A 115,343-nucleotide genomic window follows, 5' to 3' on the forward strand; every position below is an offset into this window, starting at 1 on the left:
CGATTATACCTTTAAGATACAAAAAAAGGAGTAGAAACCGTAATTTCTACTCCTTTTTATCCCCTGTTTTCAGAAAGACTTTTTCAGTGCCCTCCTGAACCAAGGCGGCATTTTTCACGAATAAAATATCTTTAAAAATTCGGCTTCAACACATATTTATTGTAAAAACGGGTAATATGGTCAACTGCTTCTTCGGCGGTATCAACTACGCGGTAAAGCATCAAATCATCGGGGTTAATGTTATGCTGATCGGCTAACATTTTTTCTTCTATCCAGCTAAATAAGCCTTTCCAGTAATCAACACCCACAAAAATAATAGGGAAGCGCGCAATTTTACCAGTTTGGATCAACGTCATGGCCTCGAAGGACTCGTCCATTGTTCCAAAACCGCCGGGCAAAATAATGAAGCCTTGCGAGTATTTCATAAACATTACTTTGCGTATAAAAAAGTAATCAAACTCCATGATCTTATCCCTGTCGATATATTTATTGTGGAACTGCTCAAACGGCAGTTCGATATTTAAACCTACCGATTTGCCACCTGCTTCGTAAGCGCCTTTGTTGGCTGCCTCCATGATACCTGGTCCGCCGCCAGATATTACGCCATAACCATGCTCGGTAAGCAGGCGGGCGGCTTCTTCGGCCAATTGGTAATATTTATTATCATTATGTGTACGTGCCGATCCGAAGATGGATACACATGGGCCAATTTTGGCCAGTTTTTCAAAGCCGTCAACAAATTCGGCCATTATTTTAAATATCTGCCAGGAGTCTGTAACTTTTATTTCCTGCCAGTTTTTGTTTTCAAATGCTTGTCTTATTTTATCGTCTCCGGTCATATCCTTTTTTTTAGCAGTCCGGAAGTCCGAAAGTCGGGAAGTCCGGAAGTAGTTAGTTTTTTAGTTCTTTAGTCCGGAAGTCCGAAAGAAGGAAAGTCCGGAAGTATTATTTAGTACATCGAATTTATTATTATGTTTTTGTTGTTGCTTTCCTTTTACCCCGTTACAACTTTCGGACTTCCGGACTTCTCGTCTTTCCGACTCGAGCTCAGCAACAAGCCGACAAAGGTAATTAATCCGTTAACAATGATGAGCTCATTGCTAAAAACATATCCGCCCAAAAGTGATTTTGATTCGGCATTTAAAAAGTAGCATATAGCAGGCGATGCCACACAAATAAAGGGAACCAGCTTATCCCTCACCTGCCTGTTACTTACAAATAAACCAAACGAATAAAGCCCCAATAACGGGCCGTACGTGTAAGATGCAACTGCAAATATAGCGCTCACCACCGCATCGTTGTTAATAGCGTTAAATATCACAATGGTTAAAAACATCAGCCCCGAAAATGCAATATGCACTGTATGGCGTGTGCCTACCTTTTTTTTGCTGTTAAGATCGGTGCTTTTGTTGAAGCCTAAAAAGTCTACACAAAAAGAGGTAGTAAGTGCCGTAAGAGCCGAATCGGTAGTGGCAAAGGTAGCCGCTGTGAGCCCCAGCATGAAAACCATGGCCGGTACAATACCCAAATGTTGCAGGGCGATGGTTGGGTACAGGTAGTCTGTTTTATCCACATGTATGCCGTATTTGCTGGCATACATCCAAAGCAAAGCGCCAACACTTAAAAAGAAAATATTGATGATAACAAATACCCCGGTAAAACTGAACATGTTTTTTTGGGCTTCCTTAATGTTTTTAAGGCTCAGGTTTTTTTGCATCAGGTCCTGGTCAAGCCCCACCATGCCAATGGTAATAAATATGCCACCTAAAAACGCTTTGGTAAAATGGAATTTGCTGCTCAGGAAATCATTAAAGAAAAATATTTTGGCATAACTGCTGTTTTTAATAGCATCGGCAGCCTCAAAAATATTCAGGTGCAGGCTGCTGCAAATAAAGTATATCGACAGAAATACGGATAACACGAGGAAGAAAGTCTGTAAGCTATCGGTAATAATAATGGTTTTTAATCCCCCTTTAAATGTGTACGACCAGATAAGGACTAAACAAATGAGCACCGTAACGGCAAAAGGAATATGATAACTATCAAAAATAAATTTCTGTAAAACAATAACCACCAAATACAACCGGAAGGATGAGCCGATAACCCTGCTGATGAGGAATATCCCGGCAGCGGTTTTATAGCTCCAGGTGCCCAAAGCCCCTTCAATATAACTGTATATTGATGTGAGTTTTAACCGGTAATAAAGCGGAAGCAATACGGTTGCAATGATGAGAAAGCCCGCAGCGTTGCCCAGCACAAACTGGAAGTAGGAAAACTGATCGCCGGAGGGCGCGCCAACTTTGCCCGGTACCGAAATAAAGGTTACACCACTCAGGGCGGTGCCAATCATCCCGAAGGCTACCAGGTACCATTTAGAGTTGCGGTTGGCCACAAAAAAGGTATCATTATCTGATGCTTTGCGGGATGTAAGCCAGGATATAACCAGCAACACTAAAAAATAACCGATAATAAATGATAATAGTACCCCTGGCGACATAGATGTTTTATTAGTCCGGAAGTCGGGAAGTCCGAAAGTCCGGAAGTAGCTCCGAAAGCCGGAAATATCCGTAAAATCCGAAAGTGAGTTGCAAAGTACAGAACAAATTAACTATTCACAAACTTTAGTCCGAAAGTCGGGAAGACGGGAAGTCAGAAAGTGGGAAAAAGGCCCAGAAGTCGGAAAGTAAATTGCATAGCGCAGAAGAAATTATCAAAATACAAACTTTAATCTTTCGAACTTTCGGACTTTCCGACTCTCCCAACTTCCCGACTTATTCCTTAACTTCGCACAATGAATTTTTCGTCCAAATTACTGGAAAATGCTGTAGCCGAATTTGCCAAATTACCCGGGGTAGGTCAAAAAACCGCGCTCAGGCTGGTGCTGCATTTGCTAAACCAGGATAAACAGGATGTAGAACGATTTAGCACCACCGTGAGCAAGTTGCGTAACGAGATTATGTTTTGCTCGGTTTGCCACAACATATCCGATCATGCCGTTTGCGAGATTTGCTCGTCGCACAAGCGCGACCGCAGCCTTATTTGCGTGGTTGAGGATACCCGCGATGTAATGGCTATTGAAAATACCAACCAGTACAATGGCGTATATCACGTATTGGGTGGCTTAATATCGCCAATGGATGGGGTAGGGCCTTCGGATTTGCAGGTAGATACTTTGGTTGAACGCCTGAAGGAAAACGAAGCTAAAGAGATCATTTTTGCCCTTAGCGCTACCATGGAGGGTGATACCACTTTGTTTTATTTAAACAAGCGCATAAAATCTTTCCACATTACCATATCAACCATAGCCCGTGGCATAGCCTTTGGAGGTGAGTTGGAGTACGTAGACGAGATCACCCTCGGGCGGTCTATCGCTACACGTGTTCCGTATGAAAATTCATTGTCAAAGTAAGGTATGAAACTCTCTGTCATCATTGTAAATTACAATACCTGTGATATGCTCAGGATAGCGCTTAATTCGGTAATAAGGGCCGCTGTGGGCATTAATTACGAGGTTTTTGTGGTGGATAATGCCTCGGCAGACAAATCTGTAGAGATGCTAAGCGGTGAGTTTCCTGATGTTAAAGTAATTGCCAACACCAGCAACCAGGGGCTGGCACAAGCTTATAACCAGGGAATTAAAGAAACTACCGGAGAGTATATTTTAGTAGTCAGTGCGGATACAATTACAGGCAAAAAAACTTTTGAGAAGGCGCTTGAGTTTATGGATGCACATTTGGATGCCGGAGGGATGGGTGTACGGATGATTACGCCCGACGGCCGTTTTCTTGCCGAATCAAAACATGGGTTTACCGAGCCCTGGGCGGTGTTTTTTAAACTGACAGGCCTGGCCAAATATTTTTCGAAATCGCGCCTTACCGATGTACAGCGTAAAGATTGGGTGGAGGAGTTTCAAACTTCAGAAACCGATGTGCTGAATGGCGCTTTTATGCTGATGCGTAAAGAGGCTATTGATAAAGCCGGGATGTTTGATGAGCGTTTTCATACCTATGGATATGATATCGACCTGAGTTACCGCATCAGGCTTGCCGGGTTTAAAAATTATTACTTTCCCAAAACGTATATCATTAACTTTAACAGCCGTAATAATGTGAAATTTAGCTGGGATTATCTTAAGGAATTTTATGGTGCGATGATTATCTTCGCCGCCAAATATTTATTTAAGGTGCCCGAAATTAAAGTGGAGGGTTTGCCGCAGCTATTCCCTTCAACTTATGAAGTTAAATGATAAAGTTATAGTAATAACCGGGGCATCATCCGGCATCGGAAAATCGTTAGCTATTGAATGCGCTAAACGCGGTGCAACTGTGGTTTTGGCAGCCCGCCAATATGTAACCCTTTGCGTAATAACCCAGGATATTGAAAGACGCTACCAAACCAAAGCCCTGGCTGTACAGTGCGATGTAACTATCGAGGACGATTGCGCCCAGTTAATTAAACAAACCCTCATTACTTTTGGAAAAATTGACGTGTTGATAAACAATGCAGGCATATCTATGCGGGCGTTGTTTAAGGATGTTGATTTAAAAGTACTCAAGTCATTAATGGATGTAAACTTTTGGGGTACGGTTTATTGTACCAAATACGCGCTGCCCGAAATTGCCAAAACCAAAGGTAGCATAGTAGGGGTATCATCCATAGCGGGCTATAAAGGCCTTCCCGCTCGCGCGGGATATTCTGCTTCAAAGTTTGCCATGAACGGTTTTTTGGATGCTTTGCGCGTTGAAAACCTGAAAACCGGTGTCCATGTATTAACCGCTTGTCCCGGCTTTACCGCATCAAATATCCGCAATACCGCCCTTAACAAAGAAGGGATAGAACAGCGCGAAAGCACCCTGGAAGAAGATAAAATGATGACGGCCGACCAGGTAGCCAGAATAATTGTAAATGGCATTGAAAACCGCTCACGCACGCTGGTTTTAACCCTGCAGGGCAAACTTACAGTATTGCTTAGTAAGCTACTGCCAGCCTTTTTAGATAAGATGGTTTATAATGTTTTTGCCAGGGAAAAGAACCCGCTTTTGAAGTAGTGAGTGGTGAATAGCCAAAGCTGATCAAATTATCCATTCACCACTCACTATTAACCATTCACCAATTCATAAGTACTTATCTTACTCATATCCAAAATAGCCTGTCCGTCTTCATCACGATGAAATACAGGTACAAATTTGGCGCCCCAAACTACGTCCGAATAAATGTAGGATGTTCGGGAATGTACAGTTTGTGAAAAAGTATCATCAAAGGTTTTAAGGATGACGGATAAACTGGCCTGTTTAGCTTCCAATTCCTCCTGGGTCATGTCTTTTAACGGGCTGTTTTCATCAAGGGGGTGCACCACGGTCCAGTTTACTGTCAAAATGCTCACAAACTTTCGTTCCAGTTCCAGCTGAAAAAACTTGCGAATCACCTTGCCGTTCACTTCTTCGTTATAGCCAAATACAACCTCAATCTCGAGGTCTATCAATATATTACGCCTTAAATTGGCCAGTCTGAACATTAACCCCCAACCCTTATCGCGATAAGGAGCAACCAACACCTTATCACTATACAATATTTTAGCCGATGGCCTGGAGAAGCGCCCGTATAATAAGCCTGTAGCTAAGGCAAAAGCTAATAAGCCCATCATCGATTCTAAAGCGGCCACACTGTTTGCGGCCATTCCCTTCGGACTGATATGGCCATAACCAACAGTCGAAATGGTTTGCGCCGAAAAAAAGAAGGCATCCATAAACCTGTCAAACCCGGTATTGCCACTCCGGCCGTCAAGCACATCGGTACCTAATGAAACATATATGCATGCAAATATGATGTTGGCTGTAAAGTACCCGCTAAAAACAATGAGCCAAAACTTTCGCCAACTCATGGTAATAAGCGAGTGGTAATTGTTTGCAGTAGAAAAACGCGGCAGACCGGTACGCTTTACGTTAATAGATCCATCTTTATTGATAACAGGCTGGCTTTTTACTACAGGCTGGGTGCCGAAGCCAAGGTCATCCTCGGGGTTTATTTTTTCTTGATGTATAGCCATTTTTTTAATTAGTGAATTATTGATTTAGTGAATTATTGATTTGGAACGCAGGTTAATATGTTGATAATCCATTAAATCAATTATTAAGCAGTTGAGTGCTTATTGCAAAGTTTCATTAAATTTTCCTAATTCACTAAATCAATAATTCACTAATTCATTAATTAAATTTATCTGTTTGTTTTTATAAAAACTATTTCCATATTTGTGGCATAAATGAAAACGAACGCATTAAACAATAACTGGTGGTGGCTTAACGAGATATCGTAAGGCAATTCCGTGTTTGTTTAAAAAATATATTCAAAGGAAGGGTTGCCATACGGTAACCCTTTTTTTATTAGCCCCCCGGCCCCCTGAAGGGGGAGGGAAAAAGTCGGGGGCTAGGTAATTAACAATTAAAAAGTACCCCTTTAGGGGGCCAGGGGGCATGAAACAGATACTTAATCATCTATTCGAACACAAAACCTTTAGCCGGGAGCAATCAAAAGGGATTTTGATAAACATAGCTCAGGGTAAGTACAACAACTCGCAAATGGCCGCGTTTATGACGGCCTATTGCATGCGCAGCATTACCGTTGATGAGCTGGAAGGCTTTCGCGATGCCATGCTGGAACTTTGCCTGCCTATTGATTTGCAAACCGGCGAACTGATAGATTTGTGCGGAACAGGCGGCGATGGTAAGGACACCTTTAATATATCCACCCTTGCGTCCTTTGTGGTAGCGGGAGCGGGTTATAAGGTGGCTAAACACGGTAACTACGGTGTATCATCGGGTTGTGGCTCGTCAAACGTGATGGAGTATTTGGGGTACCAGTTTACTAATGATGCTGATAAACTGAAACGCGGAATTGACAAAGCCAACATCTGCTTTTTGCACGCACCGCTATTTCACCCGGCCATGAAAACGGTGGCGCCCATCCGCAGGGAGTTGGGGGTGAAAACGTTTTTTAACATGCTTGGTCCGCTGGTAAATCCGGCGAAGCCTGAAAATCAACTGGTTGGTGTTTTTAACCTGGAGCTGGCAAGAGTATATGCATACCTTTATCAAAAATCGGCCACTAAATATACCATAGTGAATGCCTTGGAGGGTTATGATGAGGTTTCACTTACCTGCGATTTTAAAACCTTCTCTGCTGAGGGAGAAAAGATTAATAGCGTTGAGGCCCTGGGCTTCGAAAAGCTTGATCCATCGGAAATTGCCGGCGGTGATACTGTAAGTGCCTCTGCATCAATATTTAGCAGCGTACTTAATGGTGATGGTACCAACGCGCAAAACAACGTAGTGCTATCAAACGCTGCCCTGGCTATCAGGACTATCAACCCCGAAAAGACTTTTGCCGATTGTTTTTACGAGGCAGAAGAAGCCCTGCTGAGCAAAAAAGCACTGAACAGTTTTAACCTGCTATTGCAAAACTAAACATGAAGATAAAAGTTTGCGGTTTAAAAGATCCCGAAAATATTGAAGCGGTAGCCGCATTAAAACCCGACTACCTGGGCTTTATTTGCTACGGGCTTTCGCCCCGATATATCGGTCAATTATCTGCAGAAAGTTTAAAAAAAATACAAAAAAACATCAAAAAAACAGCCGTTTTTGTGAATGAAAGTGCAGAAATAATCGATTCTTTGATAGATGCGTACGGTTTTGATGTAATACAACTGCACGGCGACGAATCGCCGGAATTTAGTCACAGTTTTCGGGACAGGGTTACCGTGTTTAAAGCTTTTGGGTTGGACGGAAATTTCGATTTCGGCCAGCTCGATAATTACATAAACAAAGTAGACTATTTCCTGTTCGATACAAAAACTGCTGCCTATGGTGGCTCGGGTAAAACTTTTGACTGGGGGATGCTGGATAATTATAAACTGGAAGTCCCCTTCTTTTTATCGGGTGGAATAAGCCTGGATAACCTGGAAGAAATTAAAAAGATTAATCACCCGCAATTTTACGGGGTTGATTTAAATAGCCGTTTTGAAATGGCGCCCGGTGTTAAAGACACCGGTAAACTAAAACAAGCATTTGATATCATCAACAATCAAACTATTACAGATGAAATACGGAGTTAACGAGCAAGGTTATTATGGCGATTTTGGCGGCGCCTACATCCCCGAAATGCTTTATCCAAATGTTGAGGAGTTAAGGCTTCAATATATCAACATTATTAATGATCCCGGTTTTAAAGCCGAATTTGACGACCTTCTGAAAAACTATGTGGGCAGGCCTTCGCCGCTATATCATGCCAAAAGATATTCGGAAAGGTATGGGGCCAACATATTTTTTAAACGCGAGGACCTGAACCACACCGGATCGCACAAGATCAACAATGCTATCGGGCAAATTCTGCTGGCTAAGCGCTTAGGGAAAAAACGTATTATTGCCGAAACCGGCGCCGGGCAGCATGGTGTTGCCACAGCTACTGTTTGTGCCCTGATGGGTATTGAATGCGTGGTTTACATGGGCGCAGTTGATATGGAACGCCAGGCTCCCAATGTATCGCGTATGAAGATGCTGGGCGCTACGGTAAGGCCAGCTACATCGGGCAGTAAAACCCTGAAGGATGCTACCAACGAGGCCCTGCGCGATTGGATAGGCAACCCCGTTGATACCCATTACATCATCGGATCGGTGGTTGGTCCGTATCCTTTTCCGGATATGGTTGCCCGCTTTCAATCCGTGATATCCGAAGAAACTAAAAAACAGTTATTGGAGCAAACAGACAACGAGTTACCTCAATACGTAATGGCTTGTGTAGGTGGCGGCAGTAATGCCATGGGCATGTTTTACCATTTTTTGGACGACGAAGATGTGAAACTGGTTGCCGTTGAAGCGGCAGGTAAAGGTGTCGACAGCGGCCACTCGGCAGCAACCACCTTTTTGGGGCAGGAGGGTGTACTGCATGGCAGTCGTACCATTCTGATGCAAACACCGGACGGGCAGGTGGTGGAGCCATACTCCATATCGGCTGGGCTGGATTACCCGGGTATTGGTCCGCAGCATGCGCATTTGTACAAAATAAACCGCGCCCAGTACACCAGCATTACCGATGATGAGGCCTTACAGGCAGGATTATTATGCTCGCAAATGGAAGGCATTATCCCGGCCATTGAAACAGCCCACGCACTGGCACAACTGGAAAAGATGACATTTAATGCCGATGATAACGTTGTTATCTGTATCTCGGGCCGGGGTGATAAGGATTTGGATACTTATATTAAATATTTCGGGTATTAATTAGTCGATGGTCCATGCTCGATAGTCCATGGAGGGAAATAAAATAAACAAAACCATGGTCTATGGACTATGGACAAACAAAATACAATGAACCGCTTAAACAAGCTTTTCGCTACCAAAAAAGATAATTTGTTATCTATATACTTTACTGCGGGTTATCCTGCCTTAAACACCACCGTTGATATTGCCGAAGCTTTGGAAAAAGCCGGCGCCGATTTCCTGGAAATTGGTTTCCCATATTCAGATCCCGTGGCCGATGGCCCGACAATTCAGCACAGCTCTGAACAGGCTTTAGAAAACGGGATGACCCTTAACCAACTGTTTGAAGAATTGGGCGAACTACGCAAGCGCGTTACTATCCCCATTTTATTGATGGGCTATTTTAACCCTATAGTACAATACGGTATCGAACGTTTTTGCAAAAAAGCAGTTGAATTGGGCGTTGATGGCGTAATAGTGCCCGATTTGCCCATGTATGAGTATGAAGCTAAATACGCCAATTATTTTACAGATAACAACCTGAGCAATATTTTCCTGGTTACTCCGCAAACATCCGAAGACCGCATTCGTAAAATTGACGAACTGAGCAACAGCTTTATATACCTGCTTTCATCATCTTCCATCACTGGCGGCAGCCTGCAGCTAACCAACAGCATTGAAGATTATTACAAGCGCATTAAAGCCATGGAACTTAAAAACCCAACTATCATTGGTTTCGGTATATCGGACAACAATACTTTTAAACAGGCATGTGCTTATGCAAACGGTGCTATTGTAGGCAGTAAGTTTGTAAAGTTGCTGGCCGAAGAGGATTATATGGGGAAGATACCGGGGTTTATTAAGGGGATAAGGCCGTAAGGGACAACACACTTTTTAGTCGTCATTGCGAGTGATCACCATGTAAAACCTGAAAAAATCGTTATGACGCGCAACGGATGGGTTAAACGAGTATTCTAAACTACCGTCATTGCGAGGTACGAAGCAATCCCTAACAATCTGGGACTTAGCATGTAGAGGATTGCTTCGTACCTCGCAATGACGGTGGTTTAGGGTATGTTACCGGCAACGACGTAAAATATCTTTATGTCGGGTGACAGCGCACCTACAAATACATTTCCAAATCCCCCTTACCCTCACGAATTACCTCAAACTCGCCATTGGTACAATCGACAACGGTCGAGGCTATGTTATCACCATACCCGCCATCAATCACTATATCAACAAGGTCTTCGTATTTTTCGTGGATCAGTTCCGGGTCGGTAGAGTATTCGATGATATCGTCGTCGTCGCGGATAGAGGTGGATAGGATGGGGTTGCCTAATACACGTACAATTTCGCGGGCAATATCGTTGTCAGGAACACGGATACCAACCGTTTTTTTGTTGCTGCTTAATAGCTTGGGCACCTTATGGCTGGCGTTAAATATAAAGGTAAACGGGCCTGGCAATGCTTTTTTAAGAACACGGAATGTTGTGTTATCTATCGGTTTAATATAATCAGATATGTGGCTTAGATCATAGCAGATAAATGAAAAATTAGCCTTCTCGGGTTTAATATTCCTGATTTTGCAGATGGCTTCGATAGCTTTATGGTTAGTGATATCGCAACCAAGCCCGTAAATGGTATCTGTAGGATAAATGATCAATCCGCCTTTGCGCAGCACTTCAACAACCTGCTCTATCGCTTTAGGGTTCGGGTTTTCGGGATATATTTTAATGAGCATATTTAATAGACAAATATACGCTGAAGTAGTTTAAAAAATGTATGGTTATATAAACAACGAACGTAAATGTGTTACCGTCCGAAGTTATATAAATCGAACAGTGTGATTTAATTGCAAGTGTGTGTACTGGTACGGCATGAAACGCCCTGAAACACCCTGGTACTGGGTGGTACACTACCAATGGTTAATGTTTTTAACCCGGGGTAAATTTCGGATTTAGCCGAAGTATTGCTTAGTTAGTGACGCAAAGGGCGACTTATGATCAAAAAGGATTGTTTGTTAAACCCATAAATCTGCCACCCTGCAGGCAGCCACTCAAGGCGCTAATGGGGATTTGAGGGTACTCAAATTCTACCATCAATGCAAGTTTCCCGCTTGCGGTTTCAATACCTTAACCAGTTTGCCTACCAGTTGTGTATCTACAACAGATTTTTCAATAATATCAACAAAACCCATCTTTAAATACATTTCCGCATCTGCCGTCGATCCGCCTATAGCAATTACAGGTAACTTATTGCTGGAGGTGGTTGATTTTTTTATAGCCGTCAACAATTCGGCAATAGCTGTTTCGGGTGCAGGCACGGCTGTAAGCACAACGTTTACATCGTTTTTGCCAATTATCTCTGATGCTTGTTTTGCGTTGCCTGCCTGTAAAAAATTAACATTCCACCGGGCCAGTATCATTTTTAACGACATCAAGTCAAGCTCATTGTCGTCAACTGCCAAAATGGTAATACCATTCAATAACAACGCAGGGTCAAGTGTGTCGGGTTTAACAACAGCCGTGGTATTGCTTTTTTCATACGGAATGGTAAAACTAAACGTAGTGCCTGCTCCGGGTTTGCTATCTACGGTAATATGCCCGTCCTGCAGCTTTACCAGTTGTTTGCAAATAAACAGGCCCAGGCCGGTACCCGCCTTTCCGTTTGATGAACTGGTTTGATAGTATTTTGAAAACAAATTGGACTGCTGATCCGGGCTAATCCCATCCCCGGTGTCCCTGACATCAACAATCAGCTTATTTTCCGGGCCAACTAATTCGGCCATTACCCTGATGCCGCCTTCTTTTGTGAATTTAATGGCATTGCTTAGCAGGTTAACCATAATTTGTTTAAGCCTAAGGCTATCACCCAATAAAATCGCGTTTTTGTCGCCTTTAAAATGGTAATCTAACGTTAACCCCTTTTTAGTTGCGCCAAACTCCATGCTTTCTACAACAGTTTTTAATGCATCATCGGGATTAAAAGGTTCGGTACTAATTTTAAATTCGCTGTTTTCCATTTTTGCGGCATCCAGCGTATCGTTAAGGGTACGCAGCAGCATATCCGAAGAGTGATTGATAGAATCGAGCATGTCGGCCTGTTTTTTAGCCAGGTTGGTTTTACCAAAAATGTAAAGGAAACCCCTGATGGCGGTAAGCGGGTTACGTACCTCGTGGCTCATATGCAAAAGCAGATCCATCTTTTGTTGGGCAATGGTAACCGATTGTTCAATCTCTTTATGTAGCAGCAGTTCGGCCCGGTTAAGCTGTATGATGAATATAATGAGCAGGGTGGCAAACACCAGCACCAGGAATAAAGCAATAAGTGAGAAGTTATTTAACAACCCTGTAGTTTCCTGGTAGTTTTTAAACGACATATCCCTGAATTCGTTGGTCACGTTGTAATTTATCTCCTTCATATCGTTAATAATGCGTTCCAGTTCATTACTGATATGTGAGTTCAGGCCAATCAGCTCGCGCTGCATCGTTATTAACTTTAGGTTTTGTTGCTGCAATTGTTTCAGGCTGTTGGCGTAAGCTTTCTGATCCTTAGTTAACAACTTTTGTGTGGATGCATTAACCTCCTTTAAATTGTTGCGATGGTTAATCTCTATTGCTGATATCGCCCTGTCGTCTTTATCGTTAATGGCATCTTTAATTCGTTTAAAAAGCCCTCTTTTTACTACCGGTGTGGTGTTTTTAACAGTATCTGTACTGGTTTTAAATGATTTATTTGCATTGCGCGAAAGTTCCTGAGCGTATTTACCAGCTTCGTTATTAAAAGCAGCATAGGCGGTAAGCAGCGAATCAAAATTGTGTTTAAGCCCGAAGAGCTGGTTAGATAGGGCTAGCTTTTTTTGATACCACGACTTTATTTTATTGCTTTGGATAATGTTAAGGTTGCTTGTATCGGCATCTGCTTTAAGCAAAGTATCCAGCTCGTTAAATGCCGATGTTAGCTTTGTTTTATAATCGTCGCTATTTTTACTGTTAGTATTGAGTAAGGATGCCTGGAAATCATCTTCGGCCTGGTGCAGTAATAACAATATATGTTCGGGATGGTGATTGCCCTGGCCCATATTGTTGGCCAGTTTAGAAATATTCTCTAATTTTTTAGTGATAGACCTGCGAACGATAAGCGCTGTTACAGAAAAAATGATGGCGAAGGCAAGGAACGCAAAAAGAATTTTTCGGGCTAAAGTTTTGGTATACGTTGTCGGCATAAAATCGCGTTTGGCACAAAATACATGGTATAGTTTGGCGGGCAAAATTATCAAAAATTAAGCGCATTTAATTGATGATGTTGTTAATGACCAGGAAGCATTTAATGACGTGTTTATTTTTTAACTGTGAGCGGGCGTGTAATGAAGAGTTTGTCGAAGGGGGGTGTGGAGAGGCCTTCGCCCGCAATGCTTCGATAGGCTACCTATGATGTGTTTCTACCTATGATGTGTTTGAGGTTGCAAAAATATTAGGTTTTGAACGCCGGTCACGACTCACCCCGGCTACGCTACGCTGGCCGACCCTCCTGGTGCGCCGCAAAGAGGGTTGAGCAAATGAAAATAATATTTTAACCCCTCTATGCGACGCAGTCGGAGAGGGGCAGACTGGCGTAGCCTCGTCGGGGTGAGTCGTAGCTGCCATGCGATATTCGTCAGTCTCCTCCCGAATTTAGCCGAATTGTATAACTTATAACGTCGCCCGCAACATAATTTAACGCTACTTCCTTTTCAGTGTAGTATGCACTTTAACCCCATTAGCCGCAATGTCCACGCCGATAGAATCGCCATAAAATTTGCCGCTGTGTGGTATTTCGATATCGCCAAGGGTAACCGTGAATGTGAATTTATCTCCGCTAATTTTACCGTCGTCAACGGGTAGTTCGCCTTTAGGGGTTTGTACGGTGCCGGTTAGTTTATCACCATCAATTTTAAAATGATAGGTTAAGGGATATTGGTCGCCATTCTCCATGGTTAAAATTCCGCCCCAGCTTCCGCTAAAATCGGCAATGGCAGCTAAACAGGCTAAAAAGCAGCAGCACAGCAATACAGTTGTTAAGAATTTTCTTTTCATAACGTGTTGTTTTTCTGTAGCTAAAAGTACTGTTGCTATTAAAATTTATCATAAACAATAGGTTAAGTTTTAATGTATATGGAGAGGGGGGGCGCAAGGTTAACATTCAAATGTAGAGACGCATAATTGCGTCTCCCACATGCAAATCGGTATTGCAAATCTTGAATGCCCTGTAATAGAGGTAATATTTATCGCTGAAAAATAAACGTAAGGCAGATTCCATCCGCCTCACGCAAAAAAATAAATAAGCCTACTCAAATTTATCTGCTATTACAAAGATTTTCATTCCCGGCTTTTCCTCGGCTTCAAACGTAAGCGTAACTTTGCCTGCTACGCCGGTGATAGTTATGGTTGCTGTTCTGTCATGACCATTGTCATCACTGAGTTTCGCTTTTATAACCGTTTTGCCGTCTTTAAAAGGCGTTTTCCAGTCGCAGGTTTTTGAACTGATTGGGCCCGACATCTTGTGATCGTCGCCACCGGGAACAATGGTTACATCTGTTTTAGTAATGGTAATAACCGTGTTTTCATCCCTGCTGTCAGTGTTGCCCTGGTCATCAACCTTACTTGTTTTTGATGATGTTAAGGTTACGGTTTGGTCGCACTGCGCAAAAACTGTTGTGCTGCCGGCTACCAGCAAAAAGATGATAATAACCGCTTTTTTTAAATCGAATGCTGTTTTCATATACTGATGATTAAGTTTAAAATAAAGGTAAGTGTTTTATATAGTATTATGTAATACAAAGTACTGTATAGAATATAAATAACTGATTATAAATGATATAAATTATTGTTTCATTGATTTATCGCTTGAAGTCGATTTTACGGACGTGAGTTGTTGCTTATAGTATCAATATAGCAGCGGGTAATTTTCTGCTAATAACAGTTAAAATTAATTAGTGTGAAAACAACAATTAATGTACATTTGAAATGTAGTATCTTTATATTGTTATTGCCAATTATATTAACCCGTTATGCGTAAAAACATCTGTTTATTATTAGCTGTATGCTGCGGCTTTTCGGCCTTTGCACAAAAACAGCAGGATTATCCTATTCAGCCGGTTCCGTTTACCAGTGTAAAACTGGCCGATCATTTCTGGAATTCGCGGATTGAAACTAACCGCACGGCCACTATTCCGGCATCGTTTACCCGTTGCGAAAGTACCGGCAGGGTAAAAAATTTCCAGATGGCCGCGGCCCGTTCGGGCAAATTTTGTACTACGTACCCCTTTGATGATACCGATATTTATAAAACCATTGAAGGCGCATCATATTCGTTAGCCGTACACCCTGATAAGCAGCTGGATCATTACCTCGATTCGATGATCACCATAGTAGGCAAGGCGCAGGAACCCGATGGCTACCTATACACCGCCCGCACTATCGATCCGATACATCCGCAAGCCTGGGCCGGCCCCGAGCGCTGGGTGAATGAGCAGAATATGAGTCACGAGCTTTACAATGCCGGCCATATGTACGAAGCCGCCGCCGCCCATTTTCTGGCTACCGGCAAACGTAATTTCTTAAATATCGCCCTTAAAAACGCCGATTTGCTGGTACGTACTTTTGGCCCCGGTAAACGCACGGTTGCGCCTGGCCATGAAATTGTTGAGATGGGCCTGGTACGCCTGTACCGTATCAGCGGCAAAAAGGAATACCTTGACCTGGCCAAATTTTTTATTGATGCCCGCGGCCACAAGGAATACAACAAAAAAAGCAAAAATCCATTCGAAAACGGTGTTTACTGGCAGGATGATACCCCCGTTACCAACCAGGAGGAGGCCGAAGGCCATGCTGTACGGGCAATGTACCTGTATTCGGGCATGACAGATGTTGCAGCCCTCACCGGCGATAAAGAGTATATCGCCGCTATTGACAAGATCTGGGATAACATGGTGAGCAAAAAGATATACGTACAGGGCAGTATAGGCGCCGTGGGCGATGGCGAACGTTTTGGCGGCAACTACGAGCTGCCAAACACAACCGCCTACAACGAAACCTGCGCGGCTATAGGCAATGTTTTCTGGAACCAAAGGATGTTTTTATTGCATGGCGATTCAAAATATATCGACCTGTTGGAGAAAACTCTGTATAACGGCTTAATATCGGGTGTTGGGCTCGATGGTAAATCTTTCTTTTATACCAATGCTATGCAAATCCGCGATAGCTTTACGCACCCGGATATTGAGCGTGAACGCTCGGGCTGGTTTACCTGCTCCTGCTGCCCAACCAATATCGTACGGTTAATTCCGTCTATCCCCGGTTACATGTATGCTCAAAATGGCAAGGATGTGTATGTAAACCTGTTTATCAGCGGATCGGCAAATTTAAAGGTTGCCGAAAAGGGGCTTAAAATTACCCAGCAAAATAATTACCCCTGGGATGGCGGTTTGGTATTCAACATCGATCCGGCATCGGCGATGGACATGAACCTCAGGATCCGTATTCCAGGCTGGGCACAGGACAAAGCTATCCCATCCGATTTATACAGCTACGAGAAACCATCGGCACAAAAAATAGAAATAAAAGTAAACGGTAAAGCCGTTGATTACCAAATGGAACATGGCTACGCGGTGATCAGTAAAAAATGGAAAAAGAACGATAAGGTAGAGCTTACCTTGCCCATGGATGTGCAGCGTGTAATAGCTAACGAAAAACTGGCCGACGATAATGGCAAAATCGCCATCCAACGCGGCCCTATCATGTATTGCGCCGAGTGGAAAGATAATGCCGGCAAGCCAAGCAGTTTTATTATCTCTAAAGACGTTGTTTTTACCCCAACCTATAATGCTGATTTGCTAAATGGCGTAATGACGTTAAAGGCCGATGTAAAGAGTGTTAATGTTGATGAAGCTAATCAGAATGTGAGCACCGTTACCAGTACGCTAACCGCTATTCCGTATTATTCATGGGCAAACCGCGGCAAAGGCGAGATGACCGTTTGGTTTCCTGAACAGGTGAAGTATGTGGATTTGTTGAGTAAGTAAAAGCCGGGCCCCCTCTAAATCTCCCCCGGTAGGGGAGACTTTTGGGTTGCTACGTATATACTTTTGTTTGAACCGACGGCATATCTGGAAGATTGATTTTTAGAGCCCTCCCTATCGGAGAGGGTTGGGTGGGGCTGCTTAATAAATGTTACATATACATTTCTATTTTCTGGAAATCTTTATACCTTTAAAAAGTATTAAAAAACCAGTAAACCATTCTGAACCAATTGCAAGCCGCCTTAATTTATGGCGACTTTTAGTGGTATCATTAAAACATTAATTATGATAAGAAAAATTTTTACCATGTTATTCCTTGCGACGGGTTTCCTGACAGTTTCGGCGCAGGAGGTTTCCATTAGCAAAGGCTGGAAATTTACAGTCGGCGATTCGGCCCAGTGGGCGTCGCCAACTTATAACGACCAGCACTGGCAGGTTGCCAATCTTAACGACAACTGGGAACGCCAGGGCCACCCCAATTATGATGGCTTCGGCTGGTATCGTACCAAAGTGGTTATTCCCTCGTCATTAAAAGATAAATCGTATCTGAAAGACAGCCTCCGCTTAAATTTAGGTACTGTTGATGATAATGATGAGGTTTACCTTAACGGTAAACTGGTAGCCAAATATGGCGGTTACGGCGGTACTATAAAAGATGGCCATTATGGCGGCCGCTCATATACAATAGCAGCAAACAATCCCGCTATTTTGTGGGATAAAGAAAACGTGCTGGCAGTGCGTATATTTGATACCGGCGGCGATGGCGGTTTGGTAACCAGCGGCTACGGCAGCACATTTAACATCACCATGGCCGATGTAATGGACCATGTGGCTGTAAATACCGAGGCCGATTTTGTTTACGGCGACAACAACAGCCTTAGCAAAAGTGTTAAACTACACACCACAAATGCTTACCAATACAGCGGCACCCTTGCATTTAAAGTAACCGACCCGGAAAACGGTACCGTGCTTTACGAAAAAACAAATCCGGCCAATTTTACCGGTGGCAAGCCGTTTACCTACTCGTTTTCGATAGCGCGCCTGGCAAAAAGATCATATACTATCAGCTACACTTTTACCGATACCAAATCAGGAAAATCGATAGTACAGACAGAAACTACGCCATATATTTTAACGCCTTACCCAACGGCTAAGGTGAAAATTAATGGTGCCGATGTATTTGGCGCCCGGCCGGGTCACCCATTTCTTTACCTGATACCTGCTACAGGTAAAAGGCCATTATTGTACAAGGTTGCAGGGCTTCCAGAAGGTTTAAAGGTAGATGCCGCAACCGGGGTTATCAGTGGTTCGGTAGCGCAAAAGGGTAACTACCCGGTAACTTTTACGGTAAGCAATAGCCTTGGTGCTAAAACAAAACAATTTACCATTAGCATTGGCGATAATATTGGCTTAACCCCTGCTTTAGGCTGGAACAGCTGGAACGCCTGGGGCCTGAGTGTTAACGACGAAAAGGTACGCATATCTGCCAAAGCCATGATTGATAAACTGAGCGCGCACGGTTGGGCTTATATTAATATTGATGATGGATGGGAAGCGGAAAACCGCGCTGCTGATGGCAAAATTGTAGCCAATAGCAAATTCCCCGATATGAAAGGTCTTACCGATTTTGTACATGGTTTAGGCTTGCGCATGGGTATTTATTCTTCGCCGGGCCCGCGTACCTGCGGTGGGTTTTTAGGCAGCTGGCAGCATGAAGACCAGGATGCCCAAACCTACGCCGACTGGGGTATCGACTATTTAAAATACGATTGGTGCTCATACTCGGATATTGCACCCAAACCCGACCTTGATGGACTGAAAAAGCCTTACCAGGTAATGCAGGCCGCATTAGGTAAAGTAAACCGCGATATCATGTATAGCCTTTGCCAGTACGGCTGGGGCAATGTATGGGAGTGGGGTGCCGATGTAAACGGCAATAGCTGGCGCACAACAGGCGATATCCAGGATACCTGGCAAAGTATGTCAACCATCGGCTTTAACCAGGGACAGGCAGCGCCACATGCCCAGCCCGGCCATTTTAACGATCCGGATATGCTGGTTGTTGGCAAAGTAGGATGGGGCCCAAGCCTGCATAACACCAGGCTTACGTTTGATGAGCAGTATACACATATCAGCTTGTGGAGCCTGTTGGCATCGCCTCTGTTAATTGGTTGCGATATGGGGCACCTGGATGCCTTTACGTTAAGCCTGCTTACCAACGATGAAGTGCTGGCAATTGACCAGGACGCATTAGGTAAAGGCGCAAGCCAATATATCAAAAAAGATGATTACCAGGTTTGGGTAAAAGAGTTAAAAGATGGCGGCAAGGCAATCGGCCTGTTCAATACATCCGATAAATACCAAAACATAAGCCTTGATAAAGCCGATCCTGCTATAGCAGGTTATACCAAATTCAGGGATGCCTGGCAGCAAAAGTATATTGTGGTTACCGGCAATGCCTTAACCGCTAAAGTTGCACCACATGGTGTGTTGTTGTTGAGGGTAGAAAAATAGCCCGGGAGCAACGTTTGCTGCCGGCAATTTAATAGAAAATGCCTGTGAAGTTTTATATTTCACGGGCATTTTTTATTTGGTGCTTTAACTCGCTATCGATTTATTTTTCCGGGCTATCGTAATAGTAAATGGGCGAAAATACGCCCTCGCTTGTAGTATAGTATCCTTTGCCATCGGGTGTAAAACCTATGGCTTCACCTTGTTTTTCAATAGTGTAAGGCAGCTCCCTTGGTTTCCTGGCCATGGCATCCCATACATGCTCATTCGGCCGGCGTTGCCAATAGTAAACCTTTTCATAGCTTTTTAAAAGGATCTGTTGCCCGTCTTTAGAGATATCTCCGGCCGTAATCCATTTAAATGGCTTAAAGCCGGGGAAAAACAGTTTGGTATGCCTGGTTAGGGTAAGGGTATCATTGGCTTTATAACTTAATGGCGATGTATAAACCGCTACGGTGTCGCCACGCTTGGTTACAATATATAAAAGCTTTTCAAGCGGGTCAATCATTAAGGTTTCAGCATCTTTCGGGCCATCCGGATACTTTAAATTAACGGCTACGGGTACGGCATGTGCTGTAGTATCCTGTGCCCATAAAGCGTTTTCCAAAAAACGGTAAACTGTAATCACCTTCCGGTTTTGCGCGTTATCGCCAATATCGCCGAGGTAAACATAGCTTTTGCCTTTTTGCGGACCAGGGCCAACGGCAATATCCTCGCAGTCCTGAACACCTAAATGTTTATTCTTGTCGCCTTTAAAGTAAATGGTGGCCTTTAATTTGCCCTCGGGGGTTATCGAAAAGAAACGGCTGGTATCACCGCTGTCATTATGTACATAATATACATCGGGGTTGATAGATGAAGCCGCTATTCCCGATGTTTCGTCCATTAGCTTGTTGCTCAACGTGCCGCTTATTGGTTTTTTATCCAATAAACGGTGCTTGGCATATGCGCCTAAAAATAGCAGCATTACAAAGGGTATCAGGATCTGTAATTTCTTTCTTCGGCTCATGTTAATGTTGCAAATAATAACGCAAATAAATCATATTAGTATGAAGTTCGCATTAGTTAAATGCAATTTTTAACAAAATATGCAAAAATAAGGCCAAAAAGGATGCTGCCTTGATGTACCATTTGCTCCCAAATGGGAAGTATCCTACAATTTACACTTTTTTACGCCTTTGGGGATGATCGAATTTTTGAAACGGAAGTTTTAATACATTTAAAAATCTACCATTCAGATTTTCGTCCATGTGGGTGTCAATGCCAAAAATGATATCTTTCCTATCCACATTGGTATAGGTGCCAAACAGTCTGTCCCAAATGCTTAACACATCACCATAGTTACAGTCGGTGTAAGGCAGTTGGTAGTGGTGGTGTACGTGATGCAGGTTGGGGGTAATAAATACCAGGCCGATAATTTTGTTGAGCCTTGAAGGTAGCTGGAACTCGGTATGGGCAACAATATTTGAAAACGACTGGAAGGTTTGTCTTAATATCAAAACGCTGATGGCTGGTCCACAAATAAATACCCAAAGCATTAAAAAGCAGGTGCGGATGCACGTTTCACAAGGATGTTCCCTGATGGTGGTAGATACATCCACCTTCAGATCGCTGTGGTGCACCAGGTGAAATTTCCACAACGGCTCTATCTTATGCATGATAACATGGTAAACATATTCGCAAAAATCCATCATCATAAACATCACGACGTAATATACCCAGGGATTGGTGTGAAAAGGGATAAAATTGATAAGCCCCCAATGGTGGGCTGTAGCCCAGCCGGATATTAAAACTACAAACGTGGTTAATACCAGTTGGATAGGCAGGGCAGTAAATATGAATAAGGTGTTGACCGAGGTGTGTTTCCATTTGATCTTTATTCCGTCAAAAGAGGCCAGCATTTCGGCAAACCACAGACCCGTAATTACACAGGCGTATAAAAGTACTTGCGTAAGGTCTTCGTGCTGAGAAAAAAATAAGCTCAGTTTGTGCATAGTCAAATTAAAATAGAGATTTAAAGATAATAACTTTGTTACAATTACCTTAATCCTATGTTAATTCTTCATTAAATATTCATTTTTCTGTCAAAAAAAATGAGCATAATTTCGATTGGTTTTAGCTTGTAAGCAATTAGCAGCCAGTAGAGTGTGATAAAACAAGAAAGGGCATTGATGAAATGCCCTTTCTTGTTTTAGTGTTCTTTTACCATTTCCATTTCCACATCGGGCTTGGATACATCGGTGAGTGCAACCCGGCCGCGGTCCTTACGCAGGATGCGGTTAAAAAGGGAAATTTCTCTGTCAAAAAGAAACCGGAAAAATAGTTTGGTCCATGAGGTATGATAATACAGCGTATCATAAAATTCAGGAGCGGTTTTCTTGATCTCTGGTAATTTATTCCAGGGGATAGAAGGAAAATCGTGGTGCTCGTTATGGAAGCCTACATTGAAAGCCACCGCGTTGAAATTACCATAATAGCTGTAAGTTTCCTGCTCCACACTGTGGGTAAGGTAATGTTCCTGTATCCAGCGTGCGCCAAGCGGGTGCAGGCCTACCGAGAAGGAAAAGCTAAGCAGTAAAAACGCTACTGAATGCCAGCCCATAAAGTAAGCAATAGCGGTGGTAAAAATAACCTGCAACAAAAAGTTGGTAATTATCCAGCCATCAATAGGATGTATCTCTCTTAAGCGTGATAGACGGAAAAGCTGGAATACCGGGAAAAACAATAACCAAAGCGCTTTGCCAAAAAACGAATTGCTGATGAGTTTTGCTTCCCATTTGTTTGGCAAATCGGCATCCAGTTCATGCACACCCTGAAAAGAGTGGTGCTTGATATGGTATTTTTCGAACGAGATTGCGCTTGGCAATATTTGCGGCAAATTGGCAAACATAGAAGCCCAACGATTGGCGTTACGGTTTTTAAACAGCAATTGGTGGGTACATTCGTGAATCATCACAAACAATGCATGATCGGCAAAGGCGCCCAACAGGTAGGCTGCACCAAATACCCACCACCATGATTGATCGCGCAGAAACCAGGCTAAAACTACCTGGAACACTACCAAACCAATAATGGCAAATATGGTATTGGGATTTTTACCTATCAGCTTACGCAATTGCGGAAACTGCTTTAAAATTTTTTTTGTACGGATACGATGTGGTTCAGACTCGGAAGAATAAACAAAATCAGTTCTTTTAATCATATAATATGTAAACGTTAAATATAGGAATAACGTTTTAAAAATATCATTTTGCAGTCAAAATAAAAGTTAGATACTTAAAATTCACAAACATTTCATGATTTTTTTATATAAAAATAAGCTTACTGTAGCTTGTAAACCAGTACTTTAAAGGTGCCGGGCAGTGCTTTGCGTGTGCCTGGCTCAAATTCGGCCACGCTTAAATAAATTTTGTGAGTTTTGGCGTCAAGCGCCAAAGTTTTAGCACGCACCGCAGTTTTTAACGTTTGAATAACGCTATAATCGTCTGCCGATTTTTGTTTGATAATGGTGGTTGTGCCATCACCATTGGAGCAAAATATAAGCTTGGTTTCAGCATCATAAGCCACAGCATCAACGCCTGCGCCAATTGGTATGGTGGCAGTTACTTTACCCGTGTTGATATCAACAACACTCATCCCCTTATTTTCGCGGCAAACAGTAAATACCCGCTGGTTGGCAGCATCTAAAGCAAGGCCGGTAGGGCCGCCACATGGCGTCAAGGGGTAGTTTTTAATTACCTTTAGGGTTTTACTGTCAATAACGTTCAGGCTGTTTTTATCTTCCAGGTTATTATATATTTTGCCTTTGCCATCGGGTACTGCAAATTCCGGGCCTCCGCCCAGGGCCACTGTACCAACCTGTTTTAAAGTTTTCGGGTCGATAACCGACGAGTTATTGCTTTCACCATTAAAGCTGAAAATTCGGTCCGAAAAAGCATCATACATAATAGCATCCGGCCCTTTAGCATCGGTAAGTGGGATAGTAGTGATTGTTTTCAGGGTTTTAATATCGAAAGCAACCACCGCGTTGGCCTTGCCATCGGTAATAAAGCCGCGGTTTAGTTTATTTACTATGGCAATACCGTGTATGCCTTTCATGTTATCAATGGAGCCCACTTCTTTATCGGTTGCCATGTCAATAACGTTTACCTGGGTGCCATGCGATACATATAAACGGTTGTTTACTTTATCAATGGCCAGGTAATCGTACCCGCCATCGCCGGTCAGTGCGATGGTTTTATCAGCCACGTAGGTTTGGGCTTTTAGGCTAAACGGTGCTAAACCGATTATTGCTGCGACAAAAGTTAAAATTTGTTTTTTCATTTTGATAGATCTGAATTTGCAATGAAATTACTTTGCGAATCTGTAGAAATATTGTGGATTTGTAAGGGTTTTGGTAGTTTGTTTTTTGAATAGGGGATGCATTATATTGACTTTATACGGTCGAAACTTGGGTGTTGATGGGGATGGATAAATGTCATTTTTGAGCAGTGTGGATTTTGAAATTATGAAAGAAAATGGCGGATATCGCATGGCGGGGAAGACTCACCCGCCGGCGCTACGCACGGCACCCTCTCTTCACCTGCGTTGTAAAGCGGGGCTTGGACGGTGAATATTATAATTGAAAAGCAACAAACCATGCAATGAATTTCGAGCCCCACGATACACCTGCGGTGAGGGGCTTGAATGTTGGATATCAGAGTATTGTTAAAAAAATCAAGTAATAAAATTTCAAGCCCCTCTTTCCGGCGAAGCCGAAGAGAGGCTGGCGGGCGTAGCCTCGCCGGGTGAGTATTAGCCGGCGTTTACAACTAAATGCGCCTCATGATCCCCCGCCGGCGATACAAAGCCATTACGGTATAAAATACGCAGCATGGCAGGCAGTACAATTAATAATAACGGCAACGCAGCCAAAAAGCCGCCTATTACAGCAATGGCCAAAGGCTGGTGCAGTTGTGCCCCAGCTCCAATGCCCAACGCTAAAGGCATTAAGGCGATAATTGCGCCTAAAGCAGTCATCAGTTTGGGGCGTAACCTGGTACTTATGGCATAGGTTACAGCATAATCAATTGGGTTATCAAGTGCGCATTGTTTAAACTGAAGGAAGGTGAAAATGGCGTTTTCGCCAATGATGCCCACTATCATAATCAGGCCTGTGTAGCTGCCTACATTTAGCGGGGTGCCTGTTAAATATAAGGCTAAAAAGCTGCCGCCAATACCTAAAACGCCCAAAACCAAAATAAGCAATGCAATCCTGAACTGTTTAAACAGGAACAGGATTACCGCGAAAACCAATAAGCTGGCCACTATTAATATGATAAGCAATTCTTTAAACGATTGCTGTTGCTCGGCATAAGCGCCGCCATATTCAACATGGTAGCCTTGCGGCAGGCTTACGTTTTGTGCGATGGCTTTTTTTATGGCCGGTATAGCCGTACCTAAGTCGGTGCTATCCAGGCGGGCGGTTACAATATTTAAATTTTGCAGGTTTTCGCGATTTATTTCGGCATCGCCCGGTTTTAGGTTCACCTGCGCCAATTCGCTGATGGGTACCAGCCTGCCGTTCGGTAAAAATATGTTCAGGTTGTTTATCCCCGTAACGGTTAAAGCCCGGTTGCCGGGATAAACCATGCGGATAGGGGATAGCTGTTCCCGCTCAAGCAGGGTGCCTATTACATTGCCCTCCAACGCGGTTTGCGTTTGCAGCTGCAAACTTGCAGCAGTTATATTATACTGCGCCAGTGTTCCGTAATGAGGGTCGATACTTACCGATGGGCCGGCTATAACTATGCCCGGCAATACATCGGCAGTTCCTTTTACTTTTTCAACCTGGGCGGCAATTTGTTTCGACAGGATGTTCAGCCTTTTAGGGTCATCGCCAAAAAGCTTAATTTCTATAGGCTCGGCACTGGTGGTCAGGTCGCCCAGCATATCGGTTATTACCTGGCCAAATTCAACTACCAGGGCAGGCTGTGTTTGGGCAATTTTATTACGCAACTCGCCAATCACCTCTTCGGTTGTTTTATCGCGCGTTTTCTTTAGCTGAATGAGGTAATCGCCGCGGTTTGGCTCGGTAATAAAAAAGCCCATTTGGGTGCCTGTTCTGCGCGAATAGGTGGCAACCTCGGGTTGCTTAATGATGATTTTTTCTATTTCGCGCAGCATCCGGTCTGTTTCCTCCAATGACGTTCCGGGCGGCGAGTTATAGTCAAGCACAATACTGCCCTCGTCCATATCAGGTAAAAAACCGGTTGCCAACTGTGAAGGCACCAACACAATAATCCCGGCTAAGGCAATCATAATAATGAGGGCTACATACGGGCGAAGAATAAGAAAACTAACCCAGCGTTGCTGTTTTACAGGGTGGGGCTGTTCCTGTTTTGCTTTCGCGATGTTCTTAAATTTAGGTTTAGGCGTAAGCAGCAGATATATTACCGGCAAGCCGATCCAGGTTACAAAAAACGAACATACCAGCGTAATGATCATGGTATCGGTAAGTACTTTAAAATAAGCGCCCGCTACTCCACTCATCAGCACAAACGGAATAAAAATAACAATGGTGCTGATAGATGACCCCAGCATAGCCGGGAACAAATAATCAATCGCCCTTTGTACAAGGTGCCTACTCAGCTCATCCGAATACTCTTCATGCGTGCGGTGAATTTGTTCAACCACTACAATGGCATCGTCAATAATTAACCCCAACGAGGCAGCAATAGCGCCTAACGTCATGATATTAAAGGTATAACCCAGGCCATAAAGCACCAGCAAGGTTAATCCCAAGGTTACCGGAATGGTAATTAATATGGTAGCACTTGCCTTTAACGATCGTAGAAAAATAACAGCCACAATAATAGCAAGCAGTAAACCTATCCATAAGCTGTCGCTCACGCTTTTTACCGAATCGTTTACAAAATCGGCCTGTACATAGTAGGGTTTTATGGTTACGCCGCCGGGTAGTATTTTTTGTAATGCCTGTATTTTATCGGCCATATCGTTTGATACCGATATCAGGTTGGCATTTGGTTGTTTAATAACGGCTATCAATACACCATCATGGCCATTGGCATTAATGCGGGTGTATTCAATGCCTTCGTTTATGTTAATGGTTGAAAAATCCTTTAGCCTGAGTACCCTTTTGCGGTTATTGCTGATCACCAGGTTTTCAAGCTGATCTTTGGTGTTAATGGTGGCATCGGTAACGGTGAGGTACAGCATCTTATAATCGGAGAGGTAACCGCCCGATTTAACAAAATTTGTTGTGGCCAGCGTACTGCTGATGATATCGGGCGTAATGCCGAGTGAGCTCATTTTGCGCTGATCGAGCGTAAGCCAATACTCCTTTAATTTGCCGCCGATAACCCTGATCTCGGATACGCCATCAACCTGCGATAAAAATGGTTTTACGGTGTAGGTGGCTATCTGCCTGAGCTCGATAGGCGATTTGGTATGGCTCTCCAGCGTATACCCGCTCACCGGTAGGATAGAAGGGTTCATCTTCTCAACCGAAATATTAACGTCGGGTGGTAAATCGTTCTTGATCTGATCGATGCTTGATTGGATGCGCTGCTGGCTCAGGTCGATATCCGCGCTCCAGTTAAACAGGGCCGATATTTCGCAGCTGCCCCGGCTGGTTGTACTGCGCACCAATTGCAGATCGGGCACTTGTTTAATGGCATTTTCCAGCGGCCTGGTAACCGTAACCATCATTTTGTTTACCGGTTGCAGGCCCTGGTCGGCAATGATCTTGATTTTGGGGAATGTAATTTCCGGGAAAAGCGAGGTTTGCAGCCTGGAATAGGCAAACAAGCCCCCCATAATAAAGATGAACAGTACCAGGCCCAAAGGCTTGCGGTGCGATATAAAAAAGTTTTTACCGGCGCTCATGAGTGTTTGGTTAGATTAGACATGGCGGTTAGACTCACCCCGACCAGGCTCCGCCGGTCGACCCTCTCTCCAACTTCGTTGCAAAGAGGGTAATAGAAAAATTCCGGTTTTAACCCCTCTATGCGCGAAGCGGAGAGAGGGGTGACGAGCGTAGCGATGTCGGGGTGAGTCGTCTTCATTATTGCACAATTTTAACTTTGGCCGTATCGGTTAACCCGTAATTGCCCGTTACCACAATTTGATCCTTTGCCGAAAATTTGGGCGTTAATATTTCAACCCTGTCGCCGGTTTCTATCCCCTTGGTTATCGGGGTTTTAACAGCAGTTGTTGGGTTAATAAGTTTCATCACCCAAAAATCCGTCTGCGTTTCGTTGGTTAATATGGCCGATTTAGGCAGCGATGAGGTATTTGATCGTAATGACCGAATGATCCTGGCCTTGGCCACTAAATTTTCGGGTATGGGGTTTGCGCTGTTTACTTTGATAACCATGCCCTGTGTTTGCGACAGGGTATCGACTGATGGCATTTCAGATGCTACCTGCCCATCCAGCTTGTCGCCGCCGGGCAAAATTAGTTGTATACCCTGGCCAATTTTAACATACCGGCGCATTTCATAAGGTAGCTGCATCACAAAAGCAAAGCTCGATCGGTCGCTGATGATGGCCAGCTGTTCGCCGTCTTGCACGTAATCACCTTTTTGGTGGGCCAATTGGGTAATGTACCCGCTGCCCGGTGCTTTGATGCGGTTAACACCCGAAAACTTAAAAGTAGTATCTAATATATTAATGCTGTTGCCAATGCTTTGGGCTTCTTTGGTTTTAATGGTAAAAACGGTTGATCCTTTAGCAACGTAATGGCCCAGTTGGGTATTAACACCTTCAATATACCCGTTGGCATTTGCCTTTACCACATTTTTTTGCAGGAATATAGATGTAGCGCTCACATCAAAATAATCAACCATCGAGCTATCGGTAACGGTAGTTACTGTAACAGGGGTTTGCGATGCCACGGCTGCGTCTTCGCCGTCGGCGGGCTTATCGGCACCCTTGCATGAAAACAGCAGGAGCGGCAGGCAGGCAAATAGGTATATATGTTTAAATTTCATATTATCGGTTCCAGTAGTTTAGCTGGTTAATAAGCTGCAGATTGGTAATGTTGGTTTGCGTTTTTAAGTTTTTGATAATCAGGTAATTGTTGATGGCCAATATCAGATCGGCAATGCGTAAATCGCCGGTTTGCATGAGCTTGGTATCAACCTTTATCAGGCTTTCAGAGAATTTCATTTGCTCATCAATATCGGCCAATAATTTTTGGTTGCCATCAATTTGTTGATTTAGCTGCGCAATTTGCTGGCGGTATTGTACATCAAAAAAGGCCTTATAAGTACGGCGGGTATCCTCTTCAAGGGATAGTTTACGGTATTGCAGCTTACGCTGGCCACCATCATATATTGGCAGGCTAAAACTAAAGCCAACACTTACCCCCCAGTTTTTATAGGGCTGCGATGCAAAATCGGAGTTGTAGCCACCATCGGCCAGTAAATTGATTTTGGGCTTGTAAGTAAAATCGACCAAAGTTTTGCTGTTTACCAGTTTCAGGCTATCTAATTTATACTGACTAAAAAATATACTGTTGCTAATATCGGCCTTTATCATTTTATGCAGGCCGGGTTCCTGCAGTTCGGCATAACTGGTATCGGCCACGCCGGTTAAATAGTTAAGTGTGGCAAAATCGTTTTTATACAACATGCGCGATTGCTGTAAAGCCAGTTGCTGCTGTTTTAAAGTGACTAAAAAAGTAAGATAATCGCTTTGGTGGTAAACGTTGGTGCGGGTGAGTTTTTTTAGCAGCGTTTCTTCCTGGTTAAGCAGATCAATAACTTCCTGGTTAAATTTTACTTGCTGCAAATCGCCATAAGTGGTAATGTATTGCGCGGTAATGGCTTTTTTTAAGTCCTGCTCAGATATTTTGGCACTGTTACTTACCGATTGCGAAAGCAAGGTGATAGCCGCAAGCTGGGCTGCTATATTTTTTTTGCTATCTAAAGATTGGTTTACGCCCATTAGGGCATTTAAAGTATGCTCGTTGGTTATAGCGCCTGCATAGCCAAAGCCCCCAATCACGGGCGAATAATTACCGGCGCTGGTAGCATTTACCTGTGGCTTATACTGGGCGCGGATACGCAAGCTATCTAACTGGTTGTTGGCAACCTGGTTGCGGAGGTCTTTAAGCAGGGGGCTGTTATTTTGGGCAAGCTCTAAATAATGATCAAGCGTGTATGTTTGAGCGCTTGTAGCAGTATAGGTAATTGTAAATAATAGAAGGCCGAAAAACCACTTCATTAACTGATGGATAAGTTCAATTTAAACATAGCTAAAGTATAGCATAAATCTGTAAAAATTTAGGATGGCAAAATATCAAATTTAAAAAACGATGATGAAGATATGGTGAGGGTTTTGGTATTGATAGCCAAGTTCAAAGCCGAGGCTTTGGCAAATTTGTTTGCTGATGGTAAGCCCAAGTCCGCTACCATCAGAATGGGATGACTTATGAAAACGGGTAAATATTTTATCCTCGTCCAGCGGATCATCGGTGCCGGTATTTTTAATGGTTAAAGCTTCTGCAGTCAGATTAATTATAATTTCACCACCTGTATGATTGTGCCGGACGGCATTAATGATCAGGTTACTTAGCAAAATTTCAATAAGATACCTGCTTCCCGAAATTTCTTTGTCCTGCAAAAGGGCGGTTACCGTGATTTGTTTATCCGCAAAAATATCTTCCAGCTGTATAAGCAGTTCATCAATTAAGTGTTTCAGGTTGATGTTTTGCTGATCTGTAAGCAAGCGGTTTTCTATTTTTACCAACAGTAATAACGATTGATTAAGGCGGCTCAACCGGGCCACTGCGCTGTAAAGGTCGTTAAGCAATTTACTTTGCCTGTCGTTAAAGTTTTCGGATTGTATTAAGGTATCTAATTTGGAATTGATGACTGCTATTGGAGTAAGCAATTCGTGCGATGCATTTTCGGTAAATGTTTTAAGCTCCTTATAATCATGCTTTGCCCTAATGGTCATGGCGGTGGCTGCCTGGTTTAAATCGGCAAATTCATCAATACGGGTTTCGGTTTGGGTAATTTCTTTGTTATCGGTGATGTTAAATAGCTTCATCTCCTTTAAAATAGCATGAAACGGCTGCCAAAGGCGGTTTAATATTAGCCTGTTGGCAACAAGCAATACCAATAATAAAAATAAAATCAATCCAAAAGTGATGGTGAAAATAATCCGGATCAAATCTTCGGTTTCTACCTTCGATTCAACAATGAGGATTTTATAGTATTTACCATCAACGGTAATTGAGCTGATAAGACCCCGGCCAGCCTCAAATTCGTCTTTATCTTTTTTGTACAAGGTATCGATAAATTCTCGCGTGACCGAATTAGGGGTCGCCTGGGTAAAGCTTATTTGCTGATCTTTGGAGTCAAAAACCTGGGGGAGATGTTTGTTGAGTTTTACGTAATCAAAAACCTCATCTTCCTCAACTTTAAGCGCTTTATCATTTTGATCGATTAATATCCAACTGATGGCTTTGTAGTAAATAATGCCGGTTATCAACATTACTATTATAGTAGTAATAATGTTTACCCGGTTATATAAGGTAAGCAATTTCATTGCCCGGCAAATTTATAGCCCATACCATAAGCCGCCTGGATATAATCGTTGGCGCCGGCTTCTACCAGCTTTTTGCGGATGTTTTTAATGTGCGAGTAAATGAAATCGAAATTGTCTGCTAAATCGATGCCATCGCCCCAAAGGTGCTCGGCTATGGCATTTTTTGATACTACCTTGCCTTTGTTGGCAATAAAATAAATAAGCAAAGCAAACTCTTTACGGGTAAATTTAAGGGGCTTATCATGCACGCTCACCGTTTTTGCCTGCAAATCGATGCTGATTTCGTTAAAAACAAGCAGGTTACTGCCGTTATACATTTTACGCCTGATAATGGCCGATACCCTTGCCTTAAGCTCCGACAAGTGAAAGGGTTTTACCAGGTAATCATCTGCGCCCAGATCCAGGCCCTGCAAGCGGTCGTCAAGAGAGTTTTTGGCCGATATAATAAGTACACCGTCGGTATGGTTATGGTCTTTTAACCGTTTAAGTATATTAATACCATTGCCACCGGGCAGGGTAATATCAAGCAAAATGCAATCGTAGGTATACATTTCTATTTTAGAAATGGCCGCAGGGTAGGTAGCAGCGGTTTCGCATATATTACCGGCTTCGGTAAAGTACTCTTCAATACTCTCGCGCAGGCCTTCTTCGTCTTCAATGATCAGTAGCTTCATGATGTTTTAAGTTGTGCGTTATGTTATACGTTGTACGTTTTAAGTTGTACGTTGTCGTATTAATTATAATATATAATGCAACTATGTAAAGTTAGCAGCCCAATTTGTATACATTTTGGATTTGACCAGATTTACTACAGCTTTGTCAAGCAAATTAGCCTATTAATTGTTGATAATTTACAAAACGTACAACTTAAAACCCAAAACTATGTGGTGGATTTACGCTCTACTATCGGCATTATTTGCCGCACTAACTGCAATATTTGCCAAAATAGGCATTAAAGGGGTAGATACCGACCTGGCAACCGCTATCCGTACAGTGGTTATTTTGGTACTGGCCTGGGCCATTGTGTTGTTTAAAGGCAGCAACCAGGGTATAAATAGCTTATCCAAAACCAACTGGACGTTCCTCATTCTGTCTGGCTGTGCTACCGGCCTGTCGTGGATTTGCTATTTCAGGGCTTTACAATTGGGTAAGGTATCGCAAGTAGCGCCAGTTGATAAACTAAGTGTTGCACTGGCCATTGTATTGGCAGTGGTGTTTTTAGGCGAGCCGTTGACGTTGAAGAACGGGATAGGTGCCTTATTGATTATAGCGGGGACTTTGGTGCTGATATTTTGAGCGGTGGGTTATGTTAGTATTTTTTGTTTATCCGCCCAAATCCTTTTGTATCGATCCTTTTCCGCATCTCCTAAAAATGATGCGTCAATCACGTTAGCAACCTTTTCGTTCATTAAGGAAAATTTGGCCATACTATTTCGCAAGGCCTTTTCAGGAATCAGGAGACTTTTGCCTAATATTTCAAAATCCTTAATAGTAATCTTTCTTTTTTTTGCATTCAATGTTAGGGCAAGTTCCTCATCATCCGCAGGGTTTAAAAGGTTAACGTTTAGCAAATCGTAAGCAGGACTTAAACAGATACCGGTATTTGTATGCAGCAGCGAAAAGTTTTTAAGATGCATGTCGTTATTGCCCGTCAGGTAGCAGAATAAGACCAATTCAAAATAGTTAAGCGCATCTAAACCGGTATTGGCGCAATACTTTAAAACCAACTTTCCGGCTTTTTCATACGAGCCTTTATATTTGTTTTCAGTGAGGAATTCAGATAACTGGCAAAAATCTTCCACGTGAATTTTTTTTCCTTTAACCCGGTCAAATCTTTTCGCAAGGTAAACCATGTTCCCGTCGGTTGCCCTCAATAGTGTATGGCCACAAACCGGTATTTTAAATAATGATGCAAGGTGCATCGTCAGGTCTTCCGTTTCTGGCATAAACGGATATTGCCCTTGCTGCGGTTTCAGGATGTATTCTCCCCAAAGACCAACTATGGTAAGCCTTGTACTACCATCGCTTTTTTGCAGCGAAACAGAAAGTTTTGGTTGCACTCCTGTTACAGCAATCCTTTTGTTAATGGTTTGTTCGGCCAATTCTTTTATTAACTGGTTGTTTAATTCCAGCACAGGTGGTTTAAGCGTTCCGAAGAACTTTTTTGAACACTTTTCATGGTATCCTGTATCTCCAGCATCTTGATAACAAAACCAGCAATTTGCCATAATTTATTCGTTTTCGGGGATAATGGTTACCGCGCCAATGGTATCCCTGCATGTAAGTAATAATAATTCAAAACGATTATTTCTTTTAACTTTCCAATGGTCGATTGCCAGGTTAAGTAGCCAGCCTTCAGGTATCAGGCCGTCAAAAAAAGCAAATAATACCTTATTTGAATATTTCTCCCGTGATAATGGCAAGGTCAAGCTGATAGGTTTAGCGGCTGCATTGTTTAAATAATTGGTATCATAAGTAAATTCATAGCCCTCGTCAGTTTCAGCTATGAAACCGGCAAGCTTGTCCGCATAATATACCAATCCCCGTTTATTCATCGCCTTTATGTTTTGTTACCACATCTAATTCCGAACCAAATAAGGCCAGTACCTGGTTAACCTTGTCCATTCGTAAGGTAGCTTTTCCTTGCTCCATTTCCCTGATTACCCTTAAACCAACTCCCGCCTTTTTAGCAAGGTCGTCCTGGGTGAGATTAAATATTTTTCGTTTCGATTTTAAAAAATCAGATAACATATTATACCCTTTAGGGTGTAAATATAATCTTTTTTTATTTATTATACCCTATCGGTGCTAATTTAAATATATAATCAAAACTATACCCTATAAGGTATAGTTTTGTATTGTTTTTATCTTCTTTCGTTATCGCTTGCACATGATTCCGGGATTTCATTGTAACAAATTTGAAAGAATTAACCTTATTGTAACAATAACACAACAAATCAGAATTTATCCAATGTTTGTCTTCAAATTCGCACCCAAATGAGCGATTTCAAGATAATGAGGACCCGATATATCTTACTGTTTTTATTTGTATTTTTTGGGATAAGCACCTGGGCACAGGCACCGGCCGGCAAGGGCAAAATAAGCGGCAAAGTTACCGATGCCGCTACTAAACAGGCGGTTGACTATGCTACCATATCAGTTTATAAAGAAGGCGTGACGGCTCCGTTTAATGGTATCAGTACCGATCCGAAAGGCAATTTTACTGTCGACCAGATTCCGCCGGGTGAATATCGGGTCACCGCCGACTTTTTGGGCTATCAGCGTACTACCGTTGATCATGTAATAGTTAAACCCGGCGCTACTACTAACCTGGGCGAGGTGTTGTTATCGCCAAATACACGGCAGTTAAAAGATGTAACGGTAACTGCTACAACCCCTACGGTTCAAAACAAGATTGATAAAATGGTATACAATCCCCAAAACGACCTGAGCGCACAGGGTGGGGTTGCTATAGATATCCTGAAAAAGGTGCCGCAAATTACAGTTGATATTGATGGAAACGTGGAACTGCAGGGTAATGCCAATATCCGGTTTTTAATAAATGGCAAACCGTCCAGCATATTTGGCGCCAGCCTTGCCGATGCTTTGGCCAGCATACCGGCCAGCCAGATCAAAAGTATTGAGGTAGTTACCAGTCCCGGCGCTAAGTACGATGCCGCAGGTACAGGTGGTATTATTAATATTATTTTGAAAGATAGCCGGGTTGAGGGTGTTAACGGCAGCGTTAATTTATCGGCCGGTACCCGCCGCGAAAACGGATCATTTAACCTGAATATGCGTAAGGGCAATTTTGGCGTTAACGCGTTTTTTAGCGGCAATGCGCAAATAAACAGTAACGCCCCAAATACCAATAACCGTACATCTGCAGACGGCCTTGGAAATACCACAACGCTTTTTCAGCAGGGCAGTAACAATTTTAAACGTAATGGTTACCAATCGGGATTAAACTTTACCTGGAACATCAGCAAACACGACGATCTTACCGCATCGGTTGGCTTTAACCATTTTGGTAACCATGGCAACGGCATTACCAACCAGGACGAAAATAAGGTTGACCCGAACGGCATCGGACTTTCTGACATCAAAACCCTGCGTACATCCAGCAGTAAGTTTAGTGGTACATCTACAGATGTAAGCCTGGCCTACAAAAAAACGTTTGAGAAAGAAGGGCAGGAGCTTGATATATTGTATTCATCAAGCTTTGGTAATAATAGTTTTAGTTCATCGCAACTGTTACAGAACTTGCAGGCCGGAACCATACCTACCGGCATTACCAATAATAATCCGGGTAAGGATAAGGAAACCAACATTTCTGTTGACTATACGCACCCTTTGAGCAAAAACTTTACCATTGAAACAGGCGGTAAACTTGATTTTAACCACATTAACAACAATGTAGTTACCGATACCTTGCTAAACGGAGCCAACGTACCCAATTATAATCAAACCTATGGCTTTACCTACGACCGTAAAATTTATGCCTATTATTTATCGTTAACTACTTCAGTGTTTAATAACTTTTTAGATATCAAGGCTGGGTTAAGAGATGAGTACACTGTTACCACGGCCGACTTTAAAGGTACCAATATCCCCAACTACAATATATTAGTACCTTCATTGGTGTTCTCACACAAAATAAGCGAATCGCAATCGGTTAAGTTAAGCTATACCCGCAGGATTGAGCGCCCCGATTATGGCGACCTGAATCCCTTCCTTAACATCAGCGACACCCACAACATCAGCACCGGCGACCCCACCCTGAAACCGGAGCGTGGCGATAACTTTGAATTTGGCTATAACAAATCATTTGATGGCGGTGCAAATATTAATATAGCCGCGTTTTACCGTAAAAATACCGACGACCTACAGCGCTTTACCACTTTTTATGATACTTTACGCATTGATGGCAGTACCTACACCAATGTAGCATTAACAAAACGATATAACATAGGCTCAGAAGAGCGTACCGGTATTAATATATATGCATCCCTGCCAGTTACCAAAGATTTTAACCTGCGGACGAATATGATATTTTCTGAGCGGACAAATAACAACCCCGGCAGCCCAAGCGTATCGGGTTTTGCCTACCGTTTAAATCTTAACGCCCAATACAACTTCGGTCATGATTTAAGTGCAGAATTTTTTGGAAACTATAACTCTTTCCAGAAAAACATTCAGGGCACACAACCTAAATTTGTGTTTTACAACTTTGCCATGCGTAAAATGTTCATGAACAAAAAGGCCAGCATTGGTCTTACTGCATCAAACCCGTTTGCCAAATATGTAAGCCAAAGCTCAACTACTTATGGTACCGGCTTTAACCAAACCAATATCCGGTATGTGCCCGTACAGTCGTTTGGCATAAGCCTGAGCTATAAATTTGGCAAGCTTGAATTTAAGAAAGAGAGAGAGAAAGACGATAACGGCGGCAAACAAGATGATATGCCAGCTGATAAAGGGAAGTAAGCTGAAAGCCTAAGGCTCAAAGCCAAAAGCTTCTTCAAAAAAACGGCCCTTGATTTTAAAAAAATCAAGGGCCGTTTTTTTAGCTTTTAGCTTTTAGCTTTTAGCTTTTAGCTTTTAGCTTTTAGCTTTTAGCTTTTAGCTTTTAGCTTTTAGCTTTTAGCTTTTAGCTTTTAGCCGTTCTTTATCAAAATGCTTTCAATAATCAATGTGGCATCTTCGCAGCTATCAGTTGCAGTTTCCATCGCCATAAAAACATCTGTGTATTTTATAAGTTGTATGGCATCGGTTTCGTTGGCCAGTAAATCGGCAAATGCTTCGTTGTAAACAGTATCGGCCTGGTATTCCAGTTGTTTGATACTGTTACAGATATCGAAAATATGGGCCGAATTACCCAGGTTATTCATAGCCTTAACAGCACTTTCAAGCGCCTGGGTAGTTTGCAGGATAAGATCAGCAAGGTTGATAATAGGAGGGGTTATTTTAGGCACATCGTACAGGTTTATCCTGCGCGATGCCATAGCTATGCTATCTGCCACGTCATCAATCGCCGCTGCAAGTTCGCACATATCTTTACGCTGAAAAGGAGATATAAGTGTACGGCCCGATTCGGTAAATACCTGGTGCGTAATTTCGTAACTTTTTGTTTTTAGCTTATCAATGTGTGTAAACTGAAATTTTTGCTCGTAGGTATCAGTGGAGTTCACCGCGGTATTAAGCAGGGTTGCCATTTGAGTGGCATTGTCAACCGCCCGGTTAAATAAATCATAAAAAACCTGGTTTGAGTTGGGGAATATCGACATCTATTGAAATTTTTTATGATACTTTTTAAGTAAAAATCAATTTAACAGTTTATATACTAACTATTTAGCATATGCAGGCTGCTTTTATTTTCGTGGCTAAATGTAACCATTAATTTGCAGCAATAGGTCACGGAATTGTTAATCCAATGTTAATTAAATGTTATCAAATTATTGATGCTGTATCTGGCCGTTAAATAAATTTCACCGTTAAAAAATGCTATGTAACATTTACTGTTTTTTAAAACAATAACACCGTAATATATATTACCTTAATATTAAGTAAACCGTTATGAAACCCGCTGATAAACATTATAAATTCATAAACAGTAAAACTGGTTATGCAATTTATTATCACTCCCTAAGCAGCGACCTCAACGCCACAGAGATCAAAAATCAACTGCAGGACATTAAAGCCCGTGTGGCCATACAAAATGGTATTTACCTGGAAACTGTATACTGGGAAGAGATAAAGGAAAATGCCGAAGTGTAGTAGCGTTAACTTTTTAAGAAATTAACGCTCAGTATTTTATTTGTTTTGTGCGGTTAATTGAGGTATATTTAATCACCAATTTTAATTACCTCTATTTAAACACCTTCCCGCATGAAAAAGATAGTACCTGCACTTTTTTGCGCCTTATATTTTTGTGTGCCCGCGTTTTCGCAGGATGCCAAAACACCGCTTTCGTTAGACGGAATAGTATCACGTCTGCAAACCTTATCAACTACAAAAGCTACCGAAAAAGTTTACCTGCACTTTGACAGAACGACATACAATGCCGGCGATACCGTTTTTTTTAAGGCCTACCTTACACTTGGCGAGCAACACCAGCTGTCAAAGTTAAGCGGCGTATTGCATGCCGACCTGGTGAACCCAAATGATTCTTTGGTGAAATATATAACACTGCAGGTTAACAACGGGCTGGCCTGGGGCGATTTTGCTTTGCCAAACAGCCTGCCAAAGGGCCTATATCATATAAAGGCTTATACCAAATGGATGCTGAACAGCACCGACCCTAATGTTTTTGATCAGCCTATTATAATTAATAGCCCCGTATCACCAACGCGTACATTATCAGCTCAGCAAACTAAAATTGCCAATACGTACGATATTCAGTTTTTTCCGGAGGGCGGGACCTTTGTAAATGATATTCCCGCTAAACTTGCCTTTAAGGCTATTGACCATAACGGCATTGGGGCTAATGTTAAGGGTGTGGTTGTTGATAACCTGAATACCGAAGTAACCAAATTTGAAGCCAGGCACCTGGGGATGGGTATTATTAACATAACCCCTGTTGAAGGCAGAACATATAAAGCCAGACTTACCTATGCCGATGGTACCAGCGCCACGGTTGATTTGCCAAAGGCCGAAGAAAAGGGCATGACACTGCTTGTAAACAATACCAGCCCCGATAAGCTTTTAATTGAAATTAACGCCAACCGGGCCTATTACCTGGCCAATAAAAACAAAGAAATTGGTATCACCATTTATTCGGGTGGCGGGGCTGTACGATCGGTAAAAACAGCTTTAGATGGTCAGGTGCTTGATCTTAACCTGGGTAAAAAAGACTTTCAGACGGGCATAGTACGGGTTACCCTGTTTTCGGCAACCGGCGAGCCAATGAACGAGCGGCTTTCATTTATTCAGAATGATGATCTTATTAATTTGCAAACGGCAGTAAATAAACAATCGTACACATCCAGGGAAAAGGTGCATCTTACACTGAATGCCAAAAAAGACGATAAACCGGTTATGGGTTATTTTTCTGCATCGGTAGTTGATGCCACAAAAATACAGGTGGATGAAACTGCCGAAACTACCATTTTAACCCACCTGCTGCTCACATCTGATTTAAAAGGCTTTGTTGAGCAGCCCAATTATTATTTTAACCACGTTACCAACGATACCCGCGCCGATTTGGATATGCTGATGCTTACCCAGGGTTATCGCCGGTTTGAGTGGAAGCAAATTCTTGCCAACGATGAAACTACCACATTAACATATCCTGTTGAAAGAGGCCTGGATATATCGGGCACTGTTAAAACCAATAACGGGGCACCTGTTGCTAACGGAAATGTTACTTTACTTACAAAAAACGGTGGCAGTATGCTAAACCAGGTTACCGATGCTAATGGCAGGTTTATCTTCCCCAATCTGGCCTATACAGATAATACTCCTTTTGTAATCCAGGCAAAAACCGCCGAGGGAAAAAACAATACGCAGATAATTATGGATATGCCAAAAGAGGCTACATTGTTTACTAATAATAACCGGTTAACAGGTAGCGCCGAAGCTGGAAACGGTGATGGCAAGCCCGGCCCCGCATCTGTTTATATGGCCGATGCAAGCGGAAAACTATTAAAGGAGGTCATTGTGAAAGATAAATTTTTAGACTCGCACAGTAATACTATTACCGATTTTACCGATCAATCGGGATTGGGCCGTAGCCTGGAAGGACACTTACCCGGAGTTTCATTAACCAATGGCGTGCCTTATTTGCGCGATAGGATAGGAATATCCGAAGCCGGGCCAATGCTGGTAATTGTAGATGGAATGCAAGGTGGGTCCGTTCCGGACTTAAACGTATCAGACGTGGAGAGTGTAAAGATGTTGAAAAATTTAGATGCAGCAATTTACGGCCTACAGGGATCAAATGGAGTTTTATTAATCACAACAAAAAAAAATAAGAATTTGACTGTGAATAAAAAGCTATCACCCGGGCTTATTACTTATGCTCCCAAAGGTTTTTACAAAGCCCGCACGTTTTATTCGCCTGCTTACGGAGGGACGGTTAAGCAGGCAAATAAACCAGATGACAGGATCACCATTTATTGGAACCCGGATGTGGCCACAGATAAAGATGGTAACGCTACGCTGGATTTTTACAATGCCGATGGCAAAGGAAATTATCGTGTAATTATTGAAGGCATTGATGAAAATGGCGCTATAGGTCGTAGTGTTTATACTTACAAAGTTGAATAAATAAAAAACCCTTGCCGCAAGGCAAGGGCCAAAAAAACCACAACAATTGTTTAACCTTCTGGCTATGTAAACCTTAAGGTCAATTCCTAACTGCAATGTGGTAATTCTGATGATATAACAATGCTGATTATTAATGGTTTTTAATTATCATGACATTTTTACAACTGTAGTACAGGTTTATTTATATTATCAATTGCTACCCGACAAAATTTCATCCTATATTTATACCAAATAAATCATGAGAAATATTATGAACAAACCTTTTCAATTTAAAGCAGCATTGGTTTTTGCATTTGCTTTATTTTTAAGCAGCCTGGCCTTTGCCCAGAACAAACCTGCGAGCCCGCACGATAGTACAAGCGCTACAGTTGCAGGCTCATTAATTAAAATCAAATACGGTAGTCCGTATGTAAAAGGCCGTAAAATATTAGGCGAATTGGTGCCTTTTGATAAAGTATGGCGTGCAGGTGCCGATTCGGCAACCAGCTTTACAACCAGTAAAGCTATTAAGGTTGAAGGTAAAGCGCTTCCGGCCGGCAGGTATGCTTTTTTTGTAATTCCATCTGCAAGCGGTACATGGACTATTATATTTGATAAAAACCCCAAGCAATGGGGCGCTTACACGTATAAACCAGAAAACGACCAGCTGCGTGTAACCGTTAAAGGTAAAACCGCGCCAAAGGCCGAAAGCCTTACCTATACTATAACACCCAAGGGTTTTAATCTTAAATGGGATACCTTTGTGGTTCCGGTATCTATTAAATAAGCATTTAATTTAACCCGAATAAAGAAGAGCTCCTGTAAAGGAGCTTTTTTTGTATTAGGAAAGCAGAAAAAAAACTTCTTACAGGTGAAGCTTTGTTATATTGCTTCGGTTAACATCTATAGTATACAATGCGTAACTACATCAGCAAAAATCCATTCATTAAAAGGATAATAACCATATTATTGTTAGCCATGGTTCTTTTTTTGCTTATGCTGTTGGCAGGCCATCCCGCCTTGGTCGAGCGTTATTATTCGCAGGGATTTTATAAAATAGTTTGCTGGATTTTTCACCCTGTTTTTAATTTATTCCCTTTTAGCGTCGGCGATTTACTTTACATCGCCGTTATTGTCATTTTAATTGTAGCTATCGTTAGGATGGTAAAGCTGTTGGTTAAAAAGCAGTTCAAAAAAGTTGGGTTACAGTTGCTGGGCTGGGTAATAAGCATCCAGGTAGCTATTGGGTGTTTTTACCTGTTTTGGGGGCTTAATTATTTCAGGCCATCAGCTGCAGACCGCCTTAATTTAAGGGATACTACATTCACCACGACCGATTTAAAAGCTGTAACCAAATTGTTGATTGATAGTGCCAACGCCTGCCGCGCGAGGGTTACAGCGGCCGATCTGGCTCAAAGCAATAGCGCCATTTATCAAACCGCGGTAAATGCTGTCAAAGCGCTCTCGGCCGATTCTGTCAATTTTCGCGCTTTTCAACCTGGCATAAAACCATCCATGATCACTTTTCTGCTGAATTATATAGGAACTTCGGGCTATTACAATCCGTTTACGTCCGAAGCGCAGATTAATTATGCCATGCCCGTATTTAACAGGCCGTTTGTAGCTTGCCATGAAATGTCGCACCAGGTAGGTTACGGGGCCGAGGATGAAGCTGATTTTGCCGGCTTTATCATCGCCATAAAATCAAAAGATCGCCTGCTGCGTTACTCTGGCTATCACCTGGCGGTTGATGAGTTTATGCATACCCTGCGCCGGCGCGATACCGTGGCCCATAAGGAATTAAAAGCAATGATATCCAAACAGGTACACCAGGATTTTGTAGCCGAACGCGCCTACTGGATGGCCTACGAAACCCAGCTTAGCTGGATAAGCAGTATTTTTTACGATAATTTCCTGAAAGCCAATAACCAACCCCGCGGCCTGGCAACATACAACCGCATGGTTTTATTGGTAATGGCCTGGGAAAAATGTTCATTGGTTCATTAGTTCATTGGTGGATATTGGGTTAGCCTGTATGGTCAATTTCGGTCGGCCAACTGTAAAAACCAATGACTGTTTTAGCTTATTAGTTATTGGTTGATTTAGTTTGCCCTCATAGTTGCCAGTTATGGCACCACTTGCAATGACCTAAATAAAAAATGCGTTCCGTATCTCACCCCGGAACGCACTGCAATATCATTTCTCAGATGATACTGTATCAACTAAACCTCAGATCTCATGTAAGATGATTAATCCAAGCTCTTATATTTACCGATGTAATAACCGATAAACAATTTTTTTATTATATTGTGTCAGCAGTTTTTAAACAATGTTATATTTAACCTTGCTTCTATAAATTGTGAATAATTTAAGGCAAACGAAGATACAATATAAATATTGCGTTTAAACGCTCAAATTTACCTCATATTATTAATAAGTGTCTATCTAACGTTACTTTATTTACTTAGATGTCCGGGTAAAATATTTGTTACCATGAAATTGAATTTAACCTTTATTTTATTGTTTTCTCCCGTATTTGTATTTTCTCAAAAAATTAACCGGCAGGAAATAAAACGAGCGATAGATCTGGCCAAATCGGTAACTATCATCCGCGATAATTATGGTGTGCCGCATATTTACGGAAAAACCGATGCCAGCGTAGTTTTTGGATTGATGTACTCGCAGTGCGAAGATAACTTTAAAGGAATAGAACGCAATTACCTTTACCAGTTTGGTAAACAAACCGAAGTGGATGGAGAAAATAGCCTGGCTACCGATATTCAGTTACAATTAATTGCCGATAGTGCAGATGCCATTAGGGATTATAAAACGAGCGCCCCAGCTTTCAGGAAACTATTAGATGCTTTTGCCGGTGGTATAAATTATTACCTGTACAAACATCCCGAAGTAAAGCCCAAGGTATTTAAACATTTTGAGCCCTGGTACGCGCTGATGTTTACCGATGGAAGCGTAGCCGCCACCGAAACAGGGGGTATTAAGCTGGATGAAACAAAAGAATTTTATATAAATGGCGGCGACAAACTGGGTTATGTTCCAGATCGCCCGGCCAATGCTTATGAATTTGTAAACGAACGCGAAACCGGGTCTAATGGGTTTGCTGTCTCTCCATCGCGGTCGGCTTCGGGGCACGCTTTGTTGTATATTAATCCGCATGTGCCCTTTTATTTCCGCAGCGAAGTGGAGTTGGTGAGCGAAGAAGGTTTGCATGCCTACGGGGCAGTAACCTGGGGACAGTTTTTTATATACCAGGGTTTTAACAAGCACTGTGGATGGATGCATACCAGCAGCTATGCCGATGTTGCCGACCTGTATGCCGAAAAAATGGTAAAAAAAGACGGCAGGTGGTTTTACGAATACAATGGCGCCCTTAAACCCGTTACCGAACGTAAATTGGTTATAAATATCAAAAAAGGCGATAAGCTTGAGCAAAAAACAATAACCGGCTACTATACCCATCATGGCCCGGTAGTAGGCAGCCGCGACGGCAAATGGCTGGCGCTAAAGGCCAATAATCGCTCATATAACGCGCTGTTAGAATCATGGCAAATAACTAAGGCCAATAACCTGGCCGAATATAAAAAAGCCATGGACCTGGTATCCAACGCCACTAACGCCACTGTTTATGCCGATGATAAGGGCAATACTATTTTTTGGTATGGCAATTATATCCCCAAACGCGACCCCAAATATGACTGGAGTTTACCCGTTGATGGTAGCACGCCCGCTACCGAATGGCAAGGGGTACACCATTTAAACGAAATTGTTACCACGATAAACCCCGCTACCGGCTGGATCCAAAATTGCAATTCAACGCCTTATACTGATGCCGGTGCAAGCAGTCCGGATAAAAGTAAATATCCGGCTTATATGGCGCCCGATGGCGAAAATTACCGGGCGGTTACGGCCATTAACATATTAAAGAATGCTAATAACCTTACACTGGATGGCCTTATAGCAAAAGGATATGACCACTACCTGGCTGCCTTTGACGATTTACTGTCCGCGCTATTTAAAGCTTATGATGAAGCTCCTGACTCGTTAAGGTACTCAATATCAGGTGCTGTAACAATATTAAAGCAGTGGGATAGGCGTACGGCCGCCAATTCGGTAGCAAGTTCACTGGCCATTGAATGGGGTACGGCCATGCTGAAATTACTCCCTTCGCCTAAAACCGACCAGGAAAGTACTTTTATCACCCGGCGCATTAAAACACTGGCCGATAAAACCCCAGGCAAGCAGCAGCTGGAGCTTTTAAACGCGGTTATGATAAATTTGCAAAGCCGTTTTGGCACCTGGGAGGTACTATGGGGCGATATGAACCGCTACCAGCGACCTGCCGATGGCATAACCTTTGATGATAAGCTGCCGAGTATCCCGGTGGGCTTAACGGGTTCGGGGTTTGGGCAATTGCCATCGTTCCAGAGCCGTACGGTAAATACTTTGAAAAGGTATGGTTACTCGGGCAATAGTTTTGTAGCTGCGGTTGAATTTGGGCCGAGGATCAAGGCCAAAAGTATCATGACCGGCGGGCAATCATTTGATGCCGCATCGAAAAACTTTACCGACCAGGCACAGGGTATTATTGAAGGTAAGTTTAAAGATGTGCTATTTTACCGCGAAGATGTACTGAAACACGTAAGTAAAAGCTATCATCCGGGCAGTTAATTTAGTTAAAGAAAAAAGTATATTTGGATACGATAACAAAAATGAAAAAGTTCCTGTTTGTGGCTTTATTATGTTTTTGCGGCACCAACCTGTTTGGACAAAGCATAACAGTTAATGACCTTATCAATTTAACCAACCTAACAAACGCAGATGCGCATAAATACCTGGTTTTGGCAAAAGGCTTTAAAAAGGCCTATACCCAGGACGTTGATGGTAATACTATTGAACATTTGAGTAAAACAGATGCCCAGAAGAAACAAGAATCGGTAGATATCGGGGTAGCTTTGAAATTAAGCAGCGGGGCCATACTGCGTACCGTAACCTATAAAACAGCCCGTACTGAACAAATTTTCCATTTAATTTCACAGGCAAAAAGCCAGGGCCTGCCCATGAAGTTCCAGGGGGCCGATACAATAAACAACATTTACCAGTTTGATAACGACTTTTTTCATATCGTAATGTACATCAGCCGCGATAATACCGCCGGCTACGTAGAGGTTAAACAAAAAGAATATGTAGGCTTTGATTGATAAATGCATTTACACTTAGGCTATCTGAAATTCCATCCGGCTTTTGGTATATTGCAATACCAATTTATAAGCTTATGGAAAATATCAGCCGCAAAAAGTTTATTGCAGCAGCTACAATGGCAACGGCCGGCATGGCATTAGGTTTAAACGCCAAAGGATTTACTTTACCCAAAGGCTCAAGTAGGAGCGATGCCGTTCAGTCTTCCCCCGGAAAAATTAAAGTAAGCATTTTCTCCAAGCACCTGCATTGGCTCAATTACGCGGATATGGCCTCATTGGCGGCAGATATGGGCTTTGATGGGGTAGACCTTACAGTAAGGCCCGACGGCCACGTATTACCGGAGCATGTGGCTGCCGACCTGCCAAAAGCAGTCGCCGCAGTTGAGCAAGCCGGTTTAAAAGTTTATACCATTGTAACCAACATTAAATCGCCCGACGAAAAATATACTCATGATATTTTGAAGGCTGCATCGGCATTAGGAATTAAATACTACCGGATGGCCTGGTTAAATTATGATAAAAGCATCGGCATCCCCGAAAACCTGAAAGCTATAAACAAGCAATTTAAGGCTCTTGAGGCCCTTAACGGCCAATATAACATGCATGGTGCTTATCAAAACCATTCGGGCGAGTTATTTGGCGCCTCGGTTTGGGATCTTTGGCTGGGGATGGATGCAACCAGTCCTGATTTTATTGGATGCCAGTACGACGTAAGGCATGCCACTACCGAAGGTGCCGACACCTGGTCAACATCTATCCAAACACTTATCCCACGGATTAAAACAACCAATGTAAAAGATTTTTACTGGGACAAAAAAGATGGTAAATGGCAGGTTAAAAGTGTGCCTTTGGGCGAGGGTATGGTGGATTTTCCAAAATATTTTCGTATATTAAAGGAACAGAAAATAAACGGACCCATGAGCCTGCACTGCGAATATGAACTTGGCGGCGCGCAGGATGGCGCCAAACAATTAACTATCAGCAAGGACGCATTTACAACTGCTGTGAAAAAAGACCTGGCCACCTTAAGAGGATGGTTAAAGGAATATGATCTGTAAAAGATCAACTATGAATATATAATACATTAATGAATACCAATTTAACAAAAAACAATCTACTACACATCACTACCGAATTATACCGGGATAGTATCCAAAGATTACCCAAGACCGGCCAGCATTTGTTAGGCCACCAAACCGAAGATCTTATCGTTGTTTACTAGGCCTATAATCATCAAATTGCCGATTTTGCGGTAGAGCATCAATTCTTTGGCGGTAACCATTGTAGTTATAGCCGGATGTCGTGGATAAAGCCCAATTTTTTATGGATGATGTACCGCTGCGGCTGGGCCGAAAAGGAAAACCAGGAAAGGTGCTTGCCCTGTGGATTCAAAAGATAGATTTTGAGAAAATCCTGGGTGAAGCAGCCATATCTTCATTTAATCCTCAATATTACCAAAGCCACGCACAATGGAGGGCCGACCTGGAGCAAAAGGAAGTGCGCCTGCAATGGGACCCTGACCATGACCCGTATGGCAATAAGCTGCAACGCCGCGCAATTCAATTGGGTTAAAAAGGGAAAATGCTGGAGGATTTTGGCAAACACCAAATCAGGAAGGTTCAAGATGTTACAGATTTTGTAAAGCAGCAGAAACAATTGTTAGATGCCGGCTGCCTGGATGAACTATCAGTGCCATTTGAAACTGTATTTAAAACCAGCGATGCTGCTTTGAATGACAGGGTAGGCATAGAGTGATAGGTTTTGTTGGGAATTATAACTATAAACAACGGAGTAAGCCAATGATGCCGGGAAGATATTAGCATCAAACGATAGCTTGTGTTTATTGCCTGATCCTGGTTAAAAAATCCAGGTCGCTTCGGCACCTGTTTTAACCAACGGCAGGCACAAAAATTAAGATGCGTTTACATTGCGCGAAACATGATTTTTAATGTTAACCATGTGAAAAATGCAAATTATTGATTACTAAATATTTATATCATTTTTCACCTGAAATGTGTTAAGTTATGTTAACCCAATTTTGGCGCGTTTGCCTTAAATTCCGAATAAAAACAATTTGCAATTATAACAAGTTTGTTACTATATTTATATAGCGTAACCAATCTGCTTTATTCTCCCCGCAAGCCGCCTGGTTGCCAAAACCAATTACACCTTTAAAAATAAGGAGGCTGTTATGAATGTGGTTCATAAAATTGAACATTGGGGCGATACACATCACCCTAAAATCCTTGATCTTATACGTGTTGCCCTTGGGGTATTTTTATTGCTGAAAGGCATAGCCTTTATGGAAAACACGGCCTACCTGCGCGATCTTATCGACAGCCAGGATATCGTTGATCTTTCGCCAGGGGTACTAATGGTTTTGGTTTATTATGTAACTTTTGCCCACATGATTGGAGGCATCCTGATAACGCTTGGTATATTTACCCGGCTGGCTTCTCTTATCCAGATACCCATTGTGTTAGGAGCCGTATTTGTAACCGGTATTTTCCGGGAACCCATAAATGCCCTGGAATGGCCATCGGTAATTGCATTGATCCTACTATCGGTGTTCACCATCTTAGGTTCAGGCCCAATCTCCTTGGATAGGTACCTGGAAGGATAAGCTGGTTGATGTGCAGATTTCAGATGTGCAGATTTCAGATGATTTGAGTTGCGCAGTTGAAATCTGCATATCTTAAAACTGCATATCTGCCCATTAATTTTTTCATCTGCACATCTGAAATCTGCACATTAATTCCTTCATCTGCACATCTGAAACCTGCACATCTACCTCAATACCCCGTCACTGCTTCATCCACATAGCACCATAGCCATCTTTCGCCGGGCTCGGCCGATATTACTACCGGGTGGCCGGTGGCTTCAAAATGTTTGGTCATGTGGGTATTGGGCGAGCTATCGCAGCATAATGTAACGCCACAGGTTTGGCAGGTGCGCAGGTGCATCCATGATGAATGTGTTTTAACGCACTCTTCGCACAGGTACTCCTTTGGTTGTTTAATATCGGTAATTGCCGCCAGGTGCTGGCATATTTGGTCGTCTTCTTGCATATGTGTTATTAAACTTCAGCTAAATATTTGTGAACAAAACTAATGGCCATTGAGCCTTCGCCCACGGCAGATGCCACCCTGTTCATGGCCCCGGCGCGTACATCGCCGGCGGCAAAAATACCCGAGCAGCTGGTTTCCAGTAAAAACGGATCGCGCTTAAGTTTCCATACTTTGTTAAAGCTTTCGTAGCTGCGCAGCTCGCGGCCGGTTTCTATAAAATCCTTGTTGTTTTTTATAATGTCGAGCTTAATCCAGTCGGTATATGGTTTGGCGCCTATAAAAATGTACAAGGCAGCAGCCTTATTTGTAAAAGTTTCCTGCGTTATACAGTTTTTTAAGGTTAATTTTTCCAGGCAGTTACCGCCGTGAGCTTCTACAATCTCGGTATTGCCAAGCACCTCAATGTTGGGTGTTTCGCTGATTTGTGTAATTAGGTAGGCCGACATGGTTGCCACCAAATCCTCGCGCCTGATCACGATATGTACCTTTGTTGCATATTTAGAAAGGTGCATGGCAGCCTGCCCGGCCGAGTTACCACCGCCAATTACATAAACATCTTTACCCGTACAAGCCGATGCCTCGGTAGTGGCTGCGCCATAGTAAATGCCCGCGCCTGTAAAGTTTTCCACACCTTTAACCTCCAGTTTACGGTAGTCAACGCCGGTAGTTATCACTACAGTGCGGCTTATAATTTCGGGGCCGTCATCCAAAATAATGGTTTTGTAACCATCTTTTTGTTTGATATCACTAACAGATTGGGGCGATAAAAATTCGGCACCCAAACGCATGGCCTGTGTAATGGCCCGGCGGGTAAGGTCGGCACCGCTTAAGCCGGCCGGGAAACCCAGGTAGTTTTCAATCCGCGAACTGGTGCCTGCCTGTCCGCCCGGAGCTTTACGCTCAATCAGCAGGGTTTTTAAACCTTCGGATGCGCCATAAACCGCGGCGGCAAGGCCGGCGGGGCCAGCGCCTATAATTACCACATCGTAAACATCGGTTAATGTTTGGGTGTTTTTTTCAAGCTTTGCGGCTATGCCCTGTATCGATGGTTTTTGCAGATAGCTGCCGTCCTCAAAAAATACCATGGGCAGGCAATCGGTAGATAGGTTGTTTAAAGCCAGTAGCGTTCCTGCATCCACATTCTTTTCGATATCAAGCCAGCGATAGGGGATAAGGTTACCGGCCAGGTAATCTTTTATCACATGCGATTGCGGCGAAAACTGGTACCCTACCAATTTAATACCTACAAATTCGGGAATGTAACTGTTATGCCAGTCTGCAAGCAAATCATTTATTACCGGGTACAATTTTTCTTCGGGCGGGTCCCATGGTTTCATAAGGTAATAATCCAGCTGCACATCATTGATGGCTTTAATAGCCGCCTCGGTATCGCTGTATGCCGTAAGTAATACCCTTTTGGCGTCAGGAAATACTTTTTTTGCTTTTTCTAAAAATTTAACGCCTTCCATTTCGGGCATGCGCTGGTCGCAAAGAAACAAGGCTACCACATCCGAACCATTTTTGAGTTCGGTAAGTGTTTCCAGTGCTTCCTGTGCCGATGTTGTACTTAGTATTTTGTACTCTTTACCGTACTGTGACCGCAGATCACGGCTAATAGACCGTAGTACCTGCTGATCATCATCAATTGAAAATATAATAGGTCGATTCATAGGTTTTGCTACAGGTAAATGATAAATATATTATTAAAAAATGTTGGCTACCCGTCAATAAGAAAGCAAACATTAAACACGGTACACTCGGGCTTCGATTTTACTTTGATCGATCCACGGTGTTGTTTTACAATCCGTTGCACCACTTCAAGCCCCATGCCGGTACCCTTGCCCATCTCTTTGGTGGTAAAAAACGGATCGAAAATCTGGCTTTGGATATCTTCGGGGATACCCGGGCCATCGTCGATGATAAAAACTTCTACAAACTCCCGGTCACGCCGGGTTTTAATGGTCAGGATGCCTTTGCCCGCGGGTGCCATAGCATCAAGGGCATTATCAATAAGGTTTGTCCAAACCTGGTTAAGCTCGCCAATCAGCGCTTTAACTTCGGGCAAAGTTCGGTCAAAATCTTCAACAACGGTAATATTTCCTTTACGAATTTTGTAACCCAGCATGGTAAGCGTGTTGGTGATACCAATATGAATATCGGCATACTGCTTATCCTGTCCGCGGTCCATATGCGTAAAAGTTTTAACCGAACTTACCAGTTCGGCTATCCGTTTGGATGATTCCTGGATATCCAGGATCATTTTTTCGGCCACCAGCTTGTTGCTCATCCAGTTAAGGATGGTCGACAAAAACTGTTTTGGGATATAGCTTTTTAAAGTGTCGAGATTTTCTAACGTAAAATTAAAATCAACAAAGCTTTCGGCTATATCGTAGCTGTTTTCTATCTCGTTTTCATCAAGCCATTCGCCAATTTCATCTTCGCGTTGGGTACGTTGCTTCAAACTCAGGCGTGTTCCTTCTTTTGCCCCAAGCACTTTAAACATCTCGCCGGTTACACCGTCAACCTGTTCGGGGGTCATTTTTATGGCAAACATTCCCTTTACGGCATCAGGCGCTAACTGTAAGTGCTTGCTTAGCGAAGTAGAATCACGCACAATGGCCGATGCCGGGTTATTCAACTCGTGGGCCAGCCCGGCGGATAGTTTACCTAAGGCCATCATTTTTTCGTTTTGCTGCTGCAGGGCTGTAAAATCGCGAACGCGGTTGGTCATGATGTGTACTAACGCCTGGGTAAGCTCAAAATGATTTTTTATCATTTCGGTTATCCGCTCGGTAGGGAAACTCAAAACATGCAGTTCGCCAATAGCTTCGGCATAGCCTTTAGAAATGAGTCCGCGCGAAAACGGAAGATAGCCTGTTATACTTCCGGGCCCTACGGCAACAAAATCGCGACGGCCGCGGTTTTGCAGCATGTAAAAGCGCATACTGCCTTCAATAATTATATGTGGCCCCGTAGCGGGTGAGCCAGGCTCATTAAGCAGCGTGCCATCTTCAAAAATTTTGTATTCACTATTATCTATCAGCCATTGCAGCTGATCATCCGGGACATGCTCTAAAGCTTCGAGCGATTTAAGCCAGGATACGGTTACCTCTTGCATAAAATAAAATTAGGGATTATTATTTAATGCGGGAGAATAGGAGAGAAAAAATTGCAAAGCGATGTTGTCTGAATCAGAATTTTCAGAATTTAAGAATATCCGGAATTTATTTCAACAGACAGGATTCTGTTAATTTTCAAATTCTGAAAATTCTGATTCATACACTTACACCCACTTGCTCAAAAATACCCCGAAAGCATCCTTATACTGATCGCCAACGGTGATGTTTACCTTGCCAATTTGCAGGGCGTTGCGGGTAATAGAGTTTATTTTATCTAACGATACGATGAACGAGCGGTGCACCCGCATAAAGCGTTTTGACGGCAATTTTTCTTCCAGCGATTTTAAACTGGTGAGCGATAGCAATGCTTTCTCGGTGCCTTGCAGGTATATTTTAACGTAATCTTTCAGGCCCTCTATGTACAGGATATCTTTAAGTGCTATGCGCACCAGTTGGTACTCTATCTTTAAAAACAGGTAGTCATCCTCAATACGATGTTCTTCGGGAGCAATCATCGCGGCGGGGGCCGGGTTGGCTGATCGTTGTAACAGCTCGGCATAGCTTAATGCTTTGTTGGCGGCATGCAAAAACTCTTCGTAATTAAAAGGTTTCAACAGGTAATCCAATGCGTCAACTTTATAACCTTCCAACGCAAACTGATTGTAAGCGGTGGTAAAAATAATGCGCGGTTTGCTGGCGCCGCGGCTATCCAACACTCGGGCCAGCTCGATGCCGTTTAAATTGGGCATTTGTATATCCAGGAAAATAAGATCCACCTTTTGGTCCTGTAAACCAACCAGTGCTTCAACCGCGCTGCTGTAGCGTCCTGTAAGCTTTAAAAATGGCGTTTGTTCAATAAATGCGCAAACCAGCCCAAGGGCCAGGGGCTCATCATCAACGGCTATGCAGTTTAATATCATGACAGGTTGAGTATTAAGTGAACTTTATAGGTATTTGCGGCGACATCTTCCTTTATATCCAATGTGTATTTTCCGGCATACAACAAATCTAAACGACGCAGGGTATTGGTAAGGCCAATGCCTTTGTTTTCTTCCAGGTTGGGGTTGGCGTCTTTGTAAATGGAGTTTTCTACCCTTAGTTCCAGCATCTCTGCATTTTGTTCAACGCTGATAAGGATTTCACTGGGCAGCGTGGCGCTGATGCCATGTTTAAAGGCATTCTCCACAAAAGGTAAAAATATCATAGGGGCAACGGTCATATCATTAACAGCTGGGGGCGAATTAAATGTAACTTTCACCTTATCGGTAAGCCGTAGTTCCATCAGGCTGATGTAGTCTTTTATAAAGGCTATTTCCTGGCTTAACAGGGCTGTGCCGTGTTGGGTATCATATAACACGTACCGCATCATTCGCGAAAGCTGGTGAATGGCTTTGCGTGATGTTTCGGCATTGATATGGGTAAGTGCGTAAATGTTATTGAGGGTATTGAAAAAGAAATGCGGGTTGATCTGCGCTTTCAGGAACGATAACTCCGAACTGATTTTATCCTGTTCTAAAGTTTCGCGGAGCCTGATATCGGCCTGCCACTTTTGAATAGCCGTAATGCTGGTGCTGATGCCTAATACCAATGCCATGATAAACACGATTACAAAATCAAAAATATGATTTCTGCCGCCGCCCTGTTTTGGCGGCCTGCTGTGTTTGTGCGTAGCTGCATCCATTAATTGGTGCATATTTAAAGCACTGTCGAAAAGATTGTTTAAAAAATATATGGCAATTATTAACCCAATGATAATCAGGAAGTACATTCCGGTACGGTTTTTTAATAGGTATACCGGCACAAGTACAATAGAATTGATATAGAAAGCAACCACCAGCACAATAATAACCAAAGCCTGTTTTACCCAGAATTGATAAGGTAATACAATGTTCCAGGTAAGCGGCTGGTATAAAAGCAGCGCAAAAACCAGTACGGCCCATATTAATACATGAATTAGGATAGTAATCGTAGTGCTTTTTGATTTGAGGCTCATTGCTGGTTATAATCAGAAGTCAAGATACGAGAATCAGGACTATTTATGTTTTTTATTTTTCGACAGAAAATCTTGACCTGAAGATTCTCGATGGCGGTTTAATAACTGTTCAATATTACTAAACCAATTGGCTATCAATCAAGCATAATCGCCTAAGAGGCATAACTCGCCGACAAATGGCCAAAATTAACCGTTAAATAGTGTTATTGGAGTTTAAGGGGGCAAATACATGGGTTTATAGGTAAAAAGCATGCCTTCGTCTACGTTTGTAGTGCCCCTGTCTATTGCTTTTTTGGGGGTGATGCCGATGTTATTGCTTTGTGTTGTAAATAAGCCGCAACAGGATGAAACTCAAATCTACATATCTGATAATCGCAGCATTGCTGTTTAGCCTCACAACCTTTGCCCAAACGGGCAGGCAGGTCAGGGGAACGGTCACCGACTCAACCGGGGTAACCTTACCGGGTACTACTGTTAAATTACTAACCGGTACCGATAGCACCAAAGTAATTACCGATAGTAAAGGTGCATTTACCTTTGACGATGTAAAAACAAACCAGTTTAGCCTGGTTTTAAACTCGATAGGTTACCAGGGGCTGCGCCGTCGTTTTGTGTTGGATAATGCCAGTACTCCTGTGTTGTTAAAGCCCATTATTCTTAAAAATGATACCTATATGCTTAACACGGTTACCATATCTGATGTTAACCCGGTAAAGCTTAAGGAGGATACGGTTGAATTTAATACCGCTGCTTACCCGGTTCGTGATAATGCCCCTGTGGAGGATGTAATTAAAAAATTGCCTGGTGTTGATGTTGATAAAGATGGCAATATTACCGCCCAAGGTAAAAGTGTAACCAAAGTAAGAGTAAATGGTAAAGATTTTTTTGGTGGCGACGTAAAATCAGCCACCAAAAACCTGCCCGCTGATATTGTACAAAACATCCAGATTATTGATGATTACGGCGATCAGGCCAACCTTACCGGTGTAAAAAGCGGCGAGCCTGACAAGATCCTTAACATCACCATAAAACAGAGTAAAAATTACGGGTATTTTGGCCAGGCCAGCGTGGGCGGGGGCAGGGATGCTATTCCCGGTATCTCCAACAGCCAGGAGGGGAACAGGTATGTGGCATCGGCAAATATGTTCAAATTTAACGGCGATCAGCAACTGGCCTTTTTGGGCAATCTAAATAATACCAATACCAACCTGTTTACCTTTAACGGCGGCGGCCCCAGAGGCGGCGGCCCGGGTGGTCCTCCGGGTGGTAATAGCAGCAATACTAACGGTATCACTACAGCACGGTCATTTGGCCTTAACTACCGCGATAGCTGGGGCAAAAAAGTTACCGCTTATGGCAGCTATAGCTTTGCCGATAATTCGGTATATACCATCAACAAAACCATTCAAAACAATATATCTACATCAAACCCAAGCACCAATACCAATAACAACACCCAAAACGACGAAAAGCTGAACCATCGTTTCAACTTCAATATCGAAATTAAGCCCGATACCGTTAATTATATTAAAATTACACCATCGTTTGCTTATGCAAAAGTAACTACCACACAGTTAGGCAGTAGTTTGTTGGTTAATAACTCCCAAACCATATCCAATTATAATTTTGATACCTACAGTAACCAAACCGAACCAAATTATGGGGCCAATGTGTTATTTAACCACCGTTTTGCCCGTAAAGGCCGCAATTTTAGCGTAAATGTTGGTGCCGGATCATACAAGATCAATAAATACCAAAACCCGGTTTATACCTATTTAGATGGTGCTGCAAACGCGCCGCTCAATCAGTTTATTAATACCAACAGCCGTACTGATAGTTTGGGTACAAGCGTATCGTTTTTGGAGCCGGTGAGTAAAAAAGGGTATCTTGAATTAACATATGCTTATCATTACGCCTATACTACGGCTGATAAACGGACAGATACCCTCAGCCTTGATGGCGTAACCAAAGATTATTATGGCTTGCTGAGCAATAATTATAACTCCACGTTTATTACCAATCGTTTTGGCTTAAACTATCGTTTTATCGATAAAAAGTATAACTACACCTTAGGTTTGGTAGCACAACCAACCATACTGCGCGGGCAATCATTAACTAACGGTGCTTCGCCAACAGATAGCCATACATTTAACTTAGCACCTAATGCCAGGTTCATTTACAACTTCTCGCGTAATCAGTCGTTAAGCTTAAACTATAACGGGGTGAGCAACCAGCCAACCTATACCGAGTTGCAACCTGTTACCGATTTCAGCAATGCATCGTACCCGGTTCAAGGTAACCCCGATTTAAAGCCAGAGTTTAATAACAACCTATCCATCAGGTACAACAAGTTTAATTTCGAGAGTGGGAATGTGTTTTTCAGTAATTTATCTTTCACCACTACCGATAATAAGATAGTAGCCAACACTATCAATTACCCTAAAACATACACGCCAAACAGCAAACTGGCCGGAAGTATTTTAACCCAGTATTTGAATGCCGATGGATTTTACTCGGCACAGGGTTTTTACGTATTTGCCAAACCCTGGGAAAAAAGAAAATATAATTTATTCTTTATAGGCAACGTTGCCTACAATAATAACATCTCTTATATAAGTAATGTCGATTCGACAAGTTATGCCATGACAACCGAGAAAAATATAGCTAAAAACCTGGTGCTCTCGCAAGGCGTCAGATTCCGGTTGAGTATTACTGATGTTGTAGATGCCGAGGCCAGCACAACCTACGCGGTAAATAAGTCGAATAATTCGATTACTACGGCCAACATCAACAATAATTTCAGCTCGCTTAACCTGAGCATCAACGGCAAAAACTATTTATGGAAGGATTGGACAGTAAGTTACGATTACTCCAAGATGTTTTATTACGGCTATAAAGGAGCAACCAACCCCAATATATTAAATACCTATGTTGAGCGCAGGTTTTTAAAAGGAAATGCAGGTACTATCCGCCTTTCGGCAATGGATGTGTTTAATCAAAATACGGGTTACACCAGTACGCAAAGTGGTAGCTATGTAACCCAAACCAGCAGCAACAGGCTGGGTAGGTATTATTTGTTAAGTTTTACACTTAAGCTACAGAAATTTGCAGGTAAGAAACCAACAATGGGGCCCGGTGGTATGGGCGGCCCTGGCCCTGGTGGCCCCCCTCCGGGTGGCGGTGGCCCGTTTTAATGAGGGAGAAAGTCTGAAACGATATTTAAAATCTGGCTATCCCTGAGAAAGATGGCAAGCAATGATCATACGCGAGGTTGATCTGGATTTAGTTGATGTTATTGGTTTAAGCCATAACACAGCGTCCCGGGGGTGAGATACCGGGACGCTTTTTTGATTTAAAACTCGTAATTAATGCCCGCTTTAATGCTGTTTGCATTTATAGTATAATTTTTGCTATTGGTAATAGCCGCGGGAGTGGAATAAGAAACATATATGTCCACTTTTTTACCTAAAGTTACACCCAGCTTGATAGGGAAACTGATTAGTCCCGAACTTAGAGAAAGGTAGTTGTACGTAGTTGTTTGAAGATGGCTGTTGTAGATAGAATTGCCCGTGGTTTTTACGAAAGTATAGGATATACCGGCGTCGATAAAGAATTTAAAATTGTTGGTGTTATAAATGTTGTATATCACCTGCGGATTAACAATAACTAAAAATTCCTTTACATTAAAATCAGATTTTGGTATATCCGGCTGGTTAAAATAGAGATCTACAGAGTTCTTATACGCTGCCCCGGTAACCATTATTTCGCCACGTACAATGAGTTTGCCAACACTTGGATTTGGATATAAATTTACACCTGCTGACACTGCGGGGTACACAGATGTTGTATTTTTTGCGTTGTAAAATTTGGTGCCCTGGCTGGTACCCGGACTGGTTGTAAACAGGGTAGCATTAACACCCACGCCGGCAAAAAATTTCCACGCCGATTTACCACCATACGTTTTTTTATCAACAGTAATATTGTTGAGTTTTTGGGAAATGCTTTTTAGGTCGGGTAAACTATAAGTAGCATTTTCTATTTCGCTTTTTAATTTCTCCGATGTCGGGTTATATTTAATAGCCAGGTCATACAGTTGCGGTATGTAAATATTTTCGCTCCGGGTTTGTACGCCGTGATCTGGCAAATAATAAATCCGGTAAACAAGTTCCTTAACCTGGCTGGTTTTGTTATCGCCAATAAAAAACCTCGTCTTTTTGGCATCAATGTATGAATACAAGGTTACATTTGGGCCATTTTGCTCCACCCTTAAAAATACCACATCCTGCTTTCTGGTTGAATCAACTCCTGTTTGCAATTTTGAAGTATTGGTTTCATCCATACTGATCTCGCCGGAGTACCGCTGATAAATAGATGAATTAAGCAATTCAAAATAGCTTATATCATTTACCGTATAGTTTTTAACGCCTGCAGTGCTTTTAAATTCGATGCTTTTGGGGTTGCCAAACCATTCTTTCTGGTTTATTTCACCGCGTAAAGTATCACCCTTTAGGGTAACAATGTAGCCTGGCTTATAATTGCTTTGCGCAAACGTTAAAGCAGGTAGCAACGTTAATGCTGCTGCTATTGAAAATAAAGTTTTCATTGCGATAGAGGTTTAGTTTTTAATTAAAATAGTAGTTTAAGGCTATTTGAACAGCACTTACCTGCATGTAATTTGTGTTATCCTTGGTAAAGATCGCATTCGGTATATATCCTGCTGTGATGTCGAATTTTTTACCAATCACCGCACCGATATTTATGGGGTATGATATCCAATTTGATTGTAACAGATAGCCATCTGTAACGGTTGTTTTACCTGCACCTGAATAGGTATATTTGTTACCACTGTAAGCTGATATATTAAATGCGGCACCGGCAGCGGCGTAAAATTTAAAGTCATTTGTATTGTAAAAATTATACAGGATTTGTGGTATCAGCGATATATTATTTTGAGTTAGCGAATAAGTAGAGCCGCCGGTTTGATTTCCTTTAAACTTATTACTGGTATAAGCAAGCTGCGCCCTGAATATCAGTTTTCCGGTACTGGGGTTAGCCAATACATTTATTCCGACAGCAATGCGCGGGAATATTGATGAGGCTGATTTGCTGTCAAATTCTTTAAATGCGTCGATGCCTGATGTAATGTTGCCAAAGTTTACACCCGCCGAAGCAAAAAATTGGGTGCTTTTACTGCCATCGGTTAATGTTGCGTCTTGTTTCGCATTAGTTTTATTGATAAATCGTGCTATTTCGATTAGGTCATCCGCATTATAGTCGGCCTTTTCAATAATGGTTTTGGTGTTGTTGGAGCCGTTGTACTTTTCCGATAACAGGAATAGTTGTTGTTTATATGCATCTTCGTTTATGGTTTTTCCATCATTCTTATAAACCCTGTAAACCAGTTCCGTTGGCTGAGCATCGCCACTTCCGCTAACAAAGTAATGATTCTTTAAATCGTCGGCATATTCAAATAAAGTAATATTGGCTCCTTTTTGGATGATCTTTAAAAACACCGAATCAGTTTTGGTATCCGTGTTTCGGCCGTTTGAAAGGCTGGATATTTTGGTTGGATCGACGTTTAGTAAGCCAATATATCTTTGATATGCTTCTGAATTTGTAGCTGCAAACGAAGTGATATCACTAACACCAAGGTAGCGGGGGGGAGTATCATTTGTCGATGTTTTAAAACTAACCTTTCGTGGGTTAACAGCCCATTCTTTAATGTTGATGAAGCCGCGTAAAGTATCGCCTTTAAGCGTAACAACATAACCTGGTTTGTAATTGCTTTGCGCAACAGAAAATAAAGGCAATATTAATGCCGGAAGCAGCAGTTTGTAATAAGGTTTCATTAGGAAATAATTGGATTTAATCTGGCAGCAAGATATAAAAATATATCACTTAAAAGAAAATGTGACGTGTCGTTTTTTTAGTGGCGTAAAAAAAGTGCGACAATCAGCTATTTTTACAATTATTGGCTATATTTATCGCATCAATTGTAAAATAAGCTGAATGAAACCGCAGTTACTAAAAGTTTCTTCGGGCCCTGCACACTCGTTTAGTGTGCGGCACGATGTATTGCCCGATATTAACAACCGCTGGCATTGCCACCCCGAACTGGAACTGATTTACCTGAAGAAAGGCAGCGGTACACAGTTTATTGGCGATAGTATTAAACAATTCAAATCGGGCGACATGGTGTTGGTTGGCCCCAACCTGCCGCACTACTGGCGTTTTGACGATTTGTATTTTAACTCCGCTGAAAATAAAGGGGTAGAGGTTTTTGTAGTACACTTTTGCGAAAACTTTTGGGGCGAGCAATTTTTGCAATTGCCAGAGAATAAATTGATCAAAGTATTGTTCGAAAAATCAAAACGCGGGTTGCAGATTACCGGGGCAGCAAAAGAAAAAGTAGCCGCCCAGATGGCAGCCATGCCAGGTACCGATGGCGCCGAGAGGATTATCATGCTGCTAAAGGCACTAAATGCTATTGCCACCAGCGCGGCATCGAGTTACATGGCTTCCATTGGTTTTAAATACGATCATAATGATTCAGAGAACGACCGGCTAAACAATATTTATGAATATTCGATGCAGAATTTCAGGAAAAAGATTTACCTGGATGAGATTGCCGAGATAGCGGGTGTAAGTTCCAACTCGTTTTGCCGGTACTTTAAATCAAAAACCCGCAAAACCTTCTCGCAGTTTATCATCGAAATAAAAGTTGGCCACGCCTGTAAATTACTGATAGAAGATAAGTTGAACATTAAACAGCTATGTTACGATAGCGGGTTCAATAACTTTTCAACCTTTCACAAACATTTTAAGCTGGTGACCGGCAAAAGCCCGCTGATGTACCAGAAGGAGTTTATTAAGAATTCGTAAGCCCCCTCTATATCTCCCCGGTAGGGAGACTTTTGATCTTCGTCTTTTTTTTAGCTATCTCTCCCCTTGCCACAAAGGACTGAATGCATGGTAAGAACAGCGTAATGATTAAACTCCGGCTAAATCCTTCCCATTAGATAGGATTTTAACAAATAGTCAGGTAAAATCTCCTGTACCGGATTTAGAGAGGGGGCTGCTCTGTATATGCCAAAAAAGCTGAATGTTTTAACCATTTTATACCAACTATTTACCTGTAAACTTTATTTCTTTGTATAACCGATATACTACTTTTTAAATCTATTTATGGCCCACCGCTATTGTTTAACGCTTGATTTGGTTGACGATGCCAAGCTGATTGCCGAATACGAAAAATACCACCAGGCTATCTGGCCCGAGATTCATCAAAGTATTACCGATTACGGCATCACCAACATGGAAATTTACCGTTTTGATGTGCGCCTGTTTATGATCATGGAAACCGACGATACTTTCAGTTTCGAAAAAAAGTCGGCTGCCGATGCTGCTAATCCAAAAGTGCTGGAATGGGAAAACCTGATGTGGAAATATCAGCAGGCTGTTAAAGGGGCCCAAAAAGGCGAAAAATGGGTTTTAATGGATAAAATATTTCAGCTATAAATAACCTGTCAACTAAATTATAAACCTCATGTTCAAAAAACTTCAATTATCTATGCTGGTGATGCTGGTAGCCGTTTTATCGGCTTCGGCACAACAAAAAACAATTGGCACCGAAACGGATGCCCAAAAAGAAAAACGGATGGAATGGTGGAAAGACAGTCGCTTTGGCATGTTTATTCACTGGGGATTATACTCGGGCGCGGCAAGGCACGAATGGGTAAAGCATAACGAGAAGATTGACAACGCCGGCTATCAGAAATATTTCGACCAGTTTAACCCCGATTATTTTGACCCTCAGAAATGGGCTAAACAGGCCAAAGCTGCCGGTATGAAGTACGCGGTACTCACCACTAAACATCATGAAGGGTTTTGTCTTTTCGATTCAAAATATACCGATTATAAAGCGCCTAATACCCAGGCCAAACGCGATTTGGTACGCGAGTATGTAAACGCTTTCCGCGCACAGGGGCTTAAAGTTGGCTTCTATTATTCGTTGTTAGATTGGCACCACCCCGATTATACTATTGATGAAATTCACCCGCAATCGCCAAAAGATAAAAGCGACGCCAGTTATGCCAAACTGAATAAAAACCGCGATATGGCCAAATACCGCCAATATATGCGCAACCAGATAACAGAGTTGCTAACCAACTATGGTAAAATTGATATCCTTTGGCTCGATTTTTCTTTCCCGCGTGGTGATGGGCATGGCAAGGGTAAAGACGAGTGGGGATCTGTTGAACTGCTAAAACTGATCAGGAAATTGCAACCTGGCATTATAGTAGATAACCGCCTTAATCTGGAAGAATATAAAGATGGCGCCGATTTTGAAACACCGGAACAGGTAAGTACAGCCGAACTGGCCAAATACCGTGGCAAAACATGGGAAACCTGCCAAACATTTTCGGGCTCATGGGGATACTATCGCGATGAAAATACATGGAAAACCCACCGCCAGTTATTGGATTTGCTGATAACATCGGTAAGTAATGGCGGTAACCTTATCCTTAACGTAGGCCCAACAGCCCGCGGCGAATTTGACTACCGTGCCACAAACGCGTTGGACAGTTTGGCACACTGGATGCATGCCAACGATAAATCAATTTACAACTGTACTTACGCCCCAGATACTTATAAAATACCCGAGGGAACAAAACTTACTTACAATAAGGCAACAAAGAAACTTTATGTACAATTGTTTGATTACCCCGGGGGCAAGCTGATACTGCCTGGTTACGCCGGTAAAATTAAGTACGCGCAGTTTTTAAATGATCATTCGGAGTTGTTATACAAAATATCAGGATCTGATGATTTGGAGGTTACCATGCCAGCTAAACCGCCGTATGAGATACCGGTTATTGAATTGTCGCTTAACTAAAAGTTCATGGTTGATAGTTCATGGTTCATGGTGAAAAAAAAGCTGCCGGGAACTATGAACTATGATCCATGATCCATGAATAAAAAATATGTCGCAAAAAGAAATATTTTTAAGGATTCACCCACATGATAACGTGCTGGTCGCGCTTCAAAACCTCGAAGCCGGTACAATAATTAATTTTGAGGGCGAAAACTTTCCGCTGGTTGACCGTGTGGCCGCCAAGCACAAATTTGCTATTAACAAATTGGCACAAGGTGCAGAAATTTATATGTATGGTGTGTTGGTGGGCAAGGCTACGGTAACTATACCAAAAGGTGGCTTGCTTACTACGGCCAATGTACACCATGCATCAGAGGGCTTTCACTTAGGCGAGCGCAAACTTAGCTGGCACCAGCCCGATGCCTCAAATTTCGCGGGCAAAACATTTAACGGCTATCACCGTGCCGATGGGTCGGTAGGTACTGCAAATTACTGGATAGTAGTACCACTGGTATTTTGCGAAAACCGCAACATCCAGGTTTTAAAGGAGGCTTTGGTTGATAAGCTTGGCTATAAAAAAGCCAAAAGCTACGAAGGTGATGTGGAGCAGTTAATGGAGCTTTACCAGGCAGGTAAATCGGTTGAAGAGATTTTGAATGCCGATATTCAGTTAAGTGCTGATAAACCCAATTCAAAACGCCTGTTTAAAAATATTGATGGCATCAAGTTCCTAAACCATAGCATGGGCTGTGGGGGTACCAAGGATGATTCGGATGCTTTATGCGGATTGATTGCCGGTTACATTACCCATCCAAACGTTGCCGGGGCAACGGTGCTGAGCCTTGGCTGTCAGCATGCGCAGGTAAGCATTTTGCAGGCCGAGATTGCCAAACGCGATCCCGCGTTCAGTAAACCAATGGTGATATTGGAACAGCAAAAAGTGGGTACCGAAAGCGAATTGCTTAAACAAGCCCTTAAACAAACCTTTGCCGGCCTGGTACAGGCCAACCAAACCCAGCGCGAGCCCGCGCCGCTTTCAAAACTGTGCATCGGCATGGAGTGTGGCGGATCCGATGGTTTTTCGGGCATTTCTGCCAATCCGGCTTTGGGTTATGTATCAGATTTGCTGGTTACCATGGGCGGCTCGGTAATCCTGGCCGAATTTCCAGAGCTTTGCGGGGTAGAACAGGAATTGAGCGACCGCTGTGCCGATGTGGAAACCGCCAACCGCTTTATGCAGTTAATGACTACATACAACGCCCGCGCCGAGGCAGATGGATCGGGCTTTTATGCCAACCCATCGCCAGGTAATATCCGCGACGGTTTGATCACCGATGCTATTAAATCGGCCGGGGCTGCCAAAAAAGGCGGCACATCGCCGGTAACCGCTGTGTTGGATTATCCTGAAAAAGTAACAAGGCCGGGGTTAAACCTATTATGTACGCCCGGCAGCGATGTGGAAAGTACTACGGCCGAAGTTGGATCGGGCGCAAACATTGTGTTATTCACCACTGGTTTGGGTACGCCTACAGGTAACCCCATTACACCTGTTATTAAACTATCAACCAATACGGTAATGTTTGAGCGAATGCCCGATATTATCGATATTAACTGCGGTACTATCATCGAGGGTGAAGAAACCATACAACAGGCCGGCGAGCGGATTCTGAATTATGTAATACAAGTTGCCAATGGCGAAATAGAACCCAAATCGGTAAAGCTTGGCCAGGACGATTTTATACCGTGGAAGAGGGGAGTGTCGTTATAAAGAGCCTTACCCAACCCTCTCCAAAGGAGAGGGCTTTGAAAAGGATATTTAACAACCTGTCATGCTGAGGAACGAAGCATCTATTCTGCAATATGCATATTCAATATGCAAAGTTTACTAATAGATGCTTCGGTCCTCAGGATGACAAAATAGAAAATTATTATGTTCAAACTAACCAATAAATCAGCAGTAATTACCGGCGGTGGCAGCGGGATTGGCAGGGCAATGTCGATACTTTTTGCGCAGCAGGGCGCTACTGTGCACATCATCGAATTAAATGATAAAGCAGCGGCTGATACAGTTGCCGAAATAGAGGCCGCCGGTGGCAAGGCTAAAGGCTATGCCTGCGATGTAAGCAACCAGCAACAAGTGGTTGATTCTTTTACAAACATCGGCGTTATTGATATTTTAATAAATAACGCAGGCATTGCCCACATTGGCCGCGCCGATACCACCAGCACTGCCGATTTTGAAAAAGTATTTAACGTAAATGTAAAAGGTGCTTATAATTGCCTGTACGCCGTTATCCCTATGCTAAAGGCAAACGGGGGCGGGGTTATCCTTAATACAGCCTCGATAGCGGCCAGCGTTGGTATTACCGATAGGTTTGCTTACTCTATGAGTAAAGGGGCTATACACGCCATGACGCTGTCTGTGGCCCGTGATTTTTTGCACGATAATATCCGCTGTAACTGCATTTCTCCGGCACGTATCCATACGCCTTTTGTAGATGGCTTTATCGCCAAAAATTATGCAGGGCAGGAAGCCGAGATCTTTGAAAAACTCTCCAAAAGCCAGCCGATTGGCCGGATGGGCAAATCAGAAGAGGTGGCAGCATTGGCACTTTATCTATGCTCAGATGAGGCCGGGTTTATCACCGGTACCGATTATCCTATCGATGGCGGTTTTATCACGCTTAATAATTAAACATAACCATAACAACAAGATACAATGAAGCTTATTAGATTTGGCGAACACGGCAAAGAGAAAACAGGTGTTATCCTTAATAATAAAAAATACGACACATCGGCTTTTGGCGAAGATTATACCGAACAGTTTTTTGAAACCGATGGCCTTGCACGTTTAGCAGCATTTATAAAAGATGCTGAACTGCCCCAGGTTGCCGATGATGCACGTTTGGGCAGCCCCTTCGCGCGCCCGTCAAAAATCATATGCATCGGTTTAAATTATGCCGACCATGCGCATGAAACTAATGCACCGCTGCCGCCCGAGCCGGTAATTTTTATGAAAGCTACCTCGGCCATTGTTGGTCCTAATGATAATGTAGTGATCCCCAAAAATTCGGTCAAAACCGATTGGGAGGTTGAACTTGCTGTAGTTATCGGCAAAAAAGCATCCTATGTTGATGAAGCTGATGCCATGAGCTACGTTGCCGGTTACGTATTACATAATGATGTATCTGAACGGGAGTTTCAACTGGAGCGTAACGGTACCTGGGATAAGGGTAAAGGCTGTGATACCTTTGCGCCGTTTGGTCCGTTTTTGGCGACTGCCGATGAAATTGAAGATCCGCACAACCTGCACTTATGGTTAAAAGTGAACGGCGAAATTATGCAGTACGGTACCACATCAAACTTTATATTTAACCTGCCGCACATTATTTCCTATACAAGTCAGTTCATGACCTTGTTGCCCGGCGATATTATATCAACAGGTACACCGGCGGGTGTTGGCCTGGGTATGAAACCGCCGGTTTACCTTAAACCTGGCGACGTTATTGAATTGGGTATTGACGGCCTTGGTGAGCAAAAACAAAACGTGGTAGCATATGCTTAAAATAGATTCGCACCAGCATTTCTGGATTTTTGACCCCGTGAGGGATAGTTGGATTAACGACCAGATGCTGGCTATAAAACGTGATTTTTTGCCGGTTGATCTGTTGCCCGTTTTACAACACTACGGCATAGATGGGTGTGTATCTGTACAGGCAAGCCAAACCGACGATGAAACCATGTTTTTGCTGGATCACGCAGCCGCAAACCCGTTTGTAAAAGGCGTAGTAGGCTGGGTAAACCTGCAAGCTGATGACCTTGAAGACCAATTGCTGCAATATAAAAGCTACGATAAGCTGAAAGGTTTCCGGCATGTTTTGCAATCAGAGCCTGATGATGAATACATGTTGCAGCCTGCATTTCAAAAAGGCATAGCCACGCTCGAAAAGCATGGCTATACCTATGACATTCTGATATTTCCCCGGCATCTGCCTTTTGCTAATCAATTGGTAGGCAATTTTCCCAATAAAAAGTTTGTGGTCGATCATTTGGCCAAGCCTCACATCAGGGATAAAAAAATAGGCGACTGGCAAAAGGATATCGAAGCGCTGGCCAAACATGAAAATGTATCCTGCAAAATTTCGGGAATGCTAACCGAAGCCGATTGGGCTAACTGGAAGGTTGATGATTTTACCCCATACCTTGATGTAATATTCAAGGCATTTGGCCCGGCCCGTGTCATGTTCGGTTCCGATTGGCCGGTTTGCCTGCTGGCAGGCGGTTACGAGGGTACCATGCAGGTAATGCAAAACTATGTTGCTAAGCTATCTGCCACCGAGCAGGAACAATTTTGGGGAGGCAACGCTATTTCGTTTTATGGCTTATAAGCCTCACTTTCCCATACTCATTTTATTAAACTTGCGAAGTTTTTAAAACTTCGCAAGTTTTCTGTCTACAGGCTCCATATCCCTCAATTTTTTGCCCTCAAATTGTAACATTCTTCTAAGCATAAACGTTAATAAAATGTTGGCACATATTTAGCTATGTATAGGCAACGATTACAGCTAAAATTATAAACCGTTAAGTTTTTATCACAGTTTTAGATGTGCGTATTAAACAATTTATTTTCAACGTTATGCCTTTTATATTTTTCCAAATCACTGCACTGCTTGCCGTAATCTGTTTCACAGTCGTTATCTTCATTTTGCGCTCTAAAACACGCAAAAAATCAAATTCTGTTACAAAATATAAAATTGATACCGATACAACCTATGCCCGGTACGCAATTAACGAGAACGGTTTCCTTGAAGAAATAAACGAAGGGAAATTATCAAAGTATAGGAATTAGTATCCACACAGCAAGACATGTAAAAGACGATTGTTCTAAATAAAGGACAATCGTTTTTGTTTAGTAGTAAGTAGTAAGTATCAAGATTTTTTAACTTTCGGATTAACCAATTTTCGCAGCTGTCTTGATACTTACTACTTACTACTAAATGGTACTTGCTACTTCGCGTTGATACTCTCCGCTCAGTTCGTCGGCGCTGGGGCCGTAGCTGCCGGGTATCGGAATGTTTAGCAGGCGCAGGTAAACACCTAACTGGGCGCGATGATGTACAAGCTGGCAAAAGGCAACTCTGATTACTTCGGCTTTGTTATAGTTTTGCAATATCACATCGCCATTGCTTAGTGTCCAGGGTTTCAGCAGTTCTTCTTCGGTTATGTTTTGCAGGGCTTCTTTGCCTTTAGCTACCGATTGTTCCAGCAAATCTAACAGTTCAGTAGTGTTTTCGGCTTTAGGTGGATTGTAAGGTTCTGCGGCAAAATTTAATCCATCGGTGTACACCGCTAATGCAAGCCAGTTTGGCAAATCCACAATATGAACAGTAAGGTCTTCAATGGTCATACTTTTCGGGTGTGGCTGCCATTGAAATTTGTCGGTTGGCACAATTTCGAGCATTTTACGGGTGGTTTGGGTTTCCTGCTCCAATTCCTTTAAAAACATTGGGATAATATTCATAGCGTTTTTGTTTTTGATTATAACTCAAAGTAACAACCAGCTTGTGACAGCCCTATGTCAGTAGCATTTAATAAAGTTTAATTTATTTTATTCGTTTTCCATCGCCAAAAAAATCATGCGTTAGTCTATATTAGTACAGGTTTTAAACCTGCGTTTATGAAAAAAATAACCCTGCTTTTAGTATTGCTCAATTTTACCGCCTTGGCTCAAACTCATAAAAAAGCTATCATAGTGCTTACCTATGATGATGCTTTGCCGTCACAGTTGGATATAGCGCTGCCACAACTCGATTCGTTAGGATTTAAGGGTACGTTTTTCCTGACGGGATATATAACCCAGGCAACCATCCCACGCTGGCGGCAGGTAGCTTTAAATGGGCACGAATTGGCTAACCACTCGCTATATCATCCCTGTTTAACCAATTCGGTAAAAGCCAATCCTGCAAATAATTCGGCCAACTATTCGGTATTTATGATCAAGCGCGAAGTTGCCGAAATGAATAACCTGCTGTTTGCCGTTGACGGAAAAACAGGTACGCGCACGTATGCCTACCCCTGTACCGAAATAGCTGTTGGCGGCGTAAAATACGCCGATTCGCTGGGTGCCGCCGGCATCGTCAAATACGCACGTATTGGCGGCGGCGCCGATGCCGTAATAACCGATTTTAAAAAGATTGACCCCATGCAGGTACCGGCCTGGGGCATACATGGCGGTGTTACGGGCGATGAATTGGTTGCTTTTGTTAAAAAGACACAACAAAGCGGTGGGTTAGGGGTTTTTATGTTTCATGGTATCGGCGGCGATTATATAACTACACCGGCTGCAGCACACAAACAATTATTGCTTTACCTTAAGCAGCACCAGGACGAAATAGAAGTGCGTACATTCCAGGACGCCCTCGATTATGCTAAAACGATTAATTAGGGGAGAGACAAAAGACAGACGGGGTTGCCATTGCCGCACGCGAATGATATCATTGGTAACCAATCATAAATCATGAAACGTATTTTACTTTTTTTATTTGCTGTTTTGCCGGCGATTTGCATGGCGCAAAAACCTGTTGTTGAAAGCCTGACCGCCGAATATTTAACCAACCCGATAGGTATCGATATCAGCCATCCGCGGTTGAGCTGGAAAATTAATACCGCGCAAAGGAATACTTTACAGCAAGCCTATACTATTGTTGTTGCTACTGAGGCATCATTCTCGTCGTCCAAAACTGTTTGGAATACGGGCAAGGTAGCATCCGATTCATCGGTATTTGTTACTTATAATGGAGTTGCGCTAAAATCGGCGACACGCTACTATTGGCGGGTAAAAGTATGGGATAACCACGGCAATACATCTGCCTGGAGCAAACCCGCTTATTTTGAAACAGGATTGTTTAACGCCGCCGACTGGACGGCCAGTTGGGTGCAACCCAAGCAGGATAGCTCACGCAAAATGCCTGCAGTTATGTTACGCAAGCAATTTTCGGCATCTAAAAAAGTGATATCGGCCCGGGTTTATGCTACCGCCCACGGGGTGTATGAGTTATATCTTAACGGCCGCAAAATAGGTAACCAGGTACTTACACCCGGCTGGACCGAGTATAAAAAACGCCTGCAATATCAGGTTTATGATGTTACCACGATGCTGCAGCCCGGCGATAACGTAATTGGTGCCATGATTGGCGACGGCTGGTTTAAAGGCACGATAGCTTACATGAACAGCTGGGGTTTCTGGGGTAAAAACCTTGCCTTGTTATGCCAGTTACAAATAACTTATGCCGATGGGACTATCGAGAATATAAACTCAGATGGCTCATGGAAAGGTACCCAAAACGGGCCGGTAACGCTTAACGGCATTTACGATGGTGAAAATTATGATGCCCGTAAAGAAATAACCGGCTGGAATAAGAAAGGGTTTGATGATGCAGCATGGTTGCCGGTTGATGTTGTTAACAATATCACAAAAGCCACATTGGTTGGGGTACAAAGTGTGCCTGTACACCAAATTGCCGAACTGAAGCCCATAGCGATTTTTAAAAGCCCTAAAGGAACCCAAATTATTGATTTTGGCCAGGATATGACCGGCTGGATAAGGATGAAAGTGAGTGGGCCCGCAGGAAAAACAGTTACCATAAGGCATGCCGAAGTGTTGGATAAGTTTGGTGAGTTTTATACAGCCAACCTGCGCAATGCCACGGCAACTATTAACTATACGCTTAAGGGCGATGGCGTGGAAATATTTGAGCCGCACTTTACGTTTATGGGTTTTAGATATATTGCTGTAGAAGGTTTCCCGGGCGAGATTAAGCCGGAGAGTTTTACGGCTGTTGTAATACACTCAGATATGGCTGTTACCGGGCAGTTTACCTGTTCAGATACCATGATTAACAAGTTACAGCACAATATTCAGTGGGGGCAAAAAGGTAATTTTTTAGATATTCCTACAGATTGCCCGCAGCGCGATGAACGATTGGGCTGGACAGGCGACGCACAGGTTTTTTCGCGCACGGCAGCATTTAACATGAATGTAGGGCCATTTTTTGCCAAATGGATGAAAGATGTAGCAGCCGACCAGTTCCCGGATGGCGGAGTGCCTTTTGTGGTGCCAGATGTTTTACAAACTAACCGTGCCACATCGGCAGGCTGGGGCGATGTGGCCGTTATTGTTCCCTGGACAATGTACCAGGTTTATGCAGATAAACGCATTTTGCAAACCCAATATCCCAGCATGAAAGCGTATGTTGATAAGATCATCAAAAAAGCGGGCGATAATTACATTTGGCGGGGAGGTAGTGTTTTTGGTGATTGGTTGTTTTACCGTCCCGGCATCTATGATTTTTCGGAGCCAAACGGTTATACCAACCCTGATATGATTGCTACGGCTTTTTATGCGTATTCGGCAAAATTACTTAGCCAGGCCGCGGGTGCTATAGGCAACACCGCCGACGAAAAGAAATACAATGATGTGTTTGAAAGTGTGAAAAAGGCATTCATCCATAATTATATGACCCCCACAGGGCGCATTTTTGCCGATTCGCAAACAGGCTATGTGCTGGCATTGAAATTTAACCTGGTGCCCGATAGTTTAAAAAGCAGGGCAGCGGCTTACCTTGTTGAGGATGTACGCAGCCGGAACAACCACCTTTCAACCGGGTTTTTAGGTACGCCTTACCTGTGCCAGGTGTTATCGCAAAATGGGTATACCAATGTGGCTTATGACCTGTTATTGCAAAAAACGTATCCATCATGGCTATACCCTGTAAAAATGGGTGCTACTACCATTTGGGAGCGTTGGGATGGTATTAAAACCGACAGTACTTTCCAGGATAAAAGCATGAACTCCTTTAATCACTATTCGTACGGTGCCGTTGGCGATTGGATGTACCAGCATGTTACCGGCCTGCAAATTGGTAAACCGGGCTATAAGAATATAGTATTGAAACCCGAACCCGGCCGCCAGTTTACCTTTGCCAAAGCAACTTTTGAAACCATGTATGGTCAGCTGCTTTCTGAGTGGGAAGTTAAAGATGGCATCATGCGCATCCATGTTAAAATTCCTGCTAATACCACAGCAGGGCTAACACTGCCACAGGCACATTCCGAAGATGTAAAACAAGATGGTAAACCGCTGGCAGGTGCCAGTGACGATGCAAACGGCACAACAGTACATTTAGGATCAGGCGATTATACATTTAACTACCCTTGGGTTGTGTTAAAAGATAAAGTTGCCGCTAAATAAAGGGTGATAAATTGTTTTCTGAAGGTGTTTGATTATATTTATTGAAGAATGTATATGATCAAACACCTAAACTATAAAGGAGTAATGTTACAACTATTCTCCCTTAGAACTATGCAAACTATAACACTTTAAAAAGGTAGACGAATGGTATTTTAACAAATGGAGAAAATTAACCGTGATTAGGAATTTTATCTAAAAAAACAAAGGGGCAAAAGCCCCTTAATATTTTCGTCGCAGATAGGGAAAGAAGGATGCAAATAAATACATCCTTAACCTCGTAAACCAAACATCTCATTAGTAGTAATAGGGTTACAGGGCGTTCTAATGCAACATAAGTTACGAATTTATTTTTTAGCGAAAGTGATAAGTACCGTGAGTTTACCATTATAAAGGTAATTGGTCATAGTCACAACCTGATATCCTTCAATTTCATGTTTGACTATACAATTATTAATTCTACCTAACGGTCCGTTAGGCTCATCTACTGTTACAACATCGAATAACTGGTTTGAGGGCTGGCTCGTTGCAAAAACAGACTTAACACCAAATACTGTTAAAACGCAAATTGCGATTGCCGATACAATTAATAATAACTTTTTCATGGGGAAATATGATTAAGGGTTAAAGTATCTAAATTTACAACTTTATTTACCCATTGTCAATCCGTTAAAGTGCCTTATTTTGAGATGATTATCTTTGTCTCAGCTTACTTATCATTACCTAAGATTATTATCACTAATAGGATGGTTAGTAAGCGCCTTAGAGAAAACGAATGATGGGTACACTGCTTTTCATGAAATGAGAGACGGCAGTGTGATATACACCGACGGGGATACGCTGACGGAAACTTTACTACTTGCTATTACTTGATAGTTGTGGTTATATTCATGATGAATCGCTGGCAGTTTTTAAAGATTTTATTGAGAATGGTTTGTTGATAGAATAATTTTTGTTGCCCGGTAAACATCTCGACCGGTCGGTTTTGTGGTTCTATGACGATTTGCATGGGTAACATCGATGTGGTTGCTGATCAGTTTCTAAAGATATATTTTGTTGACACATCGGGGTTTGTTCAACACGACTTAGAGGCGTAGCCTCGGCCAATCTTGTAGCCACGGGTTTTAACCCGTGGAAAAAAACGACGAAAACATTGAGAGCCGTAGGTTCGATCCATATTATCAACAGGTATATATCATCGTTTGAACAAATTGAAAATATCTGGATTTACACCCCAATATGTGCCGTGCCGATGGCACTCTTGTTGTGCTTTGGCCAATCATCCCCGGGTTAAAACCCGGGGCTACAATATGTGCCGGGCCGATGGCCCTTAGGAAGCGTTATGTAGAAGTTAATTGAAATTGAATAGCCCATACAAAGAGTCATAGATCCGGTTTTATTCAATACACACGCAAAAAGCGGGTAAAGAATAAATTGGTACACCGGAGGATATCGGGAGGGTGCCGTAAGTGTGTTGGTAAGGTGCTCAAAAGGTATTCAAAGGTGCATCAACGGTACACCAAAAGATGTGTAAAATTTATTTAACTAACTTATAATAAGATGTTAATATTTTTTATTATTGCTTAATTAGATATTTAAAACGCTAAAAATGCTGCCGGGTTTTATCAATTAAATGAGTAAAGTTCATCCCTTTTTTGCATGTTTGTTTCAGTAGATATTCACCACTGTTTTTTGGCTGTATTTGTGCGATTTTAGCCCACTAACTGGTTAAATAGCCTCAACAAGGTTGCCTCTGCATCCTTGCACAAACCCGGATGTACCTTTGACGATTGCACCACAGTACTACGAGTAGCAGTAAGCCATCTAAAGCGCGAAGCTATATCCAGTTTGGCAATGGGGCCGGCATCCGGAGCGCCATGGGCTATTTTTTCAAGCGATTTAACGTTATCTTTAAGGCAATCTATATCCAGGCCGGGTGCAAAAGTCGCTATCCGGGCTTCATCTATTGATACAATTGCTTTTAAAAATTGCTGTTTTGGGCAATAAAGTATTACGCCAATATTTACAAATTCCTCGCGCTCTACCCTGGGTACAACGCGTATTACGGCATACTCAAATAGCTGATCGGGCATTTTTAGCTTCGGTTACAAATATTGCCGATAATGCAATACGGGTTAATAAAAATTGCGCGTAAACTTCCCTGCGCTCGGCCGGTGTTCCGTTTCCTGATTCATCGGTAAGCCAGTCGTCGGGGATTAAATTCACAATGTTGTAGATGCGTTCAGATGTTACAATGGACTTAAATTCGGCATCCACCTCATCCAATTCAGATGCCTGCGGAAGCAGTACATGGTCTTTTACCTGCACAAACGGCCTTTTTGCCGATTCCTGCCAGTTATTCCACGAGTGGTGAAAATAGAGGGCCGCCCCGTGGTCAATAAGCCAAAGTTCCTTGTGCCACATCAGCATATTGGTGTTGCGGGGGGTACGGTCAACGTTAGTGAGCAGGCAATCAAGCCAAACTATTTTAGATGCCAGTTTAGCATCCAAAGTATTGACAACCGGGTCGTATGTTATAGCGCCCGACAAATAATGCAAAGCAAGATTAAGCCCTACGCTGAATTTGAGCAGGTCCTGGATCTCCTCGTCGGCCTCGGAACGGCCGAAGGCTTCATCAAGATTTGCAAACACCAGTTCGGGTACTTTCAGGCCCAACAGGCGGGCCAATTCCCCGCCAATAAGCTCGGCGATAAGTGCCTTTACGCCCTGGCCGGCCCCGCAGAACTTAAGTACATATAAAAACTCGTCGTCGCCTTCGGCGATAGCCGGCAACGATCCGCCTTCGCGCAGTGGCGTAACATAACGGATCACCTTAATGGTCCGGAGTTGGGGTGGGTTGTAATTCATTTTTTGGCAGAAAATTAGGGCAAATTTATGAGAAATATGATAGCCTGCATTTTATTTCCGCCATCCCAAAGATAAATCCTATTTTGGCTGGTACATGATGCAGGAATATATATTAGGTATTGACATTGGTACCGGCAGCACAAAGGCTGTAGCTGTGGCATTAACGGGCCAGGCATTGGGTGTAACCCAACAGCATTACGGAATTGATATTCCCGAACCCGGTTATAGCGAACAGAACCCCTTAATTATCTGGGATGCTTTTGTAAAATGCGTGCAGGAGATAGTGGTTAAAATAGGGTATGCGCCGCAGGCGTTTAGCTTTAGCAGCGCGATGCATAGCATTATCCCCGTTGATAAAACAGGTACGCCGTTGGCACCCATGATTACCTGGGCCGATGCCCGTGCCGAAAATATAGCCCAGGATTTAAGGAACTCGCCAAAAGGGGAGGAGATATACCGCATTACAGGAACGCCAATTCATGCCATGTCGCCCTTATGCAAGCTCATTTGGCTGAAAGCAAATAACTCCGGTCTGTTTGCGCAGGCAGATATGTTTATATCGATAAAAGAGTTTATCTGGTTTAAACTGTTTAATGATTTCCAAATAGATTATTCTATCGCCTCGGCCACAGGGCTTTTTGATATTTTAAAATTGCAATGGAGCAATGAAGCCTGCCAGCTTGCCGGTATAACTGCCGATAGATTATCAGAGCCAGTGAATACCACTTATTATAAGGACAATCTTGACGCTGCTACGGCAAACTTGCTGGGCATACCAGCTGATACCAAATTTATTATAGGTGCAAGCGATGGCTGCTGCGCAAACCTGGGCAGCCATACTACAGGGCCGGGGGTAGCGGCCCTCACCATTGGTACAAGCGGGGCGGTACGTATTACCAGCCCGGTGCCTGTTTATAATTACCAGGGCATGACCTTTAACTACCTGCTTAACCAAAACACTTATGTGTGCGGCGGAGCTGTAAATAACGGTGGGATTGCGATAAACTGGCTGCTGAAAAACTTTTTACAAAAAAATAATCTAACAGGTGCCGATTATGATGCTTTATTCAATACCATTGAAACAGTACCAGCCGGCAGCGACGGCCTTTTATTTTTACCTTATCTATACGGCGAGCGTGCTCCCCTTTGGGACACCAAAACCAGCGGCGCATACTTCAATATTAAGCCAGGCCATACCCAGGCCCATTTTTTAAGGGCTGCGCTTGAAGGGGTTTGTTTCGCTTTATATGATGTGCTTAAAACGGTTGAGGATGCCTCTGTTGCTATTACCCAGGTTAATATAAGCGGTGGTTTTGTAGGTTCGGGCACCTGGACACAGGTACTGGCTGATATTACCGGCAAAAAACTGGTGGTGTTGCAACCTGAAGACGCATCTGCTGTAGGGGCTGTTTATCTCGCCATGCAAATAATGTATCCCGAAAGTTATGATGAACTAACTCATGTGAATAGTGAAACCATTATAAGACCTAAACAGCAGAATCATGAATTGTATAAAAAAAACTTCGTTATTTTTAAAAAGCTTTACCTCGATTTAAAGGATACCATGCACCTGGTTAATAACCTGGGCATCTGAAAAGGTAAACGTAAAGCATTAAAGTTGCATTAGTGTTTTCTGAAAAAATGAAGTTGAAATGATTGTCCGCTTATTTAAAACCCAGCGCTTTGGTAAAACGATGGCAGCAGTAAACAATAACCGGGGCCGCCAGCACATCCATGGTATAGTGAATATGCTGGATGAGCAGCAGGAACATTAAAATGATAGTGGCGGCAAGTGCAATGCGTTTATCGTTTTTACGTTCGAGGTTTAAATAAATTAAAAAGAGGGTTGATGTGTGGCCCGAGAAGAAAAGGTCTTTGGTTATTGCGGCATGCCCGTAAAAGTATCCGGTAAGCGGGTCAATCAAGGGGACAAGCCCCACCGGCGGATCCAGGTTGACGAGGGTTAATGTTATAAAGCGGGCTATACATACGAAAATTATAGTCCAAAGGTAGCTTATGCCTATATCCGGTTTGTAAAGTGTCCTGATTGTCATGAGGATACCCATTCCCCATATTAGCGCAAAAATTGGTATCGATACGTCAAGCGCAGGCAAATTTGCCAGTACCAAATCATGCAGCACTACGCCATGGCGTTGTTCAATAGCTTTAAAAAAAGAAGGCATCGTATTAATTATCGCCACAATAAGCATGGTGCCAATAATAAGCCTTACCCGTTTTAAGCTCGTATTAAACGCGGTTTGCCAGTTAATTTTTATTCTATGTAACGTAATCTGGGTCAAAATTATATCAGGAAAATGGTTTGCAAAGGTAATTATTGACGCGATTATTAATAATATGTTACACCAATGTTAAAGTTATTGGCAAATATAATGCAAATTTAAATGCAATTTTGTTGCATTTATTTATATTTGTGACATGAATCACCATAAGACTACGGCAAGGATAGATAGGATTGGTATAACAGCATCTACGTTATGCGCTATTCATTGTGCGGTTGTGCCGCTTGTTTTTACCGGCCTGCCACTTATTGGCCTGAGTTTTTTGGCGTTGCCGCTGGTGGAGTGGGGGATGATCATTTTTGCGCTGATGATAGGTTTATACTCAATAGGCTTATCTTACCTGCGCATCCACAGGCGGCCATTGCCGGTAATTTTATTAGTAACCGGCTTTGCAATTATTATGCTTGGACATGTTTTTTTGAGTGGACGAATGGAGGGTATTATTGTGCCGGCCGGGGGCCTGTTTATAGCGGTAGCTCATTTTATTAATTACAGGTGTACGGAGCCGCATCCCAATGTCATAAGTTGAGGAATTAAGGTCGATTTAATATCGAACACTGAATGTCCAATTTCGAATAATGAAGGAAAACTTCGGTGTTGGACATTCGAAATTCATTATTGTTATACGAGGTATTGCATAACTTAATAGCATCCGGGTATCTCCAAAAGGGCGGCATGTTGATTTGAAGGGACTCGCATATTGTTGCTTCCTACGCTTAGCAAAGGATGGCGTGAAACTTAAAATGCTAATTCTCCATGCTCAATAACAGCCGAATCACAAACGTAGGTAGGAACAATACCGGTGGCATTTATACGGTTTTCGGCGTCAACCGCCTGGGTGTTGCCGGACAACACCAGTACAGTATCAAGGCCAAACTTATTGCCACCCAAAATATCGGTTTGCAGGGTGTCGCCAACCATTACAATATCTTTTTTGCTGATTGGTCCCTGGTCGCGCAGCAAATCATAGGCAAACATGAACATCTGCGAGTCTGGTTTACCAAAGCGGATAAACTCCTTGCCAACAATTTTTTCAATCATGTGGGCAATTCCGCCGATGGCTATCGATACGTCGTGTTTGCTGAGTGGATACGCATGGTCTGTATTGGCAACTATGGCCGGGATGGTGCGTTTGCGTAATATGTTTACCGTTTTATTTAAATCTTCAAACCAATCAAAACCCTCATCATCTAAAAACACCAGCGCATTTACCTTATCAATATTCGAAGCATCAATCTGGCTTACGGGCAGGGTGTGCAGCCCCGAGCTATCTATATAATGTGCAGAATCTGGCGTCCCCAGGTAAGCCACAATACCATCATTCACTTTCAGGTCAAGATACTCTTTAGTAAGCATGCCCGATGAGATGATCTTATCCGGAGTTATGGCAAGCAGGCCTTTGTTATTATATGATTCTGCCAGTTGTGCCGGGCTGCGCGATGCATCGTTGGTAACAATATAGTAATCCTTCTTTTGCTGATCCAGGTAGGCAAATGTATTTTCGATGCCTGGCAGCAGCCCTTTATAGTTTTTTAGAACCCCAAAAGCGTCAAAAAAAACAACTTTGTACCTGTCTATTATAGATTTAAAGTTGTCTATCCTGTTCATGCCTGCGTTTGCTTTAATTAAGCTGCAATATGCTTAAATATTAACTCAAAGCCTATTTTAATTTAAGCGCTTCGATGATTTTTTCCGCATCAAAATCCCTGTCTACCGATGGTAAATAAACATTAAATGCCTCGGTTTGCAATTTTTGAGCATATTGTTCGCTAAAAAAGTGCTTGCCGTCCTTAATTACATAATTGAGGATAAAAAAGCGGTACGCTTCTTTCATAAATCTTATTTCGTCGGCGGTAAGCGGGTTTACTTTATGATATTCTTTCAGGAATAAGATGAATCTATCCTCCATCATAGTGTTAATCACATAACTAAATACCGTACGGTCGCCAATGTCTGATACCACCCGGCTGAAAAAGTAAAAATCAAGCACTCGATAGCTCATCCTGAACCAATCATAGTCCCAGCGGGAATACAATTCAAGGCTTGGGGTTACCGAAAAGTTGCCGATGTTCCAGTCGATAAAAACCGGGATAATCTCGAAAGAGCTCATGTTGTATTTCGACCGGTTTTTCATGAAAGTTTCGCAATGATACTTCAAAAAATCGGCCTGCATGGCAGTGCCAAATTGTTTCTCGTTGGTTTCCAACTGGTGCATCAACGACGAAATATCGGTACGTAAAGTTTTTGAGGATTTTGGAAGTACATTTTTAACCCTCGAACAGGCTTTATGAAACTTACCCACTTGTTGCCCAAGCTTTTTAATATGGTTGTCATCCAGGCGGCGCGGCAGGCGGTTTAGTATACGCGTTGGGTTATAAAATACCACCCAGGCATCAGTTTTGCCATGCTTATAATGATAAATATATACCCTGTTATTTTTAAGTAACGAGCGTGCAAGTAAATTTTCAAAAGGATAAAGCAGGTTATTGGCTAAGGTTTGGATGATGCGGTGATCCTCTTTAAAGTGCTCAAACTTACCAAAATAAGATAGCTTGGCAATAATGATATCGTCGTCATCAAAGGTAATACGGTATACATGGTTGGTAGATACCATGGCGCTGATGTCCTCAATAAACTTGATAGTTTTGGACGCGTCATACCCTTCCCATGCTTTTTTAACAATTAAAGAAAAGTCCATTTACATAATTTAGGCTACAAAGATTAGATAATAAAATGGAATAAGGAATGTGATTTGCATAATGTTTTGTCGGTGATGGAATAAATAGGTTCTTTGTCTGAACCGGAATTTGTGGAATTCAAGAATTAACGGAATTCTGAAAAGCAACCTGACATTCTGTTAAATCTATAAATCCGCCTAATCCGAGTTCAGAAACCTCTATATCACTTCAAAATACCTCTTCAATTCCCAATCAGTAACATGTTTTGCGTATTGGCGATTCTCCCATAGCCGTGTTTGGGTAAAATGGCCAACAAAACCCTCGCCAAACAACTCTTTGGCTAATGACGAATTTTGCATATTTGTGGCGGCATCAAACAGGTTTTTGGCTAATACGCCGTTGCGTTTATCTTCATAGCCATTGCCTGTGGTAGGTTCGATGTTTAGTGGCAGCTTGTTTTTTATACCGTACAAACCAGAAGCCAATGCTGCCGCTATGGCCAAATAAGGATTTGTATCTGAGCCCGGTATGCGGGTTTCCAGGCGGGTATAACCTGGCGTGGTATTAATAACACGCAGGGCTGTGGTGCGGTTATCTACCCCCCATGTAATGGTGGTTGGCGCCCAGGCGCCCTCAACAAGTCGTTTGTAACTGTTAATTGTAGGAGCGTACATAGGCAATAAGTGTTGCATGCAATGCAGTTGCCCCGCAAGGTAATGCTTATGTATATCGCTCATTTTATGTATATCGTTATTGTCATAAAACAAGTTGTGGGCCTTATCCTTACTCCATAGGCTTTGGTGTATGTGACCACTGCAGCCTGGCAGGTTTTCGTTCCATTTGGCCATAAATGAAGCCATGATGCCATGTTTACTGGCAATCTCTTTAACTGCTGTTTTAAATAGCACAGCCTTATCGGCCGCGGCCAAAACCTCGTCATGGGCAATGGCAGCCTCGTAAACGCCGGGGCCGGTTTCGGTATGTAGGCCTTCTATGGGTATATTAAATTGTGTAAGCAAGTTAAACAGGTCGTAATAAAAATCGCTGTTTTGTGATGTACGGAGTATGGAATAACCAAACATTCCCGGTGTAAGGGTATTAATATTGGTAAAGCCTTTGTCATTGATGGATTGCGGTGTTTCCCTGAAGTTGAACCACTCAAACTCCTGCGCAAACTCGGCATGATAGCCAAGGCCTTCGCATTCGTTAACTATCTTTTTTAACAGGCTACGCGGGCAGGCCGGCAGGGCGTTACCATTAGGGTTGCTGTAGTCGGCCAGAAAGAAGGGGATATTATCCTGCCACGGAACGTTTCTTAAAGTGTTCAGATCAATGCGGCATAACTTATCGGGGTAGCCAGTATGCCAGCCTGTAAGTTGCACATTATCATAGCAGGCATCATTGCTGTCCCATCCAAAAACTACATCGCAAAAACCATAACCGCTTTGCAGGCCCTCAATGAATTTTTTGGGATGTATAACTTTACCGCGTAAAACGCCATCAATATCAGCAAAGGCGAATTTTATTTTCTGGATGTTATTTTCTTCTATATAGGTTTTAATCTGTTTGGTATTCATGGTATATAAGTTATAAGGCTGGTTTTAGTTGGGTAACATAGCCATTACGATGTAAACATAAAAAAATGCTATTGGTGTTTACAAGTATTGATACGATTTTGCTGTTACCTTTGTTTTATGCAATTTTATAATGACAGCAATTAACCGGTATTTATTTGTTTATGGAACTTTATTGGCCCAGGGTAACCCTTATGCCGCCTATTTACAGCAACATTGTAGGTTGGTTGGCGAAGGTAAATTCAGGGGGCGACTTTATGATATAGGCGAATATCCGGCAGCAATTAATGATATAAATAGTAATCTGTTTGTATACGGCAGCATTTATTTGATGGATGACGCTGTTGAAATTTTATCTGTTATTGATGAATATGAAGGAGTAGGCCCAAGTGAGCCTGAGCCTCATGAGTATACCAGGAGCCTGACTAATATTGAGACAGAAAATGGAATTGTTGCCTGTTGGGTATATATTTATAAATGGCCGCTCGAAGGGAAGTTTCAAATAACCAAAGGCGATTATCTGCAGTATCTCAAACAAAAACAATAGGGGCAAAAAAAATCCCCTGATCTTTTTAAAACCAGGGGAAATTAATGATATAAGGGGGATTAAACTTTAGCTGTTTTTACAGTTTTAATAATCACCGCAGCCACTTTGTATGGATCGGCAGCCGAGTTAGGACGACGATCTTCCAGGTAACCACTCCAGTTGTGTTCAACTGCATAAAGTGGGATACGGATAGAAGCACCACGATCTGATACGCCATAGCTAAAGTCGGTAATAGAAGCAGTTTCGTGTTTACCGGTTAAGCGCTGATCATTATCGGCACCATATACAGCGATACACTCAGAAACAGCCGGGCGGAATGACTCGCAGATAGCTTCGAAAGTAGCTTTGCTGTTTGCAGTACGTAAGGTAGTGTTTGAGAAGTTAGCGTGCATGCCAGAACCGTTCCAGTCTAACTGACCAAGCGGTTTGCAATGCCAGTTGATAGATACGCCATAGCTTTCACCAATTCTTTCTAATAAATAACGTGCAACCCAGATTTGGTCGCCAGCTTCTTTAGCGCCTTTAGCGAAGATCTGGAATTCCCACTGACCTGCTGCTACCTCGGCGTTGATACCTTCAACATTTAAGCCGGCTTCCAAACACACGTCTAAGTGCTCTTCAACAATTTCGCGGCCGTAAGCGTTGTTTGCGCCTACAGAGCAATAGTATGGTCCTTGCGGGCCTGGATAACCACCAGCCGGGAAGCCAAGCGGTTTGTTGGTTTTAGGATCCCATAAAAAGTATTCCTGCTCAAAACCAAACCAGAAATCATTATCATCATCCTGTATAAGTGCGCGACCATTTGACTCATGAGGTTTTCCTGTTGAATCTAAAACTTCGCACATAACAAGGTAAGCGCTTTTTCTTTGTGGATCCGGGCATACAAAAACTGGTTTTAAGATACAATCTGATGAACCACCTGGTGCTTGTTCAGTTGATGAGCCGTCAAAGCTCCAGTTATCCAGATCTTCTACTTTACCGCTGAAATCCTTAACGATTTTTGTTTTGCTACGCAGGCTTTGTGTTGGTTTGTACCCATCAAGCCAAATGTACTCGAGTTTAGTTGCCATTTTTTAATTAATTTGTAAAGTTGGGGTTCTATTGATAGTTTTTGTATTAATCTCGCCAATTAACAAGGCGAATTTAAATTATTTTTACAAAAATCACCATGAATTTGTGATTTTTTTATAATTTTTTTCAACAAATACCACGTTTTAACTGTAAATGCATAATAATTAATCTAATTGGCGGTATTTTTAGTGATTTAGTATTTTTACGCCTATGGGAGTGCTGAATTTTAAAAAGAATGCAAAATAGCGGGGAATTGTAAACGGGAATAACTAAAAATTTCGCCCTATGTTGGCCGTTTACGAGATCAATCTTTTTCGCTTAACTTTTCAGAAACGTTTTTAACATTTTTGTCCAGTTCCTCGGCCGAGTATAATAAATGTTTGCGTATTTTAAGTAGCTCTTCTTTGGTTTCAATGTCCTTAACCAGGTCAAGCAGGCCCAATATGTTTGATAGGTGTTTGCGTACTTCGTGCGAGTTTATTGTGGCCAGCTCTTGTTTTTTAGCTGCGAATAATAACTGCTCGTAATGGCGTTTTTGCCTGCTGCTGCGGTAAAAGATAGCTACAACAACAACCGCTAAAACAGCAATGGCAATGGCGAATATCATCCATAAACGTTCGCGTTCATACCTTAGTAAGTTTACATAATACAAGCTCTGTACTTCATTTATTTTTAACTGTGATGATTTATCGCCCACCTGCAAAAGGTTATTAATGTTTTGTTTTAACTCGCCCAAAGCCAGTTTGAAATTGTCGGCAGCAAGTTTTTCATTATTGTCGCGTTCGGCTATCTTTCCAAGTACTTCATAAAGATGATATCTTATTTCCGGATGGTTTCTTTGGGATGGCAGGTTTAACTGTTTTTCAATCATGTATCTGGCCGAATCTGTTTGTCCGTCATTAAAATAGGCGTCGGCAAGCATTAGTCCCTCCAGGTCGCCTTTTACATAAAGGCTATCTTTCAATAACTCATTAATTTGCTTTATAGCACCTTTGTAATCATGTTTTAATAAAGAGAGATAATACCCGGTACGTTTTTGGTAAGTATGTAATTTGTAAGTCCGGTTTTTAGGGCCGAATAGTTTTTGGTGGCAAACCTTTAATGAATCGTAGTTTTGGGTTCTGAAATAATTTTCGGCTTTATTATAAGTAATCAAGCTTAAAAGATTTAACCGGTTGATCTTATTTTCATCAATTAGCCGTTGGGCCTGATTGAGGTTGGATATCGATTGGCCATACAGGCCGCTTTTATAATATATATCAGAAATATTGACATTTAGCACAGCCTCTAAATAAGGGTCATTTAAATTTTTCACCTCGTTTTTAGCCAATCCATAACTGGATACTGCGCCAATGGCGTTTCCTTCGTCGGTTTGTACAAATGCAAGATGCGTAAAATAATTAAAAAGAAGCCAATGATTGCTGCTTTTGTGAGCTTCGTCAATAGCTTTTATTAAAGCATTTTGTGATTCGTGGAGTTTTTCAAGTCGTCTTTGATATATACTTTCCATGAAGTATAAAATAGACTCTCTCTGTTCTAAATTATACCGTACAAAGGTGTCGGTTATGGCCTTTTTTTTAGCTACCAGTTGGTTTAAAGGGGCATTTTGAAAGAATGACTTGATGTACCTGATTACTTTATCTTCGCGTTTCTGCTGATTTTTCAGCAAAATGTAATCAACCAAGCTATCTTTTTTTGCGCTGACTTGCGCAGGACTCGCTTTGAATGAGCAAATCAATAAAATTAATATAGTAAAGCGCAGTGTTTTCAAAGTGCAGGTAATTTAGGATAAAAATACGCTTGCAAAAAATAAAATTAAACTTGCAACTCAATCAAAAGAGTAATTGTCAAGAATTTATAATAATGTTTAAACCTTTGTGGGAGGGGTAACGTATAATGATTTATTTATGAGGAAATATATAATAAGATACATTGTTATGTATAAGTCTCAAAATCAGTGGGAGGTGATTGTTGGGTTAACTATAATGAAATATTGCCGGTTGATGAGTTAAGATTGATCATAGGTGATACTGTTCTGGATATTTATTTGATTAACATGTTTATTTTGATTATTATTGTCAACAGTTTTAAATTATGAAAAAAATTACGTTTTTATGTTTGGCAATTATTGCCACAGGTTATTTTTCCTGTAAAAAGGAAAATGCGGCTCCGGTATCTAAAAGTATAACCAAAAAAGAATTGTCTATTGCTGCAAAAAAAGATACAACCACGCCAAGATTAGTTGTTGCTAAAGATACAACTACCCCAAGGTAAATAGTTACAATTACGCTAATAACAATAGAGAACTTAACTATCAAATTTTTCTAACAGTTTCAGCAGCGTTTCAAAATCCTTGGGATAGGGGGCATGTATGGTGATTTCTGTCCCGGGGGTTATTTTGAATGTAACTTCGTATGCATGCAGCGCAAAGCGTTTCATGATAGGTAATTCTTCCTGGTCTTTCGCTAAATGATATTTCCTTTTTATCTTAGATAGAAATACAGGTTCACCCTTGTACATTTCGTCGCCGGCTATTGAAGCCCTTTGTGTAGCCAGGTGAATCCTTATCTGATGCATGCGGCCTGTAACCGGGCGACACTCCACCAATGTATAATGCTTAAAGTATTTTAGTGATTGAAACCAGGTTTCGGCACGTTTGCCTTCCTGCCTGCTAATCGTTACGTTGCCCTTGCCCACGTTTAATATCGGCAGGTCAATCAGTAAGTTATCAAAAGTATGGGTGCCGTCAATAATCGCATGGTATACCTTTTTTACCTGCCGTTTTTCAAATTGCATCGATACCATCCGGTAAGCTTCCGGGTTTTTGGCAATAATAAGCGCCCCCGAAGTTTCTTTATCCAGTCGATGACAAATTTGTGCATCTTCCCAATATCCTTTGGCCAGTCGCAATAAATTCACCTCGCCACCTTCACGCTCGTCGAGCGAACTCAAAAAAGGCGGTTTATTAACTACAATAACATCATCGTTCTCAAATAGTATCAGGTCGGCAAATTTCGGAAACTTCATATTTTATATATAGCCGGCAAAAATACGGTTTATAATAATGATAACACGCCTGCCGTCAATTTTTTAAATAACAACAACGAGTGCACGGTGTTAAACACGGAGTCAAATGACCTTGTAATATGACCTTAAAAAAGTACAATAAACTTAAATTAAGGCCATTTGCTTAGATAGTATAACCATGGAATAGTATTTGTTTTATGTTAAGCAACAATCTAACTGTAAAAACAACATGAGTATTAACAAAACCGAACCTGAAGAAAAGGGATTTTTTGAGAAGGTTAAAGAAACAATTGAACATTTGTGGGAAGGTACCAAAGATACAGCCGAAGACGTAAAAGAAGCCGCAGCGGATAAACTGGAAGATATTAAAGAAAAGGTAACCACAAAAAAAGCAACAACCGCCAAAAAGGCTGTGGCTGCAAAAGCTGATGTAACAAAAAAGGCAACTGAAGCCGCCGATAAGGCGAAAACTGCCGTAGTCGAGGTAAAAGCCGAGGCGAGTGAAAAAGCAAAAAAGATTACTGCCAAAGCAAAAAATGAAACCATCGTGGCAAGAAAAGAAGCTGCCGATGTAAAAGCCCTGGCCGAAACAAAAGCAAAAAAGATCTCGGCCAAAGCCAAAGGTGCCGTTGCCGCGGTTAAAAAAACAGCCGCGACTAAAACGGCGAAGGCAGCTACAACAGTTAAGAAAAAAGCTTTGGCAGCTAAATAATTTTTTAATATTAGTTTGGAAGCGATGCACCTTACAGGTCATCGCTTTTTTGTGTAACACGTTTTATCGACGGGTTTAAGGCCTATGCTTCTGTTAGCTGGCAATAGATCGTTTAATCTTTTTTATTTTAAATGTAGTATTTACATTTATTTTTCTACTTTTGAAAAATCAAACGCAATTACCAATTGCCTTAAGCCAATAAAACCTGTACAAATAACACAATGGAAACTAATAATTTCGATCTTAAAGAGCATCCGCACAGTCGTTTAAATATTTTAACCGGCGATTGGATCCTAGTATCACCGCACCGTACCAAACGCCCGTGGCAAGGTAAGGTAGAAGCCACACAGGCTAATGACCGCCCGGCTTACGACCCCCAATGTTATCTTTGCCCAACCAACAAGCGTGCCGATGGCAGCGAAAATCCTGATTATAAAGGCAGCTTTGTTTTTACTAATGACTACTCATCGTTACTGCTAAATACGCCCGATGGCGGCCTTAACGATGATGAACTATTGGTAGCCAACAGCCAAAAAGGTATTTGCCGTGTGATTAGCTTTTCGCCCCGGCATGACCTTACATTGCCGCAAATGGAAACTACGGAGATTCGTAAAGTGGTTGATGTTTGGCAATCTGAATTTGAAAACCTGGCATCATACCCCTGGATAAAACATATCCAAATATTTGAGAACAAAGGCGACATTATGGGTTGTAGCAACCCCCATCCTCACGGGCAAATCTGGGCGCAAAACAGCATCCCGGTTGAGGTAGCTAAAGAAACCCAGCAGCAAAAATCTCATTTTGAGCAAAAAGGCAGCAGTCTGCTTGGCGATTACCAGGCGCTTGAACTTAAACGCCAGGAACGCGTTATTTTTCAGAACGATCATTTTGTAGTACTGGTACCGTTTTGGGCGGTTTGGCCCTATGAAACCATGATCATCAGCAAAAGGCACGTTACCAGCATCCTTTATTTTACAGATGAAGAAAAGGACGCCCTTGCTGATGCCATTAAAAGGCTGACCGTGAGGTACGATAACATGTTCGAAACCTCGTTCCCTTACTCGGCAGGTATGCACCAATCGCCGGTTAACATGGGCGAACATCCTTACTGGCACTGGCACATGCATTTTTATCCGCCATTGCTGCGATCGGCAACCGTGAAAAAGTTTATGGTTGGGTACGAGATGCTGGCCAACCCGCAACGCGATATTACTGCAGAATACGCTGCCGAAAAGCTGCGTGCACTAAGCGAAATTCATTACAAAGCGAAAGGAGCGTAAAAAACATTACTTTTAAACCAACCAATACAACACCTATTTATGAATCACTTATTTAAAAATCTATCATTAATTATGGTACCGGCCTGCCTATCTTTGGCAGCTTGTAATCAACCATCAACCCAACAAAAAACCAGTATGACAGATAGCACCAAAACGGATAGCACCAAATCATTCGCTGCTGCATTTGAATCAACCATCAATGGTAAACAAACTCATCTTTACACCCTTAAAAACAAAAATGGCGTTACCGCTACCTTTACCAATTATGGTGGGCGTATAGTAAGCCTTCTGGTACCCGATAAGAATGGTAAACTTACTGATGTAGTTTTAGGTTATGAAAGTGTAGAAGGTTTTGAAAAATCAACTGAACCTTATTATGGCGCTACCATAGGCCGTTTTGGTAACCGGATTGCCAAAGGTCATTTTAAAATTGATGGTAAAGATTATCAATCATCTATCAATAATCCGCCAAATACGTTGCATGGCGGTAAAAACGGATATCAGAGTGTTGTTTGGGATGCCAAACAAATTGATTCGACCACCCTGGAGCTTACCTACCTGTCAAAAGATATGGAAGAAGGTTTCCCAGGCAATCTTACCATAAAGGTGGTTTATAGCCTTACCGACAACAACGAATTTAAATGCGTTTACGAAGCCCAAACCGATAAAACAACCGTGGTAAACCTAACCAACCACGCGTTTTTTAACCTGAACGGCGAAGGGAGTGGCACTATCCTTAATCATTTGGTACAAATTGATGCGGATAATTATACCCCGGTTGATGCCGGTTTAATCCCCACAGGTAAAATTGAGCTGGTAAAAGGTACGCCGTTTGATTTTACCAAACCAGAAACTATTGGCAAACGCATTAATGACGATAATCAGCAGCTGAAAAACGGCAAAGGTTACGATCATAATTTTGTGCTTAACAAACACGATATCACAATCCCGATTGCTACCGTAACCGGTGATAAAAGTGGTATTAAAATGGAAGTTTATACCGAAGAGCCCGGTATGCAGTTTTATAGTGGTAACTTTATGCAGGCCAAAAACGCCATGAAACGCGGTATTAAGGACGAATTTCGTACCTCGTTTGCAATGGAAACCCAGCACTACCCCGATTCGCCAAACCAGCCGCAATTTCCATCAACCGAACTTAAGCCGGGCGAGACTTATAAAACTCAATCGCTGTATAAGTTTTCGGTGATAAAATAAGCTTGCGATTTTTAGATATTTTGAAAAGATCCGGTCATTTGACCGGATCTTTTTTTTGCCCGACTGGGAGGACCGAAAGACGACCTGCCTATTGTTCTTAACTTCAGGGAGCGCCAAACTGGCCTTTCATATCAAATCACATATCTCAAATCTCACATCTAAACTGTATATTTCCACCAGCCAACAATGAACTCTTTATTGTCAACCCAATTATTTAAGCAGCGGTTACCTACAAAGCAGTGTCTTTGGTTGGTTTTGTTGTGCACCTTTCAATTGGTATTTAATACAAAAGGTAATGCACAGTTGGTTACCATCGGTTCGCAACCAACCAGCGGCTGTGTTGGGCAGCCTATTACATTTACAGCAGTGGCCTCAGGTGTGGGCGTATTACCGGTTTACCAATGGCAGGTAAACGGAATTAACGTTGGATTCAATCAAAATAAATTTACCAGTAGTACACTTGTTAATGCTGATGTAGTGCAATGCAGGGTAAGTATCCCTGGGCCTAACGGTACATTTAATATCGCCAACAGCAACGCCCTTACCATGACCATCCTTTCGCCGCCTGTTATTGTGCAGCATGATACCGCTATTTGCCCTGGCAGCACTATGGTACTCCAGGCCGATGTTTCCGGCGCCGCCTATGCCAAATACAAACCGGTCGATTTTTCAAACCAGTTCAATTTCAACATCTCTACCAATACTTTTGGGCACCAGTTTGTTAACTGTCCTACGGGGAATGTCACATTCAATGGTATCCCTTATATCCTTTACCCATGGAGTGATACCTTTACCGGCTGGAATGCAAGCAACGCTACCGGACCCGATCCGCGTAAACTTTTTATTCCCGTTAACGAGGATGGTGCTGTGGCCATCAACCTGCTGGCCAATACCTATTTTGGCATACCCGGCCCGGCGTCGTATGTAAGCGTAAGCTTTTGGGCCAATGGTGCCGAGGTGTACAAAAAAGACCTCATAGGCGACCAGGACATCCGCGACTTTAACGCTGCCCAGTTTACCAACCAAATCAATAACACCAGCACTACAAACGTGTGGTTATCGCCCAACCGGCAAAACCGGCTGGATAATGTGCGCATCCAGATGCCTGCACCAACGCGTATAGACAGCATTGTGGTAAATGATCATGGCGGCAACGGCCAACGCCTGTTCATCATTGGCGCCACCGTTGAGAAAACACCCGTTGCCCTTAAATGGTCAACCGGCGAAACCACCCCATCCATCACTGTAGCCCCAATGCAGCCAACAACTTATACCGTAATGGCTACAAATGGGGTAGCCAGTTGTAGCGGTGGCAGCATCAATGTAAGCTTTACTACGCCGGTAGTGCCGTCAATAAGTATCAGTCAGTTAACCGGCAACGTTTGCCAGGGCAACTCTATCACTTTTGAGGCAGGAGTGCTTAACGGTGGCAGGGAGCCTACGCTTAAATGGCAGGTAAATGGCGCCGACGCCGGTACCAACAGCTTTATATTTACTACCAACAGCCTTATAACCGGCGATATAGTAACCTGCCAGGTAACCCCACACAACCTGTGCCTTACTATACCCACAGCAACAAGCAATGCACTTACAGCAACGCTGTTACCGCAACCTGTAGTTGATGCAGGCCCCAACGTAACCATTCACCAGGGCGATGCCATCCAGTTGAAAGCCACTGCAACCGGCGATATAATGAACACGAAATGGAGCCCTGCCACCGGGCTTGATAACCCAGGCATACTCAACCCCATAGCAACCCCAAATCAAACAACCAAATATACCTTGCTGGTGCAAAACCAAAATACATGTACGGCTACCGACAGCCTGATTATAAAAGTGCTGCCGCTTGATGTAGTGATCCCCAACGCCATCAGCCCTAACCACGATGGTGTAAATGACGTATGGAATATTCAGCACTTAGATCAGTTTGCCACCTGTACTGTAAATATATTTAACCGCTACGGCCAAAAGCTTTTCACATCCACCGGCTACGCCCATCCGTGGGATGGAACCTATAAAAACAGGCGCCTTCCTGCGGGCACCTATTATTACATTATTGATTTGAAGGATGGCAGCGCAGTACGATCGGGGTATGTGGTGCTGGTGTATTGAAGTATAGTATCAAGTATCAAGACTTTGGTGGAGTGTTGGATGTACCAGCCGTTGCGCAATTGTAAGCCAAATACAAGGTAATCACCCAACCTTCTGATTCGTAATATTCCTGATGAGATTGGGGAGTAGAAAAAGGTCGATGAGATTTAAGCTGTAATTACTAACTTTACCTCATGCTTACGTCCTACAAATTCATTAAAGAACCCACCAACCGCTGGTATATTAACCTGCCCGACTGGCAAGGTATGCATGCCGACCTGGAAATGGTTGATGGTGCCGACATCATGCTTGACTATGTTGGCCAGGGTGCCCGCGAAGTAGAACTGCAGCTGGCCGAAGAACCTTTTGAAAACGCAACGCCGCTTCAACTTATTGAAGATTATCGCGATCATGTGGGCGGCGGCATTTACCTGCTTGGCCAATACAACGGCGAAGAGCTTAACCAAAAAATGTGGCTTTGTGGTGTTACCGAATTTGTGTTTGGCAAACTGCCAGAGGTAATTTATTTCAAGAAAGTGGAAACTAACAAGCAATGGCTTAATGCTTAAAACCATATTCAGCAAAAAGCGGCTATCCCAACAGGAACAGCCGCTTTTTTGTTGAACAGTAATTACGCTTACTGGGTAATAGTTACTGTACCCATATCCTTCACCGAACCGTTTACCACGGTTACCCCGGTAACGGTTTTTGTAACATATGGGCTTACCGGTACAAACTGTACGTTGTAAGTGCCTGCTGCCAGGCCCGAAAAGTAGAATTTGCCCGTAGCATCGGCCACAGTACCAACGGTATCGGCGCCGGTTATTGCAAACACTTTAGGGGACGACGCGGCAGGCGATACTACACCGCTTAATGCTCCCGAAACGGCTTGTGGTATTGCCCTTATCACTGGTTTTAGTATGTATTTGCCGTTTCCGGTTAATACGATCGACTGTGCCGCGTCAAAATCTAAACGGAGGGTGTAGGCCACGCCTGCAGTTAAATTGTCGTGTACGTTGAGCTTTACGCCTGATGTTTGTCCGCTGGGCGTGGTCAGGTCGTGAGATACGCCGGCTACAACTACCCGGTTGCCGGAGTCGTTTAAAACCAGCCTTATTTGCTGGATAGTGCCGGCCGGGATGTCCTGTGCAGCCAGCACGGTATCTTTACCCGCCCTAAACCTTAGGATGTCTATCGGGCCGCCGTTTACATCAAGTGTATTTTCCCCTTTATCGGTAACTACAACTACGCTTTTAACATTCAGGATAACGGCATCAAAAGCGCCAGGGGCATCGGTCATCTTCACTGTTACGTGCGATGTGCCGCCTGCACTGTTGTTGCTGTCCTTTTTACAAGAGAACAACGAAAGGCTGAGTGCAGCGGCAAATAAAAGTAACTTTTTCATAATGTATTATTTAGTGTATAAACCAACGTTCAAAACTGGTGCCTTGTAGGGCAATGTGCCGACGAAATGGCAATATGTATCGATGAATAGGGGTGTTAGTTGCAGAATAAGGTCAAAATATGTTACAGCGTAAAGTTTCGGCGATTATTGACCAGTTATCTGCACAATTTTCCCCTCAATGGTCTGGCAATTGTATGCCTTTGTGGCCTGTGTGCAAAAGTTTACATCGATGCTATGGCGCGCAGGTGACCAGTTTTGCCAACAGAAAACCTGCGCTCCATAGCTTTTCTTCAAACCTGGCGGGCAGGGCGTATGTGATTTAATTGTTAAGCCCAAATCAAACTTAAATCATTTCGCGGCCGGGACTATAAATTGTGCTGTAAAAAGTGTACCTTCGCGCCATTATTTTCTTGAAAACAAAGCGTTTAATTATCATGCTTTTAGCTTCAACGACGATAAAATAAAAATAATAGAATGAAAAAAATTGTCGACTACAGGAAGCTTTTAAATGTTACCGAAGCTGCAGAACTACAGGAATTAAAATCAAACTACCGCAATATGATGAAAACCTGGCACCCGGATAAGTTCCAGGACGAAAGCAGGGTTGAAGCGGAAGAAAAAAGCAAGACCATTATTGAAGCTTACCACTTTTTGGTAAGTATAGCGCCCGAAACCCGTGCGCAATCATTAACCGAATATACCGCCACTACCACGCTATCAAACATTGCCGACTTTGAATACAAATCGCAGGTATTAAAAATTGCCTTTTTGGATGGTAACGAATATGAGTACTTTGATGTACCTAAAGCGGTTTATGTAAAACTGATTAATGCTGATTCGCCGGGAAGATTTGCCCGCAGGCATATTTACAACGAATATGTTTACCGCAGCGTGAGCAGGTTGGTAGCTACTGCGTAGTTTTTAGTAGTGAGTAGGGAGTGGTGAGTGAACGTTAAAAAAAACTCACAATTAACCGCTCACCACTCACCATCTCATTCCCGGTTCAATCGTTCAAAATCATCGATTGTATCAATATCAATGGCACCCAGGCCAAACGGTACCGACATAACATCGTCCGGGTAGGCATTGATGATGGTTTTTGCCCCTTCACTGCCTGTTAGCTTCATTAATTTGACGAAATACTTTTTATCAAACAAAGCGGGCACACCCAGTGTGTTTTTATATTCGCAGGCTATTATCCCTGTATCATTCTCGGTTTTGCGTTCGGTTAATTGATAAAGTAGCAGCGGGTCAACAAAGGGCTGATCGCAAAGCATCAGGATTGCCGACGTAATCAGTGGCTCTAAGTACATTAGCTGGGCTATTCCCAGGCGGATTGATGAAGCCATGCCTTCCTGCCAGTCGGGGTTATAAACAATATTAACTTGCTGATCGGATATGTTGGGGCGTATTTCGCCTTCGTTGGCTCCCAATACTACTACAGCGCAATCGCAGCAGGCCGAAGTTAAAGCGGTTTGTATAGCGCGTTGCAATAATGTTTTGCCCTGGTAAACCAGGTTCTGTTTTGGCGATCCGAAGCGGCTTGAAGAGCCGGCAGCAAGTATAATTATCCCCGTCATTCGTTTTCTTCAGTTTTTTTAAGGCATAGATTGATGTACAATTTGCTGCGGTACATGGTTATGGATACTTGTTTTATAACGTAATGATGTTCCTGACCTACCCTTTAGCACCGCCTGCATTTCGGCAATGATGGAGAGGGCAATTTCATCGGCATTTTCAGATCCTATATCCAAACCCGCCGGCCCAAATACGCTTTCCAATTGTTGCGGGGTAGCCGTTATACCTTCACCAGCAAACTCATCCAGCATTCTTTGTAACCGTTTTTTTGGTCCCAGCACCCCGATGTAGGAGGGGCTGAGTGGCAGTAGCTGCTTTAATACGCAGGCATCGTAATTATAGTTGTGTGTCATCAAAATAATTACAGTACGCTCATCTATTTTTACATGTTGTAAAGCGTATTCCGGTTTGGATATGGTGATTTTGCCGGCCAGCGGGAACCGCTCCGGAACAGCGTAGTTGGCGCGTCCATCTACCAGGTGAATTATCCAACCCAGCGCAGCGGCTATCTGTACCAGCGGTATGGTATCATTGCCGGCACCAAATATTACCAGCGATACGGCGGGTTGCATCAGCTCAATAAAGCAGGTAAATTTATCGCCATATAAATAAGTTTTGGTTACCGAATTGCCATTGGCCAAAACGTGTTTGGCATCTTGCAACAGGGCATCCTTAATAGCGTCATCGGGGAATTGGCCGGTTATTTCTTCATCCTTATTTAGTAACAAACAAGTGCCGGGCTGCGGTGCCTGCTTATCGTTCATGGTAAACAGCGTGATGAGCACCACAGGTTCGCGTTTGTTCAAAAATTGTTTAAATAGCTTTATGGGGTTATCCTGCCTATCAGCAAAAATAGGTTCAATCATAATGTGTATAATACCATTGCAGCCCAGGCCAACGCCAAACTTGGCATCATCATCGTCGGTAGTATCATAAGTAACCAGCATGGGTTTGTTTTGGGCCATCACCAGGCGGGCCTTGCGCAGGGCGTCGCCCTCCAGGCAGCCGCCGCTAATGGCGCCGGTAAGTTGCCCGTCTTCGGTAATGAGCATGCGGGCGCCGGCGCGGCGATAGGATGAACCCTCTACGTGTACAACCGTAGCCAGCGCGGTTTGCCTGCCGGCATTATGTGCGGCGTCAAATGCCGTTATTATATCTTTAAGTTCTTTCAATGGGTAGTACGTTTATTTTTTCTTACAATTATTCTGTTACTTCGGGGGCCACAAATCTAACCTGGTTATGTTTTTAATATTGCCACTATTCATGTCCATGTGCCCTTTCCTTTGACTATCAAAGGTTCCGTCCATGATTACGTAATGTTTATTGTAGCTTTTCAAGCTATCTAATCCGGCGCGTGGGACGTCAACCCAAATGCCATTCTTGGTTATCATATTATCAAAATCAACTTTGTGCAGATACAAAACAGAGGATTCAAAATAAAGCGTTAAATATCCTATTACCCTCACTTTTTTTCTGTCATATTTTTCTGGTGAGGCAATTAAATTTATGATAGAAATGGTCTCGGGCTCATCTGAAACGTTTTTGTCTGTTTTTTTTATAAAGTTTTTTTTATCCTTATGTAAATCTTTATTATAAGAAAACGCTAAGCTGCTAATAAGTAAGATTATACATGTTGTAATTTTCATTGGCAATATTAGTAAAGTATGTATAAGTTAATTTAGTAATTGACGAATTGGGATTGTTGAATATCGTTTATATAACAGACAAAAAAGTACATTTAAACCACAATGTTCAAATTTGTAATTTTTATTTTTACATTAACGATCATTAAACTTAAAAACCACAGATTTGTTGATTAAATTGTATACACTGTAAATTTTATAAATTGTTAATAGATAATCACGGCCGAAACATCAATTACCTTCGCTTTGCGGTGACCGACAGGTGCAATCTGCGCTGTTTTTATTGTATGCCAGAGGATGGCCTCAACTGGCTATCCCGTAAGGAACTGATGAGCTACGAGGAAATGCTGCACACCTGTTCCCTGCTGGTAAAAATGGGCATCCAAAAAATCCGCATTACAGGCGGCGAGCCATTTGTACGCAAGGATATTATGACCCTGCTTACCTCTATTTCGCAACTGGATGGATTACAGGATTTGAGTATTACCACAAATGGGGTTTTAACTGCACCTTATGTGCCCGAACTTAAAAAGATAGGTATACGATCTGTAAACCTTAGTTTAGATACGCTGGATGCTAATCGTTTTTTTACCATTACCCGCCGCGATGAATTTGCTAATGTTATGGCCGCTTTGGAGGCTTTGCTGCACCATGATATCGAGGTGAAAATAAATGCCGTGGTAATGGACGGCAAAAACACGCAGGATATTATTCCATTGGTTGAAATGACCAAAGACTTGCCCGTAAGTGTAAGGTTTATCGAGGAAATGCCTTTTAATGGCGACGGGCATATTTATACCGGTTTGCAATGGGATTATGTACGCATCCTGGATGAGATTAAAAATAAATATCCACAGATCCAGAAACTAACCGATGCGGCTTACTCCACATCATATAATTACCAGATACCGGGGCATAAAGGTACAATTGGTATCATAGCAGCCTATTCGCGCACGTTTTGTGGTACCTGTAACCGGATCAGGATTACCCCGCAGGGCGAATTGAAAACCTGTTTATATGACGATGGCGGGCTTAATATTAAGGATTTGATACGCAACGGTGCCAGCGATGATGAATTACGGTCGGTTTTGCTGGATGCTTTTGGCAACCGCGCTGCAGATGGCTGGGAGGCCGAAAAATCGCGCGTGGTACACCCCGGGCTTCACGAATCAATGGCATCTATCGGGGGGTGATGAGCTTAAGGCTGTAAGCTAAAAATAAAAAAACAGACCGTCATTGCGAGGTACGAAGCAATCCACACCTTACAGAGTGGCTTTGCAAATCCGATCTGCATAGTTTGAGATTGCTTCGTACCTCGCAATGACGCGTGGACATGTGTTTCATTTGAAGTATAAGATCAACGAAAACGCTTTAGGCTTTCTGCCTTTAGCTTTTAGCTAAAACTATGACAACTGTTGAACAAGCTGAAAAACTAATACTTGCCCAGGTAAAAGATTATGGTGATGAAACCGTACCCTTTGAACAGGCTTTAGGTAAAGTTTTGGCCGAACCAATAAAGGCTGACCGCGACCTGCCACCCTTTAACCGGGTAACTATGGATGGCATAGCCATTAATTACCAGGCTGTTGAAAACGGCATCTGCACGTTCCATATAAAGGCCACCCAGGCTGCGGGCGATGTGCCTGTTGAAATTACCGATCGCAACGAGTGTATCGAGATTATGACCGGGGCGGTTTTGCCATCGTCGGTCAATACGGTTATCCGTTACGAGGACCTGGAGATGAGGGCGGGGTTAGCCAGTATTAAAGTGGATGGGATTAAGCAAGGGCAAAATATCCATATCCAGGGCGCCGACAAAAAACAGCATGAGGTATTGGCAGCTTCGGGTCAATTGGTTACACCGGCTATCATTAGCCTGGCTGCATCGGTTGGTAAAACTCATTTGCTGGTGAAAAAAATGCCCAAAGTGATCATTATATCATCGGGCGATGAACTGGTAGATGTGCATGAAACACCTTCGCCCTACCAGATTCGTAAATCAAATAGCTACACGGTTAAAGCGGTTTTGCAGCAATATGGCCTGCAGCCGGATATCCTGCATATTCCGGATGATCCTGAAATTACAAAGGCCCAAATTCAACAATGCCTGCTAAATTACGATGTGCTGCTGCTAAGCGGAGGTATTTCTATGGGCAAGTTTGATTATATCCCCCAGGCATTGGAAGATTTGCGGGCAGAGAAAATTTTTCATAAAGTAGCACAGCGCCCCGGTAAGCCGTTTTGGTTTGGCAGGTACCAGGATAAAGCCCTGGTTTTTGCCTTTCCCGGCAACCCTGTAGCCACATTTATGTGCCTGCACCGGTATTTTTTAACCTGGTTAAATGCAACCCTCGGTTTGGCCGAACAATCGCCGGTTTATGCTGTTTTAGCTAAAGATTTTAAGTTTCAGCCCCCTTTACAATACTATTTGCAGGTGAAACTGAACAGTAATTTACAAGGACAATTAATAGCATCGCCTGTAGAAGGAAATGGTTCGGGCGATTTTGCTAACTTAGCAGATACCGAAGCTTTTTTAGAATTACCCATGGAAAGGGTTGATTTTAAGCAGGGGGAGGTGTTTAGGATATGGAAGTTTGTCTGAACCGGAATTTCAGGAATTTATAGAATTTACTGAATTATTTCCGCAATTATAAATTACCGTTTGCAAAGCAATTCTTAAATTCTAAAAATTCGTTTAATTCGAGTTCAGATAAAATTATAATGTTAACCCACATAGATAAACAAGGTAACCCATCAATAGTTGATGTATCTGCAAAACAGGTAACTCATCGTACCGCAACGGCACGTAGCATTGTTGTTTTGCCCGATGAGGTGTTGCAGCACCTGGCAGATGGTGATCTGATCAGCAAAAAAGGTCCTGTTTTCCAAACAGCGATAATTGCAGGCATCATGGCCGCCAAAAAAACCGGCGAGCTGATTCCGCTTTGTCACCCTTTGGGTATGGATAATTGCCAGGTTACAGTTGAAGTAAATGAGCAGCAGGAAATTGTGATTGAATGTACGGCGAGCATTACTGCCAAAACGGGTATCGAGATGGAAGCACTTGTAGGCGCGTCTGTAGCGGCGCTTACCGTTTATGATATGTGCAAGGCCATGAGCCATGATATTGTGATAAAAGAAACCAAACTGATAGCAAAAACAGGAGGTAAACGTGATTTTAAAAGAGCATAACCCCGAAGGCAGGCATAAAAAACACGCCAAACTGGCAAGGCCTTCCACCGGGAATTTTGGAAGAAACGAGTGGGCAATTGTTGGCGGGCCATGTACGGTAATAAAATTACTGGCCGATGATGTAATAGCTGCTTTATCTGCAAGCTATAAATGTGCTTATGCCGATACTGCGCACAATCATGATATTACACAGTTACCAGGCAGATTGGCAAGTGGTGCTATAGTAGATTATACCGACCAGGTAAATTATCAGCAATTTAATTTTCAAAACCTGCTGATGCCTTACCAGCTTAAACAGCAATTTGCCAATGCCGACCTGGTACTGGTGAATGGTAACCACCAGCAGGCAAATGCGCAGGTTGTTATTATCGATATTAATAAAAAGGCATCACTACAAAAACGGGTTGAACAGTTAACCAACGTACAACTGTTTTTATTAGCCGATTACAGCGACGAACCTTTTGATTTTATAAAAGAGGCTATCCCAAACTGGCAACAGATCCCCATTTATAAATTAGCAGACAGGGAAAGGATCATAGCTTTTTTTGAAACCAATTTGCAACAGGTAAGGCCTGTACTAAACGGATTGGTGTTGGCCGGCGGACAAAGCCTGCGTATGGGTTTTGATAAAGGGAACGTAAACTGGCATGGCAAAGCCCAGCGCTACCACATGGCCGATATGTTAAAGCCTTTCTGCAACGAAGTTTTTATATCCTGCAGGTCCGGTCAGCAAGGTGAAATAGATAAGCAATACCCATCGCTGGAAGACACCTTTACGGGGCTTGGCCCTTTTGGGGCGATATTATCGGCATTTCGGGAAAAACCGGATAGCGCCTGGCTGGTTATCGCCTGCGATCTGCCTTTGATGGATGAGGGTACCTTGCGTAATTTGGTAGCCTGGCGTAACAGTTCTTCTGTCGCTACAGCCTACCACAGCCCGGTAACAGATTTTCCTGAACCGCTTATTGCCATTTGGGAGCCGAAAAGTTATCCTGTGTTATTGTCCTATTTGGCGCAAGGATATTCTTGCCCGCGTAAGGTGCTCATCAATACCGATATTACACTATTAAACCCGCCGGAACCGGAGGCGTTAACCAATGTGAACACACCGGATGAACTGGAAAAAATAAAACGGGTTATACACCAAAAAACAGCCACAAGCTAATGGATACCGATGATCTGAGATATAGCTGCCAAATTGCCCTGCCTGGTTTCAGCGAAGCCATACAGCAGCTATTGCAGCAGGCAAAAGTACTGATAGTAGGAGCGGGAGGGTTGGGTTGCCCCGCAGCACAGTACCTTACATCAACAGGAGTTGGTACAATAGGCATCGCCGATTTTGACGTGGTATCTGTAAGTAACCTGCACCGCCAGGTTTTGTATACGCCTGAGGATATTGGAAAGGAAAAAACCACGCTTGCCTGCCAGCGTTTGCAAAAACAAAATCCGGGTATAAAACTGGTACCTCACAGGGATAAGATAACTTCGGCCAATGTTTTAGATATAGTAAACCGGTACGATATTGTAGTTGATGGCACCGACAACTTTGAAACCCGTTATTTATTAAATGATGCCTGTGTTTTAAGTGGGAAACCTTTGGTTTACGGTGCCATTTACCAGTTTGAAGGCCAGGTAGCTGTATGGAACGTACTTAATAAGGATGGGCAAAGGTCGCCTAATTACCGCGATCTTTTCCCCGAGGTGGATGCCACCCAGATCCCTAATTGTACAGAAGGTGGTGTGATCCCTACGTTGGCAGGTATTATTGGCAGTATGCAGGCCAACGAGGTAATTAAATACATCACCAAAACCGGCGAACTGCTTGCCGGTAAAGTATTGATCTTTGATGCTCAAAGCATGCAGAGCCGCATCATTAAAATTGGCTTGATCACCAAAACACATATCAGGCATTTGGCTGCTACAATTACTTTTTCAACCATATCTGCAGAAGAACTTAAAAGGCGCATGCAGGAAGATGATACTATCGAACTGATTGACGTACGTACAATTCAGGAGCGTGATGCCTATGATATTGGCGGTACGCATATTCCTTTAGACGAGCTGGAAGAGGATATGCCATACTTCACCAGTACCAATACTAAAGTGTTGTACTGCTCAACCGGCAAAAGAAGCGCCGAAGCGGTAAAGCTGATCCTGAAAAGAATTCCCGAGGCTGATGTGTTATCGCTGGAAGGTGGGTTGAGTTTATATACAGAATAGGCTGATGATATGTTTCCTGTGGGTAAAATACTGTCCGTTTACTTATAAAATCCGAAATAGTAAATCCCAAATCCGAAATTAATCAAGGATGTGCTGCCACCCATACCTCGCCATCTTCAAAAGCCTCCTTTTTCCAGATGGGTACTGTTTGTTTAAGGGTATCTATGATGTAGCGGCAGGCCTCAAATGCCGCATCCCGGTGGGCGGCAGATACAGCTATGATCACCGGTATTTCGCCAATTTGTAACTCGCCTGTACGGTGGTGGATTAATACTTTCTGTACCGGCCATTTGTCAAAAACTTTGTTGGCTATCTTTTCCATTTCGCTTATCGCCATAGGTGCATAAGCTTCAAAATCGAGTTTTAAAACCGCTTTGCCTTTGGTGGCATTGCGTACTGTACCAATAAATACATCTATCCCGCCAGATTCCGGCGACATTACCCAGTCAATACAGGATTGCGCATTCAGGCTTTCCGCAGAAAGTAATACTTGTATATTGTTCATGGATTGCTTAATCAATTAACGATTTCATCAAATACTTTGGCGACTCATGGTAACCCTGGCGCTCATAAAAACGATGCGCACCAACCCGGCGCGAATGGCAATGCACCTCTATCCGGTCGCATTTTTTTTCGGTAGCCAAATTGGTAAAATATTCCTCCAATAATTTTCCAACTCCTTTGCTGCGGGCATTCTCGTCCACGGCAAAACAACTTATCCTTGCAAAACTGCCTTTAACTACCAATTGTGTTAAAAAATCAAAAGCAATAAAGCCTGCAACCTGCCCATCCAATTCATAAACCAAAACTTCCGATTGTGGCTGGCCAAGCATTTGTTCCAGGTTTTTAGCTAAAAAAGCTTCCGTGCCTGGATAGCCCAATTGATTTAGCAAGTTTGATATAGCAGACTGATCGGCTAAAGTGGCTCTTCTGATACTCATTTTTTTATGATAAAAGACTGAAGGAATATGAATTGAAAGAACAAGCAAACAGGAAATAAATCCTTGCTCCTTTGTCCAAAAGTCCTTTGTCCGAAAGTCTCCAAGTCCCCAAAAACTATCCCCCGCTTACCGGCGGAATAATGGCTATTTCGTCGCGTTCGTGGATGGTATCGCCGGGTAAAGCATATTCGTTATTTACCGCAACCATATACGATGCCAATTGCTTTAAGCGTGGATATTGCTGCTCAAGTACATACTTTAAATTGTAAATGGTAGCGTCATTTGTTAATTCCAAACTTACCAGCGAACTTCCGAATATCTCCTTTGTTACACCAAATGCCAGCACATTGATCTTCATCCCTCAAAATTAGGGCAAAATGAGATATAATATACCATAGAATTTTAAATAATTGATATTCAAAAACTCACCCTTTAGCCAAGCGGCTGACTAAACAACTTGTGTGCTAAATTGTATATTTACATATGGCCGTCAAATCCACACATCAAATACCTGTTGTTAAAGTTACAGCTGCAACCAACATCCGGGCAACCGATGCGCTTGCTGTTGAAGAACCTTTAGAGATAAGGCTGGAGTACGGAAAAGAAGGGCAGCGGCAGGTACAGAATATTTCGGTTACTATGCGTACGCCGGGGCACGATGCCGAACTTGCAAACGGTTTTTTATTTACAGAAGGTATTATAAAAGATGCGGATGATATTACATCAACCGCTCATTGCTTTATTGCCTGTGCCGAAAATAAGGAGAATGTGATCCAGGTTACCTTAAATCCCGGTGTTGTACCACTCCTGCAAAATAGCGGGCGTAATTTTTATACCACATCAAGCTGCGGGGTATGCGGCAAAGGCTCTATAGACGCCATTCGCACGGTGAGTAATTTTACCGGCCTGGTGGCAGATCATGATGCCGTGGCTGCGGAGATTTTATACCGGCTACCCTTTATTTTACAAAGGAACCAGCGCGTATTTGCTGATACCGGCGGTTTGCATGCATCGGCTTTATTCACCACGCAAGGCGAATTATTATTGTTGCGGGAGGACGTAGGCAGGCACAATGCGGTTGACAAATTGATAGGGGCGGCCCTTGGTTATGGCTGGCTCCCCCTGCAGCAAACCATATTGCTTTTAAGCGGCAGGGCAAGTTTTGAGCTGGTACAAAAGGCGGTTATGGCCGGCATTAATATTATTGCGGCTGTAGGCGCTCCGTCAAGCCTGGCCGTACAATTAGCCGAAGAATTTAACATTACCCTGATAGGTTTCCTGCGCGATGAGCGTTTTAATATTTACACCGCGGCACACCGCGTATTGATACCAAATTATGAAAATACGTATTAAAGGCAATTCATTAAGATACAGGCTTACCAAAAGCGATGTAGCGCAACTGGCGGAGGAAGGCCATATGCAGGAAGAAGTTGACTTTGGTGGCCAGCAGCTATACTATGCCATTAAAGCGGTTGAGGATGATCACCTGTCGTCGATATTCAGGGAAAATACCATTATCCTGTTTGTACCGAATGATGTGATCAAAGAGCTTGCGGAAACTGATAAGGTTGGTTTTGAAGGCAAACATGGCAGCCTGCACTTATTGGTAGAAAAAGATTTTACCTGCCTGGATAATGTAGCCGAAGATCAGAGCGACAACTACCCCAATCCTTTAGCCGATAAAAAGTGATGAGTAAAGATGCTAAAGAACAGCCGTCGGCAGAAAACCCTGAAGAACTGCTCAACCTGAAAATCAGTAAGCCAAAAGTATGGGCAGCCGGCATCCCCGCGGTAACTGTTGCTTTGGTTGATATTTTGCAGGAGTCGGGCTTTGTGCGCGGCATGGAAGGCCTGTTTAAAATGAACAAAAAGGATGGCTTTGACTGCTCCGGCTGTGCCTGGCCCGATCCGGATGATGACCGGTCGCCCATTGCCGAGTATTGCGAGAACGGGGCAAAAGCCCTTGCAGAGGAAGCTACTACCAAAAAACTCACAGCCGAATTCTTCGCGCAAAATGCCGTTGCCGACCTGGCTAAACTGAATGATTACGAGATAGGTAAAAAAGGGAGGATTGCCCAACCCATGTACCTGCCAAAAGATGCAACACATTATCAACCCATTAGCTGGGACGAGGCTTTTAAAAAGATAGCCGGTAAACTCAATAGCCTTGCCTCACCAAATGAAGCCGCGTTTTATACCTCTGGCCGCACCAGTAACGAGGCTTCTTTTACTTACCAGTTATTTGTAAGGGAGTATGGTACCAATAACCTGCCCGATTGCTCAAACATGTGCCATGAATCAACCGGTGTTGGTTTGGCCGAGTCGATTGGTATAGGCAAGGGCACAGTTACCCTTAATGATTTTTATGATACAGATGTTATCATCATCATAGGCCAAAACCCGGGCACCAACCACCCGAGGATGCTTACCGCATTGGAAAAGGCCAAAAAGAACGGATCCCAAATAATTGCAGTAAACCCCTTGCATGAGGCCGGGCTGATGGGATTTAAAAACCCGCAAACCGTAAAAGGTTTCCTGGGAATGACCACCCACCTGGCCGACTTGTACCTGCAGGTAAAGATCAATGGCGATATGGCACTGCTGAAAGCCATAGAAAAGCTGTTGTACAAGGCCGAACTGGAAAACCCAGGTAAGGTGTTTGATCAGGAATTTATAAAAAACAGCACTAAAGGTTATGAAGCATTCCTGGATCACCTCGATCAATTTGATATAAACCATTTGGCCGATGAGGCTGGCATCCCCCTGGTCCAGATTCAGCAGGCGGCCGACATGCTGAAGAACAAAAGCCGCATTATTATTTGCTGGGCAATGGGCGTTACACAGCATAAAAACGGGGTTGATACCGTAAAGGAGATAGTTAATCTTGCTATCCTGAAAGGCGCCATAGGTAAGCCAGGCGCCGGCTTATGCCCGGTACGCGGGCATAGCAATGTACAGGGGAACCGCACCATGATGATATTTGATAAACCGCAGCCCCGGCAACTGGATAGGCTTAAAGAGGTTTTTGGCTTTGAGCCTCCGCGCAGGCATGGTTATGATGTGGTTGAAACCATACAAGCCATGCACGGGGGGAAGCTTAAAGTCTTTTTTGCCATGGGAGGTAACTTTCTGTCGGCTACGCCGGATACCACTTACACGGCTGAGGCTATGCGCAGGCTGGAAATGTCGGTACATGTATCAACCAAGCTTAACCGCAGCCATTTGGTACATGGCGATGAGGCGTTGATATTGCCAACCCTGTCTAGAAGTGATAAGGACATGGTTGGGGGTGAAGCCCAGTTTATTAGCTGCGAAAATTCCATGGGTGTGGTCCAGACGTCAAAAGGTATGCTTAAGCCCATTTCCAAAGATCTGCTGAACGAGAACCAGATTGTTTGCCGCCTGGCCAAAGCCACGTTAGGCAGCCGCTCGGTAGTCCACTGGGATACCTATGCAAATAGCTATGATGCTGTGCGCGATGTAATTGCCAAAGTGATTCCCGGTTTTGAGGACTATAACCAAAAAGTGCGCCTCCCCGGAGGGTTTTACCTGCCCAATGGTCCACGCGCGGGTAAGTTTAAAAGTGTGCAGTATGGTGATAAGATCGGTTTTAATATTGCCGGTTTGCCCAATCACCAAATGGCCGCAGGGGAATACCGGATGGCCACCATCCGCAGCCATGACCAGTTTAATACCACCATTTACGGACTGAACGACCGTTACCGCGGTATCCACAACGAGCGCCGGGTGATATTCATGAACGAGAGGGACATTGCCAAAGCCGGTTTCAAAGAAGGGGAGCACGTAGACCTGTACAATAACTTTGGCGGGGTTGAGCGCGTGGCCCGCCTGTTTGTGGTGGTTTCGTACAACATCCCCGAAGGCAACACCGCAACCTATTACCCCGAAGCCAATGTGCTGATCCCGATTGATAGTGTGGCCGAAAAAAGCAATACGCCAACCTCAAAACTGGTTTTTATCAGTGTAAAAAAACATGAGGTGAAGTGATATTTCACAGTAATAATTTTACAGCCGTTGTAACTATATCCACAAAGCCCCTAATGCAAACAGCAACGAAACCGTCATAACCAACGCCCCCAGCTTTAAAAACGTCCAAAAGCTTACATCCAGTCCTTCGCGGCGTAGCGCAACCAGCCACAGGATAGTTGCCAATGAGCCCGTTACCGATAGATTTGGCCCAAGGTCGATGCCGATAAGTACCGAACTTTTGATAATTTCGGGTACATTGCCCTGTACAACGTTGCCGGCTATTAACCCGGCAGGCAGGTTGTTCATCAGGTTACAGGCAAAGGCGGTAATGATGCCGCTACCCCAGGCGGCCGCATTTACTGAATGTGCGGCATTTTCATGAAGCAGGGTTGTTAAACGCTCTATAATACCGGTTTTGCCCAGCGCCTCTACAATAATAAATAACCCGGCAACCAGGGGCAGCACCGCCCAGGAAACTCCTTTTACCACCATCCACGGATTTTTTTTAGCCCTGAAAATTACAATGGCCGATGTTAAAATTCCTGTTATGGCAGTTGGCAGGCCCAATTGAATATCAAGTGCTGATGCAATCAGTAAAATAATGGCTGTAGCACCTATACCAATGATGGCTGTTTTGCCACCCTGGGCCAAAACCGGGATAGTGATATCTGTTTCAATTTTTGCTTTTAAAGCCTCGCGCTGTGTTAAGCGCAACATGATATAAGTAACCGTTATAGCAAAAAAAGAAGGCAAAGTATATTGCGCCAGCCAATGTAATAGCGGTGGCATATGGCTTCCATAAATTACCAGGTTGGCCGGGTTTGATATGGGCAATACAAATGAGGCGGCATTGGCTATAAACGCGCAAATAAACAGGTAGGGTAGGGGCTTATCAACCTTAGCAGCCCTTACAGCGGCTGCCACAGCGGGGGTAAGTACAACAGCAGTGGCATCGTTTGATAAAAATATGGTAACCACCACGCCAACAAGGTATATGAGCAGGAAAAGCCTGCTTGCCGACCCTTGAGCCATCCGCGTGGCGTGAGCCGCCAGCCAGTCAAACAGTTTTTCTTCGCGGGCGGTTTCGGCAAGCAGCATCATGCCGGTTAAAAACAGGTATACATCAGTGCCTTTGCCAATGCCCGTTAAGCCATCGTCAGGTAATATCAGTTTAAAAATAACCAGCAAAACAGCCCCTGCTACGGCCCAAACTACCTCAGGTATTTTAAACGGCCTTATAATGACGCCCGTTACGGCAAAAAAAGAAATTATCCAGATGTAAGTATGCCCCATATAATTATTCAAAGATGTTGAATTAATTGATTATGGATATACAATTGCATTTATTTTGATGGATTTTGCTATAAGCCATTTTGATATTCCCCGGAATTTTGTCATCATTTCCCCGAAAAATATATTCAGTTGATGTTAAATTACTTCAGAAGTGTGTTTACTTATTGTTAGGTAAAAGTGTGTTTTTAATGAAGAAGTTAGGTCATTGTTAACTTATGGAAACCATTGAGTTAATTAATAGATAATAGACTTAAAATTCAAAATTGCTACAGATTTGATGGGGTTTCTTTGCTGAAAATATCGTGTTAATGAAACAGATTTATTCAGCATTGATCTTCATGTTTTTCGTCTCAGGTTCTTATGCTTCTACCATATCGGGCTCTGTTTTTGATAAAAATGTTAACGAACAACTTGTTGGCGCAACATTGGTACTACAACCCGGTCCGGTTAAAACAGTTTCGATGCTTAATGGAAAATATGCATTGAGTAATTTAAAAGCGGGTACTTACAGATTAAAGGTTTCATACATTGGTTATGTATCAATTGATACTACTATAACACTTGCCGACAATCAAAATTTAAAACTAAACTTCGCCCTTGTTTCAAATACTTCCAGCTTAAATGGCGTAACCATATCCGCAAAGGGCAATAAAGAATCGGACAGGTATGCCAAAAGGGCTGAGCAACGGGCCGATAACCTGGTTAACATAGTTTCGGCCAATTCTATTGCCATATCACCCGATATTACTGTTGCCAACGTGCTGGCACGTGTTTCCGGTGTTTCTATCGAGCGGGGAAATACAGGAGACGGGCAGTATGCCATTATCAGGGGGATGGATAAGCGTTATAATACAACGTTGATAAACGGGGTGAAAATTCCGAGCCCGGATAACAAGAACCGGTATGTACCATTAGATATATTCCCCGCAGATTTGGTTGAACGGATTGAGATTTCAAAATCATTAACTCCCGATATGGAAGGCGATGCCTCCGGAGGTGTTATCAACATGGTGATGAAAACAGCGCCGGACGAATTCAGGTTAGAGGGAAATGTTGGCGCAGGTTATAGTCAGCTATTTTCAAAACGACCATTTGACAGTTTCAACACATCATCAATAAATAAACAATCGCCAGCCGAAATTTTGGGAAATGGTGTTTATGCGCCGGTTTCTTCTTTCCCTTACAATAACCTGGTAACAGGTACAAAAAAGACCCCTATCAACAGCAATTTTAGCCTAACGATAGGCGATAGATTTTTAAATAAAAAACTCGGTGTAATATTTTCAGGTACTTACCAAAATACCTATGCGGGCAACAATACATCGGTATTGGTTCAAAATGCAACATTAGGGCCGGCGGCGGGCCCCAATGCCACGATGACACAGGTTTTCCCCGATTACCAAACCCGTAAATACTCCTCGTTAACCAATAGGCTTGGCTTGATCTCGACAATCGACTATAAATTTAATGCAGATAATACGGTAAGCCTTTTTGGTACTTACCTGCAACTAAACGAAGACCGGGTACGGTTAACCAACGATATTCTTTTGGGCAACTATTCTTATAACGGTTATATAGGCGGTTTTCAAAACAACAACCAAACCCAAACCAGGCAAAATTTACAAAGCATTTACAGCCTGATATTGCACGGTAATAGTAAACTCGCTTCATTTTTCACTACAGATTGGTCGTTAGTTTATTCGCAGGCCAAACAACAATTGCCAGATTATGCAGCGTTCAATACATCGCAGCAAATTAGCCCTAATGCCTCGGGTACAGCCACCTCACTCTCATACGGGCCTGTCTCTGTAGAAAAAGAAACACGTGAATGGACCCGCAATACAGACAGGGATATATCGGGTTATTTGAATTTGCATTATAGCACCAAAATAAACAATCATACTACACAAATTGGATTTGGTGGTATGGCAAGGCACAAAAACAGGGATAACTACGATAATCAATATAAGCTGAGCCCGGTTCCGGATGCCGATTCAACTTACCAGAAATACGTTTCTATCCCCGCTTCGCAATTTAAATTTATACCCAATACCGATGCTTTAGGCACGGCATTTAGTAATCCTGGTGTTTATACTTTTCAGGAAAACATTCAGGCAGGGTATGTGCAAGCAAAGTATTTTATAAATGACCGTTTTGACGTTCTATTTGGGTTACGGGCCGAGCATACATCACAATCATATGATTCATCATTACCGGCAACTATAGCAGGTAAATCGGCATCTATAACTTATACCGATTATTTGCCAAGCGTGAACACTAAGTATGCGTTAAGTAATAACCAGGCTTTAAGGTTATCTTATTTTAAATCGGTTTTACGCCCCGCATATTCAGACCTGGTCCCATACCAGGATAATACCGGCTTTGCTACAGATAATTTCCCGATACAAGGCAACCCGCATTTGCAACACTCGGTTATCGATAATTTCGATTTCAGGTACGAGGTTTTTCCGAACGGTTTAGATCAGTTTATGGTGGGCGCATTTTATAAAACAATTACCAACCCTATTGAATACGCCCTGGTGCAAACAGACTTTTCGGCCAACCTTACGTTAAGCCCATATAATTTTGGAACAGCCCATAATTATGGCCTGGAGGCTGTTTTTCGTAAATTCTTCGGCAATGTTGGCGTATCAGGTAACTATACTTATACCCATTCGGTTATCAATTCTACCAAGAAATTTACTTACGTAGATCCAGCTGATAACAGTTTCCATAATATTGAGGTAAACCAATCGCGTCCGTTACAGGGACAATCGGCACATGTCGGTAATTTTTCATTACTGTATAAAGATGGTAAGCACAAATTAGATGCGCAGCTTGCCGCGGTTTACACGGGCGAAAGAATAAATACCCTGTCATTATATAAAGATCTTGACAACTGGGAAAGGCCAACTATCAACCTCGATTTTTCTGCCCAGAAGGAGTTTAGCGAGCATTACATTGTATATGTAAAAGTTAACAACCTGCTAAACACGCCCTATAAATTAATAATAAAACAATCAAACAAAGCTTATAGCGGTAATAATAAGCTGCCTATACAGGATAGCCCTAATTACGCAACTGTAGAAAACGACAAGTTTTACGCCAGGTTCCTGGTTGGTTTCCGGTTTAAATTTTAACAATAAATTACTATAACCCATTTAATCATGAAAAATTTAAGAAATGCATTGGTTTGCCTATCAGCATTGGTACTGGCAGCGTGCAGTAAAAGTAAAGATAACGCCGTTATATCGGTTCCGCTGTTGCAAGTAGGGCAAGCGGTTAGCAATACCGCGCCGCTATCCGGCTCAATCAAAGGCACAATGCTTGCCGGTAAAACGTACACCATATCTGGCGATGTTACCATTAATGCAACAGATACCCTTTTAATTCAAAAAGGGGTTACTGTAAAAGTAACTAACTCGGCTACTTTTATTGTAAAAGGCACATTGGTTAGTTTAGGCACCAAAGACGCTCCGGTTACTATAACTGATCCGCGCAGAACCAAAACTACAGGTAACTCAACAGCCGCAACAGATTCTGCCTATGCAGGCGGATGGGGCGGTATTTATGCCGATGTTACCTGCAAATTGTTAGTTATAAAGTGGACACACCTTGATTTTGCAGGCGCAGGTTTAAAGTCACCTCCGTTTACCGGCCCGTCAACCGGCGATCAGTATGCTATATACTGGCAAAATCCAGACGGAAATTTTATTTTAGAAGATTCATGGATTTATGGTACGCCTGATGATGCCGTCCGTTTTTATGGTGGCCATGTCAATATGATGAGGAATACTTTGGAGAAATGTGGCGGGCTTGGCGGCGATGGTTTTAATGCCAAAGGCGGTACGCAGGGCAACATGGCGTATAACCTGATTATTGGTGGTGCTACCAACGGAACAAAATCGGCAAATGATGGGGCAAAAGGATCTATCCAATGCCAGATAGCCATGTACAATAATACTTATGTTAACGGTGGTTTCCGAAACCACGGTGTGTACGGCGCACGGTCCGGATCTGTTGAAGTTGAAAATAATTCAAGGGCATTAGCCTACAATAACTTAATTGTTGATTGCAATTTTGGGGTACGTATTGCAGGTGGTAACAACGTTACTGCTAAAGTTTATTTAGCCGATACTTTAAGCCACGCAGATGGCCCTATCACTAAAACCGCTTATGGTTATAATTTCTATTATGCCGATAACGTGGCAATTGCTAATCAGTTTGTACCAACAAATATTGCACAAGCTGTTGTAACACATCCACAAGCTACCGATATACCTAATATGAAAGCATTTTTAGGTGCCGCTTACACCTTTGGTTTTAAATATGACGGTACAACATTGGTAGGCCAAAACAACCCAATGTTTGTAAACTATCCGCTTCCAAACCTGAATTTTGTAAACCAGGCATCTGTTGATGCATTTAACTTCCGCCTTCAGGCTGGCTCCCCTGCAGTAGGCAAGGGCTACACCGGCTTTAGTGCTATTGCTAATGTTCCCGTTGACCCTAACTTTGGTTCAAGCGGCATAACTCCTCCGGGTAAAGATATCGGCTGCTACCAAACTGATGGTACCGGCAACCAGCATTAATAATAGTAGTAAGTATCAAGTAGTAAGTAGTAAGACTTCGGCGTCAGAGAGATAACATATCGCAAAGTCGCTAACTTTTAAGTTTAGCTGCTTTTGCGCTTATCTTGATTCTTGATTCTTAATTCTTAACTTCAATAATCATCAACAGCATGACAACCCCATTTAATGTAAATAAAACAACAAAATACATTAAATGTGGGTTGTTTTGTTTTTTGATAATTATTGCAACGGCCTGTAAAAAAACAGGTAGCAGTGTTGTGCCGGTAAAAGATACGGTGGCAACAACGCCACCGGTCACTCCGGTTGTATTCCCGTCTCCAACATACGATCCCGCATCGTTAGATACTACCAGGCTATTTAACGCGGTGCCGGTAACCAATCATCTTTTCCGGACAGATCTTGTAGAGATATCCGGCGTTGCCGCAAGCAGGTTAACCCCCGGATTGTTGTATATTCATAACGATAGCGGCAACCCAAACCAGGTTTACCTTACCGACGGAACAGGTGCCGATAAAGGAACGCTCACTTTAACCCAGGAAAGCAACCGCGATTGGGAAGATATAGCCGTAGGGCCAGGGCCGGTTGAAGGTAAAAGTTACGTATACGTTGCCGATATAGGCGATAACGATGCGAAATATAAAACGGTAATGATCTACCGTTTCCCGGAACCCGATTTAACCGGAAAAACTTTACCGGTTACTTTGGATATAAATGATGTAGATAAAATTGAATTGCGTTATCCGGACGGCTCCCGTAACGCAGAGACACTGATGATTGACCTTAAAACAAAAGATATTTATATTGCCAGTAAAGAGAATAATCTTTCAAAAATTTATGTGGCCAGGTACCCCCAAAATACTATTGCGATAACAACTTTAACTCCCGTTGTTAAGTTGCTGTTTAACAAAGCTACCGGCGGAGATATATCTGCCGATGGTACCGAAATTTTACTGAGGAGCAAGGAGTCTATATGGTACTGGAAGTTGCCCGCGGGCCTTTCCATAACTGCCGGGCTGCTCACTAAACCGCAATATGCCCCTTACTTCAATAACGAGCCACAAGGCGAAGGTGTATGTTTTGCTGCAGATGGCTCCGGGTATTATACCAACACCGAAGTAAGGGACTATCCCGGTTCTTTAGCTACTATTTCTTTTTATAAAAGAAAATAATCCCCAATTACAAGCTCATCTTCATCATTGATTAAAACTGAAAAAATGAAGTTTTTTAAAATTTTATTTATGGCAACTATTGCTATAAACGCTTGTTGCTTAAATGCCTTTGGTCAAAAAGGAATTTCCAATGATTTGAAAATTATTTTCATACGCCATGCCGAGAAGCCGCTTAAAGGCGATAACCTTACCTGCGAGGGTTTAAACCGGTCGTTAAAACTACCGGCTGTAATAACTGCAAAGTTTGGTATCCCGGCGTTTGTGTTTGTGCCTTCACTTGGTTTGGGCGAGGCTACCAAACATGCCCGCATGTTCCAAACTATTGTACCGCTTGTGGCCAAATATAATTTAACCATCAACAGCAGCCGCACCGAGAACGATTCGTTAGGCATGGCGGCAGATCTTAAAAGTCGTAACGGTGTTGTACTTGTTGCCTGGGAACACGGAGGTATTGCACCAATAGCAAGAGCGCTTGGTGTAAAAGAAAGTGGTTTAAAATGGCCGGATGACGATTACGACAGCATTTGGATAGTAACCTTTGATAATGGAGTTGCTGTTTTAAACAAAGATAAAGAAGGCATCGTTGCCTCAAAAGGATGCGATTTTTAACATGACGTTACTGAATGCAAGCCTGTTTCAAAATTAAGTATTACAGGTTAAATAGATGATAGTTTTCGATGAGTGAGAGGCGGGGGGGGGCAAAGGCCCAAATAGCCCGGTATCCCGTTAAAACAATGCATTGAGCTATTTATCCAGCTTAAACTTTATGATAACACTATTTCGGCCACGGTAATATTTCCCGGTAATAACCTCCGGTAATTTATCATATGAATCCTGGATGTTGGCGAGTACAAAATATTCGATTTTTTGGATATATCTTGATTGGAACATCAGGTGGTTGCTTGCATCGGCGTGACCGCTGTTTGCATAATAGGTTACGCTGCCCATTTGTATCTGGCTTGAGCCGCTGAAGCCAATAGCCAGTTTAAGTTTAATTTGCCGGCCGTGTAAATTTGCCGTGTAAGTTGCGGTACGCGGCTGGGCAAACCCTAAAAAAGGTAATAAACTTAACGCCAGTTTGAGTAAAGCTTTAGGCTGCATAAAATTGGTTTATAAACAATAGTACGGGCAAGGTTATGTGGAGGTTACAAAATAAATTCAAAAGTCAGAATTCAAAATGGACTGTCTGGTTGAATAATAAATAAAATACATCGTCGAATAATAAAGTTTTTCACCACTCACCACTTTCTACCTTTCGCCTTTAACCTTTCCCCTTTCACACCACCTAAATAAACATCCATTCAAACAAAAAACGACTCCGGTGTTTTAATTAATAAAAAGTATTATGTCATTTGATCAATACCACGAACCAGTAAATGAATTGTCGGCCGAAACCCGCACATTTGCAAGGATGATTGTTTCGCTTACCGAGGAGGCCGAGGCCATAAACTGGTACGAGCAACGGATAGCTGTAGAAACAGATAACGACGCCAAAGCCATTATGCAAAATGCCCAACATGAGGAGTTTAAACATTTTGGTATGGATTTGGAATTTTTGCTGCGTAAAAAGCCCGTTTGGCGCACCACTTTAAAGGCCATCCTGTTTCAACAAGGTGATATTGTTGAATTGGGTAGCAAAGGCGAGGAGGCGGCTGAGGACTAAACTATTTTACCATGAGTAACCAACGAATAAAACTGGTACAGGGCGATATTACCAAAATTAAGGCCGATGCCATTGTAAATGCTGCCAACACATCGTTACTGGGCGGCGGGGGAGTTGACGGCGCCATCCACAGGGCGGGCGGCAAAGC

101 protein-coding genes and 1 pseudogene (1 of these 102 running past the window's edge) are annotated in these 115,343 nt (G+C 42.8%); 55 read left to right on the forward strand and 47 right to left on the reverse strand.

Annotated features, from left to right (window positions below):
* Positions 1-131 precede the first annotated feature (131 nt).
* Positions 132-839 (reverse strand): LOG family protein, encoded by a 708-nt coding sequence (locus tag BMX56_RS15035; RefSeq protein ID WP_090649563.1) that lies wholly within the window; start codon positions 837-839, stop codon positions 132-134.
* Between the two features lie 155 nt (positions 840-994).
* Entirely contained in the window at positions 995-2,497 is a 1,503-nt protein-coding gene (locus BMX56_RS15040) for a sodium:solute symporter (RefSeq protein ID WP_090649566.1), read from the reverse strand.
* Positions 2,498-2,791: 294 nt separating this feature from the next.
* Here BMX56_RS15040 and recR point away from each other — a divergent pair, with 294 nt between their 5' ends.
* From recR to BMX56_RS15055, 3 genes are read left to right on the forward strand one after another with little or no spacing between them, the layout of a single operon-like run.
* Complete coding sequence (gene recR / locus BMX56_RS15045; RefSeq protein WP_090649569.1) at positions 2,792-3,409, forward strand: recombination mediator RecR; 618 nt, start codon at positions 2,792-2,794, stop codon at positions 3,407-3,409.
* A gap of 3 nt (positions 3,410-3,412) precedes the next feature.
* Positions 3,413-4,246, forward strand: coding sequence for a glycosyltransferase family 2 protein (locus tag BMX56_RS15050; protein WP_090649572.1), 834 nt, complete (start codon positions 3,413-3,415; stop codon positions 4,244-4,246).
* Positions 4,233-5,048: an SDR family oxidoreductase gene (locus BMX56_RS15055; protein ID WP_090649576.1), complete on the forward strand. Its 816-nt coding sequence runs from the start codon at positions 4,233-4,235 to the stop codon at positions 5,046-5,048. Before BMX56_RS15050 ends, BMX56_RS15055 begins: the two co-directional genes overlap by 14 nt.
* A gap of 50 nt (positions 5,049-5,098) precedes the next feature.
* Here BMX56_RS15055 and BMX56_RS15060 read toward each other — a convergent pair whose 3' ends face one another.
* A complete protein-coding gene (locus BMX56_RS15060; RefSeq protein ID WP_090649579.1) occupies positions 5,099-6,046 on the reverse strand; it encodes an ion channel in 948 nt (315 codons plus the stop codon).
* Positions 6,047-6,470: 424 nt separating this feature from the next.
* Between BMX56_RS15060 and trpD the strand changes: the two genes are divergently transcribed.
* From trpD to trpA, 4 genes are all read left to right on the forward strand, one after another.
* Positions 6,471-7,460, forward strand: a complete 990-nt coding sequence (gene trpD / locus BMX56_RS15065) for an anthranilate phosphoribosyltransferase (protein WP_090649582.1) — start codon at positions 6,471-6,473, stop codon at positions 7,458-7,460.
* A 2-nt stretch (positions 7,461-7,462) separates the two neighbouring features.
* A complete protein-coding gene (locus BMX56_RS15070; protein WP_090649584.1) occupies positions 7,463-8,107 on the forward strand; it encodes a phosphoribosylanthranilate isomerase in 645 nt (214 codons plus the stop codon).
* The gene (gene trpB, locus BMX56_RS15075) at positions 8,091-9,272 is read left to right on the forward strand and encodes a tryptophan synthase subunit beta (RefSeq protein WP_090649586.1); all 1,182 of its coding nucleotides are present in this window, start codon (positions 8,091-8,093) and stop codon (positions 9,270-9,272) included. The genes BMX56_RS15070 and trpB overlap by 17 nt, the downstream gene beginning before the upstream one ends.
* A gap of 87 nt (positions 9,273-9,359) precedes the next feature.
* Positions 9,360-10,130: a tryptophan synthase subunit alpha gene (gene trpA / locus BMX56_RS15080; RefSeq protein WP_090650417.1), complete on the forward strand. Its 771-nt coding sequence runs from the start codon at positions 9,360-9,362 to the stop codon at positions 10,128-10,130.
* A 244-nt stretch (positions 10,131-10,374) separates the two neighbouring features.
* On the opposite strand, the gene BMX56_RS15085 is transcribed toward trpA, so the two are convergent.
* From BMX56_RS15085 to BMX56_RS15100, 4 genes are all read right to left on the reverse strand, one after another.
* The gene (locus BMX56_RS15085) at positions 10,375-10,995 is read right to left on the reverse strand and encodes an L-threonylcarbamoyladenylate synthase (RefSeq protein WP_090649588.1); all 621 of its coding nucleotides are present in this window, start codon (positions 10,993-10,995) and stop codon (positions 10,375-10,377) included.
* A 357-nt stretch (positions 10,996-11,352) separates the two neighbouring features.
* Positions 11,353-13,524 carry an ATP-binding response regulator gene (locus tag BMX56_RS15090; RefSeq protein WP_255369851.1) on the reverse strand — a complete coding sequence of 724 codons (2,172 nt, stop codon included), beginning with the start codon at positions 13,522-13,524 and terminating at the stop codon, positions 11,353-11,355.
* A gap of 451 nt (positions 13,525-13,975) precedes the next feature.
* Positions 13,976-14,329 (reverse strand): hypothetical protein, encoded by a 354-nt coding sequence (locus tag BMX56_RS15095; RefSeq protein WP_090649590.1) that lies wholly within the window; start codon positions 14,327-14,329, stop codon positions 13,976-13,978.
* Positions 14,330-14,579: 250 nt separating this feature from the next.
* Positions 14,580-15,014 carry a hypothetical protein gene (locus BMX56_RS15100; RefSeq protein WP_090649594.1) on the reverse strand — a complete coding sequence of 145 codons (435 nt, stop codon included), beginning with the start codon at positions 15,012-15,014 and terminating at the stop codon, positions 14,580-14,582.
* Positions 15,015-15,303: 289 nt separating this feature from the next.
* Between BMX56_RS15100 and BMX56_RS15105 the strand changes: the two genes are divergently transcribed.
* Together BMX56_RS15105 and BMX56_RS15110 are read left to right on the forward strand one after the other, a co-directional pair.
* Positions 15,304-17,316, forward strand: coding sequence for a glycoside hydrolase family 127 protein (locus BMX56_RS15105; protein WP_090649596.1), 2,013 nt, complete (start codon positions 15,304-15,306; stop codon positions 17,314-17,316).
* A 282-nt stretch (positions 17,317-17,598) separates the two neighbouring features.
* Complete coding sequence (locus BMX56_RS15110) at positions 17,599-19,827, forward strand: putative Ig domain-containing protein (protein ID WP_177183831.1); 2,229 nt, start codon at positions 17,599-17,601, stop codon at positions 19,825-19,827.
* Positions 19,828-19,927: 100 nt separating this feature from the next.
* Here BMX56_RS15110 and BMX56_RS15115 read toward each other — a convergent pair whose 3' ends face one another.
* From BMX56_RS15115 to BMX56_RS15155, 9 genes are all read right to left on the reverse strand, one after another.
* Positions 19,928-20,833: a hypothetical protein gene (locus BMX56_RS15115; protein WP_090649600.1), complete on the reverse strand. Its 906-nt coding sequence runs from the start codon at positions 20,831-20,833 to the stop codon at positions 19,928-19,930.
* A 151-nt stretch (positions 20,834-20,984) separates the two neighbouring features.
* Positions 20,985-21,818 (reverse strand): sterol desaturase family protein, encoded by an 834-nt coding sequence (locus BMX56_RS15120; protein ID WP_090649603.1) that lies wholly within the window; start codon positions 21,816-21,818, stop codon positions 20,985-20,987.
* A 197-nt stretch (positions 21,819-22,015) separates the two neighbouring features.
* Positions 22,016-23,026: a fatty acid desaturase gene (locus tag BMX56_RS15125; protein ID WP_090649605.1), complete on the reverse strand. Its 1,011-nt coding sequence runs from the start codon at positions 23,024-23,026 to the stop codon at positions 22,016-22,018.
* A gap of 119 nt (positions 23,027-23,145) precedes the next feature.
* The gene (locus tag BMX56_RS15130) at positions 23,146-24,147 is read right to left on the reverse strand and encodes a YncE family protein (protein WP_090649608.1); all 1,002 of its coding nucleotides are present in this window, start codon (positions 24,145-24,147) and stop codon (positions 23,146-23,148) included.
* 471 nt (positions 24,148-24,618) lie between these two features.
* Complete coding sequence (locus BMX56_RS15135) at positions 24,619-27,711, reverse strand: efflux RND transporter permease subunit (RefSeq protein ID WP_090649611.1); 3,093 nt, start codon at positions 27,709-27,711, stop codon at positions 24,619-24,621.
* A gap of 178 nt (positions 27,712-27,889) precedes the next feature.
* Positions 27,890-28,816 (reverse strand): efflux RND transporter periplasmic adaptor subunit, encoded by a 927-nt coding sequence (locus tag BMX56_RS15140; RefSeq protein WP_090649614.1) that lies wholly within the window; start codon positions 28,814-28,816, stop codon positions 27,890-27,892.
* 1 nt (position 28,817) lies between these two features.
* Positions 28,818-30,053 carry a TolC family protein gene (locus BMX56_RS15145; RefSeq protein ID WP_090649616.1) on the reverse strand — a complete coding sequence of 412 codons (1,236 nt, stop codon included), beginning with the start codon at positions 30,051-30,053 and terminating at the stop codon, positions 28,818-28,820.
* 81 nt (positions 30,054-30,134) lie between these two features.
* On the reverse strand, positions 30,135-31,382 hold the full coding sequence (locus tag BMX56_RS15150; protein ID WP_090649619.1) for a sensor histidine kinase: 1,248 nt from the start codon (positions 31,380-31,382) through the stop codon (positions 30,135-30,137).
* Entirely contained in the window at positions 31,379-32,056 is a 678-nt protein-coding gene (locus BMX56_RS15155) for a response regulator transcription factor (protein ID WP_090649621.1), read from the reverse strand. The genes BMX56_RS15150 and BMX56_RS15155 overlap by 4 nt, the downstream gene beginning before the upstream one ends.
* A gap of 208 nt (positions 32,057-32,264) precedes the next feature.
* On the opposite strand from BMX56_RS15155, the gene BMX56_RS15160 reads away from it, so the two are divergent.
* Positions 32,265-32,678 carry an EamA family transporter gene (locus BMX56_RS15160; RefSeq protein ID WP_090649624.1) on the forward strand — a complete coding sequence of 138 codons (414 nt, stop codon included), beginning with the start codon at positions 32,265-32,267 and terminating at the stop codon, positions 32,676-32,678.
* Positions 32,679-32,686: 8 nt separating this feature from the next.
* Here BMX56_RS15160 and BMX56_RS15165 read toward each other — a convergent pair whose 3' ends face one another.
* From BMX56_RS15165 to BMX56_RS15175, 3 genes are read right to left on the reverse strand one after another with little or no spacing between them, the layout of a single operon-like run.
* Positions 32,687-33,610 carry a HipA domain-containing protein gene (locus BMX56_RS15165; protein WP_090649627.1) on the reverse strand — a complete coding sequence of 308 codons (924 nt, stop codon included), beginning with the start codon at positions 33,608-33,610 and terminating at the stop codon, positions 32,687-32,689.
* Positions 33,611-33,613: 3 nt separating this feature from the next.
* Positions 33,614-33,937 carry a HipA N-terminal domain-containing protein gene (locus BMX56_RS15170; protein WP_090649629.1) on the reverse strand — a complete coding sequence of 108 codons (324 nt, stop codon included), beginning with the start codon at positions 33,935-33,937 and terminating at the stop codon, positions 33,614-33,616.
* Positions 33,930-34,133: a helix-turn-helix transcriptional regulator gene (locus tag BMX56_RS15175; RefSeq protein WP_090649632.1), complete on the reverse strand. Its 204-nt coding sequence runs from the start codon at positions 34,131-34,133 to the stop codon at positions 33,930-33,932. Before BMX56_RS15175 ends, BMX56_RS15170 begins: the two co-directional genes overlap by 8 nt.
* 264 nt (positions 34,134-34,397) lie before the next feature.
* Here BMX56_RS15175 and BMX56_RS15180 point away from each other — a divergent pair, with 264 nt between their 5' ends.
* Positions 34,398-36,869, forward strand: a complete 2,472-nt coding sequence (locus BMX56_RS15180; protein ID WP_177183832.1) for a TonB-dependent receptor domain-containing protein — start codon at positions 34,398-34,400, stop codon at positions 36,867-36,869.
* 170 nt (positions 36,870-37,039) lie between these two features.
* Here BMX56_RS15180 and BMX56_RS15185 read toward each other — a convergent pair whose 3' ends face one another.
* The gene (locus tag BMX56_RS15185; protein ID WP_090649637.1) at positions 37,040-37,669 is read right to left on the reverse strand and encodes a DUF47 domain-containing protein; all 630 of its coding nucleotides are present in this window, start codon (positions 37,667-37,669) and stop codon (positions 37,040-37,042) included.
* 289 nt (positions 37,670-37,958) lie between these two features.
* Here BMX56_RS15185 and BMX56_RS15190 point away from each other — a divergent pair, with 289 nt between their 5' ends.
* The 10 genes and pseudogenes from BMX56_RS15190 (at position 37,959) to BMX56_RS15230 (ending at position 48,467) form a co-directional block, all read left to right on the forward strand.
* Positions 37,959-38,159 (forward strand): hypothetical protein, encoded by a 201-nt coding sequence (locus BMX56_RS15190; RefSeq protein ID WP_090649640.1) that lies wholly within the window; start codon positions 37,959-37,961, stop codon positions 38,157-38,159.
* 111 nt (positions 38,160-38,270) lie between these two features.
* Positions 38,271-40,649 carry a carboxypeptidase regulatory-like domain-containing protein gene (locus tag BMX56_RS15195; RefSeq protein ID WP_090649642.1) on the forward strand — a complete coding sequence of 793 codons (2,379 nt, stop codon included), beginning with the start codon at positions 38,271-38,273 and terminating at the stop codon, positions 40,647-40,649.
* Positions 40,650-40,887: 238 nt separating this feature from the next.
* Complete coding sequence (locus BMX56_RS15200) at positions 40,888-41,415, forward strand: DUF2911 domain-containing protein (protein ID WP_255369852.1); 528 nt, start codon at positions 40,888-40,890, stop codon at positions 41,413-41,415.
* 128 nt (positions 41,416-41,543) lie between these two features.
* A complete protein-coding gene (locus BMX56_RS15205; RefSeq protein WP_090649647.1) occupies positions 41,544-42,635 on the forward strand; it encodes a DUF3810 domain-containing protein in 1,092 nt (363 codons plus the stop codon).
* 486 nt (positions 42,636-43,121) lie between these two features.
* Positions 43,122-45,314 carry a penicillin acylase family protein gene (locus tag BMX56_RS15210; RefSeq protein ID WP_090649650.1) on the forward strand — a complete coding sequence of 731 codons (2,193 nt, stop codon included), beginning with the start codon at positions 43,122-43,124 and terminating at the stop codon, positions 45,312-45,314.
* A gap of 41 nt (positions 45,315-45,355) precedes the next feature.
* On the forward strand, positions 45,356-45,844 hold the full coding sequence (locus BMX56_RS15215) for a hypothetical protein (protein ID WP_090649653.1): 489 nt from the start codon (positions 45,356-45,358) through the stop codon (positions 45,842-45,844).
* A 74-nt stretch (positions 45,845-45,918) separates the two neighbouring features.
* Positions 45,919-46,902 (forward strand): sugar phosphate isomerase/epimerase family protein, encoded by a 984-nt coding sequence (locus tag BMX56_RS15220; RefSeq protein WP_090649657.1) that lies wholly within the window; start codon positions 45,919-45,921, stop codon positions 46,900-46,902.
* Between the two features lie 179 nt (positions 46,903-47,081).
* Positions 47,082-47,416, forward strand: a pseudogene (locus BMX56_RS30385) (DUF4291 family protein).
* 9 nt (positions 47,417-47,425) lie between these two features.
* On the forward strand, positions 47,426-47,599 hold the full coding sequence (locus BMX56_RS30390) for a hypothetical protein (protein WP_218152429.1): 174 nt from the start codon (positions 47,426-47,428) through the stop codon (positions 47,597-47,599).
* Positions 47,600-48,035: 436 nt separating this feature from the next.
* Positions 48,036-48,467 carry a DoxX family protein gene (locus BMX56_RS15230; RefSeq protein WP_090649659.1) on the forward strand — a complete coding sequence of 144 codons (432 nt, stop codon included), beginning with the start codon at positions 48,036-48,038 and terminating at the stop codon, positions 48,465-48,467.
* Between the two features lie 169 nt (positions 48,468-48,636).
* Here the strand turns inward: BMX56_RS15230 and BMX56_RS15235 are convergent, their stop codons facing one another.
* The 5 genes from BMX56_RS15235 to BMX56_RS15255 all read right to left on the reverse strand — a co-directional run bounded on the left by BMX56_RS15235 (position 48,637) and on the right by BMX56_RS15255 (position 54,024).
* A complete protein-coding gene (locus tag BMX56_RS15235) occupies positions 48,637-48,912 on the reverse strand; it encodes a UBP-type zinc finger domain-containing protein (RefSeq protein ID WP_090649662.1) in 276 nt (91 codons plus the stop codon).
* Positions 48,913-48,920: 8 nt separating this feature from the next.
* Complete coding sequence (locus BMX56_RS15240) at positions 48,921-50,582, reverse strand: response regulator (RefSeq protein ID WP_090649664.1); 1,662 nt, start codon at positions 50,580-50,582, stop codon at positions 48,921-48,923.
* A 47-nt stretch (positions 50,583-50,629) separates the two neighbouring features.
* Positions 50,630-52,030 carry an ATP-binding protein gene (locus BMX56_RS15245; RefSeq protein ID WP_090649667.1) on the reverse strand — a complete coding sequence of 467 codons (1,401 nt, stop codon included), beginning with the start codon at positions 52,028-52,030 and terminating at the stop codon, positions 50,630-50,632.
* Between the two features lie 165 nt (positions 52,031-52,195).
* Positions 52,196-52,951, reverse strand: coding sequence for a LytR/AlgR family response regulator transcription factor (locus BMX56_RS15250; protein WP_090649671.1), 756 nt, complete (start codon positions 52,949-52,951; stop codon positions 52,196-52,198).
* Complete coding sequence (locus tag BMX56_RS15255; RefSeq protein WP_090649673.1) at positions 52,948-54,024, reverse strand: sensor histidine kinase; 1,077 nt, start codon at positions 54,022-54,024, stop codon at positions 52,948-52,950. The genes BMX56_RS15250 and BMX56_RS15255 overlap by 4 nt, the downstream gene beginning before the upstream one ends.
* A 344-nt stretch (positions 54,025-54,368) precedes the next feature.
* On the opposite strand from BMX56_RS15255, the gene BMX56_RS15260 reads away from it, so the two are divergent.
* Positions 54,369-57,218: an outer membrane beta-barrel protein gene (locus tag BMX56_RS15260; protein ID WP_090649676.1), complete on the forward strand. Its 2,850-nt coding sequence runs from the start codon at positions 54,369-54,371 to the stop codon at positions 57,216-57,218.
* 158 nt (positions 57,219-57,376) lie between these two features.
* Here BMX56_RS15260 and BMX56_RS15265 read toward each other — a convergent pair whose 3' ends face one another.
* Complete coding sequence (locus tag BMX56_RS15265; protein ID WP_090649679.1) at positions 57,377-58,627, reverse strand: hypothetical protein; 1,251 nt, start codon at positions 58,625-58,627, stop codon at positions 57,377-57,379.
* Positions 58,628-58,646: 19 nt separating this feature from the next.
* Positions 58,647-59,873 carry a hypothetical protein gene (locus BMX56_RS15270; protein WP_090649682.1) on the reverse strand — a complete coding sequence of 409 codons (1,227 nt, stop codon included), beginning with the start codon at positions 59,871-59,873 and terminating at the stop codon, positions 58,647-58,649.
* A 160-nt stretch (positions 59,874-60,033) separates the two neighbouring features.
* On the opposite strand from BMX56_RS15270, the gene BMX56_RS15275 reads away from it, so the two are divergent.
* The 7 genes from BMX56_RS15275 (at position 60,034) to BMX56_RS15305 (ending at position 67,287) form a co-directional block, all read left to right on the forward strand.
* A complete protein-coding gene (locus tag BMX56_RS15275; RefSeq protein ID WP_090649684.1) occupies positions 60,034-60,906 on the forward strand; it encodes an AraC family transcriptional regulator in 873 nt (290 codons plus the stop codon).
* 303 nt (positions 60,907-61,209) lie between these two features.
* On the forward strand, positions 61,210-61,542 hold the full coding sequence (locus tag BMX56_RS15280; RefSeq protein WP_090649687.1) for an L-rhamnose mutarotase: 333 nt from the start codon (positions 61,210-61,212) through the stop codon (positions 61,540-61,542).
* A 28-nt stretch (positions 61,543-61,570) separates the two neighbouring features.
* A complete protein-coding gene (locus BMX56_RS15285) occupies positions 61,571-62,920 on the forward strand; it encodes an alpha-L-fucosidase (protein ID WP_177183833.1) in 1,350 nt (449 codons plus the stop codon).
* An 88-nt stretch (positions 62,921-63,008) separates the two neighbouring features.
* Positions 63,009-64,667, forward strand: coding sequence for a UxaA family hydrolase (locus BMX56_RS15290; protein WP_090649690.1), 1,659 nt, complete (start codon positions 63,009-63,011; stop codon positions 64,665-64,667).
* A gap of 162 nt (positions 64,668-64,829) precedes the next feature.
* Positions 64,830-65,594 carry an SDR family NAD(P)-dependent oxidoreductase gene (locus BMX56_RS15295; RefSeq protein WP_090649693.1) on the forward strand — a complete coding sequence of 255 codons (765 nt, stop codon included), beginning with the start codon at positions 64,830-64,832 and terminating at the stop codon, positions 65,592-65,594.
* Between the two features lie 24 nt (positions 65,595-65,618).
* Complete coding sequence (locus BMX56_RS15300; RefSeq protein ID WP_090649696.1) at positions 65,619-66,464, forward strand: fumarylacetoacetate hydrolase family protein; 846 nt, start codon at positions 65,619-65,621, stop codon at positions 66,462-66,464.
* Positions 66,457-67,287: an amidohydrolase family protein gene (locus BMX56_RS15305; RefSeq protein WP_090649699.1), complete on the forward strand. Its 831-nt coding sequence runs from the start codon at positions 66,457-66,459 to the stop codon at positions 67,285-67,287. The genes BMX56_RS15300 and BMX56_RS15305 overlap by 8 nt, the downstream gene beginning before the upstream one ends.
* A 605-nt stretch (positions 67,288-67,892) precedes the next feature.
* Here BMX56_RS15305 and BMX56_RS15315 read toward each other — a convergent pair.
* Positions 67,893-68,420, reverse strand: a complete 528-nt coding sequence (locus tag BMX56_RS15315; RefSeq protein ID WP_090649705.1) for a DinB family protein — start codon at positions 68,418-68,420, stop codon at positions 67,893-67,895.
* 156 nt (positions 68,421-68,576) lie between these two features.
* Between BMX56_RS15315 and BMX56_RS15320 the strand changes: the two genes are divergently transcribed.
* The gene (locus BMX56_RS15320; protein WP_090649708.1) at positions 68,577-69,344 is read left to right on the forward strand and encodes a polysaccharide deacetylase family protein; all 768 of its coding nucleotides are present in this window, start codon (positions 68,577-68,579) and stop codon (positions 69,342-69,344) included.
* A gap of 72 nt (positions 69,345-69,416) precedes the next feature.
* Positions 69,417-72,149, forward strand: a complete 2,733-nt coding sequence (locus tag BMX56_RS15325; protein WP_090649711.1) for a glycoside hydrolase family 78 protein — start codon at positions 69,417-69,419, stop codon at positions 72,147-72,149.
* A 344-nt stretch (positions 72,150-72,493) separates the two neighbouring features.
* Here BMX56_RS15325 and BMX56_RS15330 read toward each other — a convergent pair whose 3' ends face one another.
* The 3 genes from BMX56_RS15330 to BMX56_RS15340 form a co-directional block, all read right to left on the reverse strand.
* Positions 72,494-72,751 carry a hypothetical protein gene (locus BMX56_RS15330; protein ID WP_090649713.1) on the reverse strand — a complete coding sequence of 86 codons (258 nt, stop codon included), beginning with the start codon at positions 72,749-72,751 and terminating at the stop codon, positions 72,494-72,496.
* Between the two features lie 1,107 nt (positions 72,752-73,858).
* The gene (locus BMX56_RS15335; protein WP_090649716.1) at positions 73,859-74,239 is read right to left on the reverse strand and encodes a DUF3037 domain-containing protein; all 381 of its coding nucleotides are present in this window, start codon (positions 74,237-74,239) and stop codon (positions 73,859-73,861) included.
* Complete coding sequence (locus BMX56_RS15340) at positions 74,220-75,014, reverse strand: HipA family kinase (protein ID WP_090649719.1); 795 nt, start codon at positions 75,012-75,014, stop codon at positions 74,220-74,222. The genes BMX56_RS15335 and BMX56_RS15340 overlap by 20 nt, the downstream gene beginning before the upstream one ends.
* A 94-nt stretch (positions 75,015-75,108) precedes the next feature.
* Here BMX56_RS15340 and BMX56_RS15345 point away from each other — a divergent pair, with 94 nt between their 5' ends.
* Complete coding sequence (locus BMX56_RS15345) at positions 75,109-76,608, forward strand: gluconokinase (RefSeq protein ID WP_255369853.1); 1,500 nt, start codon at positions 75,109-75,111, stop codon at positions 76,606-76,608.
* Positions 76,609-76,678: 70 nt separating this feature from the next.
* On the opposite strand, the gene BMX56_RS15350 is transcribed toward BMX56_RS15345, so the two are convergent.
* Positions 76,679-77,314 (reverse strand): sphingomyelin synthase family protein, encoded by a 636-nt coding sequence (locus BMX56_RS15350; protein ID WP_255369854.1) that lies wholly within the window; start codon positions 77,312-77,314, stop codon positions 76,679-76,681.
* Between the two features lie 136 nt (positions 77,315-77,450).
* Here BMX56_RS15350 and BMX56_RS15355 point away from each other — a divergent pair, with 136 nt between their 5' ends.
* A complete protein-coding gene (locus BMX56_RS15355; RefSeq protein ID WP_090649722.1) occupies positions 77,451-77,843 on the forward strand; it encodes a MerC domain-containing protein in 393 nt (130 codons plus the stop codon).
* 209 nt (positions 77,844-78,052) lie between these two features.
* Here the strand turns inward: BMX56_RS15355 and BMX56_RS15360 are convergent, their stop codons facing one another.
* The 3 genes from BMX56_RS15360 to BMX56_RS15370 all read right to left on the reverse strand — a co-directional run bounded on the left by BMX56_RS15360 (position 78,053) and on the right by BMX56_RS15370 (position 81,569).
* Positions 78,053-78,922, reverse strand: coding sequence for an HAD-IIA family hydrolase (locus BMX56_RS15360; protein WP_090649725.1), 870 nt, complete (start codon positions 78,920-78,922; stop codon positions 78,053-78,055).
* A 52-nt stretch (positions 78,923-78,974) separates the two neighbouring features.
* Complete coding sequence (locus BMX56_RS15365; RefSeq protein WP_090649728.1) at positions 78,975-80,012, reverse strand: hypothetical protein; 1,038 nt, start codon at positions 80,010-80,012, stop codon at positions 78,975-78,977.
* 198 nt (positions 80,013-80,210) lie between these two features.
* Positions 80,211-81,569 carry a glutamine synthetase family protein gene (locus BMX56_RS15370; protein WP_090649730.1) on the reverse strand — a complete coding sequence of 453 codons (1,359 nt, stop codon included), beginning with the start codon at positions 81,567-81,569 and terminating at the stop codon, positions 80,211-80,213.
* A 130-nt stretch (positions 81,570-81,699) separates the two neighbouring features.
* Here BMX56_RS15370 and BMX56_RS15375 point away from each other — a divergent pair, with 130 nt between their 5' ends.
* Positions 81,700-82,113: a gamma-glutamylcyclotransferase family protein gene (locus BMX56_RS15375; protein ID WP_090649733.1), complete on the forward strand. Its 414-nt coding sequence runs from the start codon at positions 81,700-81,702 to the stop codon at positions 82,111-82,113.
* A gap of 59 nt (positions 82,114-82,172) precedes the next feature.
* Here the strand turns inward: BMX56_RS15375 and BMX56_RS15380 are convergent, their stop codons facing one another.
* Complete coding sequence (locus tag BMX56_RS15380) at positions 82,173-83,183, reverse strand: glutamine synthetase beta-grasp domain-containing protein (RefSeq protein WP_090649735.1); 1,011 nt, start codon at positions 83,181-83,183, stop codon at positions 82,173-82,175.
* A 305-nt stretch (positions 83,184-83,488) separates the two neighbouring features.
* Positions 83,489-84,955, reverse strand: a complete 1,467-nt coding sequence (locus BMX56_RS15385) for a hypothetical protein (RefSeq protein WP_090649738.1) — start codon at positions 84,953-84,955, stop codon at positions 83,489-83,491.
* Positions 84,956-85,278: 323 nt separating this feature from the next.
* On the opposite strand from BMX56_RS15385, the gene BMX56_RS15390 reads away from it, so the two are divergent.
* A complete protein-coding gene (locus tag BMX56_RS15390) occupies positions 85,279-85,458 on the forward strand; it encodes a hypothetical protein (RefSeq protein WP_090649740.1) in 180 nt (59 codons plus the stop codon).
* Between the two features lie 33 nt (positions 85,459-85,491).
* On the opposite strand, the gene BMX56_RS15395 is transcribed toward BMX56_RS15390, so the two are convergent.
* Positions 85,492-86,211, reverse strand: coding sequence for an RluA family pseudouridine synthase (locus tag BMX56_RS15395; RefSeq protein WP_090649742.1), 720 nt, complete (start codon positions 86,209-86,211; stop codon positions 85,492-85,494).
* A gap of 229 nt (positions 86,212-86,440) precedes the next feature.
* Here BMX56_RS15395 and BMX56_RS15400 point away from each other — a divergent pair, with 229 nt between their 5' ends.
* The 5 genes from BMX56_RS15400 (at position 86,441) to BMX56_RS15420 (ending at position 92,078) form a co-directional block, all read left to right on the forward strand.
* Entirely contained in the window at positions 86,441-86,923 is a 483-nt protein-coding gene (locus BMX56_RS15400) for a hypothetical protein (RefSeq protein ID WP_090649745.1), read from the forward strand.
* A 221-nt stretch (positions 86,924-87,144) separates the two neighbouring features.
* On the forward strand, positions 87,145-88,203 hold the full coding sequence (locus BMX56_RS15405) for a UDP-glucose--hexose-1-phosphate uridylyltransferase (RefSeq protein ID WP_090649748.1): 1,059 nt from the start codon (positions 87,145-87,147) through the stop codon (positions 88,201-88,203).
* Positions 88,204-88,242: 39 nt separating this feature from the next.
* Positions 88,243-89,418: an aldose epimerase family protein gene (locus BMX56_RS15410; protein ID WP_090649752.1), complete on the forward strand. Its 1,176-nt coding sequence runs from the start codon at positions 88,243-88,245 to the stop codon at positions 89,416-89,418.
* Positions 89,419-89,604: 186 nt separating this feature from the next.
* Entirely contained in the window at positions 89,605-91,530 is a 1,926-nt protein-coding gene (locus BMX56_RS15415) for a gliding motility-associated C-terminal domain-containing protein (RefSeq protein ID WP_090649755.1), read from the forward strand.
* Between the two features lie 173 nt (positions 91,531-91,703).
* Positions 91,704-92,078: a DUF6717 family protein gene (locus BMX56_RS15420; protein WP_090649758.1), complete on the forward strand. Its 375-nt coding sequence runs from the start codon at positions 91,704-91,706 to the stop codon at positions 92,076-92,078.
* Between the two features lie 68 nt (positions 92,079-92,146).
* Here the strand turns inward: BMX56_RS15420 and BMX56_RS15425 are convergent, their stop codons facing one another.
* The gene (locus BMX56_RS15425) at positions 92,147-92,914 is read right to left on the reverse strand and encodes a DUF4382 domain-containing protein (protein WP_090649760.1); all 768 of its coding nucleotides are present in this window, start codon (positions 92,912-92,914) and stop codon (positions 92,147-92,149) included.
* Between the two features lie 474 nt (positions 92,915-93,388).
* Between BMX56_RS15425 and BMX56_RS15430 the strand changes: the two genes are divergently transcribed.
* Positions 93,389-93,832 (forward strand): KTSC domain-containing protein, encoded by a 444-nt coding sequence (locus BMX56_RS15430; RefSeq protein ID WP_090649762.1) that lies wholly within the window; start codon positions 93,389-93,391, stop codon positions 93,830-93,832.
* Between the two features lie 74 nt (positions 93,833-93,906).
* Here the strand turns inward: BMX56_RS15430 and BMX56_RS15435 are convergent, their stop codons facing one another.
* The 3 genes from BMX56_RS15435 to BMX56_RS15445 are packed head-to-tail and all read right to left on the reverse strand — an operon-like array spanning position 93,907 to position 96,138.
* Positions 93,907-94,494, reverse strand: a complete 588-nt coding sequence (locus tag BMX56_RS15435; protein WP_090649764.1) for a nucleotidyltransferase family protein — start codon at positions 94,492-94,494, stop codon at positions 93,907-93,909.
* A gap of 18 nt (positions 94,495-94,512) precedes the next feature.
* Positions 94,513-95,664: an XdhC family protein gene (locus tag BMX56_RS15440; RefSeq protein WP_090649766.1), complete on the reverse strand. Its 1,152-nt coding sequence runs from the start codon at positions 95,662-95,664 to the stop codon at positions 94,513-94,515.
* A gap of 36 nt (positions 95,665-95,700) precedes the next feature.
* Positions 95,701-96,138 (reverse strand): hypothetical protein, encoded by a 438-nt coding sequence (locus tag BMX56_RS15445; protein ID WP_090649770.1) that lies wholly within the window; start codon positions 96,136-96,138, stop codon positions 95,701-95,703.
* A gap of 200 nt (positions 96,139-96,338) precedes the next feature.
* On the opposite strand from BMX56_RS15445, the gene moaA reads away from it, so the two are divergent.
* From moaA to BMX56_RS15470, 5 genes are all read left to right on the forward strand, one after another.
* Positions 96,339-97,328, forward strand: coding sequence for a GTP 3',8-cyclase MoaA (moaA, locus tag BMX56_RS15450; RefSeq protein WP_090649772.1), 990 nt, complete (start codon positions 96,339-96,341; stop codon positions 97,326-97,328).
* A gap of 212 nt (positions 97,329-97,540) precedes the next feature.
* On the forward strand, positions 97,541-98,737 hold the full coding sequence (locus tag BMX56_RS15455; RefSeq protein ID WP_090649774.1) for a molybdopterin molybdotransferase MoeA: 1,197 nt from the start codon (positions 97,541-97,543) through the stop codon (positions 98,735-98,737).
* A 119-nt stretch (positions 98,738-98,856) separates the two neighbouring features.
* Positions 98,857-99,327, forward strand: coding sequence for a cyclic pyranopterin monophosphate synthase MoaC (gene moaC, locus BMX56_RS15460; protein WP_369829642.1), 471 nt, complete (start codon positions 98,857-98,859; stop codon positions 99,325-99,327).
* Entirely contained in the window at positions 99,308-100,492 is a 1,185-nt protein-coding gene (locus BMX56_RS15465; protein WP_218152430.1) for an NTP transferase domain-containing protein, read from the forward strand. Before moaC ends, BMX56_RS15465 begins: the two co-directional genes overlap by 20 nt.
* Complete coding sequence (locus BMX56_RS15470) at positions 100,492-101,547, forward strand: HesA/MoeB/ThiF family protein (protein WP_090649779.1); 1,056 nt, start codon at positions 100,492-100,494, stop codon at positions 101,545-101,547. The genes BMX56_RS15465 and BMX56_RS15470 overlap by 1 nt, the downstream gene beginning before the upstream one ends.
* 82 nt (positions 101,548-101,629) lie before the next feature.
* Here BMX56_RS15470 and BMX56_RS15475 read toward each other — a convergent pair whose 3' ends face one another.
* The 3 genes from BMX56_RS15475 to BMX56_RS15485 all read right to left on the reverse strand — a co-directional run bounded on the left by BMX56_RS15475 (position 101,630) and on the right by BMX56_RS15485 (position 102,846).
* Positions 101,630-102,052, reverse strand: coding sequence for a molybdenum cofactor biosynthesis protein MoaE (locus BMX56_RS15475; protein WP_090649782.1), 423 nt, complete (start codon positions 102,050-102,052; stop codon positions 101,630-101,632).
* Between the two features lie 7 nt (positions 102,053-102,059).
* Positions 102,060-102,488: a GNAT family N-acetyltransferase gene (locus BMX56_RS15480; RefSeq protein WP_090649785.1), complete on the reverse strand. Its 429-nt coding sequence runs from the start codon at positions 102,486-102,488 to the stop codon at positions 102,060-102,062.
* 115 nt (positions 102,489-102,603) lie between these two features.
* Positions 102,604-102,846 (reverse strand): MoaD/ThiS family protein, encoded by a 243-nt coding sequence (locus BMX56_RS15485; RefSeq protein WP_090649787.1) that lies wholly within the window; start codon positions 102,844-102,846, stop codon positions 102,604-102,606.
* Positions 102,847-102,971: 125 nt separating this feature from the next.
* Here BMX56_RS15485 and fdhD point away from each other — a divergent pair, with 125 nt between their 5' ends.
* From fdhD to BMX56_RS15500, 3 genes are read left to right on the forward strand one after another with little or no spacing between them, the layout of a single operon-like run.
* Positions 102,972-103,841 carry a formate dehydrogenase accessory sulfurtransferase FdhD gene (gene fdhD, locus BMX56_RS15490; RefSeq protein WP_090649790.1) on the forward strand — a complete coding sequence of 290 codons (870 nt, stop codon included), beginning with the start codon at positions 102,972-102,974 and terminating at the stop codon, positions 103,839-103,841.
* Entirely contained in the window at positions 103,825-104,178 is a 354-nt protein-coding gene (locus BMX56_RS15495; protein WP_090649792.1) for a DUF7009 family protein, read from the forward strand. The genes fdhD and BMX56_RS15495 overlap by 17 nt, the downstream gene beginning before the upstream one ends.
* The gene (locus BMX56_RS15500; RefSeq protein ID WP_090649795.1) at positions 104,178-106,496 is read left to right on the forward strand and encodes an FdhF/YdeP family oxidoreductase; all 2,319 of its coding nucleotides are present in this window, start codon (positions 104,178-104,180) and stop codon (positions 106,494-106,496) included. Before BMX56_RS15495 ends, BMX56_RS15500 begins: the two co-directional genes overlap by 1 nt.
* A 33-nt stretch (positions 106,497-106,529) precedes the next feature.
* Here the strand turns inward: BMX56_RS15500 and BMX56_RS15505 are convergent, their stop codons facing one another.
* Positions 106,530-107,783, reverse strand: a complete 1,254-nt coding sequence (locus BMX56_RS15505) for an arsenic transporter (RefSeq protein ID WP_255369855.1) — start codon at positions 107,781-107,783, stop codon at positions 106,530-106,532.
* A 296-nt stretch (positions 107,784-108,079) separates the two neighbouring features.
* Here BMX56_RS15505 and BMX56_RS15510 point away from each other — a divergent pair, with 296 nt between their 5' ends.
* The 4 genes from BMX56_RS15510 (at position 108,080) to BMX56_RS15530 (ending at position 114,141) form a co-directional block, all read left to right on the forward strand.
* Positions 108,080-110,911 (forward strand): TonB-dependent receptor, encoded by a 2,832-nt coding sequence (locus BMX56_RS15510; RefSeq protein ID WP_090649801.1) that lies wholly within the window; start codon positions 108,080-108,082, stop codon positions 110,909-110,911.
* A gap of 27 nt (positions 110,912-110,938) precedes the next feature.
* On the forward strand, positions 110,939-112,363 hold the full coding sequence (locus BMX56_RS15515; protein WP_090649803.1) for a hypothetical protein: 1,425 nt from the start codon (positions 110,939-110,941) through the stop codon (positions 112,361-112,363).
* Positions 112,364-112,512: 149 nt separating this feature from the next.
* The gene (locus BMX56_RS15525; protein WP_143065456.1) at positions 112,513-113,532 is read left to right on the forward strand and encodes a hypothetical protein; all 1,020 of its coding nucleotides are present in this window, start codon (positions 112,513-112,515) and stop codon (positions 113,530-113,532) included.
* A 45-nt stretch (positions 113,533-113,577) separates the two neighbouring features.
* On the forward strand, positions 113,578-114,141 hold the full coding sequence (locus BMX56_RS15530; RefSeq protein ID WP_090649812.1) for a histidine phosphatase family protein: 564 nt from the start codon (positions 113,578-113,580) through the stop codon (positions 114,139-114,141).
* Positions 114,142-114,276: 135 nt separating this feature from the next.
* Here the strand turns inward: BMX56_RS15530 and BMX56_RS15535 are convergent, their stop codons facing one another.
* Positions 114,277-114,633: a hypothetical protein gene (locus tag BMX56_RS15535; RefSeq protein WP_090649814.1), complete on the reverse strand. Its 357-nt coding sequence runs from the start codon at positions 114,631-114,633 to the stop codon at positions 114,277-114,279.
* A 244-nt stretch (positions 114,634-114,877) separates the two neighbouring features.
* Here BMX56_RS15535 and BMX56_RS15540 point away from each other — a divergent pair, with 244 nt between their 5' ends.
* Together BMX56_RS15540 and BMX56_RS15545 are read left to right on the forward strand one after the other, a co-directional pair.
* Entirely contained in the window at positions 114,878-115,195 is a 318-nt protein-coding gene (locus BMX56_RS15540) for a ferritin family protein (RefSeq protein WP_090649817.1), read from the forward strand.
* Between the two features lie 11 nt (positions 115,196-115,206).
* Positions 115,207-115,343, forward strand: the 5' end (the start) of a protein-coding gene (locus BMX56_RS15545; RefSeq protein ID WP_090649823.1) for an O-acetyl-ADP-ribose deacetylase. The gene runs 382 nt beyond the window's last position; the window shows 137 of its 519 coding nt (coding positions 1-137); the start codon lies at positions 115,207-115,209; its stop codon lies off the right edge, out of view.

The organism is Mucilaginibacter sp. OK283, from assembly GCF_900110415.1.
Taxonomy (GTDB): Bacteria; Bacteroidota; Bacteroidia; order Sphingobacteriales; family Sphingobacteriaceae; genus Mucilaginibacter.

Bases quoted from the DNA above. Each gene is read 5' to 3' on its own strand.
- BMX56_RS15360 (WP_090649725.1), bottom strand. From the start codon at position 78,922: ATGAACAGGATAGACAACTTTAAATCTATAATAGACAGGTACAAAGTT.
- fdhD (WP_090649790.1), top strand. From the start codon at position 102,972: ATGGCCGTCAAATCCACACATCAAATACCTGTTGTTAAAGTTACAGCT.
- BMX56_RS15190 (WP_090649640.1), top strand. From the start codon at position 37,959: ATGAAACCCGCTGATAAACATTATAAATTCATAAACAGTAAAACTGGT.
- BMX56_RS15495 (WP_090649792.1), top strand. From the start codon at position 103,825: ATGAAAATACGTATTAAAGGCAATTCATTAAGATACAGGCTTACCAAA.
- BMX56_RS15270 (WP_090649682.1), bottom strand. From the start codon at position 59,873: ATGAAACCTTATTACAAACTGCTGCTTCCGGCATTAATATTGCCTTTA.
- BMX56_RS15410 (WP_090649752.1), top strand. From the start codon at position 88,243: ATGAATCACTTATTTAAAAATCTATCATTAATTATGGTACCGGCCTGC.
- BMX56_RS15250 (WP_090649671.1), bottom strand. From the start codon at position 52,951: ATGATATTAAACTGCATAGCCGTTGATGATGAGCCCCTGGCCCTTGGG.
- BMX56_RS15480 (WP_090649785.1), bottom strand. From the start codon at position 102,488: ATGAGTATCAGAAGAGCCACTTTAGCCGATCAGTCTGCTATATCAAAC.
- BMX56_RS15200 (WP_255369852.1), top strand. From the start codon at position 40,888: ATGAGAAATATTATGAACAAACCTTTTCAATTTAAAGCAGCATTGGTT.
- BMX56_RS15265 (WP_090649679.1), bottom strand. From the start codon at position 58,627: ATGAAAACTTTATTTTCAATAGCAGCAGCATTAACGTTGCTACCTGCT.
- BMX56_RS15325 (WP_090649711.1), top strand. From the start codon at position 69,417: ATGAAACGTATTTTACTTTTTTTATTTGCTGTTTTGCCGGCGATTTGC.
- BMX56_RS15435 (WP_090649764.1), bottom strand. From the start codon at position 94,494: ATGACGGGGATAATTATACTTGCTGCCGGCTCTTCAAGCCGCTTCGGA.
- moaC (WP_369829642.1), top strand. From the start codon at position 98,857: ATGTTAACCCACATAGATAAACAAGGTAACCCATCAATAGTTGATGTA.
- trpB (WP_090649586.1), top strand. From the start codon at position 8,091: ATGAAATACGGAGTTAACGAGCAAGGTTATTATGGCGATTTTGGCGGC.
- BMX56_RS15475 (WP_090649782.1), bottom strand. From the start codon at position 102,052: ATGAACAATATACAAGTATTACTTTCTGCGGAAAGCCTGAATGCGCAA.
- BMX56_RS15305 (WP_090649699.1), top strand. From the start codon at position 66,457: ATGCTTAAAATAGATTCGCACCAGCATTTCTGGATTTTTGACCCCGTG.
- BMX56_RS15185 (WP_090649637.1), bottom strand. From the start codon at position 37,669: ATGTCGATATTCCCCAACTCAAACCAGGTTTTTTATGATTTATTTAAC.
- BMX56_RS15205 (WP_090649647.1), top strand. From the start codon at position 41,544: ATGCGTAACTACATCAGCAAAAATCCATTCATTAAAAGGATAATAACC.
- BMX56_RS15035 (WP_090649563.1), bottom strand. From the start codon at position 839: ATGACCGGAGACGATAAAATAAGACAAGCATTTGAAAACAAAAACTGG.
- BMX56_RS15380 (WP_090649735.1), bottom strand. From the start codon at position 83,183: ATGGCAACTAAACTCGAGTACATTTGGCTTGATGGGTACAAACCAACA.
- BMX56_RS15070 (WP_090649584.1), top strand. From the start codon at position 7,463: ATGAAGATAAAAGTTTGCGGTTTAAAAGATCCCGAAAATATTGAAGCG.
- BMX56_RS15220 (WP_090649657.1), top strand. From the start codon at position 45,919: ATGGAAAATATCAGCCGCAAAAAGTTTATTGCAGCAGCTACAATGGCA.
- trpD (WP_090649582.1), top strand. From the start codon at position 6,471: ATGAAACAGATACTTAATCATCTATTCGAACACAAAACCTTTAGCCGG.
- BMX56_RS15170 (WP_090649629.1), bottom strand. From the start codon at position 33,937: ATGAATAAACGGGGATTGGTATATTATGCGGACAAGCTTGCCGGTTTC.
- BMX56_RS15240 (WP_090649664.1), bottom strand. From the start codon at position 50,582: ATGAATCGACCTATTATATTTTCAATTGATGATGATCAGCAGGTACTA.
- BMX56_RS15455 (WP_090649774.1), top strand. From the start codon at position 97,541: ATGACAACTGTTGAACAAGCTGAAAAACTAATACTTGCCCAGGTAAAA.
- BMX56_RS15355 (WP_090649722.1), top strand. From the start codon at position 77,451: ATGAATCACCATAAGACTACGGCAAGGATAGATAGGATTGGTATAACA.
- BMX56_RS15370 (WP_090649730.1), bottom strand. From the start codon at position 81,569: ATGAATACCAAACAGATTAAAACCTATATAGAAGAAAATAACATCCAG.
- BMX56_RS15165 (WP_090649627.1), bottom strand. From the start codon at position 33,610: ATGGCAAATTGCTGGTTTTGTTATCAAGATGCTGGAGATACAGGATAC.
- BMX56_RS15445 (WP_090649770.1), bottom strand. From the start codon at position 96,138: ATGAAAATTACAACATGTATAATCTTACTTATTAGCAGCTTAGCGTTT.
- BMX56_RS15130 (WP_090649608.1), bottom strand. From the start codon at position 24,147: ATGAAAAAACAAATTTTAACTTTTGTCGCAGCAATAATCGGTTTAGCA.
- BMX56_RS15300 (WP_090649696.1), top strand. From the start codon at position 65,619: ATGAAGCTTATTAGATTTGGCGAACACGGCAAAGAGAAAACAGGTGTT.
- BMX56_RS15470 (WP_090649779.1), top strand. From the start codon at position 100,492: ATGGATACCGATGATCTGAGATATAGCTGCCAAATTGCCCTGCCTGGT.
- BMX56_RS15290 (WP_090649690.1), top strand. From the start codon at position 63,009: ATGTCGCAAAAAGAAATATTTTTAAGGATTCACCCACATGATAACGTG.
- BMX56_RS15180 (WP_177183832.1), top strand. From the start codon at position 34,398: ATGAGGACCCGATATATCTTACTGTTTTTATTTGTATTTTTTGGGATA.
- BMX56_RS15100 (WP_090649594.1), bottom strand. From the start codon at position 15,014: ATGAAAACAGCATTCGATTTAAAAAAAGCGGTTATTATCATCTTTTTG.
- BMX56_RS15525 (WP_143065456.1), top strand. From the start codon at position 112,513: ATGACAACCCCATTTAATGTAAATAAAACAACAAAATACATTAAATGT.
- BMX56_RS15320 (WP_090649708.1), top strand. From the start codon at position 68,577: ATGAAAAAAATAACCCTGCTTTTAGTATTGCTCAATTTTACCGCCTTG.
- BMX56_RS15105 (WP_090649596.1), top strand. From the start codon at position 15,304: ATGCGTAAAAACATCTGTTTATTATTAGCTGTATGCTGCGGCTTTTCG.
- BMX56_RS15275 (WP_090649684.1), top strand. From the start codon at position 60,034: ATGAAACCGCAGTTACTAAAAGTTTCTTCGGGCCCTGCACACTCGTTT.
- BMX56_RS15040 (WP_090649566.1), bottom strand. From the start codon at position 2,497: ATGTCGCCAGGGGTACTATTATCATTTATTATCGGTTATTTTTTAGTG.
- BMX56_RS15365 (WP_090649728.1), bottom strand. From the start codon at position 80,012: ATGGACTTTTCTTTAATTGTTAAAAAAGCATGGGAAGGGTATGACGCG.
- BMX56_RS15340 (WP_090649719.1), bottom strand. From the start codon at position 75,014: ATGAATTACAACCCACCCCAACTCCGGACCATTAAGGTGATCCGTTAT.
- BMX56_RS15430 (WP_090649762.1), top strand. From the start codon at position 93,389: ATGAAAAAAATTGTCGACTACAGGAAGCTTTTAAATGTTACCGAAGCT.
- BMX56_RS15050 (WP_090649572.1), top strand. From the start codon at position 3,413: ATGAAACTCTCTGTCATCATTGTAAATTACAATACCTGTGATATGCTC.
- BMX56_RS15210 (WP_090649650.1), top strand. From the start codon at position 43,122: ATGAAATTGAATTTAACCTTTATTTTATTGTTTTCTCCCGTATTTGTA.
- BMX56_RS15230 (WP_090649659.1), top strand. From the start codon at position 48,036: ATGAATGTGGTTCATAAAATTGAACATTGGGGCGATACACATCACCCT.
- BMX56_RS15120 (WP_090649603.1), bottom strand. From the start codon at position 21,818: ATGCACAAACTGAGCTTATTTTTTTCTCAGCACGAAGACCTTACGCAA.
- BMX56_RS15175 (WP_090649632.1), bottom strand. From the start codon at position 34,133: ATGTTATCTGATTTTTTAAAATCGAAACGAAAAATATTTAATCTCACC.
- BMX56_RS15425 (WP_090649760.1), bottom strand. From the start codon at position 92,914: ATGAAAAAGTTACTTTTATTTGCCGCTGCACTCAGCCTTTCGTTGTTC.
- BMX56_RS15535 (WP_090649814.1), bottom strand. From the start codon at position 114,633: ATGCAGCCTAAAGCTTTACTCAAACTGGCGTTAAGTTTATTACCTTTT.
- BMX56_RS15110 (WP_177183831.1), top strand. From the start codon at position 17,599: ATGATAAGAAAAATTTTTACCATGTTATTCCTTGCGACGGGTTTCCTG.
- BMX56_RS15530 (WP_090649812.1), top strand. From the start codon at position 113,578: ATGAAGTTTTTTAAAATTTTATTTATGGCAACTATTGCTATAAACGCT.
- BMX56_RS15160 (WP_090649624.1), top strand. From the start codon at position 32,265: ATGTGGTGGATTTACGCTCTACTATCGGCATTATTTGCCGCACTAACT.
- BMX56_RS15260 (WP_090649676.1), top strand. From the start codon at position 54,369: ATGAAACTCAAATCTACATATCTGATAATCGCAGCATTGCTGTTTAGC.
- BMX56_RS15335 (WP_090649716.1), bottom strand. From the start codon at position 74,239: ATGCCCGATCAGCTATTTGAGTATGCCGTAATACGCGTTGTACCCAGG.
- BMX56_RS15400 (WP_090649745.1), top strand. From the start codon at position 86,441: ATGAGTATTAACAAAACCGAACCTGAAGAAAAGGGATTTTTTGAGAAG.
- BMX56_RS15145 (WP_090649616.1), bottom strand. From the start codon at position 30,053: ATGAAGTGGTTTTTCGGCCTTCTATTATTTACAATTACCTATACTGCT.
- BMX56_RS15155 (WP_090649621.1), bottom strand. From the start codon at position 32,056: ATGAAGCTACTGATCATTGAAGACGAAGAAGGCCTGCGCGAGAGTATT.
- BMX56_RS15485 (WP_090649787.1), bottom strand. From the start codon at position 102,846: ATGAAGATCAATGTGCTGGCATTTGGTGTAACAAAGGAGATATTCGGA.
- BMX56_RS15390 (WP_090649740.1), top strand. From the start codon at position 85,279: ATGAAAAAAATTACGTTTTTATGTTTGGCAATTATTGCCACAGGTTAT.
- BMX56_RS15330 (WP_090649713.1), bottom strand. From the start codon at position 72,751: ATGAAAAAGTTATTATTAATTGTATCGGCAATCGCAATTTGCGTTTTA.
- BMX56_RS15510 (WP_090649801.1), top strand. From the start codon at position 108,080: ATGAAACAGATTTATTCAGCATTGATCTTCATGTTTTTCGTCTCAGGT.
- BMX56_RS15055 (WP_090649576.1), top strand. From the start codon at position 4,233: ATGAAGTTAAATGATAAAGTTATAGTAATAACCGGGGCATCATCCGGC.
- BMX56_RS15345 (WP_255369853.1), top strand. From the start codon at position 75,109: ATGATGCAGGAATATATATTAGGTATTGACATTGGTACCGGCAGCACA.
- recR (WP_090649569.1), top strand. From the start codon at position 2,792: ATGAATTTTTCGTCCAAATTACTGGAAAATGCTGTAGCCGAATTTGCC.
- BMX56_RS15235 (WP_090649662.1), bottom strand. From the start codon at position 48,912: ATGCAAGAAGACGACCAAATATGCCAGCACCTGGCGGCAATTACCGAT.
- BMX56_RS15315 (WP_090649705.1), bottom strand. From the start codon at position 68,420: ATGAATATTATCCCAATGTTTTTAAAGGAATTGGAGCAGGAAACCCAA.
- BMX56_RS15085 (WP_090649588.1), bottom strand. From the start codon at position 10,995: ATGCTCATTAAAATATATCCCGAAAACCCGAACCCTAAAGCGATAGAG.
- BMX56_RS15280 (WP_090649687.1), top strand. From the start codon at position 61,210: ATGGCCCACCGCTATTGTTTAACGCTTGATTTGGTTGACGATGCCAAG.
- BMX56_RS15150 (WP_090649619.1), bottom strand. From the start codon at position 31,382: ATGAAATTGCTTACCTTATATAACCGGGTAAACATTATTACTACTATA.
- trpA (WP_090650417.1), top strand. From the start codon at position 9,360: ATGAACCGCTTAAACAAGCTTTTCGCTACCAAAAAAGATAATTTGTTA.
- BMX56_RS30390 (WP_218152429.1), top strand. From the start codon at position 47,426: ATGCTGGAGGATTTTGGCAAACACCAAATCAGGAAGGTTCAAGATGTT.
- BMX56_RS15395 (WP_090649742.1), bottom strand. From the start codon at position 86,211: ATGAAGTTTCCGAAATTTGCCGACCTGATACTATTTGAGAACGATGAT.
- BMX56_RS15415 (WP_090649755.1), top strand. From the start codon at position 89,605: ATGAACTCTTTATTGTCAACCCAATTATTTAAGCAGCGGTTACCTACA.
- BMX56_RS15540 (WP_090649817.1), top strand. From the start codon at position 114,878: ATGTCATTTGATCAATACCACGAACCAGTAAATGAATTGTCGGCCGAA.
- BMX56_RS15140 (WP_090649614.1), bottom strand. From the start codon at position 28,816: ATGAAATTTAAACATATATACCTATTTGCCTGCCTGCCGCTCCTGCTG.
- BMX56_RS15135 (WP_090649611.1), bottom strand. From the start codon at position 27,711: ATGAGCGCCGGTAAAAACTTTTTTATATCGCACCGCAAGCCTTTGGGC.
- BMX56_RS15285 (WP_177183833.1), top strand. From the start codon at position 61,571: ATGTTCAAAAAACTTCAATTATCTATGCTGGTGATGCTGGTAGCCGTT.
- BMX56_RS15095 (WP_090649590.1), bottom strand. From the start codon at position 14,329: ATGAAAAGAAAATTCTTAACAACTGTATTGCTGTGCTGCTGCTTTTTA.
- BMX56_RS15515 (WP_090649803.1), top strand. From the start codon at position 110,939: ATGAAAAATTTAAGAAATGCATTGGTTTGCCTATCAGCATTGGTACTG.
- BMX56_RS15125 (WP_090649605.1), bottom strand. From the start codon at position 23,026: ATGATTAAAAGAACTGATTTTGTTTATTCTTCCGAGTCTGAACCACAT.
- BMX56_RS15255 (WP_090649673.1), bottom strand. From the start codon at position 54,024: ATGAGCCTCAAATCAAAAAGCACTACGATTACTATCCTAATTCATGTA.
- BMX56_RS15420 (WP_090649758.1), top strand. From the start codon at position 91,704: ATGCTTACGTCCTACAAATTCATTAAAGAACCCACCAACCGCTGGTAT.
- BMX56_RS15500 (WP_090649795.1), top strand. From the start codon at position 104,178: ATGAGTAAAGATGCTAAAGAACAGCCGTCGGCAGAAAACCCTGAAGAA.
- BMX56_RS15295 (WP_090649693.1), top strand. From the start codon at position 64,830: ATGTTCAAACTAACCAATAAATCAGCAGTAATTACCGGCGGTGGCAGC.
- BMX56_RS15245 (WP_090649667.1), bottom strand. From the start codon at position 52,030: ATGCAAGAGGTAACCGTATCCTGGCTTAAATCGCTCGAAGCTTTAGAG.
- BMX56_RS15195 (WP_090649642.1), top strand. From the start codon at position 38,271: ATGAAAAAGATAGTACCTGCACTTTTTTGCGCCTTATATTTTTGTGTG.
- BMX56_RS15115 (WP_090649600.1), bottom strand. From the start codon at position 20,833: ATGAGCCGAAGAAAGAAATTACAGATCCTGATACCCTTTGTAATGCTG.
- BMX56_RS15405 (WP_090649748.1), top strand. From the start codon at position 87,145: ATGGAAACTAATAATTTCGATCTTAAAGAGCATCCGCACAGTCGTTTA.
- BMX56_RS15375 (WP_090649733.1), top strand. From the start codon at position 81,700: ATGACAGCAATTAACCGGTATTTATTTGTTTATGGAACTTTATTGGCC.
- BMX56_RS15215 (WP_090649653.1), top strand. From the start codon at position 45,356: ATGAAAAAGTTCCTGTTTGTGGCTTTATTATGTTTTTGCGGCACCAAC.
- BMX56_RS15060 (WP_090649579.1), bottom strand. From the start codon at position 6,046: ATGGCTATACATCAAGAAAAAATAAACCCCGAGGATGACCTTGGCTTC.